This window comes from Bradyrhizobium sp. CCGUVB4N, from assembly GCF_024199945.1.
Classification (GTDB): Bacteria; Pseudomonadota; Alphaproteobacteria; order Rhizobiales; family Xanthobacteraceae; genus Bradyrhizobium.
In genome coordinates, this window is record NZ_JANADP010000001.1 from 7,174,466 (window position 1) to 7,289,460 (window position 114,995).

At 64.2% G+C, this 114,995-nt stretch carries 100 protein-coding genes and 1 pseudogene (2 of these 101 running past the window's edge); 55 read left to right on the plus strand and 46 right to left on the minus strand.

Annotated features, from left to right (window positions below; genetic code table 11):
* Together NLM31_RS33315 and NLM31_RS33320 are read right to left on the minus strand one after the other, a co-directional pair.
* Positions 1-799, minus strand: the 5' portion of a protein-coding gene (locus tag NLM31_RS33315) for a S9 family peptidase (protein ID WP_254195005.1). Its footprint begins 455 nt before the window's first position; 799 of the gene's 1,254 nt are visible here — the first part of the coding sequence; its start codon is at positions 797-799; its stop codon lies off the left edge, out of view.
* 40 nt (positions 800-839) lie between these two features.
* Positions 840-1,631: an ABC transporter substrate-binding protein gene (locus tag NLM31_RS33320; protein WP_254195006.1), complete on the minus strand. Its 792-nt coding sequence runs from the start codon at positions 1,629-1,631 to the stop codon at positions 840-842.
* Between the two features lie 240 nt (positions 1,632-1,871).
* On the opposite strand from NLM31_RS33320, the gene NLM31_RS33325 reads away from it, so the two are divergent.
* Together NLM31_RS33325 and NLM31_RS33330 are read left to right on the plus strand one after the other, a co-directional pair.
* On the plus strand, positions 1,872-3,065 hold the full coding sequence (locus tag NLM31_RS33325) for an efflux RND transporter periplasmic adaptor subunit (protein ID WP_254195007.1): 1,194 nt from the start codon (positions 1,872-1,874) through the stop codon (positions 3,063-3,065).
* Between the two features lie 10 nt (positions 3,066-3,075).
* Positions 3,076-6,234 (plus strand): efflux RND transporter permease subunit, encoded by a 3,159-nt coding sequence (locus NLM31_RS33330; protein ID WP_254195008.1) that lies wholly within the window; start codon positions 3,076-3,078, stop codon positions 6,232-6,234.
* A 179-nt stretch (positions 6,235-6,413) separates the two neighbouring features.
* Here NLM31_RS33330 and NLM31_RS33335 read toward each other — a convergent pair whose 3' ends face one another.
* The gene (locus NLM31_RS33335) at positions 6,414-8,681 is read right to left on the minus strand and encodes a cation:proton antiporter (RefSeq protein WP_254195009.1); all 2,268 of its coding nucleotides are present in this window, start codon (positions 8,679-8,681) and stop codon (positions 6,414-6,416) included.
* Positions 8,682-8,966: 285 nt separating this feature from the next.
* Here NLM31_RS33335 and NLM31_RS33340 point away from each other — a divergent pair, with 285 nt between their 5' ends.
* Positions 8,967-10,757: an adenylate/guanylate cyclase domain-containing protein gene (locus NLM31_RS33340; protein WP_254195010.1), complete on the plus strand. Its 1,791-nt coding sequence runs from the start codon at positions 8,967-8,969 to the stop codon at positions 10,755-10,757.
* 40 nt (positions 10,758-10,797) lie between these two features.
* On the opposite strand, the gene NLM31_RS33345 is transcribed toward NLM31_RS33340, so the two are convergent.
* A complete protein-coding gene (locus tag NLM31_RS33345; RefSeq protein ID WP_254195011.1) occupies positions 10,798-11,232 on the minus strand; it encodes a hypothetical protein in 435 nt (144 codons plus the stop codon).
* Between NLM31_RS33345 and NLM31_RS33350 the strand changes: the two genes are divergently transcribed.
* Together NLM31_RS33350 and NLM31_RS33355 are read left to right on the plus strand one after the other, a co-directional pair.
* A complete protein-coding gene (locus tag NLM31_RS33350) occupies positions 11,231-11,716 on the plus strand; it encodes a lipocalin-like domain-containing protein (protein WP_254195012.1) in 486 nt (161 codons plus the stop codon). The genes NLM31_RS33345 and NLM31_RS33350 overlap by 2 nt on opposite strands.
* A gap of 100 nt (positions 11,717-11,816) precedes the next feature.
* The gene (locus NLM31_RS33355) at positions 11,817-12,068 is read left to right on the plus strand and encodes an aspartate/glutamate racemase family protein (RefSeq protein WP_254195013.1); all 252 of its coding nucleotides are present in this window, start codon (positions 11,817-11,819) and stop codon (positions 12,066-12,068) included.
* A gap of 9 nt (positions 12,069-12,077) precedes the next feature.
* Here NLM31_RS33355 and NLM31_RS33360 read toward each other — a convergent pair whose 3' ends face one another.
* The gene (locus NLM31_RS33360; RefSeq protein WP_254195014.1) at positions 12,078-13,250 is read right to left on the minus strand and encodes an MFS transporter; all 1,173 of its coding nucleotides are present in this window, start codon (positions 13,248-13,250) and stop codon (positions 12,078-12,080) included.
* Between the two features lie 51 nt (positions 13,251-13,301).
* Between NLM31_RS33360 and NLM31_RS33365 the strand changes: the two genes are divergently transcribed.
* The 4 genes from NLM31_RS33365 (at position 13,302) to NLM31_RS33380 (ending at position 18,650) form a co-directional block, all read left to right on the plus strand.
* On the plus strand, positions 13,302-14,141 hold the full coding sequence (locus tag NLM31_RS33365; protein WP_254195015.1) for a helix-turn-helix transcriptional regulator: 840 nt from the start codon (positions 13,302-13,304) through the stop codon (positions 14,139-14,141).
* 266 nt (positions 14,142-14,407) lie between these two features.
* Positions 14,408-15,757: a malonyl-CoA decarboxylase gene (locus tag NLM31_RS33370; RefSeq protein ID WP_254133521.1), complete on the plus strand. Its 1,350-nt coding sequence runs from the start codon at positions 14,408-14,410 to the stop codon at positions 15,755-15,757.
* Between the two features lie 257 nt (positions 15,758-16,014).
* Entirely contained in the window at positions 16,015-17,454 is a 1,440-nt protein-coding gene (locus NLM31_RS33375) for an MmgE/PrpD family protein (RefSeq protein ID WP_254195016.1), read from the plus strand.
* Positions 17,455-17,462: 8 nt separating this feature from the next.
* Positions 17,463-18,650 (plus strand): DUF418 domain-containing protein, encoded by a 1,188-nt coding sequence (locus NLM31_RS33380; RefSeq protein WP_254195017.1) that lies wholly within the window; start codon positions 17,463-17,465, stop codon positions 18,648-18,650.
* 125 nt (positions 18,651-18,775) lie between these two features.
* Here the strand turns inward: NLM31_RS33380 and tarD are convergent, their stop codons facing one another.
* From tarD to NLM31_RS33405, 5 genes are all read right to left on the minus strand, one after another.
* On the minus strand, positions 18,776-19,945 hold the full coding sequence (gene tarD, locus NLM31_RS33385) for a D(-)-tartrate dehydratase (protein WP_254195018.1): 1,170 nt from the start codon (positions 19,943-19,945) through the stop codon (positions 18,776-18,778).
* A 193-nt stretch (positions 19,946-20,138) separates the two neighbouring features.
* Positions 20,139-20,396 carry a DUF3297 family protein gene (locus NLM31_RS33390; RefSeq protein ID WP_254133525.1) on the minus strand — a complete coding sequence of 86 codons (258 nt, stop codon included), beginning with the start codon at positions 20,394-20,396 and terminating at the stop codon, positions 20,139-20,141.
* Complete coding sequence (locus NLM31_RS33395) at positions 20,393-20,869, minus strand: glutathione peroxidase (RefSeq protein WP_254195019.1); 477 nt, start codon at positions 20,867-20,869, stop codon at positions 20,393-20,395. The genes NLM31_RS33390 and NLM31_RS33395 overlap by 4 nt, the downstream gene beginning before the upstream one ends.
* 2 nt (positions 20,870-20,871) lie before the next feature.
* The gene (locus tag NLM31_RS33400) at positions 20,872-22,272 is read right to left on the minus strand and encodes an amidase family protein (protein ID WP_254195020.1); all 1,401 of its coding nucleotides are present in this window, start codon (positions 22,270-22,272) and stop codon (positions 20,872-20,874) included.
* A gap of 80 nt (positions 22,273-22,352) precedes the next feature.
* Complete coding sequence (locus NLM31_RS33405) at positions 22,353-22,610, minus strand: DUF6894 family protein (protein ID WP_254133528.1); 258 nt, start codon at positions 22,608-22,610, stop codon at positions 22,353-22,355.
* A gap of 248 nt (positions 22,611-22,858) precedes the next feature.
* On the opposite strand from NLM31_RS33405, the gene pqqA reads away from it, so the two are divergent.
* The 10 genes from pqqA to NLM31_RS33455 all read left to right on the plus strand — a co-directional run bounded on the left by pqqA (position 22,859) and on the right by NLM31_RS33455 (position 32,993).
* The gene (gene pqqA / locus NLM31_RS33410) at positions 22,859-22,939 is read left to right on the plus strand and encodes a pyrroloquinoline quinone precursor peptide PqqA (RefSeq protein ID WP_007595659.1); all 81 of its coding nucleotides are present in this window, start codon (positions 22,859-22,861) and stop codon (positions 22,937-22,939) included.
* Between the two features lie 118 nt (positions 22,940-23,057).
* Entirely contained in the window at positions 23,058-23,987 is a 930-nt protein-coding gene (gene pqqB / locus NLM31_RS33415) for a pyrroloquinoline quinone biosynthesis protein PqqB (RefSeq protein WP_254133529.1), read from the plus strand.
* Positions 23,984-24,763, plus strand: a complete 780-nt coding sequence (pqqC, locus tag NLM31_RS33420; protein ID WP_254195021.1) for a pyrroloquinoline-quinone synthase PqqC — start codon at positions 23,984-23,986, stop codon at positions 24,761-24,763. The genes pqqB and pqqC overlap by 4 nt, the downstream gene beginning before the upstream one ends.
* Before the next feature lie 11 nt (positions 24,764-24,774).
* Positions 24,775-25,086, plus strand: a complete 312-nt coding sequence (gene pqqD, locus NLM31_RS33425) for a pyrroloquinoline quinone biosynthesis peptide chaperone PqqD (protein WP_254195022.1) — start codon at positions 24,775-24,777, stop codon at positions 25,084-25,086.
* On the plus strand, positions 25,083-26,276 hold the full coding sequence (gene pqqE, locus NLM31_RS33430) for a pyrroloquinoline quinone biosynthesis protein PqqE (protein ID WP_254195023.1): 1,194 nt from the start codon (positions 25,083-25,085) through the stop codon (positions 26,274-26,276). The genes pqqD and pqqE overlap by 4 nt, the downstream gene beginning before the upstream one ends.
* Positions 26,266-27,252, plus strand: coding sequence for a prolyl aminopeptidase (gene pip, locus NLM31_RS33435; RefSeq protein ID WP_254195024.1), 987 nt, complete (start codon positions 26,266-26,268; stop codon positions 27,250-27,252). The genes pqqE and pip overlap by 11 nt, the downstream gene beginning before the upstream one ends.
* A 154-nt stretch (positions 27,253-27,406) precedes the next feature.
* Positions 27,407-28,084 (plus strand): DUF4286 family protein, encoded by a 678-nt coding sequence (locus NLM31_RS33440; protein WP_254195025.1) that lies wholly within the window; start codon positions 27,407-27,409, stop codon positions 28,082-28,084.
* Between the two features lie 240 nt (positions 28,085-28,324).
* The gene (locus NLM31_RS33445) at positions 28,325-30,124 is read left to right on the plus strand and encodes an FAD-dependent oxidoreductase (protein WP_254195026.1); all 1,800 of its coding nucleotides are present in this window, start codon (positions 28,325-28,327) and stop codon (positions 30,122-30,124) included.
* Positions 30,094-31,941, plus strand: a complete 1,848-nt coding sequence (locus NLM31_RS33450) for a 2-oxoacid:acceptor oxidoreductase subunit alpha (RefSeq protein WP_254133536.1) — start codon at positions 30,094-30,096, stop codon at positions 31,939-31,941. The genes NLM31_RS33445 and NLM31_RS33450 overlap by 31 nt, the downstream gene beginning before the upstream one ends.
* Positions 31,938-32,993: a 2-oxoacid:ferredoxin oxidoreductase subunit beta gene (locus tag NLM31_RS33455; RefSeq protein WP_254195027.1), complete on the plus strand. Its 1,056-nt coding sequence runs from the start codon at positions 31,938-31,940 to the stop codon at positions 32,991-32,993. Before NLM31_RS33450 ends, NLM31_RS33455 begins: the two co-directional genes overlap by 4 nt.
* On the opposite strand, the gene NLM31_RS33460 is transcribed toward NLM31_RS33455, so the two are convergent.
* The 3 genes from NLM31_RS33460 to NLM31_RS33470 all read right to left on the minus strand — a co-directional run bounded on the left by NLM31_RS33460 (position 32,994) and on the right by NLM31_RS33470 (position 35,899).
* Entirely contained in the window at positions 32,994-33,434 is a 441-nt protein-coding gene (locus tag NLM31_RS33460; RefSeq protein ID WP_254133538.1) for a DUF4399 domain-containing protein, read from the minus strand. It abuts the gene before it with no gap.
* A gap of 17 nt (positions 33,435-33,451) precedes the next feature.
* Positions 33,452-34,996 carry an SUMF1/EgtB/PvdO family nonheme iron enzyme gene (locus NLM31_RS33465; protein ID WP_254195028.1) on the minus strand — a complete coding sequence of 515 codons (1,545 nt, stop codon included), beginning with the start codon at positions 34,994-34,996 and terminating at the stop codon, positions 33,452-33,454.
* A 318-nt stretch (positions 34,997-35,314) separates the two neighbouring features.
* A complete protein-coding gene (locus tag NLM31_RS33470; RefSeq protein WP_254133540.1) occupies positions 35,315-35,899 on the minus strand; it encodes an STM3941 family protein in 585 nt (194 codons plus the stop codon).
* A 195-nt stretch (positions 35,900-36,094) separates the two neighbouring features.
* Here NLM31_RS33470 and NLM31_RS33475 point away from each other — a divergent pair, with 195 nt between their 5' ends.
* The 6 genes from NLM31_RS33475 (at position 36,095) to NLM31_RS33500 (ending at position 38,757) form a co-directional block, all read left to right on the plus strand.
* Positions 36,095-36,718 carry a hypothetical protein gene (locus NLM31_RS33475; protein WP_254195029.1) on the plus strand — a complete coding sequence of 208 codons (624 nt, stop codon included), beginning with the start codon at positions 36,095-36,097 and terminating at the stop codon, positions 36,716-36,718.
* A 31-nt stretch (positions 36,719-36,749) separates the two neighbouring features.
* Positions 36,750-37,223, plus strand: coding sequence for a DsrE family protein (locus NLM31_RS33480; protein WP_254195030.1), 474 nt, complete (start codon positions 36,750-36,752; stop codon positions 37,221-37,223).
* 94 nt (positions 37,224-37,317) lie between these two features.
* Positions 37,318-37,641 carry a helix-turn-helix transcriptional regulator gene (locus tag NLM31_RS33485; RefSeq protein ID WP_074120355.1) on the plus strand — a complete coding sequence of 108 codons (324 nt, stop codon included), beginning with the start codon at positions 37,318-37,320 and terminating at the stop codon, positions 37,639-37,641.
* Entirely contained in the window at positions 37,638-38,069 is a 432-nt protein-coding gene (locus NLM31_RS33490; protein WP_254195031.1) for an SRPBCC domain-containing protein, read from the plus strand. The genes NLM31_RS33485 and NLM31_RS33490 overlap by 4 nt, the downstream gene beginning before the upstream one ends.
* A gap of 38 nt (positions 38,070-38,107) precedes the next feature.
* On the plus strand, positions 38,108-38,320 hold the full coding sequence (locus tag NLM31_RS33495) for a hypothetical protein (protein WP_254195032.1): 213 nt from the start codon (positions 38,108-38,110) through the stop codon (positions 38,318-38,320).
* Positions 38,317-38,757 carry a DUF1801 domain-containing protein gene (locus tag NLM31_RS33500; RefSeq protein WP_254195033.1) on the plus strand — a complete coding sequence of 147 codons (441 nt, stop codon included), beginning with the start codon at positions 38,317-38,319 and terminating at the stop codon, positions 38,755-38,757. Before NLM31_RS33495 ends, NLM31_RS33500 begins: the two co-directional genes overlap by 4 nt.
* Before the next feature lie 182 nt (positions 38,758-38,939).
* Here the strand turns inward: NLM31_RS33500 and NLM31_RS33505 are convergent, their stop codons facing one another.
* From NLM31_RS33505 to NLM31_RS33515, 3 genes are read right to left on the minus strand one after another with little or no spacing between them, the layout of a single operon-like run.
* Complete coding sequence (locus NLM31_RS33505) at positions 38,940-40,478, minus strand: SpoVR family protein (RefSeq protein WP_254133546.1); 1,539 nt, start codon at positions 40,476-40,478, stop codon at positions 38,940-38,942.
* A complete protein-coding gene (locus tag NLM31_RS33510; RefSeq protein ID WP_254135509.1) occupies positions 40,475-41,752 on the minus strand; it encodes a YeaH/YhbH family protein in 1,278 nt (425 codons plus the stop codon). Before NLM31_RS33510 ends, NLM31_RS33505 begins: the two co-directional genes overlap by 4 nt.
* Before the next feature lie 19 nt (positions 41,753-41,771).
* Complete coding sequence (locus NLM31_RS33515) at positions 41,772-43,715, minus strand: PrkA family serine protein kinase (RefSeq protein WP_254133547.1); 1,944 nt, start codon at positions 43,713-43,715, stop codon at positions 41,772-41,774.
* Positions 43,716-44,748: 1,033 nt separating this feature from the next.
* Between NLM31_RS33515 and NLM31_RS33520 the strand changes: the two genes are divergently transcribed.
* The 6 genes from NLM31_RS33520 to NLM31_RS33545 are packed head-to-tail and all read left to right on the plus strand — an operon-like array spanning position 44,749 to position 52,268.
* On the plus strand, positions 44,749-47,598 hold the full coding sequence (locus NLM31_RS33520; RefSeq protein ID WP_254195034.1) for a bifunctional transaldolase/phosoglucose isomerase: 2,850 nt from the start codon (positions 44,749-44,751) through the stop codon (positions 47,596-47,598).
* A 13-nt stretch (positions 47,599-47,611) separates the two neighbouring features.
* Positions 47,612-48,610 (plus strand): phosphogluconate dehydrogenase (NAD(+)-dependent, decarboxylating), encoded by a 999-nt coding sequence (gene gnd / locus NLM31_RS33525; RefSeq protein ID WP_254195035.1) that lies wholly within the window; start codon positions 47,612-47,614, stop codon positions 48,608-48,610.
* Positions 48,611-48,640: 30 nt separating this feature from the next.
* Positions 48,641-50,152 carry a glucose-6-phosphate dehydrogenase gene (zwf, locus tag NLM31_RS33530; protein WP_254195036.1) on the plus strand — a complete coding sequence of 504 codons (1,512 nt, stop codon included), beginning with the start codon at positions 48,641-48,643 and terminating at the stop codon, positions 50,150-50,152.
* The gene (gene pgl, locus NLM31_RS33535; protein WP_254195037.1) at positions 50,152-50,901 is read left to right on the plus strand and encodes a 6-phosphogluconolactonase; all 750 of its coding nucleotides are present in this window, start codon (positions 50,152-50,154) and stop codon (positions 50,899-50,901) included. The genes zwf and pgl overlap by 1 nt, the downstream gene beginning before the upstream one ends.
* Positions 50,888-51,427, plus strand: coding sequence for a gluconokinase (locus NLM31_RS33540; RefSeq protein ID WP_254195038.1), 540 nt, complete (start codon positions 50,888-50,890; stop codon positions 51,425-51,427). Before pgl ends, NLM31_RS33540 begins: the two co-directional genes overlap by 14 nt.
* Before the next feature lie 28 nt (positions 51,428-51,455).
* Entirely contained in the window at positions 51,456-52,268 is an 813-nt protein-coding gene (locus NLM31_RS33545) for an HAD family hydrolase (protein WP_254195039.1), read from the plus strand.
* A 163-nt stretch (positions 52,269-52,431) separates the two neighbouring features.
* On the opposite strand, the gene NLM31_RS33550 is transcribed toward NLM31_RS33545, so the two are convergent.
* Both NLM31_RS33550 and malQ read right to left on the minus strand, forming a co-directional pair.
* Entirely contained in the window at positions 52,432-54,237 is a 1,806-nt protein-coding gene (locus NLM31_RS33550) for a glycoside hydrolase family 15 protein (RefSeq protein ID WP_254195040.1), read from the minus strand.
* 30 nt (positions 54,238-54,267) lie between these two features.
* Complete coding sequence (gene malQ / locus NLM31_RS33555) at positions 54,268-56,229, minus strand: 4-alpha-glucanotransferase (protein WP_254195041.1); 1,962 nt, start codon at positions 56,227-56,229, stop codon at positions 54,268-54,270.
* 204 nt (positions 56,230-56,433) lie between these two features.
* On the opposite strand from malQ, the gene NLM31_RS33560 reads away from it, so the two are divergent.
* From NLM31_RS33560 to treY, 6 genes are read left to right on the plus strand one after another with little or no spacing between them, the layout of a single operon-like run.
* Entirely contained in the window at positions 56,434-58,380 is a 1,947-nt protein-coding gene (locus NLM31_RS33560; protein ID WP_254195042.1) for a maltotransferase domain-containing protein, read from the plus strand.
* Between the two features lie 10 nt (positions 58,381-58,390).
* Entirely contained in the window at positions 58,391-61,684 is a 3,294-nt protein-coding gene (gene treS, locus NLM31_RS33565; protein WP_254195043.1) for a maltose alpha-D-glucosyltransferase, read from the plus strand.
* A complete protein-coding gene (gene glgB / locus NLM31_RS33570) occupies positions 61,677-63,824 on the plus strand; it encodes a 1,4-alpha-glucan branching protein GlgB (RefSeq protein ID WP_254195044.1) in 2,148 nt (715 codons plus the stop codon). Before treS ends, glgB begins: the two co-directional genes overlap by 8 nt.
* A gap of 3 nt (positions 63,825-63,827) precedes the next feature.
* Complete coding sequence (glgX, locus tag NLM31_RS33575; RefSeq protein ID WP_254195045.1) at positions 63,828-65,906, plus strand: glycogen debranching protein GlgX; 2,079 nt, start codon at positions 63,828-63,830, stop codon at positions 65,904-65,906.
* Complete coding sequence (gene treZ, locus NLM31_RS33580; RefSeq protein ID WP_254195046.1) at positions 65,903-67,657, plus strand: malto-oligosyltrehalose trehalohydrolase; 1,755 nt, start codon at positions 65,903-65,905, stop codon at positions 67,655-67,657. The genes glgX and treZ overlap by 4 nt, the downstream gene beginning before the upstream one ends.
* A 1-nt stretch (position 67,658) precedes the next feature.
* Positions 67,659-70,445, plus strand: a complete 2,787-nt coding sequence (treY, locus tag NLM31_RS33585) for a malto-oligosyltrehalose synthase (protein WP_254195047.1) — start codon at positions 67,659-67,661, stop codon at positions 70,443-70,445.
* Positions 70,446-70,448: 3 nt separating this feature from the next.
* Here the strand turns inward: treY and NLM31_RS33590 are convergent, their stop codons facing one another.
* Positions 70,449-70,766 (minus strand): polyhydroxyalkanoic acid system family protein, encoded by a 318-nt coding sequence (locus NLM31_RS33590; RefSeq protein WP_254195048.1) that lies wholly within the window; start codon positions 70,764-70,766, stop codon positions 70,449-70,451.
* Positions 70,767-70,947: 181 nt separating this feature from the next.
* On the opposite strand from NLM31_RS33590, the gene NLM31_RS33595 reads away from it, so the two are divergent.
* Entirely contained in the window at positions 70,948-71,112 is a 165-nt protein-coding gene (locus NLM31_RS33595; protein ID WP_007595743.1) for a DUF3309 family protein, read from the plus strand.
* A 124-nt stretch (positions 71,113-71,236) separates the two neighbouring features.
* Here NLM31_RS33595 and ligD read toward each other — a convergent pair whose 3' ends face one another.
* Positions 71,237-73,912, minus strand: coding sequence for a DNA ligase D (gene ligD / locus NLM31_RS33600; protein WP_254195049.1), 2,676 nt, complete (start codon positions 73,910-73,912; stop codon positions 71,237-71,239).
* A 119-nt stretch (positions 73,913-74,031) separates the two neighbouring features.
* On the opposite strand from ligD, the gene NLM31_RS33605 reads away from it, so the two are divergent.
* The gene (locus tag NLM31_RS33605; protein WP_254195050.1) at positions 74,032-74,916 is read left to right on the plus strand and encodes a Ku protein; all 885 of its coding nucleotides are present in this window, start codon (positions 74,032-74,034) and stop codon (positions 74,914-74,916) included.
* A gap of 123 nt (positions 74,917-75,039) precedes the next feature.
* On the opposite strand, the gene NLM31_RS33610 is transcribed toward NLM31_RS33605, so the two are convergent.
* The 6 genes from NLM31_RS33610 to NLM31_RS33635 all read right to left on the minus strand — a co-directional run bounded on the left by NLM31_RS33610 (position 75,040) and on the right by NLM31_RS33635 (position 83,192).
* Positions 75,040-75,729 carry a response regulator gene (locus tag NLM31_RS33610; protein ID WP_254133565.1) on the minus strand — a complete coding sequence of 230 codons (690 nt, stop codon included), beginning with the start codon at positions 75,727-75,729 and terminating at the stop codon, positions 75,040-75,042.
* Positions 75,726-78,449, minus strand: coding sequence for a sensor histidine kinase KdpD (locus NLM31_RS33615; protein WP_254133566.1), 2,724 nt, complete (start codon positions 78,447-78,449; stop codon positions 75,726-75,728). Before NLM31_RS33615 ends, NLM31_RS33610 begins: the two co-directional genes overlap by 4 nt.
* Before the next feature lie 40 nt (positions 78,450-78,489).
* Positions 78,490-79,095: a K(+)-transporting ATPase subunit C gene (locus tag NLM31_RS33620; RefSeq protein ID WP_254133567.1), complete on the minus strand. Its 606-nt coding sequence runs from the start codon at positions 79,093-79,095 to the stop codon at positions 78,490-78,492.
* Between the two features lie 59 nt (positions 79,096-79,154).
* Positions 79,155-81,269, minus strand: a complete 2,115-nt coding sequence (gene kdpB, locus NLM31_RS33625) for a potassium-transporting ATPase subunit KdpB (protein ID WP_254195051.1) — start codon at positions 81,267-81,269, stop codon at positions 79,155-79,157.
* 17 nt (positions 81,270-81,286) lie between these two features.
* Positions 81,287-82,990: a potassium-transporting ATPase subunit KdpA gene (gene kdpA, locus NLM31_RS33630; RefSeq protein ID WP_254195052.1), complete on the minus strand. Its 1,704-nt coding sequence runs from the start codon at positions 82,988-82,990 to the stop codon at positions 81,287-81,289.
* Between the two features lie 112 nt (positions 82,991-83,102).
* The gene (locus NLM31_RS33635) at positions 83,103-83,192 is read right to left on the minus strand and encodes a K(+)-transporting ATPase subunit F (protein ID WP_035698142.1); all 90 of its coding nucleotides are present in this window, start codon (positions 83,190-83,192) and stop codon (positions 83,103-83,105) included.
* A 440-nt stretch (positions 83,193-83,632) separates the two neighbouring features.
* On the opposite strand from NLM31_RS33635, the gene NLM31_RS33640 reads away from it, so the two are divergent.
* From NLM31_RS33640 to NLM31_RS33670, 8 genes are all read left to right on the plus strand, one after another.
* Positions 83,633-84,097, plus strand: a complete 465-nt coding sequence (locus tag NLM31_RS33640; protein WP_254195053.1) for a hypothetical protein — start codon at positions 83,633-83,635, stop codon at positions 84,095-84,097.
* 150 nt (positions 84,098-84,247) lie between these two features.
* Positions 84,248-84,496 (plus strand): hypothetical protein, encoded by a 249-nt coding sequence (locus NLM31_RS33645; RefSeq protein WP_254133571.1) that lies wholly within the window; start codon positions 84,248-84,250, stop codon positions 84,494-84,496.
* 25 nt (positions 84,497-84,521) lie between these two features.
* Positions 84,522-85,439 (plus strand): 4-hydroxy-tetrahydrodipicolinate synthase, encoded by a 918-nt coding sequence (dapA, locus tag NLM31_RS33650; RefSeq protein ID WP_254195054.1) that lies wholly within the window; start codon positions 84,522-84,524, stop codon positions 85,437-85,439.
* A gap of 127 nt (positions 85,440-85,566) precedes the next feature.
* Entirely contained in the window at positions 85,567-85,758 is a 192-nt protein-coding gene (locus tag NLM31_RS33655) for a hypothetical protein (RefSeq protein WP_254195055.1), read from the plus strand.
* A 16-nt stretch (positions 85,759-85,774) separates the two neighbouring features.
* A complete protein-coding gene (locus tag NLM31_RS33660) occupies positions 85,775-86,131 on the plus strand; it encodes a hypothetical protein (RefSeq protein WP_254196316.1) in 357 nt (118 codons plus the stop codon).
* Position 86,132: 1 nt separating this feature from the next.
* The gene (locus NLM31_RS43120) at positions 86,133-86,261 is read left to right on the plus strand and encodes a hypothetical protein (RefSeq protein ID WP_256561928.1); all 129 of its coding nucleotides are present in this window, start codon (positions 86,133-86,135) and stop codon (positions 86,259-86,261) included.
* A gap of 156 nt (positions 86,262-86,417) precedes the next feature.
* A complete protein-coding gene (gene upp / locus NLM31_RS33665) occupies positions 86,418-87,053 on the plus strand; it encodes a uracil phosphoribosyltransferase (protein WP_254133574.1) in 636 nt (211 codons plus the stop codon).
* 33 nt (positions 87,054-87,086) lie between these two features.
* The gene (locus NLM31_RS33670; protein ID WP_254195056.1) at positions 87,087-88,658 is read left to right on the plus strand and encodes an AMP-binding protein; all 1,572 of its coding nucleotides are present in this window, start codon (positions 87,087-87,089) and stop codon (positions 88,656-88,658) included.
* A 7-nt stretch (positions 88,659-88,665) separates the two neighbouring features.
* On the opposite strand, the gene NLM31_RS33675 is transcribed toward NLM31_RS33670, so the two are convergent.
* The 9 genes from NLM31_RS33675 to fliD form a co-directional block, all read right to left on the minus strand.
* The gene (locus tag NLM31_RS33675) at positions 88,666-89,577 is read right to left on the minus strand and encodes a flagellin (protein WP_254195057.1); all 912 of its coding nucleotides are present in this window, start codon (positions 89,575-89,577) and stop codon (positions 88,666-88,668) included.
* Between the two features lie 19 nt (positions 89,578-89,596).
* Complete coding sequence (gene flgK, locus NLM31_RS33680; protein ID WP_254195058.1) at positions 89,597-91,372, minus strand: flagellar hook-associated protein FlgK; 1,776 nt, start codon at positions 91,370-91,372, stop codon at positions 89,597-89,599.
* Between the two features lie 19 nt (positions 91,373-91,391).
* Positions 91,392-91,865: a flagellar protein FlgN gene (locus NLM31_RS33685; RefSeq protein WP_254133578.1), complete on the minus strand. Its 474-nt coding sequence runs from the start codon at positions 91,863-91,865 to the stop codon at positions 91,392-91,394.
* 9 nt (positions 91,866-91,874) lie between these two features.
* Positions 91,875-92,135 (minus strand): hypothetical protein, encoded by a 261-nt coding sequence (locus tag NLM31_RS33690; protein ID WP_254195059.1) that lies wholly within the window; start codon positions 92,133-92,135, stop codon positions 91,875-91,877.
* Positions 92,136-92,138: 3 nt separating this feature from the next.
* Complete coding sequence (gene flgE, locus NLM31_RS33695) at positions 92,139-93,404, minus strand: flagellar hook protein FlgE (RefSeq protein ID WP_254133580.1); 1,266 nt, start codon at positions 93,402-93,404, stop codon at positions 92,139-92,141.
* Between the two features lie 31 nt (positions 93,405-93,435).
* On the minus strand, positions 93,436-94,104 hold the full coding sequence (locus NLM31_RS33700) for a flagellar hook assembly protein FlgD (protein ID WP_254195060.1): 669 nt from the start codon (positions 94,102-94,104) through the stop codon (positions 93,436-93,438).
* A 257-nt stretch (positions 94,105-94,361) separates the two neighbouring features.
* The gene (locus NLM31_RS33705; protein WP_254195061.1) at positions 94,362-94,634 is read right to left on the minus strand and encodes a hypothetical protein; all 273 of its coding nucleotides are present in this window, start codon (positions 94,632-94,634) and stop codon (positions 94,362-94,364) included.
* A gap of 170 nt (positions 94,635-94,804) precedes the next feature.
* Positions 94,805-95,233, minus strand: coding sequence for a flagellar export chaperone FliS (gene fliS / locus NLM31_RS33710; RefSeq protein ID WP_254195062.1), 429 nt, complete (start codon positions 95,231-95,233; stop codon positions 94,805-94,807).
* Entirely contained in the window at positions 95,233-96,867 is a 1,635-nt protein-coding gene (gene fliD / locus NLM31_RS33715) for a flagellar filament capping protein FliD (protein ID WP_254195063.1), read from the minus strand. Before fliD ends, fliS begins: the two co-directional genes overlap by 1 nt.
* On the opposite strand from fliD, the gene NLM31_RS43260 reads away from it, so the two are divergent.
* Positions 96,851-97,000 carry a hypothetical protein gene (locus tag NLM31_RS43260; protein WP_254133585.1) on the plus strand — a complete coding sequence of 50 codons (150 nt, stop codon included), beginning with the start codon at positions 96,851-96,853 and terminating at the stop codon, positions 96,998-97,000. The genes fliD and NLM31_RS43260 overlap by 17 nt on opposite strands.
* Positions 97,001-97,008: 8 nt before the next feature.
* Here NLM31_RS43260 and NLM31_RS33725 read toward each other — a convergent pair whose 3' ends face one another.
* Both NLM31_RS33725 and NLM31_RS33730 read right to left on the minus strand, forming a co-directional pair.
* Positions 97,009-97,833, minus strand: coding sequence for a flagellin (locus NLM31_RS33725; protein WP_148772853.1), 825 nt, complete (start codon positions 97,831-97,833; stop codon positions 97,009-97,011).
* A gap of 141 nt (positions 97,834-97,974) precedes the next feature.
* Complete coding sequence (locus NLM31_RS33730) at positions 97,975-98,673, minus strand: RNA polymerase sigma factor (protein ID WP_254133586.1); 699 nt, start codon at positions 98,671-98,673, stop codon at positions 97,975-97,977.
* Between the two features lie 729 nt (positions 98,674-99,402).
* On the opposite strand from NLM31_RS33730, the gene NLM31_RS33735 reads away from it, so the two are divergent.
* From NLM31_RS33735 to NLM31_RS33745, 3 genes are all read left to right on the plus strand, one after another.
* On the plus strand, positions 99,403-101,601 hold the full coding sequence (locus NLM31_RS33735; RefSeq protein WP_254133587.1) for a hypothetical protein: 2,199 nt from the start codon (positions 99,403-99,405) through the stop codon (positions 101,599-101,601).
* Between the two features lie 67 nt (positions 101,602-101,668).
* Entirely contained in the window at positions 101,669-102,988 is a 1,320-nt protein-coding gene (locus NLM31_RS33740) for a hypothetical protein (RefSeq protein ID WP_254133588.1), read from the plus strand.
* Between the two features lie 13 nt (positions 102,989-103,001).
* The gene (locus tag NLM31_RS33745) at positions 103,002-103,538 is read left to right on the plus strand and encodes a hypothetical protein (RefSeq protein WP_254195064.1); all 537 of its coding nucleotides are present in this window, start codon (positions 103,002-103,004) and stop codon (positions 103,536-103,538) included.
* Position 103,539: 1 nt separating this feature from the next.
* On the opposite strand, the gene NLM31_RS33750 is transcribed toward NLM31_RS33745, so the two are convergent.
* Genes NLM31_RS33750 through dctP form a run of 5 tightly spaced genes read right to left on the minus strand, consistent with a single transcriptional unit; the run spans position 103,540 to position 108,911 of the window.
* Positions 103,540-104,787, minus strand: coding sequence for an acetyl-CoA hydrolase/transferase family protein (locus NLM31_RS33750; RefSeq protein ID WP_254195065.1), 1,248 nt, complete (start codon positions 104,785-104,787; stop codon positions 103,540-103,542).
* 18 nt (positions 104,788-104,805) lie between these two features.
* Positions 104,806-105,972: an acyl-CoA dehydrogenase family protein gene (locus NLM31_RS33755; protein WP_080134126.1), complete on the minus strand. Its 1,167-nt coding sequence runs from the start codon at positions 105,970-105,972 to the stop codon at positions 104,806-104,808.
* Between the two features lie 29 nt (positions 105,973-106,001).
* The gene (locus NLM31_RS33760; RefSeq protein ID WP_254195066.1) at positions 106,002-107,291 is read right to left on the minus strand and encodes a TRAP transporter large permease; all 1,290 of its coding nucleotides are present in this window, start codon (positions 107,289-107,291) and stop codon (positions 106,002-106,004) included.
* 12 nt (positions 107,292-107,303) lie between these two features.
* Entirely contained in the window at positions 107,304-107,858 is a 555-nt protein-coding gene (locus NLM31_RS33765; RefSeq protein WP_254133592.1) for a TRAP transporter small permease, read from the minus strand.
* Between the two features lie 27 nt (positions 107,859-107,885).
* Complete coding sequence (gene dctP, locus NLM31_RS33770; RefSeq protein WP_254195067.1) at positions 107,886-108,911, minus strand: TRAP transporter substrate-binding protein DctP; 1,026 nt, start codon at positions 108,909-108,911, stop codon at positions 107,886-107,888.
* A gap of 228 nt (positions 108,912-109,139) precedes the next feature.
* On the opposite strand from dctP, the gene NLM31_RS33775 reads away from it, so the two are divergent.
* The 4 genes and pseudogenes from NLM31_RS33775 (at position 109,140) to NLM31_RS33790 (ending at position 112,449) form a co-directional block, all read left to right on the plus strand.
* Positions 109,140-110,342, plus strand: coding sequence for a CaiB/BaiF CoA-transferase family protein (locus NLM31_RS33775; protein WP_254195068.1), 1,203 nt, complete (start codon positions 109,140-109,142; stop codon positions 110,340-110,342).
* Positions 110,343-110,372: 30 nt separating this feature from the next.
* Positions 110,373-110,840: pseudogene (locus NLM31_RS33780) on the plus strand (MaoC family dehydratase); the annotation flags it as partial.
* On the plus strand, positions 110,840-111,691 hold the full coding sequence (locus tag NLM31_RS33785) for a CoA ester lyase (RefSeq protein WP_254195069.1): 852 nt from the start codon (positions 110,840-110,842) through the stop codon (positions 111,689-111,691). The pseudogene NLM31_RS33780 and the gene NLM31_RS33785, both read left to right, overlap by 1 nt.
* 17 nt (positions 111,692-111,708) lie before the next feature.
* Positions 111,709-112,449 carry an IclR family transcriptional regulator gene (locus NLM31_RS33790; protein WP_254195070.1) on the plus strand — a complete coding sequence of 247 codons (741 nt, stop codon included), beginning with the start codon at positions 111,709-111,711 and terminating at the stop codon, positions 112,447-112,449.
* 2 nt (positions 112,450-112,451) lie between these two features.
* On the opposite strand, the gene NLM31_RS33795 is transcribed toward NLM31_RS33790, so the two are convergent.
* The 4 genes from NLM31_RS33795 to NLM31_RS33810 form a co-directional block, all read right to left on the minus strand.
* The gene (locus tag NLM31_RS33795) at positions 112,452-112,868 is read right to left on the minus strand and encodes a hypothetical protein (protein ID WP_254133597.1); all 417 of its coding nucleotides are present in this window, start codon (positions 112,866-112,868) and stop codon (positions 112,452-112,454) included.
* 130 nt (positions 112,869-112,998) lie between these two features.
* Positions 112,999-113,808, minus strand: coding sequence for a transporter substrate-binding domain-containing protein (locus NLM31_RS33800; protein WP_254195071.1), 810 nt, complete (start codon positions 113,806-113,808; stop codon positions 112,999-113,001).
* Positions 113,809-113,826: 18 nt separating this feature from the next.
* Positions 113,827-114,618, minus strand: a complete 792-nt coding sequence (locus tag NLM31_RS33805) for a fumarylacetoacetate hydrolase family protein (protein WP_254195072.1) — start codon at positions 114,616-114,618, stop codon at positions 113,827-113,829.
* Between the two features lie 89 nt (positions 114,619-114,707).
* Positions 114,708-114,995 carry the end of an alpha/beta fold hydrolase gene (locus tag NLM31_RS33810; protein ID WP_254195073.1) on the minus strand. It continues 531 nt past the right edge of the window, so only the last 288 of its 819 coding nucleotides appear in the window; its start codon lies beyond the right edge, outside the window; the stop codon is at positions 114,708-114,710.

Consider the following 114,995-nt stretch of genomic DNA (forward strand, 5'->3'; position numbering starts at 1 on the left):
AAACATCGATCAAGCTGCCGTCGTGATCGCGTCCGAACGTTTCCTCGCCGTTGATACCCTCGGAGCTGCCGCGTCCGCGGCGCATCAGCGCCAGCACCGCGAATCCGTTGTCACGCAGCCAATGCGCTTCGGTCGAGAAAGACCAGGATCTCAGCTGATTGCGACCGACGTCGGATCCATGGGTGAAGATCGCGAGCGGTGCGGGCCCCGGCCCCGTCGGCGGATAGAACGTGCCCTCGAGCGTGATCGGCCGTGTGCCATCAGGCGTGCGGACCGTGAGGTGTGGAATCCGGACACGCTCGCCGGGCCACGGCCAGTCGTTTGGCCGATCGCCTGCAGCAAGACGCGCCGGATCGGTGCGGACCAGCGCGCCGGAGGTGACGACGCCATTCTTGAGCGTGGCCGTCATGTACAATCGATCGGGGCCATCGAAGGCATAGCGGAAGATGCGGAACCCCGTCATGGTCAGCACGCCGTCCACGACCGTCGCCTGGTCGCGCCACCATTCGCGATTCATGCCGTTGAAGGCCGAGTCCGACCGGGCAAAGACGAGGTCGGCATGCCCGTCAGCCCGGACGCGCTCGACCACGAGGATGTGCCGGTCGTCTTGCCAGGTCCCGATCCATGCGCCCTGGAATCGGGCGATCTCGGGCGGTACGTCGGATGCCGGCGGCTCCATGTCGAACCGCGGCGGCAACGGGACGACGGTCTCGGGATCGACCGTCAGCGGTTGGGCCTGGGCACTTTGCATCATCAAGACCAGCGACACCATCGCGGCTGCAATCCAACGTCCAAGCATGTGCGCCCAGTCGAAACTCGATGTGGCCGAAAGGATGAATCTATTCGGTGCGGATCGGCGAGTCCTTCAGGCCGTTATCATCATAGGCCTTGCGCAAGGTGCCGTTCGTCACGGCCTCGGTCATGAACTTGGTGACGAACGCCAAGGCCTGACTATGGCCGAGCGGGACCGCAACGGCTGTCACCGTCTTCTTGAACGTTTCGTCCAGCACCCTGGTCCCCGGAAGCTTCTGCGCCATCTTGTTGAGTTGATCGCGCGAGAGCGCGAAGGCATCGACCTCGCCGGATTTCAACAGGCCAAAGATTTCGTCATAGGTCTGATAACCCGTAACCTTCGCGTTCTTCAGATGCGCAATGGCGCCGCGCATCGTGGTGGTGGCGTTGACGGCCGCGACCTTGATGCCGGGCTGGTCGAGCGTGGCGAAATTGGTGACGCTCGAACCGGCCTTGACGATATAGGTGGCGTCGGCGACTTCGTAGATCGGGCCGAACATCATCCTGGTCTCGCGTTCGGGATCTTTCGGCAACCAGGTGACGTCCCAGCTGCCCTTGCCGGCCGCGTCGGTGATCTGCCCGGAATTCTGGTACACGACATATTCGACGGGGATGCCGATTTGCGCCGCCATGTCCTTGCCGAGATCGACGGGTACGCCCGCATAGCCGGCTTCAGTCTTGGTCGACCAGAACGCGCCGCCCGCCGGGCTGATCGCGATCGCGACCCGCAGCTTGCCGGTCGGCGCGATCTCGTCTTTCAGGCCGTCGGCTAGCGCGGGCATGGCGACCACGGCGGCAAGAGCGAGGCCGGCCCAGGCCGACCGGAATGGCGTTGGCATGTCATTGTCTCCTCGCGTTTCTTCTTGTGCTGTCCGCTTCATTTCGCCCGCCTCGCGCCGGTCGCGCGGCCTTTGACACAATTCTGGCCGATCATCCGCTCCTTGAAAAGCGGCATCTCATGACAAACTTCAAGTCCGTTTGCGGTGCAAGGCCTGTGACCACCATGGCTATGGTGGTTCCACGGCCGGGCTTTTGTTGGTAGCCTGCTGCACCGACAGACAGCCATCGGGGGCCACCGAATGACGCGCGCGACTCTCGCTTCTCCCGCACGAGCCGACGGACAATGGCGGCGTATCGGCCTTCTACCCGTCGCGATCGCGGCCACAGTTGCGCTGGCCGGCTGCGAGGACAAGAACACCTTCGTGGCGCCGCCGCCGCCGAAGGTGGACGTCGCGACGCCGATCCAACGTGCGGTCACGCGCTATGTCGAGGCCACCGGCAACACCGCGCCGATCAAGAGCGTCGATCTCGTCGCCCGCGTGCAAGGATTCCTGCAATCGATCGACTACACCGACGGCACCTTCGTCAAGCAGGGCACCCAGCTGTTCACGATCGAGCCGGAGACCTACAAGCTGAAGCTCGACCAGGCGCAGGCGGCCGAGGCCGGTGCGCAGGCCTCGCTCAAGCAGGCTGAAGCCGATTTCAAGCGGCAGGTCGATCTCGTTCAGCGCCAGGCGGTCTCGCAGGCCACCCTCGACACGTCGACGTCGACCCGAGACAACGCCCAGGCCAGCCTCCAGCAGGCCCAGGCCAACACCAGGATCGCCGAGCTCAACTACAGTTACACCAAGGTAAGCGCGCCGTTCGACGGCATCGTCAGCGCACATCTGGTCTCGATCGGCGAGCTTGTCGGCGCCTCCTCGCCAACCCAGCTCGCCACCATCGTCGCGATGGACCCGATCTGGGTGAACTTCACGGTCAACGAGCAGGACGTGCTGCGGATCCGCGCCGAAGCGCAGCGACGGGGGCTGACCGTCGCCGACCTCAAGCAATTGCCGATCCAGGTGGGCCTCCAGACCGAGACCGGCTATCCGCATGAAGGCCACCTCGACTACGTCTCGCCGACCCTCAATACGTCGACGGGCACGCTCGCGGTGCGCGGCGTCGTGCCTAACGACAAGCGGGTGCTGCTGCCCGGCTATTTCGTCCGCGTCCGCGTGCCCTTCGACCAGGACAAGAACGCCCTCCTCGTCCCCGACACCTCGCTCGGCAGCGACCAGAGCGGGCGCTATCTGCTGGTGGTCAACAAGGACAATGTGGTCGAGCAGCGCAAGGTGCAGATCGGCGCCGCCGACAACGGCCTGCGCGTGATCGAGAGCGGCCTGAAGCCGGACGACCGCGTGGTCATTTCCGGACTTCTGCGCGTGATCCCGGGCCAGAAGATCGACCCGCAGCAGACCAAGATCGAGCAGCCGCAGGCCTCGAACCAGTGAGGCGCCTGTCATGATCTCAAAATTCTTCATCGAGCGGCCGGTCCTCTCGAACGTCATCGCGCTCCTGATGATCCTGATCGGCGGCGTCGCGCTGTTCAACCTCGCGATCGCGCAATATCCGGACGTGGTGCCGCCGACGGTGCAGGTGACCACGCGCTATCCCGGCGCCAGCGCCAAGACCGTGATCGACACGGTTGCCCTGCCGATCGAGCAGCAGGTCAACGGCGTCGAGGACATGCTCTACATGCAGTCCTACAGCGGCTCCGACGGCACCTATACGCTGACGGTGACTTTCAAGATCGGCACCGACCTCAACTTCGCGCAGGTGCTGGTGCAGAACCGCGTCTCCAGCGCGCTGTCGCAACTGCCGTCGTCCGTGCAGAACCAGGGCGTCACCGTCCAGAAGAAGTCGACCTCGATTCTGCTGTTCGTGACGCTGACCTCACCGGACTCCCGGTTCGACAGCCTCTACCTGAGCAACTACGCCACCATCAATCTGCGCGACGAGCTGTCACGTTTGCCCGGCGTCGGCAACGTCACGGTGTTCGGCGCCGGCCAGTATTCGATGCGGATCTGGCTCGATCCGAACAAGCTGCAGGCGCGCGCATTGGTGCCGCAGGACGTGATCCAGGCGATCCAGCAGCAGAGCCAGCAGGTCTCGGCCGGCCAGGTCGGCGCACCGCCGACGCCGCCGGGACAGGCGTTCCAGTACACGCTCAATGTCAACGGAAGGCTCGACGACACCACGCAGTTCGAGAACATCATCGTCAAGACGGGCACGAGCGGCGACGTCACGCGCGTGCGCGACGTCGGCTGGGTCGAACTGGGTGCGCAGACCTACAGCCAGATCTTCTCGCTCAACAAGCAACCAGCCACCGGCATCGGCGTGTTCCAGTCGCCCGGCGCCAACGCGCTCGAGGTCGAGCAGGCCGTCGAGAGGAAGATGACGGAGCTCGCCAAGCGTTTCCCGGAAGGCATCAAATACGACACGCCGTTCGATACCACCAAGTTCGTCAATGCCTCGGTGCACGAGGTTTACATGACGCTGATCGAGGCCGGCCTGCTGGTGCTGGTCGTCATCCTGGTGTTCCTGCAGGACTGGCGCGCGATGCTGGTGCCGGCGACGACCGTGCCGGTGACCATCATCGGCGCTTTCGCCGCGATGGCGGCGCTCGGCTTCACCATCAACATGTCGACGCTGTTTGCGATCGTTCTCGCGATCGGCATCGTCGTCGACGACGCCATCGTCGTGGTGGAAGGTGCGGCCCACAATATCGAGCAGGGCATGAACGGCCACGACGCCGCGATCAAGGCAATGGACCAGCTGTTCGCGCCGATCGTCGGCATCACGCTGGTGCTGATCTCGGTGTTCTTGCCGGCCTCTTTCCTCGCCGGCCTCACCGGACGCATCTATTCGCAATTCGCGCTGGTGATCGCGGCGACTGCGCTTTTGTCTGCCATCAACGCGGCGACGCTGAAGCCGACGCAATGTGCGCTCTGGCTACGGCCGGCGGTGCCGCCGGAGCAGCGCAATTTCTTCTACCGCGGCTTCAACGCCGTCTACGACCGCGTCGAACGAGGCTACACCCGACTGATCGCCTTCCTGGTCGGACACGCCACAGCGTCGGTGGCGGTCGCATTGGTCCTGATCGGGATCGGCGGCTACGGCCTGTCGCGGGTGCCGACCGGCTTCCTTCCGATCGAGGACCAGGGCTATCTGATCGCCGCCGTGCAGCTGCCGGACGGCGCCTCGCTGGAGCGAACCCAGAAGGTGCTCGACCGCGCCGCCGATATCATCAAGGACACGCCGGGCGTCGCCCAGGTGATCACCATTGCCGGCATCTCCGCGCTCGACAGCAGCGCGAGCCTTGCCAATGCCGGCGTCGCCTACATCATCCTGAAGGACTGGGATGCGCGCAAAGGCCCCGGTGAGGATTTGCGCTCGCTGGTCTACGGCCTGAACGACAAGGTCGGGACCATCATGGAGGCGCGTACGCTCGTGCTGCCGCCGCCGCCCATTCAAGGCATCGGCAACGCCGCGGGCTTCTCGATGCAGGTCGAGCTGCGCGACGGCAACAGCGACTTCGCCAAGCTGCAGGCCATCACCGGCGCGATGGTCAGTAACGCCCAGAGCCAGAGCGCGCTGCAGCGCGTCTCCTCATCGTTCCGCTCGGCGGTGCCGCAATTCAACGTCGAGATCGATCGCGTCAAGACGCAGACCTTGCACGTGACCACGGACGCGGTGTTCGCGGCGCTGTCGACCTATCTGGGTTCGTCCTACGTCAACCAGTTCAACAAGTTCGGTCGCGTGTTCCAGGTCTACACGCAGGCCGATCCGGCGTTCCGCGTCACCGAGCGCGACATCGCCAACATGCAGGTGCGCAACCAGAACGGCGACATGATCCCGATCGGCACGGTCGCCACCATCACGCCGGTCACGGGACCGTCGCTGATCAGCCTCTACAATCTCTATCCGTCCTCGACCATCGTCGGCCTGCCGGCGCAGGGTTATTCATCCGGCCAGTCGCTGAAGCTGATGGAAGAGATCGGCGACAAGACGCTCCCGCCGGGCACCGGCTTTGAATGGACGGCGATGTCCTATCAGGAGAAGGCGGTCGGTAACCAAATCTACTGGGTGTTCGGGCTCGCCATGCTGCTGGTCTATCTCGTGCTCGCCGGCCAGTATGAGAGCTGGTACTCGCCGATCTCGGTGATCCTCGCGGTGCCGCTGTCGCTGATCGGGCCGATGCTGGTCCTCAACGGCCTGAACATCGACAACAACCTGTATTGCCAGATCGGCCTGATCCTGCTGATCGCGCTGTCGGCCAAGAACGCGATCCTGATCGTCGAGGTCGGGCTCGAGCTGCACGGCCGCGACGGCAAGCCGGTACTGGAATCCGCGATCGAGGCGGCGCGTGCCCGCTTCCGCCCGATCCTGATGACGTCGTTTGCCTTCATCCTCGGCATGGTACCGCTGGTGATCGCGACCGGCGCCGGCGCCAGCGCGCGCAAGTCGATCGGCATCACGGCGTTCTCGGGCATGCTGGCCTCGACCTGCCTCGCGGTGCTGTTCGTGCCGACCTTCTTCGTGGTGGTGCAGCGCTTCGAGAACTGGCTCGGGTCGCGGAAGGCGCCGAAGGCGCAGCCGGCGGCGAAGGTGAAGCCCTAGGCGGCTTCGACGACAACGCGAAAACAACCCCATGCACAGTAGGGATGGGGTTGAAACGGCGCGAGACAATTCGGTATCACCGAAATTGCTTGCTCCGTCGGGCAAAACACCGGCATAGTGGCATCGTCGGTGGTGCGGGTGACCTGCGTTGCCCCACCCCTCCGTCATTGCAGGCGCAGCTAATCTTTCTCGCTTGGCGCCCGGCGCGCCTCGCCGCTCGACACCAGAAGCACCGAGACCTTCGACTGCCGCAGCACGGCGTCGGCGACGCCGCCGAAGGAGAGATGATCGGCCTGAATTCGGTCGACGCCCATGACGACGAGATCGACGTCGGTGGTGTCGATTTCGCGGAGGATCGCCGCCTCCGGCGCCCGGTTCACGCGCAGCGTGGTCGTGATGTCGACATCGTAGCGGGCGGCGAGATCGCTCGCGTCCTTCAGGATGCCCGCCTCCTGGCTGAGACCGCGAGACGCACCGCGCTGCGCGCCCTTGTCCCGCGTCGTCGCGACATAGATCACCCGCATCGAGCCTGATCCGGCTTGCGTCAATGCGACCGCGACCTCGGCGCCGCGCCTTGAGACGCTGCTGCCGGAGACCGGGACGAGGATGTTGAGTCCTTCGGGCATCGGCTGCTTCAAATGCTTGCCCTTGGCTGCTGCGATCGCGAGCGGCCCCTCGAATTTTGCGGCGATGTCCTCGATCTTGCGGTCGAAGCGGTCCTTGCTCGCGGCGACCTTGTCGACACCGACGACGAGAAGATCAAAGCCCTTGCGCGCCTCATCCGCAATCGTCTCGCCGAGCTCGGCGCGACGCGCACGGGTCACGACATCGACGCTGCCGGCATCGCCGTCGCCATGGGCGGACACCGTTTCGGCCGCCTTCTTCACGACGGCTTCGTGGCTCTCCTCTTCGTCGCGGATCTTTTCCTGGTCCTTGGCGCGTTTACCGATATGCAGCACGGTAATCGGCAGGCCACGCATGCCGGCGATCAGGCCGATGATGTGTGATGCGAAGGTGGCGTTGACGCTCTCGTCAACGGCAAGCAAAGGGCGTTCGAGATTGGCAACGAAGCCGCGCTTCTCGAACTCTTCCCGCTCCAGCCGCTCCTTCTCGTCCTTGTTCATCGGCAGCCTGGCGAGCGCCGCGCGCAGCATCGGCGGCATCGCCATCGTGGTCACGATCGCCATCGTCACGATCATCGTGAACAGGTTCTGGCTGAGCACGCCGATCGACAGACCGATGGTCGCGATGATGACCTCGGTCGAGCCGCGCGCATTCATCCCGCTCGCAAGTGCCAGCGACTCCCGCGTGCTCAACCCGCCGACGGTGCCGCCGACAAAGGCGCCGCCGAACTTACCGACACTGGCAATCACGACCAGCAATCCGGTGAGCATCAAAAGACCGGGATCGCGCAGCACCGACAGATCGGCGCTGAGGCCGGCGAGGCCGAAGAACACCGGCATGAAGAAGCTGGAGATCAGCCCGCGCAGGCGCTCATCGATCTGCCGCGTCAGGATCGGTGACTCCCCGACCAGGATGCCGGCGACGAATGCGCCGAGCACGGTGTGGACGCCGATCGCGTGCGTGATCAGCGCCATCACGCCCATCAACAACAGGATCACCGTGATGACCGCCGCCGTGCTGACGAGATTGTCGTTGGCCCAGCGGATCAGGTGAAACACCAGCCGGCGGCCGATGGTGAAGCTGACGGCGAGGAAGGCAAGCGTCCCCAGCACCGCCTTCGCCACCGAGGCGACGTCCAACGTGCCCTGCGAGGCCAGGCTGAAGATGACCGCGATGATGATCCAGCCGATGGTGTCGTCGATCACGGCGGTCGCGACGATGATCTGGCCGACGTTGCGGCGCATGAAGTTCATCTCGCGCACGACCACGGCGACGATCTTCACCGAGGAGATCGACAGCGCCGTGCCCATGAACAGCGAGGCGACCAGGCGCTGCTCGGGCTTCGGCAGCAGCGCATCGGGCAGGAATTCGCCGAGCGCAAAGCCGCAGGCAAAGGGCACCAGGATTCCGGCGATCGAGATTGCGATCGCAGCCTTGCCGACCTTCCTGACCAGCTTGAGATCAGTCTCCATGCCTGTGAGCAACAGCAACAGCAGAATGCCGACCTGCGCGATGCCGTCGAGCATCGCCTTCTGCTCCGGCGTCTTGGGAAAGATCGCGGCTTGCGCCTCCGGCCAGATCCAGCCGAACAGCGACGGCCCGAGGATGATGCCGGCGAGCAGCTCGCCGATTACCGAGGGCTGGCCGATCCGCTGCATGATCTCGCCGAGGCCGCGGCCGACGGCGATCAGCAGCACGATCTGCGTCACCAGCAGGAATTCGGAAGGACCAGCCGATTTGCCGCCCTCGGCGCTCGCCGCAATGGTGGTGAGGACAAGCGCCGCGGGGACAAGGCCGACCGGTCGGAGCAGGCTCCACTGCATGCAGGCATCTTCCCCCGTTTGGGCTCTCGGCGAAGTGCCGAGACCACCGGGGATAGAACCCGCGGGAGGTGGACGGGGTTCCCGCTACTCGAAGGGGCGAAGACGGGATTAGCGAAACGACCATGCACCGCAGGGCCGCTGCCAACAAAACCGAGGAGTCCGCTTCGCTCCCGATAGACACCCTTGCCAGCCCAGCAAATGACGCGAAGGGCCAAAAAGAGACATCGGCCAAGTAGGCATCCGAGCAGCTCTATCGTATAACTCGGCCTTGCGAGGACCAGTGCCATGGTTCAAGACCGCCCAGCCCGGATCGAGCGCAGGTTGTCGGCGATATTGGCCGCCGATGTCGCTGGCTACTCGCGGCTCATGCACCAGAACGAAGAGGCCACGCATACCAGACTGACGGCGCTCCTCGCGGACGGGATCATGCCCGCGGTCTCCGAGCACGGTGGTCGCATCGTCAAAAACACCGGCGACGGGTTCCTGGCAGAGTTTCCAAGCGCGGTCGAGGCGGTTCGGGCTGCCGTACAGTTCCAGACCCGCGTCAAGGAGCTTACAGGCGCTGAGTCGGAAAACAGCCGTATTGCTTTTCGTGTTGGCATCAATGTCGGCGACGTGATTGTCGAGCCGCATGACATTTTCGGCGACGGTGTAAACATTGCGGCACGGCTCGAGAGTATCGCAGAGCCTGGCGGCATCTGCATCTCGTCTTCTGCATACGACCATGTGCGCGGCAAGGTCAGCGCCGAGTTCATTGATCTAGGCGAGAAAAATCTCAAGAACATCCGCAGCGCGGTCCGGGTCTATGCAGTTGTCCAGGCAAGACCCGGTCCGACGACCCAGGTTGAGGGCGCGAGGCCAGGCCCGCTGCCGCCGCCTCGTCTTTCCATCGTTGTACTGCCGTTCGTCAATCTAAGTGGTGATCGTGAGCAGGACTATTTCGTCGACGGTGTCACCGAGAGTGTGACTACAGACTTGTCACGCATCAGCGGTTCATTTGTTATCGCAGGGACCAGCGCCGTCTCATACAAGGGTAGAGCAGTCGATGTGCGACAGGTCGGCCGCGAATTGAACGTTCGCTACGTGCTCGAAGGCTCAGTACAACGCAGCGGCAAGCGGCTTCGGATGAACGTGCAGTTGATCGATGCTGACAGCGGCCAGCATCTTTGGGCCGAGCGCTTCGAGAAGCCTGTCGTCGACCTGTTCGATATGCAGGACGAAATCGTATCGAGGCTCGCCAATACATTAGGGGCCCAGCTCATCGAGGCCGAGGCGCGACGAGCCGAGCGTACGCTGCATCCCGATGCGATGGACTTGTACTTCCAGGGCCGGGCCTGGTTGATGAAGGGGTTTAGCCCTGAATGCGTAACACAAGCGCGTGGCTTCTTCGAGCGCTCTTTGGTGCTCGATCCTCGCAACGTCGAAGCAATGATCGGCCTGGCAGGTGTTGATACGGCAGTTGCAACCAGCTTTACGACGGATGATGGGCCTGCGCGGTTTGCAGCGGCCGAGGCGATGGTGAACAAGGCATTGTCGATCAGGCCGAACCGTACTTCGGCCCACTTGGCTCGGGGTTACGTCCAGATCTTTACGAACAGGGCCGACCAAGGCATCCGTGAATTCGAGTATGCGCTGGCGCTGAATCCAAATGCGGCCAACGCTCATGCTGCCCTTGGGCTCGCCAAATTCTGTGCGGGTCGCGCTGCCGAAACCGAAGGCCATATACGCGATGCTTTACGTCTGTCCCCTCGCGACGTTGAAACCTATCAATGGACGTGTTTTGTAGGCGTGGCCAAGCTGCAGCTTGGTTTGGACGCCGAAGCCGTGAGTTGGCTACGACGAAGCACTGAGGCGAACCGCAACTTTCCCCTTGCTCATGTGTCGCTCGCCGCTTCGTTGGGCTTGACCGGCGCGCTCGATGAGGCGCGAACCGCTGCAGGAACAGGACTTGCGCTCAACTCTGGTTTCACCATTCGTCGCTTCATGGCTGCTCAACAAAGCGACAATCCGATTTACCGTGCTGGGCTCGAGCGCTTCTGTGAAGGCTTGCGCCTCGCTGGCGTACCGGAGGGATGATATCTACCGGAGTGGACGAAGCTCTCTGGTTGAAGGGCGATCATAATGTCCGCCGGCACTGCGATGAGAGGGGTTCCTTTTGCGCCGCCGGCGGTGTTTCCTCTGCACGGCGGAGAACGGGCATGCAGGGATCGCTGGGGGAAAAGATCGGTGAAGGCGCCTTTCCGAACTCGCGCCAGAAATTGTCGACAATCCGGAGCGGCCGCGCGCAACCAATGCGGCCGCGCAATCCGAATACGCGCGGTTCGCTGGCATGTCGCTCGCGGAACTGATGGCGGCCATGAAGCCAAATTTGCCTATCGTTCGCACCTTCGTCGTCCTCGGCAACGTGGCGCCTGCCTTGCGGGAGCGGCTGATCCAGCGCATCGAAGAAGGGCTGGCGAGGCCACCGCCCGAGGTCCTCGTAAGTTTTGATCGCCCAAGCTATCTTGGTCATTTTCGAAGCCCGACTTTGCCACTCATGGGAGAACAGCATGGCGCGTCTCGTTGCCTTATTGGTTGCCTTCCATTGCTATTTTCAGTCTGGACTTGTGTTCGCGGACGATGCATCGAAACTGCTGGTCGGAAGTTGGAAACTGACCTCATGGACCATTCGAATTGTCGGTGGCGACGCAACCGAACCATTTGGTTCCAATCCGAAAGGTAGGGCACTTCTCACGTCGGACGGATACGCGGCCTTTATTATTGTCGGAGCAAACCGCAAGCCCGCAACAAACAACGACGACAGTGCGGCACTGCTAAAGTCATTGCTTCTCTACTCCGGCAAATTCTTCATAGACGGAGACAAATTCACGACCAAGGTCGACATATCTGGCAACGAGCTACTCACCGGGCAGGATCAGGTGAGGTTTTTCAAGTTGGAGGGCGACCGGTTGAGCATCCGAACGGCCGAACAAGTCAGCTCTGTATATGTCGGCAAGAAAGTCGTCGGCACTCTGACCTGGGAACGCGAACGCTGAAGGTCTGCTCTGGGTCAGTTGCGTCGTTCGGATCGTCAAGGACGTCCGGCCTTCCCTTAACAGCGGACGAGACCGCCGCTGACGCAATTTCAGGGAGGCGATGCGCGCGATCCGTCTCGTCAAGGCAGGACGTACGGACGAAGCCGCGGGCATCCTTGGCAGGGAAGCAGAAGCGCTCGCCGTCAGGGGCAGTTCGCACGTTGCGATGGCCTGCACGGAAATTGCGCTGGCGCTGGCCGCCCTCAACAACGATCTGGGCGCGGCCTTGCTGGACCCGACCGACCTGCTGGCACGGGCCTGCGTCAGATCATGCCTCGCCGCGCCGCAGGACCCGGTGCGGGAGCTTGCGTAGCAAGCCCCCTCACGCCGCCACCGGCGTCCGGATCTCGCGCGGGAGGATGATCGCCGCCGCAATCGCCAGCAGGCACAGGCCCGCAAACGCGTGCAGCATGGTGACGAAACCACCCTGCTCGTAGAGCCAGGCGACCAGGCCCACCGACGCGCCCGCCGCGGTGAAGCCGATGAAATAGCGCACGGCATAGGCGCGCGAGCGCCATTCTTCGGATGTGTATTTGCCGACCATGGCGTCGTTGACCGTGACCTGTCCGAACGCGCCCATGACGATGCCGATCGACACCAATATCAGCGGCAGATTGGACAGGCTGGCTGCGAGATAGAGAAACGGCGCAAGCATGAAGGACAGCGGCAAGGCCACCGTCTTCAGCGAATAACGATCCAGCAGTCGGCCGATCGTGTACTGCGTCATGGCACCGAACACGTAGACGCAGGCCGCGATGACGCCGAGCAACGCCGGGCTCTTGGTCAGGTCGGCGAGCCGCTCCGCGAACAGTTTCGGCAGTGCGACGGTGACGGCGTTGAAGGTGGTCGAGATCGCGATCACGACGATGAGCAGCGACAGCACCACGCGCCACATGTCCTGCTTGGCGACGCGGGCTTGGGCGGCCGCCTGCTTCGAACCCTTGCGGTCCTCGTGCACGACCAGCATCGCAAAGGCGATGCCGATCAGGATGGTGACGATGCCGGGGACGATGAAGGCGAAACGCCAGCCGAGATACTGGCCGATCACGCCGGTGACCAGCGCCGACGAAGCGACGCCGAGATTGCCCCAGACGCCGTTGATGCCCATCTCGCGGCCGAGCCGCTCGGCATAGGACACGATCATCGCGGTGCCGACGGGGTGATAGATCGAGGCGAAGATGCCGATCGCGAGCAGCGCGGCGCCGAGTTGCACGGGGGTCTGCACAAAGCCGACCGAGATCATGGAAGCGCCGATGCCGATGAAGAAGATCAACATCATGTGGCGGCGGCTCCAGCGGTCCCCGAGCCAGCCCGTGAGCAGCGAGCCGGCGCCGAAGGCGATGAAACCGGGGGTCGCGTAGGGAAGCAGTTCCGAATAGGCCATGCCGAGCGCCGGCCCCATGATGATCACGGCGGCGGCGAAGATCAACATCGCATAATGGTCGATGAAATGACCGGCGTTGACGAAACTGATGACCCGGCTGGGGCTGTTCATTCGGAATCCTCTCCTGCTCCGAAATGAGTTATATGTCGGAGCCATGACGGGATGCTGCCAATGACTGTCTTGGAGACGCCAATCTTGGAAACGCCAATTTTGGAAACGCCAATCCTGAGGGAGGTCCAGGGCAACCACCGCTCCACCGCGGGCGTGCACCTGGTCGCGCGCGACTATCCCAGGGGCATGCGGATCGATCTGCACATGCACCGCGAGTCGCAACTGATCTATGCGGCCAAGGGCACGATGCAGGTGAACACGCCCGGGGGACGCTGGCTGGTGCCGCCGGACCGCGCGGTCTGGGTGCCGGCCGGGCTCCAGCATGCCATCGACCTGCTCGCCGACATCGAGATGCGCACGCTGTACTTCGACCTCGCCTGGCTCAAGCGCGAGCAGCGCTACGAAGGACTGACCAGGGAATTCGTGGTGCGGGTGTCGCCGCTGCTCAACCAGGCGATCCTCGCGCTGTTCGATGCACGCAACACCGAGGAGCGCACCGAGCTGCTGGTGCGCCTGGTGATGCTGGAATTGCACCAGGCGGAGGATTCCGCGACCTTCGTGCCGCTGCCGCACGAGCCGCGCTGCCGGCGCGCCGCGATGATCGTGCTCGACGATCCCACCGGCCTGCACGACATCGACACGCTGGCACGCGAGGTCGGAACGTCCGCACGCACGCTGTCGCGGCTGTTCTCCGCGGAGACGCAGCTGAGCTTCAAGAGCTGGTGCCAGCGCGCCAGGATTGCGGCGGCGATTCAACGGCTATCGACAGATGCCAACGTATCGGTGAAGCAGCTCGCCACCCAGCTCGGCTATGCCAGCGTGCCGGCTTTTTCGGCAGCGTTCCGCCAGGTGACCGGGCGGACGCCGACGGAGTTCGCGGGGAAGGTGTGAGGCTCGCCGTTATTGCGAGCGCGTCTCTCCCCACGTCATTGCGAGGAGCTCAGCGACGAAGCAATCCAGAGTCCGTCCACAGAGGGACTCTGGATTGCTTCGCTACGCTCGCAATGACGGCGTGCAAGGCGGCCGGAACATGACAGCCCTGTTGGGATGCATGGTACCCCCAAAGATACAAAATGCCGCCGCTTGATTGTGATCGGCTTCCGCCTAAATCCCGTGTAAGCTTCCGCACCGCACAAACCCGGTTTCGAAAGGCCCAGATGGCTAACGCCTTCTTCTCCGACCTGCTTGCTACCATTTCCGAGCGCGGCCGCACGCTGTTGCGCCGCGATTCTGCCGATACGAAACAGGATGCCGACGGGCTGATCGAGCTCTGCGGCGCGCTGCTGTCGGGCCGGGGCGAGGCCTCGGGCACAGCCATGGCGCGCGAGGTGCTCGATCTCTACGGGGAGCTGGATGCGACGGGACGCCGCGCCTTTTTCGACGCGCTGGTGCGCGATTTCGGCCCGGACCGGGAACGGCTGACCAAGGCGATCGAGAAGTGGAGCGCTGAGCCGACCGACGAGGACGCGAGCTCGCTGCACTTCGCCTCGGAACCGCGGCGGCAGGAGCTGATTCGCCGCCTCAACCGCGCGCCGGGCGGGACCGGCGATCTCGTCGCCATGCGTGCCGACCTGCTCGGCATGATGAACGGACACACCGATCTCGCCGCGCTCGACCGCGACGTTTCGCATCTTCTTTCCTCGTGGTTCAACAGGGGGTTTCTCGTGCTGCGCCGGATTGACTGGTCGACTCCGGCCAACATCCTCGAAAAGATCATCCGCTATGAAGCCGTGCACGAGATCAGCGACTGGGACGATCTGCGCCGGCGCATCGACCCGGTCGATCGGCGCTGCTACGCGTTCTTCCATCCCGCAATGGTCGACGAGCCCCTGATCTTCGTCGAGGTCGCGCTGACCGAGACCATCCCCGGCGCGATCGCGCCGCTGCTGGCCGTCGATCGACAGTACCTTCCGATCGAGAAGGCGCGCACCGCCGTGTTTTATTCGATCTCGAATACCCAACGTGGCCTTGGCGGCATCTCCTTCGGCAGCTTCCTGATCAAGCAGGTGGTCGAGGAACTGCGCCGCGAAACGCCGAAACTCGACACCTTCGTGACGCTGTCGCCGGTGCCGGGCTTCATGCCATGGGTGAAGCAGGACAAGGACCTGCCGTTGTCGGAGGAGGACCGCGAGATCCTGAAGCGCCTCGACGATCCCAAATGGTATGAGAATCCCGAGACCACCGCGCAGCTGCGCGGCGTGATCGAGCCGCTCGCCGCCCACTACTTCCTGAAAGCGCGTACGCCGAAGAACCGCCTGATCGACTCCGTCGCCCGCTTTCATCTCGGCAACGGCGCCCGGCTCGAGCGCATCAACTGGCTCGGCGACCTCTCGCCCAAAGGCGTGCGCGAGTCCGCCAGCGTCATGGTGAACTACCTCTACCGCCTCGACGACATCGAGAAGAACCACGAAGCCTACGCCAATGACGGCGAGGTCGTGGCATCGAGCGCGGTGAAGAAGCTGCTCAAGGGCGAAGGACGCAGGCTGCTGGATATGCGGCTGTCGTAGGCGGCTGAGGCGTTGCAACACAGACGGCGTCATCGCCCGGCTTGACCGGGCGATCCACCATTCCAGAGGGCGGCGTTGAAGAGCTCGCTCCCACCACATCCGCCGCGGCGTACTGGATGCCCCGGTCAAGCCGGGGCATGACAGCGAAGTATTTGGCTCGGCCCTAAGAAGCCGCGAATGGCGCCCGCCGACTGGACACACGGTCACCTTCAGCGCTATCCGTTTCACCGGAATTCCTGCACCAAAGACGGGACACCATGAAACGACGCGACTTTCTCAGGCTGACAACCACCGGACTCGCCCTCGCGCCCGCACGCGGTTTCGCGGAAGGCCCCCTCACGAGTCCGGAGATGACGGCGCTGTGCGACTACATGAGCGCCGCCAAATCCCGGGCCCTTCCGCCTGATGTGGTCGAACAGGCAAAACATCACATCCTCGACTCGTTGGCATCGATGATCTCGGGATCGGAGCTGCCGCCCGGCCAGGCGGCACAGCGCTATATCCGCGCCAATGGCACGCAGGGCTCTTCGACTGTGGCCGGCACTGCGATGACGGCATCGCCGGTCGAGGCCGCGCTCGCCAATGGCGTGATGGCGCATGCCGATGAGACCGACGATTCCCACAGCCCGTCGCGCTCGCATCCGGGCTGCTCGGTCATCCCCGCAGCCCTTGCGCTCGGCGAGCATCTCGGGATCGAGGGCGGGCATTTCCTGCGCGCGGTGACGCTCGGCTACGATGTCGGCACGCGCGTGGTGGTGGCGATGGGCGGGGCCGATTTCAGCTATGACAGCCTGCTCAGCACGCACAGCATCTCCGGCACGTTCTGCGCCTCCGCGGCAGCCGCCTGTGTCGCCGGCTTCGACGCGCAGCGGATGCGCTGGGTGCTCGATTATGCCGCGCAACAATCCTCCGGCTTCATCGTGTGGCGGCGCGATGTCGACCATATCGAGAAAGGTTTTGTGTTTGCCGGCATGCCGGCCCGCAACGGCGTCACCTCGGCGCTGCTGGTGCGCTCGGACTGGAACGGCGTCGACGACGTGTTCTCGGGGCCGGACAATTACTTCCAGGCTCATGCGCCCAAGGCCACGCTCGGCAAGCTCGTGGACAAGCTCGGCGAGCGCTACGAGATCGCGGGCACCGACATCAAGAAGTGGACGGTGGGCTCGCCGATCCAGGGCCCGCTCGATGCGATCTACGCCATCCGCGGCAGGCACGCGTTCGAGGCCGAAGAGGTCGGCCGCGTGACGGTGCGCCTCGCGCCGCCGGTCGCGGAGATCGTGGACAATCGCGACATCCCCGACATCTGCCTGCAGCACATGGTCGCCGTGATGCTGCTCGACAAGACCGCGTCCTTCCACGCCGCACACGACAAGCCGCGCATGCAGGATGCAGCCGTCCTGCAGATGCGGGCCAAGGTGAATCTGGTGCGCGACGAGGAGCTCGCAAAACTGTTGCCGGTGCGCGTCGCCGTGGTCGAGATCGAGCTTGCCGACGGAAGCAAGCTCTCCGAGCGTGTCACCGCCGTGCGCGGCACCCCGCGCAACCCGATGACGCGCGAAGAGGTCATCGACAAGGCGCGCGACCTGATCGCGCCGGTGGTGGGGCGGGACAAGTCGGAGCAATTGGTGAAGTCGGTCTATGAGATCGAGTCAGTGACCGATATAAGGAGCTTGCGGTCACTCATCCAACGCACCTGAATTCTCCCATGACGTCCAACAGCGCCGCGGTCCCCAGGCCGACGCCCCCCGCGGAGCGGATCGATGCCATCGACGTGCTGCGGGGCATCGCCCTGTTCGGCGTCATGGCCATCAACCTGGTGATGGAATTTCGCGTTTCGATCTTCGACCAATTTCTCGGCCCCAGAATGCTGGCCTCGCCAGTCGATCGCGCCATCGAGACGATCCTGACGGAGGCTGTCGAACTCAAGGCATTCGCGCTGTTTTCGCTGCTGTTCGGCGCAGGGCTCGCCATTCAATTCGACCGTCTCGCAACCAGTGAGCGCCGCATTGTGCTGCTCGTCCGCCGGCTCGCCGTGCTGCTGGTGTTCGGCATCATTCATCTGTGCCTGATCTGGAACGGCGACATTCTCACCGAATATGCGCTGGCCGGGTTCATCGTGCTGCCATTCCTGTTCGGTCCGCGCTGGCTGCTGACGCTTGCCGCGCTGCTGTCCCTCGCGCTGTATCTGGCCATGCAGGCCTTTCCGCCGGCCGGATTGTTTCCGAGCCGGGCCGCGATCTGGCAGGACGTCATGGACGCCAACCGCATCTATGCGACGGGCGGCTTCCTCGACGTGCTGGCGTTTCGCCTGCGCGAAATTCCCCTCATCGCCTCCCTGCACGCCTTCGTCTTCCTGCGCACGATCGGGCTGTTTCTCGTCGGCGCGCTCGCCTGGCGCAGCCGCATCGTGCAAAATCCCCGCGGCCTGTTCGCCATCGCGCTTCCCGCGATCGGCCTCGGCGCGGGCCTGCTTTATCGCGGCATCGAGCCGCTCGGCACCATCCTGCTGGCGCTGGGCTACGGTGCCGCCATCCTCTTCGCTGCAAGTTTCGAGCGCGGCAAGAAGCTGCTCGGCTGGGCCGCACCGCTGGGCCGCATGGCCTTCACCAACTACGTCGCACAATCCATCATCTTCGGCTGGATCTTCTACGGCTATGGCCTCGGCCAGTTCGGCCGGCTCGGCATCACCCCGGCGCTTGCCATCGGCATCATCGTCTACGCCGGCCAGTTGCGCTTCAGCACATGGTGGCTGCGCCACTACCGCTACGGCCCGCTCGAATGGCTCTGGCGATCATTGATGTACGGGGTTCGGCAGCCGATGGCGGTGGCGGATGCCACGATGCGAACTCAACTGTCGTCCCGGACAAGCGAAGCGCAGATCCGGGACCCATAGCCACAGGATTTGGTTTGGCGAAGACTCGGAGTGACCAGTGCGCACCATAACTCCTCCCTGGGGTTATGGGTCCCGGCGTTCGCCGGGACGACACTGAGTGCGTGGCGCGGCCGTCGTCGCCAACGCTACTCCGCCAGCGCCTTCATCTCCTTGTAGAGATCGGACTTGCCTTCGAAGCCGATGCCGGGGAGATCGGGCATGGTGATGTGGCCGTTCTCGACGCGGACGCCGTCGGGGAAGCCGCCATAGGGCTGGAACAGGTCGGGGTAGCTTTCGTTGCCGCCGAGGCCCAGGCCAGCTGCAATGTTGAGCGACATCTGGTGGCCGCCGTGCGGGATGCAGCGGCTGGGGGACCAGCCGTAAGTCTTCAACACTTCCAGCGTGCGCTGGTATTCGCACAGGCCGTAGGACAGCGCGCAGTCGAACTGCAGCCAGTCGCGGTCGGGGCGCATGCCGCCGTAGCGGATGAGGTTGCGGGCGTCCTGGTGGCTGAAGAGATTCTCGCCTGTGGCCATCGGGCCGGGATAGAACTCGGCAAGCGCTGCCTGCAGCGCGTAGTCGAGGGGATCGCCGACCTCCTCGTACCAGAACAAGGGATAATCGCGCAGCATCTTGGCGTAGGCGATGCCGGTCTCGAGGTTGAAGCGGCCGTTGGCGTCGACGGCGAGCTGCGCGTCCTTGCCGATCTCTTTCAGCACCGCCTCGATGCGGGTGCGGTCTTCGTCGATGTCGGCGCCGCCGATCTTCATCTTCACGACGTTGTAGCCACGATCGAGATAGCCGCGCATCTCAGCCCGCAGCATCGAGAGGTCCTTGCCGGGATAGTAATAGCCGCCGGCGGCGTAGACGAACACGCGCGGATTGGCTGTCAGGCCGTGACGTTCGGCGAGCAGGCGAAACAGCGGCTTGCCCGCGATCTTCGCAACAGCATCCCACACCGCCATGTCGATGGTGCCGACCGCGACCGAGCGTTCGCCATGGCCACCCGGCTTCTCATTGGTCATCATCGCGGCCCAGACCTTGTCGGGGTCGAGATTGTCGCCGGCAGCGTTGAGCAGCGACTTCGGATCGGCCTCGGTGATGCGCGCGGCGAAACGCTCGCGGATCAGGCCGCCCTGCCCGTAGCGGCCGTTGGAATTGAAGCCGTAGCCGACCACGCGCTTGCCGTCGCGGACCACGTCGGTGACGACGGCGACGAGGCTCGTCGTCATCTTGGTGAAGTCGATATAGGCGTTGCGGATCGGGGACGAGATCGGCTTGGTGATTTCGCGGACGTCGACGATGCGGACGGACATGGGTGGCCTCGGTGGTCAAGAGAGACTTCGTGACTGCCTGCCCGTCATCCTGAGGTGCGAGTGGCGCGATGCACTAGCATCGCGCCGGGAGCCTCGAAGGATGAACGGCCGAGCTGCAGCCGGGCCGTCGCCCTTCGAGGCTCGCCGAAGAGGCGAGCACCTCAGGGTGACGGTGATGCATTTGACGCTACGCTTACTTCTTGTCCCGGAAATACGGCTCGACCGGACCATGCACCTTGATGGTCAGCGGGTTGCCGTAACGGTCCTTGGCATTCCCCGCGGTGACGCGGACCCAGCCTTCGCTGATGCAGTACTCCTCGACATTGGTCTTCTCGATGCCCTTGAAGCGGATGCCGACGTCGCGCTGGAGGATGTCGGCGTTGTAATAGGGGCTGTTGGGGTCGACCGACAGGCGGTCCGGAAATTCGTCGCTCATGATTGTCTCGCTCATAACAGGGTCTCGATCTTCTGCCGCAATCCTTCCGGCCGCGCGGTCGGCGCATAGCGCGCGATCACGTAGCCGGCACGGTCCACCAGGAATTTGGTGAAATTCCATTTGATGGAGGCGCCCAACAGGCCGGATTGCTGACGTTTCAGGTACTCATACAGGGGATGCGCGTGGGCGCCGTTGACGTCGATCTTCTCGAACAGCGGAAACGTGACGTCGTAGTTGGTCGAACAGAACGACTGGATCTCGGCGGCCTGCCCCGGCTCCTGCGCGCCGAACTGGTTGCAGGGAAAGCCGAGCACCGAGAAGCCGCGCGGCGAGAGATCGCGATGCAGATCCTCCAGCCCGCGATATTGCGGCGTGAAGCCGCATTTGCTCGCGGTGTTGACGATCAGGAGCACCTGCCCCTCGAACTGGCGCAGGGCGACCTCGTCGCCGGCAAGCGAATTGGCCTTGAAGTCGTAGATCGCGGACATCGCTAACCCACGGGGTCGATCGGCGAGGCCGGCACGCCGCCCGCCTCGATCGCTTCGCCGGCGAGCAGACACAGATCCTCGCGATAGCGGCCGGAGACGATGTGCACGCCGACCGGCGTCTTGCCTACGAGACCGGTCGAGACCACGAGGCCCGGCAGGCCCATGAACGGCGTCGCGATCTGCGGCAGCTGCGCCTCCCAGACGCGCTCGAAGGAGGCCGCATCCTTGCGATCGAGATGATCTGGGAACGGCAGCTCGCTGGAGACCGGCGTCAGCACCACGGCGTATTTTTCGAAGAACAGCATCCAGTCGCGGGTCAGCGTGGCGCGGCGGCTCAGCGCCTGCGCGTAGTTGGCCTGGTCCATCGGCGTGACCTTGGCGCGGTTGCCGCGCAGGCAGGCCAGTGCGCCGGGATCGCCCTCGCGCTCCGCCATTTCGAGCTGCGCCTCATAGGCATCGCCGAGCCAGAGTTTTCGCTGCCACTCGACCGCTTCGCGCATCGGCGGGGTGTTTTCAATCACCTCGACGGTCCAGCCGGCGCGCTCGAGGCGCTTGCCGGCGTCGATCACGGCCGCCTTCACCTCGGGCGTGGTGGCGAGGCCATCCGGGTTGAGACAGATCGCAGCGCGCTTCTCGCGCACCTCGCCTTCCAGCGGCACCGGCACATACCAGGGATCGCGCGCGTCGCGCGCCGACATCGCGGCAAGCGAGATGCGCAAATCATTCACCGTGCGGGCCAGCGGGCCCGACACGGCCATGATCTGCGGGCCGATCGGACGTTCCGGCAGCGCCGGATTGAAGGCGGGGATGCGGCCCAAGGTCGGTCGCAGGCCATGCACGCCGCAGGCATAGGCGGGATAGCGGATCGAGCCGGCGATGTCGGTGCCATGGGCGATGTGGCCGATGCCGGCCGCGACCGCCGAGCCGGCGCCGCCGGACGAGCCGCCCGGGGTCAGCGCGGCATCGCGCGGATTCTTGGTATCGCCGTGGACGAGATTGGTTGTGAACCAGCGATAGGAGAAGGCCGGGCAATTGGTGCGCCCAAGGAGAACCGCGCCGGATTTACGGAAGTTGGCGACCACCGGGTTGTCCTCGCGCGCGATCAGGTCGCGCTGGAGCTTCAGGCCGTTGGTGGTGGCGAAGCCCTCCTGGTCGACATTGGCCTTGATGGTGACGGGCACACCGGCGAGCACGCCGGGGTCCTCGCCCCGCGCGATGGCGGCATCGACGGCATCGGCCTGCTTGAGCACGTCCTCGGGCCGGTGGTCGATCACGGCGTTCAGCTTTGGATTGACGGCGTCCAGGCGGTCGAGGCCGGCCTTGGCCGCCTCCCGGGCGGACACCTTCCTGGATTTGACGAGGGTGGCGAGGTCGGCGGCCGACAGGCGCCAGAGATCTTGCATGACGTGCTCCGTGTGACCGGCGTCTTTTAGCGCCGGGAACGCAGCAAAGCCATGCGGATTTCGCAGGGAGGAAGAGCGGGTTAGTGCCGCGTCGCCGACTGGTCAGGCATGTCCAGCAACGCCTCGGTAAACGGGAATTCCAGCACGATCTCGCCTTCGACGTCGGTGACCTCGATCACCGCCTCCATCAGCGCCGGCTGGGCGCCTTCGGATTTCACCACCTCCAGGATCATCTGGCGGGCGACCTCCCAGGCGCGATCGGGATTGCGCAGATCCTCGCCGTCGGGGTCCACGATCAATTCATCGCCGATACGGGTGTTGAAGAAGTATTTGGGCATCACGGGATCCAGCTAGAGGCGCCTGTATCGGATTGAAAGCTGCACCGCACTCACAACTGCTTTATCAGGACAGGGTTCGCGACCGAATGCGCCGGGCGCAAGGCAGCGTCACGAGAAGTGATGTTCCACCACGAATTTTTGCGGCGCAACATGGCTTTCTCGGGAAAATTTCACTGGCGAACTTTTGCGCCCGCAGTAACTTACCCCCCGGGCGTAAACGTCCGAAATCGCGAAAATGGAGAGCCAAAATGGCCTGGAAAGCCCCCAAGATCGTCGAAGTGCCCTGCGGCATGGAAATCAACATGTATGTGAGCGCCACCCGCAAGTAAGCGGTTGGTGAGTACGCGTTTTGCGCAGGTGGGTCTGCCGGTCACGATCGGTTTCCGGATGATGGAAACTGTGTTGGCCTAGGATCCACCTGGCGACGTTGCTTCCAGGAGACGGATCATGCTTCGCGTCGTCGTCCTGGGCGCCGGGGCTGGCGGCGGAGTCCCGCAATGGAATTGCGGGTGTGAGGGCTGCCGGGCGGCCCGTGCTGGCGGACATGAGCTTTATCGAACCCAGGCCTCGGTTGCCTTCAGCGGCGACGGCGAGCACTGGTTCCTGATCAACGCCTCCCCCGATCTTCGCCAGCAATTGAATGCCACGCCGCAGCTGCATCCCAAGGCAGGCAGCCTGCGCCATACGCCTGTCGCAGGCGTGATCCTGACCAACAGCGAAGTCGATGCGGTCGCGGGCCTGCTCTCGATGCGCGAGGGCTCGCCCTTCACGGTCTATGCGCATGAGAAGGTGCTGGCGATCCTGGCCAGCAACAGCATCTTCAACGTGCTGAACGAGAAGAACGTCAAGCGCCAGCCGATCGGCATCAGCGAACCCTTTGAGCCGCGATTGCCTGACGGCGCGCGCTCAGGACTCGAGGTGCTGCCGTTCGCCGTACCCGGCAAATCGGCCTGGTATCTCGAAGGCAAGGCGCATCCCGGCGGCGAAAGCGGCGACGGCGATACGCTGGGGCTGAAGGTCACCGACAAGTCGACCGGCAAGTGCTTCTACTTCATCGCCGCCTGCGCCGAGGTCACCGATGCGCTCAAGGCCGAGATCGACGGTGCCGCGCTGGTGTTCTTCGACGGCACGGTCTGGCAGGATGACGAGATGATCAGGGCCGGGCTCGGCCACAAGACCGGCAAGAGCATGGGCCATGTCGCGATGTCCGGTCACGATGGCGCGATCGCGCGGCTGGCCGATCTCAATATCGACAGGAAGATGTTTCTGCATATCAACAACTCGAACCCGGCGCTGCTGCCAGCCTCGCCTGAACGCAAGACGGCTGAGGCCGCGGGCTGGCAGATACCCGCCGACGGAACGGAGATCGTGCTGTGAATGCCGCGTCCATGACTGGGATGACTGCGCTGTCGGTCGGCAAGGACATCAAGCTCAACTCCGCCGAGGAGCTGGAAGCGACGCTGCGCCACATCGGGGCGACGCGCTATCACAGCCTGCATCCGTTCCATAAGCTCCTGCACGGCGGCAAGCTCAACAAGGGCCAGGTGCAGGCCTGGGCGCTGAACCGCTACTATTACCAGAGCACGATCCCGATCAAGGACGCGGTGGTGATCTCGCGCTTCCGCGACCGCGCCACGCGGCTGGAATGGCGCCACCGCATCGAGGATCATGACGGCGACGTCGGCTCCGAGGGCGGCATCGAGCGCTGGCTCAAGCTGACCACCGGCCTCGGCCTCGACCCGGCTTACGTGGAATCGACCGAAGGCATCCTGCCGGCGACGCGCTTCGCGGTGGAGGCTTACGTCCACTACTGCCGCGAGAAGTCGCCACTGGAGGCGATCGCCTCCTCGCTCACCGAGCTGTTCGCCCCGAACCTGCATGAGGAGCGCATCTCCGGGATGCTGGAGCACTACGACTTCGTCAATCCCGACATCATGAGCTATTTCAAGCGCCGCCTGGCGCAGGCGCCGCGCGATGCCGGCTTTGCGCTCGATTACGTCAAGGCGCACGCCACGACGCCGGAGCAGCGCGCGCAGGTCTGCAATGCGCTGATCTTCAAGACCAACGTGCTGTGGGTGCAGCTCGATGCGCTCCAGCACGCCTATGTCGAAGGCAACATTCCGCCGGGCGCGTTCGTGCCCAAGGCAAGTTAGGGACAACAGCAATGGCCGGGCCGCGGAACATCAGCGTCAGCGAGGCAAGCCGCCCCGTGCTGCCGCGGCATGCCAAGCTGAAATATGACGAGACGCGAAAGGTCTGGGTGATCCTGGCGCCGGAACGCGTGCTGGCGCCGGATGAGATCGCGGTCGAGGTCTTGCAGCTCTGCGACGGCAAGCGCACTGTCGGCGATGTGTCCGACCAGCTCGCGGCGAAATACGCCGCACCGCGCGAGGCGATCCTGGCCGACGTCATCGTCATGCTGCAGGATCTCGCCGACAAAGGCTTTCTCACCGAGGCCCGGGAGAAGACGCCATGAGCGATGTGCTCCCAACCATCCCGCCCGACGCCAGCGACAGCCTCGCAGTGCTGGAGAAACAGCGTTCGACGGCGGAGACGTTTGGTATTCCGCTCGCGGTGCTGCTCGAGATCACCCATCGCTGCCCGCTGCAGTGCCCCTATTGCTCCAACCCAGTCGAACTCGATCGCTCGGGCAAGGAGCTGACCACCGACGAATGGAAGAAAGTGCTGAGCGAGCTCGCCGAGATCGGCGTGCTGCAGGTGCATTTCTCCGGCGGCGAGCCGACCGCGCGGAAGGATCTGGTCGAGCTGGTCAAGCATGCCAGCGACGTCGGGCTCTACACCAACCTCATCACCTCGGCCGTGCTGCTGACGCGCGAGCGGCTCGGCGAGCTTGCCGATGCCGGGCTCTGCCACGTGCAGATCTCCTTCCAGGGCATCGAAGAAGGGCTCGCCGACCGCGTCGCCGGCTACAAGGGCGGCCACCGCAAGAAGCTCGAAGTCGCGAAATGGACCCGCGAGCTCGATTTGCCGCTCACCGTGAATGCGGTGATGCACCGGCAGAATTTGCATCAGCTTCCCGACATCATCCAGATGTCGATCGATCTCGACGCCGATCGGCTCGAAGTCGCCAACGTCCAGTATTACGGCTGGGCGTTGAAGAACCGCGCCGCGCTGATGCCGACGGTGGCGCAGCTCGACGAATGCACGCGCATCGTCGAGGAGGCGCGCGAACGGCTGAAAGGCACGCTCGCGATCGATTACGTCGTGCCGGATTACTACGCGCTGCGGCCGAAGAAGTGCATGGGCGGCTGGGGCCGGCAGTTCTTCAACATCTCGCCCGCCGGCAAGGTGCTGCCCTGCCACGCCGCCGAGAGCATCACCGGGCTCGACTTCGAGTCGGTGCGCTCCAATCATTCGATCGCCTGGATCTGGCAGAACTCCGACGCCTTCAACCGCTATCGCGGCACCGGCTGGATGAAGGAGCCGTGCAAGACCTGCGAATTCCGCGAGATCGATTTTGGCGGCTGCCGCTGCCAGGCCTTCGCGCTGACCGGTGATGCCGCCAACACCGACCCGGCCTGCGCGCTGTCGCCGCTGCACGAGACCATCTTCAAGCAGGCCGAGCGCGAGGCCGAGGGCGAAACCAACCGCTTCCTCTATCGCAATTTTGCCGGCGGCACTCTGGAATCCGGGAATGACGCCTGACGCCGACGCGGCCGCATCGGCCAGACGTGCCGATCCCTTTGCGCCGCTGACCTCCGAGATGGTGGATGTCGGCGATGACCACGAGCTCCATGTCGAGAGCGTCGGCCGCGCCGACGGCATCCCCGCCATCTATTTGCATGGCGGGCCGGGCAGCGGCTGCCAGCCGGATCATCGCCGGCTCTTTGATCCCGAGCGCATGCATGCCGTGCTGTTCGACCAGCGCGGCTGTGGCCGCAGCCGTCCGAAGGGCTCGCGCGAGCACAACACGACGGCGCATCTGATCGCGGACATGGAGAAGATCCGCGAAAGGTTCGGCATCGCACGCTGGATGGTGGTCGGCGGCTCCTGGGGTGCCACGCTGGCGCTGGCCTACGCGCAGGCTCATCCCGAGCGCGTCTCCGGCATTGCGCTGCGCGCGACCTTCCTGGGCACGCAGGCAGAGGTCGAGATCGCCTTCACCTCGCGCCTGGCGCAGTTCTATCCAACGCTGCACGAGGATTTTCTGAGTGTTCTGCCGCCGGAGGAACGCGCGCAGCCGGTGCAAGCCTATTATCGCCGCATCCTCGATGCCGATCCGGCCGTGCACGGACCTGCCTCGCGCGCCTGGCATGACACCGAACGCGCCCTGTCGGAGCACAAGCCGGCCAAGACACGCATCGACCTTGCCTCGCTCAACGTCTGGCGCACGCTGCCGGCGACGCCGTTCATGGAGGCGCATTATTTCGTCAACAATTCCTTCATGAGCGAAGACCAGTTGTTGCGAAACGCTCCCCGGCTCGCCGGCATTCCGGGCATCATCGTGCAAGGACGCTACGACCTGTTGTGCCCTCCTGAGACATCTCAGGCGCTCGCGAAAGTTTGGCCGGGTTCCGAGGTCAGGATCGTGGAAGAAGCCGGACATTCGCTCTATGATGCTGGCGTGCGGGACGCGGTCATGAAGTCGATCGCCGACCTCGCGTCTAAGATGCCACGCTAGAGATCTAGACCCTCATCCTGAGGAGCGCTCCGATGGAGCGCGTCTCGAAGGATGAAAGGCCGCGATGCTACAGCGGGGCCTTCATGGTTCGAGACGCCACTTCGTGGCTCCTCACCATGAGGGTCTGGGTTCGCATGGGAAGGACAACAAGAAAATGCCGCTCGCCGGGACAGGCATGCTGCTGACGTCGATGAACATCGACGCCGCAGATGAAGCCGATTTCAATCGCTGGTACGATCGCGAGCATCTGGAAGAACGCGTTGCGATCGAGGGCTTTCTGGAAGCGCGGCGCTACGTCGCGCACGCCGCCAATCCCAAATATCTCTCGCTGTATTCGACCGCGACGCTCGACGTGCTCGACAGTCCCGCCTACCGGACGCGCCTGGCCAACCAGACCGAATGGTCGCGGCGGACCATGGCGCATTTCATGAACATGCTGCGCGTGGTCGCGCGCATCACCATCAGCAAGGGCACCGGCCGCGGCGCTGCGCTCGGTCTGGTGCGGCTGCGCCCCACCGCCGACAATGCCGGGGCGTGGCGTGATGCACTGCAAGAAAAGCTGGTGCCGCAAGACCGCGAAGGCATCATCTCGATGCACCTGCTCGAGACCGAGCCGGAATTGTCGGGCGCGACCGGCGATATCCCAGCGGTGCGCAACGAAGGCGCACGCGACTGGTTCGTGCTGATCGACGGCACGCGTGTCGGCGCGGTCTCGGCGGTCATCGCCGAGCGCTTCACCGGACCAGCCGCCGCGCCCTTCCCGCTGCCCGTCTCCGTCGGCACCTACAGCCTGATGTGGGACCTCGCGAAGAGCGATATCGCGAGCAGCTGAAACATCATCCGCATCGCAATATATTGCACCGCCGCATTGGTCGCCCGCGCGGTGTTAATGCTGTGTGCGCGCAGCTCCCATGAAAGGCGGTGATCGCGAAAATTTGCCGTTGTACTTGGGAATGGTTCTAATAAGCTAACCCAATGACGTCATTCAGAAACCAGATCGCCGCGCGTTAAGCGTCGACAAGCTCAAAGAAAAGGCCGCCGGGTCTTTGAGCCTGCGCGGACGAGGGTAGGAATGAAACCGACCGATATCGCGGCCCCCGACTACTTTCACAAGGTAGTCGATTGTCAGTGGGCCTGTCCTGCGCACACCCCGGTTCCCGAATACATCCGATTGATCGCACAAGGCCGCTACAGCGACGCCTACATGATCAATTGGAAATCGAACGTGTTTCCCGGAATTCTGGGACGCACCTGCGATCGCCCATGCGAGCCGGCGTGCCGCCGCGGACGCGTCGAGGAAACGCCGGTGGCGATCTGCCGCCTCAAGCGCGTCGCCGCCGACTTCAAGGACGACATCAAGCAGCGCCTGCCGCACCCGACCGCGAAGAACGGCAAGCGCGTCGCGTTCGTCGGCGGCGGTCCCGCGTCGCTGACGGTGGCGCGCGATCTCGCGCCGCTCGGCTATCACTGCACCGTATTCGACGGTGATCCCGAAGCCGGCGGCATGATGCGGACGCAGATCCCGAAATTCCGCCTGCCCAATTCGGTCATCGACGAGGAGACCGGCTACATCCTCAACCTCGGCGTCGAGTTCAAAGGCGGCCATCGCATCGAGAGCATGAAGGCCCTGCTCGCCGAGAAGTACGACGCAATCTTCGTCGGCTCCGGCGCGCCGCGCGGCCGCGAGCTCGACATTCCCGGCCGAAAGGAAGCCGCGAGCAATATCCATATCGGCATCGACTGGCTGTCGTCCGTGTCGTTCGGCCACACCGACAAGATCGGCAAGCGCGTGATCGTGCTCGGCGGCGGCAACACCGCGATGGATTGCTGCCGCACCGCGCGCCGCCTCGGCGGCGAGAAAGTCACGGTGATCGTGCGTTCCGGCTTCGAGGAGATGAAAGCCTCGCCCTGGGAGAAGGAGGACGCGATCCACGAGGATATTCCGATCCTCAACTATATGGTGCCGGTGGAATTCAAGCATGTCGCCGGCAAACTCATCGGCGTCACCTTCCAGCACGTCAAAGCCGAGTTCGACGCAAAAGGCCGCCGCAATCTGGTGCCTTCGGGCGATCCCGATCAGACCATTCCCTGCGACGACGTGCTGGTCGCGGTCGGCCAGGAGAACGCTTTCCCCTGGATCGAGCCGGATTGCGGCATCGAGTTCGACAAATGGCACATGCCCAAGGTCGATCCGCAGACCTTCGTCTCGACCAACCCGAAGGTGTTCTTCGGCGGCGACGCCGCTTTCGGGCCGAAGAACATCATCTGGGCGGTGGCGCAGGGGCACGACGCCGCGCTGTCGATCCACAAGCTGCTGTCGGGCGAGGACATCACCGAACGTCCGCTGCCGGAGGTGCACGTCTCCTCGCAGAAGATGGGCATCCACGAATGGAGCTATGACAACGACATCTCCATCGACAAGCGCTTCAAGGTGCCGCATCGCGACAAGGTGATCGCGCTGAAGGACATCCGCACCGAGGTCGAGCTCGGCTACGACGTCAAGCTCGCGCTCGGCGAGGCGCATCGCTGCCTGAACTGCGACGTCCAGACCGTGTTCTCGACCTCGCTCTGCATCGAGTGCGATGCCTGCGCCGATATCTGCCCGATGGACTGCATCACCTTCACCAATAATGGCGAGGAAGACGATCTGCGCCATCGGCTGAAGGCGCCCTCGCCGCGTCCGGATCAGGACCTCTACGTGTCCTCCGACCTCAAGACCGGGCGCGTGATGGTCAAGGACGAGGACGTCTGCCTGCATTGCGGGCTGTGCGCCGAGCGTTGTCCCACCGGTGCCTGGGACATGCAGAAATATTTCATCGAGATGACTCACGCAGGTTCGACATGTCCGACAAAAAGCCGATCAGCAGCGTAAACGACTTCGTCGTCCGTTTCGCCAACGTCAACGGCTCGGGCTCGGCCAGCGCCAACGAGATGTTCGCGCGCGCGATCCTGCGCCATGGCGTGCCGGTGTCCCCGCGCAACATCTTCCCCTCCAACATCCAGGGCCTGCCGACCTGGTACGAGGTGCGTGTCACCGAAGCCGGCCATCTCGGCGCCCGCGGCGGCGTCGACATGATGGTGGCGATGAACCCGCAGACCTGGGACAAGGACGTCGCCGGCATCGAGCCCGGCGGCTACCTGTTCTACGATTCCACCAAGCCGATGCCGTCGACGAAATTCCGCGACGACATCACCGTGATCGGCGTGCCGCTGACCGCGATCACCAACTCGACCTACACCGATCCACGCCAGCGCCAGCTGTTCAAGAACATCATCTATCTCGGCGCGCTCTCGGCGCTGCTGGAGATGGACCCGAAGCTGATCGAGCAACTGATCGGCGAGCAGTACAAGGGCAAGGAGAAGCTCTTGTCCTCCAACGTCCATGCGCTGCATCTGGGCCGCGACTGGGCGCTGCAGAATTTGAAATGCCCGATCGGGCTGCGGGTGAAGAAGTCCGACAAGGTCGGTGACCGCATCTTCATCGAGGGCAACAGCGCCGCCGCCCTCGGCGCCGTCTATGGCGGCGCCACCGTGTGCGCCTGGTATCCGATCACGCCGTCCTCGTCGGTGGCGGAGGCCTTCACCGCCCACTGCAAGAAGTACCGGCACGACCCGGAAACGGGCAAGGCGAAATACGCGATCGTGCAGGGCGAGGACGAGCTCGCCTCGATCGGTATCGTCATCGGTGCCTCCTGGAATGGCGCCCGCGCCTTCACCGCCACCTCCGGCCCCGGCATCTCCTTGATGACCGAGTTCATCGGCCTCTCGTATTTTGCCGAGATCCCGGCCGTGATCATGAACATTCAACGCGCCGGCCCCTCCACGGGCATGCCGACCCGCACCCAGCAATGCGACATCATCGCCTGCGCCTATGCTTCGCATGGCGACACCAAGCACGTGCTGCTGTTCCCGGAAGATCCGGCCGAGGCCTTCGAGTTCGCGGCCGCCGCCTTCGATCTCGCCGAGCGGATCCAGACCACGATCTTCCTGATGCTCGATCTCGACATCGGCATGAACCACCGGCTCTGCCGGCCGCTGAAGTGGGACGATGCCAAGCAGTATGACCGCGGCAAGGTGATGACCGCGGAGATGCTGGAAGAAGGCCGCGACTTCGGCCGCTATCTCGACGTCGACGGCGACGGCATTCCCTACCGCACCTATCCCGGCACGCACCCGACCAAGGGCTCGTACTTCACCCGCGGCACGTCGCGTGACCGCTATGCGCGCTATTCCGAGGAAGGTTCGGTCTATGCCGACAACATGCAGCGGCTGGTACGCAAGTTCGAGACTGCGCAGGACCTCGTGCCGCGGCCGCTGCAAGCCAATGCGGAACGGCCGACCAAATACGGCGTGATCTATTTCGGTTCGACCTCGCCGGCGATGGACGAGGCAATCGGATTGCTGGAGGCGCGCGGACATCAGCTCGACCGCCTGCGCATCCGTGCCTTCCCGTTCCACTCGAGCGTGGCGAGCTTCCTCGCCGAGCACGACTTCGTCTATGTCGTCGAGCAGAACCGCGACAGCCAGCTCCGCCAGCTCATCGTCAACGAGAACGGCATCGATCCCGTTCGCCTCGTGCCGATCGTGCACTATGACGGCACCCCGATCACCGCCCGCTATATCGCAAAAGCCATTGGCGACCACCAGGATCACCTCAAGGTGACCCCGCTCCGCAAGGCCGTGTCATGACCTATATTGCCAAGCCGAAATTCTCTCACCCCGGGCTCAAGAAGAACGATCTCGGCTACACCCATCGCGACTACGAGGGCAAGATCTCGACGCTGTGCGCCGGTTGCGGCCACGATTCGATCACGGCCTCGATCATCGAGGCCTGCTACGAGCTCTCGATCGAGCCGCACCGGGTCGCCAAGATCTCCGGCATCGGCTGCTCATCGAAGACGCCGGACTACTTCCTTGGCAATTCGCACGGCTTCAACTCCGTGCACGGCCGCATGCCGTCGGTCTTGACCGGCGCCAACCTCGCCAATCGCGATCTAATTTATCTCGGCGTCTCCGGCGACGGCGACAGCGCCTCGATCGGCTTCGGCCAGTTCGCGCATTCGATCCGGCGCGGCGTCAACATGACCTATATCGTCGAGAACAACGGCGTCTACGGCCTGACCAAGGGCCAGTTCTCGGCCACCGCCGACCGCGGCTCGAAGTCGAAGAAGGGCGTGACCAACACCGACAACGCCATCGACCTGGTCGCAATCGCGCTGCAGCTCGGGGCCACCTTCGTGGCGCGCTCGTTCTCCGGCGACAAAACCCAGCTGGTGCCGCTGATCGCGGCCGCGATCGGCCACAAGGGCGCGTCCTTCATCGACGTCATCAGCCCCTGCATCGCCTTCAACAACCATGCCGGCTCGACCAAGAGCTTCGACTATGTCCGCGAACACAATGACGCCGTGAATCGGCTCGACGTGCTGGTCGGTCGCGATCCCATCGCGGTCGACTACGCACCGGGTACGGTGCAGGTGGTCGAGCAGCATGACGGCAGCAAGATCGCGCTGCGCAAGATCGACGCCGATTACGATCCGCATGACCGGTTGGGGGCTCAGACATTCCTCGCCCGGCACGCCGCCAAGGGCCAGATCGTCACCGGGCTGCTCTACGTCGATCCCGACGCGGAAGATCTGCACAGCCATCTCAACACGGTCGAGACCCCGCTCAACACGCTGGAAGCGGATACGCTGTGCCCGGGCTCGTCGGTGCTGGACAAGATCAACGCCAGCCTGCGTTGATCATTTGCCGCGCGGCTGCCTGACGCGGACGGTGATCTTGTCCGAGACGACGGGCGGGTCGAACGGATAGTGCTTCGCATCACCCAGCACCAGCTGCAGGGTGTGGGTCCCGGGCGGAAGCTCGAGAGTCGTTTCTGTCTGCCCTGCCCCGAAATGCAGATGCGACTTGTCCTGCGGGATCGGCTCCTTGGGATCGATGGGGTCGTTGACGTCGATCAGCAAATGATGGTGGCCGGCGTTCTGATAATCGTCGCCGGCATGCGTCACACCCATGTTGCGCAAGCCGAACCGGACCAGGAACGCGCCGCGCACCCTTTGCCCGTCATACGGGGTTATGAAATAGACCTTCGCGTCCTTTGGAGCGGCCTTGCCTTGCGAGAAGGCCATGCCCGGGAGCAATGCGAGCGCCGCCGACAGCGCAAAGCAGCGAAGGATCTTCATCAATCTACTCCGGCAGTTCAAGGACTGAGCGCCACGCGGAATCCATGCGTCGGGTAACGAACATTGGTATCGTAACCGTCGCGGTTGGACGGCCGCACGTATCTCGAATCGTTCTTCCAGGAGCCTGAGCGCAGCACGTGCGAGCTGCAGTCCCCACCGGTCCATGCCGAACCGTCATTGGGCGCGCCCTGATAGGTCCTGTGCCAGCAGTCCTCGACCCACTGGTCGACGCCGCCGCCCATGTCGTAGAGACCGAAAGGATTGGGCTTGAAGCTGCCGACCTTCGCCGGCTGCTCGGCCGCGGCATCACCGCAGTCCTTGCACCCGGCCATGCCCTGCTGGGGCTTGTCGCCCCACCAATACTTTGTCGACGTCCCGCCGCGCGCCGCATACTCCCATTCGGCCTCGCTTGCGAGCCGGTAAGGCTTCTTCGTCGTCTGCACGAGGAAGGCGGCATATTGCTGGGCGTCGGTCCAGCTCACATTGGTGACGGGCGCATCGTCCTTGCCGATGGCCGTGAATCCGCACGCCTTGGCGGCGGCGCATTCGTTCCATTCCTGCACCGTCACCGGATATTTTCCGATCGAGAACGGCTTGACCGTGCCCTGGTGGACAGGACGTTCGGTCGGATCATCGTTGCTTCCCATCGCAAAGCTGCCGCCGCGAATGGCGATCATCTCGGGCTCACGAACCGGTGCCGCCGTCGGTTGAACGGGCGATGGAGTGGGCGACGGAGGCGCCGATGCCAGTGAGGGAGACGGTTGCGGCGTCGGCGTCACCGCCTCGCGCGGTGACGCCTGCGGGATCGGCGATGCGGCCGGAGAGGCGGTTGGAGACGCGGTCGGCACGGCGGCCTGCTCGCCGACCCTGTGTTGCGGCTGCGCCAGCAGATACCAGAGCACGCCAGCGGCAATGACCAGCAGCGTGATGCCCAGGAGAAAGATCAGGGTGTTCTCGCGCCGGCCGCGCGCGGTGCCGACCGAATCCGCGTCCGGCAGAACGCGATAGACGCGCACGGGATCGGTGATGTTCTTGACCTTGCGATCCCCGAGCGACTCATAGCCGCACACGACCTTGTGCTTGATCTGCTCGTAGATCGCGCCGGAGATGTAGACCTGACCGGGCTCGGCAATGCCCTCGATGCGTGTGGCGATGTTGACGCCATCGCCGTAGACGTCGTCCGGCTCAACAATGACATCACCGAGATTGACGCCAATTCGGTATTCGATCCGGGATTCCTTCGGAATCGAGGCGTTGCGGCCGACGAGATTCTGCTGGATCACGATGCTGCATCGAACGGCCTCGACGGGGCTGTCGAAAATGGCGATGAATCCATCGCCCGTGGTCTTCACCAGACTTCCATGATGCTCGACGATGCTGGGTTCGATGAGGTCCCGCTCGATCCGCTTGACGCGGACATGCGTGCCTTCCTCGTCTGCCTGCATCAGGCGACTGTAGGATGCGATGTCGCCGACAATGATCGCTGCGAGACGACGAGGCATTCCGCCGTGCGGAGGAGGCTCGTTCTGATTCCCGGATCTGAAATTGCGAATTTCGCCCATTGCGGGGGACTCCACAAACCTACAAGAGGCGGCCCCAGCCTACGACTTCTAAAAATAATTGCGTGTGAACGCTATCACATTAGCGAACCGGAACAACGTCGAAGGAATCGCCGGTAGCGAGTTCCAGAGAGCAGGGACTTGTTGGTTGTCTGAACCTTCCTGGCCCACCCTGCGACTAAGGCAGCACGCGGAGCATCCATCTCAACCATGTGGAGGCCGGCGGCGGACAACATCAACGTCAGGCTGCGCCAGTGCTCAACCTCTCCCGCTTGCGAGCGAGGTTGAGTGCACCGCCCCGGCAGCAATCAGGCCTGACCTCTAGCCGACAGGCTCCGGCGCGGGCACAGCTTCCGGCACGGGCTGGTCCGCAGGGACCGGTCGTCCGGCGCCCCAATATTGCTTGCAGGTCTCGAGCAATGTTTCGGTGTCCATGGTCAGGCCACCCGCATTGACGATCACGCTGTCAGTGCCAAGCGCCTTGTTCAGCAGCGACAGCGCCTGCGTCGCAAATCCTCCGGAGAACCGCTGGGCGATGAGGGGATCGACCTTGAGCACCACGAATTTCTGCGCGCGCTGCTCCCAGAGGAACACCTTCCGCACCGCACTCCAGGCGATGGTCTCGCCGGCGAGCCTGGTGTCGCGGATGCCGACACGGCTGAGGAAGACCACCGGTTGCCTCGCTGTGATCAGCCTCCAGAGCATCCTGCAAGTGGCAAGGCCGAAAAACACCGCGCCGATATAGCAGATGGCGACCTGGGGCGTGGTGCTGTTCTGGCCTTGCTGCCAGTTGAATGCGAGCCCGGCACAGAGCAGCGTCAGCAGCAGGCTGCCGCCGAAAACCATCAGCAGCCGGGCCCGCGAATAGCCGATCGCGAGATTGGGCAAGTTCTGACTTTCGGACATTTCGATCGCCTCCAGCCATTTGCAACAACCGGGGGTCAATCCGCACCCCTCCCTTGCAAGGGTTAAGCCTGGAACCTTGCGCGAGGCTGCCCGCAGCAGGCGCAGTTGAACGCACCCTGTTCGGCTCGCGACTAACGGCCAGTTGGCCCTCGCCGCGCGATGCGGGCCGTCCATGGCTGAAGCCCCGGTGTCATCATGAAGCTTGCCCTCATCCTTCCGCTGGCCTTTGTCGCCTTCATCGGCGTCGCCCGGGCCGAGGGGGCCGACGACTTTCGCGAGGCCACCCCGGCTGAGACCGAAACCTTCAATGCGCGCATGTATGCGGGCACACCCGGCAAAACGGCCTATGCCTGCTTTGTCCGCCGCTACGATGCCGAGCATCTGGCGCAGCATCCGAAGCAGAAGGTTGCGTCGATGAAGCTGCTGGTGTCGGCGGAGACCTTTGAGGCGGACGAGCAGCTCCACAACTCGTTCCGGATTGGCTTCCGGTACCGCCACCGCAGCGGCGATTTCGACTCCAGCGGCTCCTGTCACCACACCGTGCTCACCAAGGACGGCAGCGAGGTGCGCCTCGGCTGCGGCGTCGATTGCGAGGGCGGCGGCCTCGGCATCGCGCTGTCGAAGGACGACAAATCAGCCATCGTGCGGCTCGAAAGCATCAGGATCTGGCAGCACAACAAGGCGACTGAAGACGACGACAACCGCACCCTGGTCGCCGGCAGCGATGACGGGATTTTCCGCCTCGAGCGGACCGACAACAGCGAGTGCGCTGCGCTCGCATACGACCGCAAGGAACTCGCCGCGCTCCGCCACAAATGATATGCCTCCGGCAAAGTAGTGGGAGATCGTCATGAACCGCCGGAACATCTTGTGGAGCACCGTCTCGGCGCTGGGCGCAGCGTTTGCCGCGTCGCGCGCCAAGGCTGATGATAAGGCTGCTGAAAAAGCTACGACTGAACCCGCCAAGTCGGACAAGCTGAAGGTCGTCTATCACCTCGCCGACGCCGACAAGGTCAATTTCGTGCTCGGCAACATCCAGAACCATATCGACGGCGTCGGCGGCCCCGACCATGTCACGATTGCCCTTGTCATCCACGGGCCGGCACTGAAGGCTTTCCACTGGGCGCAGGCCAATCCTGACGTCAGCAGGCGGGTCGGCAATTTTGCGAAGGACGGCGTCGAGCTCGCCGCCTGCGGAAACACCATGAAGGCGCAGAACATCACGCTGACGGATCTGCTGCCGGGCTTCGTGAGTGCGGAAAAGGGCGGCGTGGTTCGGTTGGCCGAGCTGCAGTCGCAGGGGTATCTGTATCTGAGGCCGTGAGGCGCGAGGCCGCGCCCTCCGTCAATCCCGCTTGACTTATCCATAACTCTACGGTTATGAATTAATCCATAACCCACGAGTTATGGATTCCCGCATGTCCGCCGCCCACGATCTCCTGTTCCGGACGCTCGCCGACCCGACGCGGCGAGCGATCTTCGAGCGGCTCTGCCGCGAGGGCGAGCAGACGGTCGGGGCACTGACGGCGCGATCGGGCGTTTCCCAGCCCGCGGTCTCAAAGCATCTCGGCGCGTTGAAGCAGGCGGGCCTGGTGCGCGATCGCCATGAAGGACGCCAGACCCATTACAGCGCGCAGCCCGGCGCGCTCAATCCGCTGATCGACTGGACCAGCCAGATGGCGGGCTTCTGGCAGAACCGGCTCGATGCGCTCGACGATTTGCTGAAGAGGATGGACCAATGACCGAGGCTGCGACCGAAACACGTTCCGTGGTGATCGAGCGGGAATTCGCTTATCCGCCGGAGCGGCTGTGGCGCGCGCTGACGCAGCCGCATCTGATCGAGGAATGGCTGATGAAGAACGACTTCAAGCCGACGGTCGGTCATCGCTTCAATCTGCGCGGCGAATGGGGCGGCGTGCTGGATTGCGAGGTGCTCGCCATCGAGCCGCAGCGTTCTCTCGCCTACACCTGGAATTTCACCCATGAGGACGCCGCCTACGACCTCAAAAGCGTGGTGACCTTCACGCTCACCCCGCAAGGCGCGGGCACGCATCTGCGCGTCGAGCAGGCGGGCTTCCGCCCCAGCCAGAAGCAGGCCTATGGCGGCGCGCATGCCGGCTGGAAGCAATTTTTCGCCAAGCTGGACGAATTGCTGGCGCGGGCCGAATAGCCCCGCGTCCATTTCCAACATTCTCACAGGAGACCTCAATGCGTTCGAACATGTGGATTCGACAAATCCATCGCTGGCTGTCGCTTGCCTTCACGCTTGCCGTGATCGCCAACATCGTTGCGCTGACCATGCAGGTTCAGGCGACGTGGATCGGTTTGCTGGCCTTCGTGCCGCTGATTCCGTTGCTCGCGACCGGGCTTTACCTGTTCGCGCTGCCCTATCTTGGCCGTCGCAGCGAGGCGCAGTCATGAAAAAGGCGGTGGCCGCAAAGAAAACCAGCGCAAAGGACGCAGGCGGACCGTCACCCTCGGGGATGATCGACGGCCGGATCAAGGAGCTCGGCGACTGGCGCGGCCAAATGCTGGCGCGGATCCGCGGCCTGATTAGGGAAGCCGATCCTGACGTGGTCGAGGAATGGAAATGGCGCGGCGTTCCCGTGTGGGAGCACGACGGCATCATCTGCACCGGCGAGACCTACAAGGCCGTCGTGAAGCTGACCTTTGCCAGAGGCGCGGCGCTGGATGATCCGGCCGGCCTGTTCAACTCCAGCCTCGACGGCAATGTGCGGCGCGCCATCGATATTGGCGAGGGCGCTGACATCAACGAGAAGGCGTTGAAAGCGCTGATCCGCGCGGCCGTGGAGCTGAACGCGTCGAAGAAGAAGCCTGCGAAGAAGCGACCGGCGTAGCCGGAGCAAGCGCCTCGTCCTTCGAGACGACCGCTCCGCGGTCTCCTCAGGATGAGGCTCATCAGCATCTCCGCTGTCGAAACAGTTGCCACCCACTCCGTCCTCATCCTCAGGGCCCGCCAAAGGCGGGCTTCTCGAAGGATGGGCCGCGGGCGAGCTATCGGCCAGGAGTTGCGGCGGCGTTACGCCACTGCCGCCGCGATCGGGCGCGGGCTCACGACATATTCGCGCAGCACCTTGTCGCTGGCATCGACCTCGATCAGCGCGACGTCGTAGGTCCAGAGATCGGCCAGATGCTGCAGCACCCGCTTGGCATCGGTCTCGTTGAGCTGCGAGCCCTTGATGACGCGATGATGCAGGATCAGCCGGCGGTCACCGGAGAGGTCGACATCCACCACCTCGATGTTGGCGTCGATGTAGCCGACGTCGTGCTGGCGGGCCAGCTCGCGGCGGACGCGGCGGAAACCGCGCTCGTCGTGGATGGCGTCGACGCGGATGCCGGCGCGCTCCTCGGGATCGTCGTGCAGGTGGAACATGCGGAATTGCCGCATCAACTTCGGGCTCAGGAACTGCCCGATGAAGCTTTCGTCGCGGTAATTGGCCCAGACGTCGCGCAGCACGCCCATCACGTCGTTCTTGCCGGCGATGTCAGGGAACCATTCGCGGTCCTCGTCCGAAGGACTGGTGACGATGCGCTCGATGTCCTGCATCATGGCAAAGCCGAGCGCATAGGGATTGAAGCCGGAGAAACGCTGATCGTCGAATTCGGGCTGGAACACCACATTGGTGTGCGATCCCAAAAATTCGAGGAAATTGCCGTCGGTGATGCGGCCCTGCTGATGCAGCTGGGTCATGATGCGATAGTGGACGTAGGTCGCCGTCCCCTCGTTCATCACCTTGGTCTGGCTCTGCGGATAGAAATATTGGGCGATGTGGCGGACGATGCGCAAGAGCTCGCGCTGCCAGGGCGCCAGGCGCGGCGCGCTCTTCTCCAGGAAGTAGAGCAGGTTTTCCTGCGGCAGGCCGAGCAGCTTGCGACGCCGTTCGAGCGAGATCGCGGTCCGAGCCTTCGACGCGCCCTTGGGCACGGTGCGCCAGAGGTCGTTGAAGACTTCCTCCTCGTGCTGGCGGCGGCGCCCTGCCCGCTTCTCCTCCTCCCGCAGATCCAGCTGCTTCTTGCCGGGATAGCGATCGATGCCATGCGACATCAGCGCATGCGCGGCATCCAGCGTGCGCTCGACCTCGGTGCGGCCGTAGCGCTCCTCGCACTGCATGACGTAGTTCTTGGCGAAATCCAGGTAGTCGAGAATGCCCTCCGCATCGGTCCACTGCTTGAACAGGTAATTGTTCTTGAAGAAGTGGTTATGGCCGAAGGCCGCGTGCGCGATCACCAGCGTCTGCATCGTCGCCGTGTTCTCCTCCATGAGGTAGGAGATACAGGGCGAGGAGTTGATCACGATCTCATAGGCGAGGCCCATCAGGCCCTTGCGGTAGGACGCCTCGTGGTATGCGAAGTGCTTGCCGAACGACCAGTGCTTGTAGAACAGCGGCATGCCGACGGACGAATAGGCATCCAGCATCTGCTCGGCCGTGATGACCTCGATCTGGTTCGGGTAGACGTCGAGCCCGAGATCCTTCAACGCCACCTCCTCGCAGGCATCGGTGATGCGCTGCAAGGTGTGAAAATCCCAATCGGCGCCTTCGAACAAGCGTTCCGTCATTGAGCGGCTTTCTCCTGAGCAGTATCGCGGCGCTGGAACAGATCGTGGAACACCGGAAAGATCTCGCTGCGCTCGCTGACCTTGCGCATCGAGAGCGGTGCGCCGGAGTTGCGCAGGCGCTCGTAGAGGGTCCAGAGCGAGGAATCGGAGAGATCGAAGGCGCTACCGCCGGCTTCCCCGACCTCGAGATAGGCGAAGAACTGGCAGACCGGGAGAATCTTCTCGGTCAGCAGCAGGCCGGTGAGCTCGCCGTCGGAATAGGAATTGTCGCCGTCGGAAGCCTGGGCGGCATAGATGTTCCAGTCCGCCGGGCTGAAGCGTTCGCGCACGATCTCGTGCATCGCCTGCAGCGCGCTGGAGACCAGCGTACCGCCGGAGGCCGGGCCGTAGAAGAAGGTCTGCTCGTCGACCTCCTCGGCGCGGTCGGTGTGGCGGATGAAGACGATCTCGACATGCTTGTAGCGCCGCTTCAGGAACACGTAGAGCAGCATGTAGAAGCGCTTTGCCAGATCCTTCATGTGCTCCGACATCGAGCCGGAGACGTCCATCAGGCAGAACATCACGGCCTGCGCCACCGGCCGCGGCACCTTCTCGTAGCGGCGGTAGCGGATGTCGAGCGGATCGATGAAGGGAATGCGCTTGGTCTTCGCCTTCAGCTTTTCGAGCCGGGCCACGAGCTCCGCGCGCTCGTCCTCGTCGGTCGACGCGGCGATCTCGGCTTCCAGCGCTTCGATCTCCTCCTTGCTGGGACGCCTGAGCGCGATGCGGCGGGCGAGCGCGAGCTTGACGGTGCGGCTGACCGAGATGTTGGCGGGTGACCCTGACGTGGTGTAGCCGGCGCGCTGGATGCCTTCGCTCTCGGTCTGCGCGATCTTGCGCTTGGCAAGATCCGGCAGCTCGAGATCGTCGAGGAAGAGATCGACGAACTCGTCGCGGCTCAGCACGAAGCGGAAGGCGTCTTCGCTGTCGCCTTCGCCGGGGCCGGAATCCTTGGCGCTGCCCTGGCCGGAGCGCTGCAGATAGTCACCCTCGATGAACTTCTTGTTGCCGGGCAGCACCATGTCGCGCGTCCCGCCTTCACGGCGGAACCGCGGCTCGTGCATGCCGTCCAGCGGGATCGTGACCTCACCACCCTCCAGGACGTCCTTGATGTCGCGTTCCTGCGAGGTCTTCTTGACGGCGCCCTGCACCAGGGATTTGGCCCGACGCAAGAACCGCTGGCGGTTCTCAAGACTCTTGCCGCCTGGATTCAGGCGCCTGTCAATAATGTGAATGGCCACTTTCTCATCCGCCTCAACCGGCTTGCTTCACACGCATGTACCACTCGACCAGTCGGCGAACCTGACGCTCGGTGTAGCCGCGCTCCACCATGCGTGCGACGAACTCGCCGTGCTTCTTCTCCGTCTCGCCATCCTTCTTCGAACCGAACGAGATGACCGGAAGCAGGTCCTCGACCTGAGAGAATATCCGCTTTTCGATCACATCGCGAATCTTCTCGTAGGAGGTCCAGGTCGGGTTCTTGCCGCCGTTCTGCGCCCGGGACCGTAACGAGAATTTGACGACCTCGTTGCGGAAATCCTTGGGGTTGGCGATGCCCGCCGGCTTCTCGATTTTCGTCAGTTCCTGGTTCAACAATTCGCGATCAAGCAGCTGGCCGGTGTCGGGATCCTTAAAGTCCTGGTCCTCGATCCATGCATCCGCATAGTCGACATAGCGGTCGAACAGGTTCTGGCCGTAGTCCGAGTAGGATTCGAGATACGCCTTCTGGATCTCGTTACCGATGAACTCGGCGTAGCGCGGCGCAAGGTCCGCCTTGATGAATTCGAGATAGCGCTTCTCGACTTCCTCGGGCAACTGCTCCCGGCGGATCGACTGCTCCAGCGCGTACATCAGGTGCACGGCGTCGGCGGCGACTTCCTGCGGATCGTGGTTGAAGGTCGCAGCCAGGATCTTGAAGGCGAAGCGGGTGGAGACGCCGTCCATGCCTTCGTCGACGCCGGCAGCATCGCGATATTCCTGGACGCTGCGCGCCTTCGGATCGGATTCCTTCAGGCTCTCGCCGTCATAGACCCGCATCTTGCCGAACAGCGTGGAGTTCTCGTGCTTGCGCAGACGCGACATCACCGAAAACCGCGCCAGCGTTTCCAGGGTCGATGGCGCGCAAGGTGCGGCCGCGAGCTCGGAGCCCTGGATCAGCTTCTCGTAGATCTTCTGCTCCTCGGTGACCCTCAGGCAGTACGGCACCTTGATGACGCAGATGCGGTCGATGAAGGCTTCGTTGTTCTTGTTCGACTTGAAGCTCGCCCACTCCGCTTCGTTGGAGTGCGCGAGGATCACGCCGGTGAACGGGATCGCGCCGATATTCTCGGTGCCGATATAGTTGCCTTCCTGCGTTGCGGTCAGCAACGGGTGCAGCATCTTGATCGGCGCCTTAAACATTTCGACGAACTCGAGCACGCCCTGATTGGCGCGATTGAGGCCGCCGGAATAGCTGTAGGCGTCGGGATCGTTCTGCGCATAGGTTTCGAGCTTGCGGATATCGACCTTGCCGACCAGCGAGGAGATGTCCTGGTTGTTCTCGTCACCGGGCTCGGTCTTGGACACTGCGATCTGGCGCAGCCGCGAGGGCTGGATCTTGGCGACGCGGAATTGCGAGATGTCGCCGCCGAAGGCTTCCAGCCGCTTGTAGCACCACGGGCTCATCAGGCCGGTGAGGCGCCGGCGCGGAATGCCGTACTTCTCTTCCAGCATCGGCCCGAGGTTATCCGGATCGAACAGGCTGAGCGGGCTCTCGAACACCGGCGAGAGTTCATCGCCGGCCTTGAGCACGTAGATCGGATGCACTTCCATCAGCGACTTCAGCCGCTCGGCGAGCGAGGATTTGCCGCCACCGACCGGTCCGAGCAGATAGAGGATCTGCTTGCGCTCTTCGAGACCTTGCGCCGCATGTCGGAAGAAACCGACGATGCGCTCGATGGTTTCTTCCATGCCGTAGAAGCCGGCGAAGGCCGGATAGGTACGGATGGTGCGGTTCAAAAAAATACGGCCAAGGCGTGGGTCCTTGGCCGTGTCAATCGTCTGAGGGTCGCCGATCGCCGCTAGTAACCGTTCGGCCGCGTTCGCGTATTTCATGGGATCGCTTCGACACGATTCCAGATATTCCGCCATCGACATGTCGTGCTGGCTTCTCGCCTCGAACGACCGAGCGAAAGCGTTGAATAGAGAATCGTTGTACATGATCCCTCTCCGCGTGAGTTCCGCTACAAGCTGAAACGAAAGCAGTTACTGGACCGTTCCTCAGGCCGCTTTTCGAATCAGCGTGAGCACATGACGTTCATTGGACACCCGGGTGCCGACACGACGCAATGTACAAGGTAGGCACTCGCTGAATTACGAACAGGCACTTGCCTGTAATTTGTGCGAATCTCTATCTATCTTCGCTCTTTTCCAAAAAATGTCACTCGCTCGCCACATCCGGGCAATACCGGGGCTGAGTCCCCTCCGGCACTGCAACATGACGATCTGCGAGCGGCGAACTTATGACGCTCGCAGGGCGATGCTTTGCGCGCCGCGTTCATCTTCCCTGCTGCAATGCTTCCCCTGCTGCAATGCGATGCGTGGACTGCATGCAGCATGAATGTCGCGGCAAGCGCGCAGCGTTGTATCAAAATCGGTCGCCAAACCCTCCGAAGGGATAACGTCGTTCTGCGTGGCGGCACGGATGCAGACGAGCTGCCGCGCCTGACTTGAACGCAAAGCTTGGACGAGGCCGCGCTATCGCAACGCCCGCCGCAACCAGGAGCCGCATGACGGATCGATCGATGTCGAGATCATGGAATGCGCCGATGCAGACGGCCGACGCGATCGATGGCCGGTGATTGGCGGTGGCAACGCCGTCAGGACGTGCGTGCATGCTTTCCCCCAGCATGGCCATTCGCGATGAAGCCAATAGCGATCGGCCCATGACGATCGGACGGATCGATAACCGCCGACGACACTCCGCGACGCGACAGATGTCCTCACGCAACAAGGCTCACCGCAACAAGGCTCGGACGCAACAAAAGTCTGGGCCGAACCATCCCGGCCAAATTTTTATTACGCAAAAGCACGACTCCCGCCTGGATCGCCATGATCGCGACGGAGTTAGACTGAGAGAATGACGCCAATACCCTTGATTGGTTCCCTCCCGGGAGCATGTGGGCTAAAGGATAGCGCGTCAGGACCGGCGCGGAAACCCCCTCCGCCCGCAGGCTTGGAGATAAAAAGCACCATGAATCCCGTCAAAGAACTGGAAAAGCACGGACAAGCCGTCTGGCTGGACTTCCTCGCCCGTGGCTTCATCGCCAAGGGCGACCTGAAGCGGCTGATCGACACCGACGGCGTCAAGGGCGTGACCTCCAATCCGTCGATCTTCGAAAAGGCGATCGGCAGCTCGGACGAATATGACGCCCCGATCGGCAAGGCGCTGAAGCGCGGCGACCGGACCGTGGCCGATTTGTTCGAGGCGGTCGCGGTCGAGGACATCCAGAACGCCGCCGACGTGCTGCGCCCGGTCTATGACCGCCTCAAAGGCCATGACGGCTATGTCAGCCTCGAGGTCTCGCCCTATCTGGCGATGGACACGTCAGGCACGGTCGCCGAAGCGCGACGGCTCTGGAAGGACGTCAATCGCAAGAACCTGATGGTGAAGGTGCCGGCGACGCCGGAAGGCCTGCCGGCGATCGAAACGCTGATCGGCGACGGCATCAGCATCAACATCACCCTGTTGTTCTCGAAGGCGGTCTATCTCCAGGTCGCCGAGGCCTACCTCGCCGGCCTCGAGAAATACGTCGCCGGCGGCGGCGACCCCTCGCATGTCGCGAGCGTGGCGAGCTTCTTCGTCAGCCGCATCGACAGCGTGGTCGACAAGCAGCTCGACGAGAAGATCGCGCGGGCCAACGACCCGTCCGAAAAGGAGCGCCTCGCCGCGCTGAAGGGCAAGGTCGCGATCGCCAACGCCAAGGTCGCCTACCAGGATTACAAGCGGCTGTTCTCGGGCCCCCGCTGGGAGAAGCTCGCCGCCAAGGGCGCCAAGCCGCAGCGCATGCTGTGGGCCTCGACCGGCACCAAGAACAAGGACTACAGCGACGTCCTCTATGTCGAGGAGCTGATCGGCCCCGACACCATCAACACCGTGCCGCCCGCGACGCTCGATGCATTCCGCGACCACGGCAAGCCGCGCGACAGCCTGGAAGAGAACGTCGACGACGCCCGCCATGTGCTGGAAGAGCTGGAGCGCTCCGGCGTCTCGCTCGACGCCATCACCGATGAGCTGGTCAAGGACGGCGTCAAGCAGTTTGCGGACGCCGCCGACAAGCTCTACGGCGCCGTCGCCCACAAGCGCGCCACCGTGCTCGGGCCGGCGATCGACCGCCAGCAGCTCTCGCTGGGTGACGGCCTCGGCAAGGCCGTGGCCAAGAGCACCGAGGAATGGCGCGCATCGGCCAAGATCCGCAGGCTGTGGCAGCGCGACAAATCGGTCTGGACCGGGACGGACGAGGACAAATGGCTCGGCTGGCTCGACAGCGCGGCGAAAGCCGACGTTGCCGACTACGAGGACTATGCCAACCGCGTGAAGGGCCAGAAATTCTCCGACGCCGTCGTGCTCGGCATGGGCGGATCGAGCTTGGGGCCGGAAGTGCTGGCCGAGACCTTTGCGAGGAAGGCGGGCTTCCCGAAGCTGCACGTGCTGGATTCCACCGATCCGGCGCAGGTGCGGGCGATGGAGGCCAAGATCGACATCGCCAACACCGTGTTCATCGTCTCCAGCAAATCCGGCGGCACCACCGAGCCGAACGCGATGAAGGACTATTTCCATGAGCGCGTGGCGCAGGCGCTCGGCCCGAAGGCCAAGACCGGCTTCCGCTTCATCGCGGTGACCGATCCCGGCTCCTCGCTGGAAAAGGCGGCGAAGACGCTCAACTACGCCCGAATCTTCCATGGCGAGCCGTCGATCGGCGGTCGCTATTCGGTGCTGTCCCCGTTCGGCCTGGTGCCGGCGGCCACCGCCGGCATCGACGTCAAGACCTTCATCAAGCATGCGCTTGCGATGGCGCGCTCCTGCGGACCGGACGTGCCGCCAAGCGAAAACCCGGGCGTGCAGCTCGGCCTCGCCATGGGCCTCGCCGGCCTCGAAGGCCGCGACAAGGTGACGATCCTCGCGTCGAAGAAGATCGCCGATTTCGGCGCCTGGGCCGAGCAGCTCATCGCGGAATCGACCGGCAAGGAGGGCAAGGGCCTGATCCCGATTGCCGGCGAACCGCTGGTCGAATCCGCGGCTTACGGCAACGACCGCTTCTTCATCAACATCCGCACCGAGGGCGAGACGGACGCCGCACACGATTCGGCGCTGGCCGGCATCGAAGCGGCGGGCCATCCCGTCGTCCGCATCGTCATGAAGTCGATCGACCATCTCGGTCAGGAGTTCTTCCGCTTCGAGATGGCGACCGCCGTGGCTGGCTCGATCCTCGGGATCAACCCGTTCGACCAGCCCGACGTCGAAGCGGCGAAGATCAAGACCCGCGAGCTGACGTCGGCGTACGAGAAGACCGGCGCGCTGCCGGCCGAAGAGCCCGTGGTGAGCACCGCGGAGTTCGACCTCTACACCGACGACACCAACGCCGCCGCGTTGCGCACCATGGGAGCCAATGGCGACCTTACCTCCTGGCTCAAGGCGCACATCACGCGCTCGCGGCGCGGTGATTATTTTGCCCTGCTCGGCTACATCGCGCGCGACAAGGCCACCATCGAGGCGTTGCAGGAGATGCGGACGGCCGTGCTCGAGAAGCGGCATCTGGCGACCGCCGCCGAATTCGGCCCGCGCTTCCTGCACTCCACGGGCCAGGCCTACAAGGGCGGGCCCGATAGCGGCGTGTTCCTGCAGATCACCGCCGATGATGCCAAGGACCTGGCCGTGCCGGGCCAGAAGGCGAGCTTCGGCGTGATCAAGGCGGCGCAGGCGCGCGGCGATTTCGATGTGCTCACCGAGCGCGGCCGGCGCGCGCTTCGGGTGCACCTGAAGGGTCCGCTCAAGAAAGGTCTCGCGACGCTCAACGCGGCGCTTAACGACGCGCTGAATTAAGGGGAATATCTCAATGCAACTCGGCATGATCGGCCTCGGCCGGATGGGCGGCAACATCGTTCGCCGGCTGATGCGCCACGGCCACTCGACCGTGGTCTATGACAAGGACGCCAAGGCCGTCGCCGGCCTCGCAGCCGATGGCGCAGTCGGCTCGGCGACGCTGGAAGAGTTCATCTCGAAACTGGAGCGGCCGCGCACGGCCTGGGTGATGCTGCCTGCGGGCCGCATCACCGAGCAGACGATCGAGACCATCGCGGGCGTGATGCAGGAAGGCGACGTCATCATCGACGGCGGCAACACCTTCTGGCAGGACGACGTCCGCCGCGGCAAGGCGCTGAAGGCGCGCGGCATCCACTATGTCGACGTCGGCACCTCCGGCGGCGTCTGGGGCCTCGATCGCGGCTATTGCATGATGATCGGCGGCGAGAAGCCGGTGGTCGACCGGCTCGACCCGATCTTCGCGGCACTCGCGCCCGGCGCCGGCGACATTCCGCGCACCGACGGACGTGACGGACGCGATCCCCGCATCGAGCAGGGTTACATCCATGCCGGTCCGGTCGGCGCGGGCCATTTCGTCAAGATGATCCACAACGGCATCGAGTACGGCCTGATGCAGGCCTATGCCGAAGGCTTTGACATTCTCAAGAACGCCAATATCGACGCCCTGCCCGCGGATCATCGTTACGATTTCGACCTCGCCGACATTGCCGAAGTCTGGCGCCGCGGCAGCGTGATCCCGTCCTGGCTGCTCGATCTCACCTCGACCGCGCTCGCCGACAGCCCGCAACTGGCGGAATATTCCGGCTTCGTCGAGGATTCCGGCGAGGGACGCTGGACCGTGAATGCGGCGATCGACGAGGCCGTGCCGGCCGAAGTCTTGACTGCAGCGCTCTACACACGTTTCCGTTCCCGCAAGGAACACACCTTCGCCGAAAAAATTCTCTCCGCGATGCGCGCAGGTTTCGGCGGCCACAAGGAGCCGAAGCAGCCGGACGCTTCGAAATCGAAGTAAGAGCCACAAGCAAGCGAAGGCCGACAGTTCGTGACAAAAGACCCGCAAGCCAAGCGCAAGCCGGAAAATTGCGCCTTCGTCATCTTCGGTGTCACCGGCGACCTCACCCATCGCCTGGTGATGCCATCGCTCTACAATCTCGCCGCCGAGCATTTGTTGCCGGAAAAGTTCTGCGTCGTCGGCGTGGCCCGCAAGGGCCAGTCGGATGACGAACTGCGCGACAGTCTGCTGAAGGGGCTGAAGCAATTCGCGACACGGCCCGTGGACGACGACATCGCCCGGAAGCTGCTGGAATGCGTGACCTTCGTCGAAGCTGATGCGAGGGACCCGGCCTCGTTCGATCGTTTGCGCGAGCATCTGGATTCGCTGGAATGCGCGCAGGACACCGGCGGCAATCGCCTGTTCTATCTGGCGACCCCGCCCGCCGCGTTCGCACCGACCGCGCGCGAGCTCGGCCGCACCGGCATGATGAAGGAGAACGGCGCCTGGCGTCGCCTCGTGATCGAGAAGCCGTTCGGCACCGACCTCGCTTCAGCCAAGGCGCTGAATGGCGAACTCTTGAAGATCATGGACGAGCACCAGATCTACCGGATCGATCATTATCTCGGCAAGGAGACGGTGCAGAACATCCTGGTGCTGCGCTTTGCCAACGGCATGTTCGAGCCGATCTGGAATCGCAACCATATCGACCACATCCAGATCACCGTCGAGGAGAAGCTCGGCGTCGGCCATCGCGGCGGCTTCTACGACGCCACCGGCGCGTTGCGCGACATGGTGCCGAACCATCTGTTCCAGCTGATGTCGCTGGTCGCGATGGAGCCGCCGGCGCGCTTCGATGCGCACTCCGTGCGCTCCGAGAAGGCCGAGGTGTTGACCTCGATCCAGCAGCCGGACCAGGAGGAAGCGCTGAAGAACTCGGTGCGCGCGCAATATCTCGCGGGCCGCATCGGCGACGACAACATCCCTGACTACCGCAAGACCGAGGACGTCAAGCCCGGCAGCGCCACCGAGACCTTTGTCGCGCTGAAGCTGATGATCGACAATTGGCGCTGGGCCGGCGTTCCCTTCTATTTGCGCACCGGCAAAGCGCTGGGCCACAAGCGCACGGAAGTGGCGATCAAGTTCAAGCAGGCGCCGCTCTCGATGTTCTCGGGCACGACGGTCGACCGGCTGTCGCAAAACTTCCTCACCATCGGCATCGCGCCGACGGAGACCATCGAACTTCAGTTCAACGCAAAAATCCCGGGGCCGAGCATCACCATCGATGGCGTCGAGATGAAGTTCAAATACGGCGACTATTTCCGCGCCGATCCCTCCACCGGCTACGAGACGCTGATCTACGACTGCATGATCGGCGACAACATCCTGTTTCAGCGCGCCGACGGTATCGAGGCCGGCTGGGCGGCGGTGCAACCGTTCCTCGACGCCTGGAAGACCGCAGGCAGCAACGGCATCGAAACCTATGAAGCCGGCAGCGACGGCCCGGCCTGCGCCGACGAGTTGCTCAAGCGCGACGGCCGCAGCTGGCGGAAGTTTTCGTGATGGCGGCGGCCGGGGAGCCGAAGCTGATCGTCGTCGCCGATCCCGAGGCGCTGGCGCAGGGGGCAGCCGAACGGGTGATGGCGCGGATCGCGGCCAATTCCGGCCGGATCGCGATCTGCCTCACCGGCGGCTCGAGCCCGAAGAAGCTGTATCAGCTGCTCGGCAGCGACGCCTGGCGCGGAAAAATCCCCTGGGATCGCGTGCATTGGTTCATTGGCGACGAGCGTTTTGTCCCCGAGAGCGATCCCCTCAACAACATGGCCGTCGCGCGCGCGACCTTCCTCGATCGTAATGCGCCGTCAGGCCATATCCATCCGATCCCGACCACGGCCGAAAATCCCGATGGCAGTGCGCAAGCCTATGCGCACGAGCTCCAGGCCTTCTACGGCTCCGGAAGCCTCGATCCGGCACGACCGCTGTTCGACCTCGTCCTGATGGGCGCCGGCCCCGACGGACATACCGCATCGCTGTTTCCCGGCTATCCCGAGATCGAGGAGACCGGGCGCTGGGTCGTCGGTGTGCCCAAGGCCAATGTCGCGCCCTTCGTGCCGCGGGTCTCGCTGACGCTGCCGGCGCTTGCGTCCTGCCGCGAGATGCTGTTCGAGATAGCCGGGCATGACAAGCAGCCGATCTTGACGCGCCTCCTCAATGGCGAGACTCTGCCGGCTGTACGCGCGCGCTCGAATGGTGAGACCGTCTGGATGGTCGACCGGGCCGCGCTTCCGGAGGGAATTCGTGGCGGGCGTTAAAGCACCTTGTGCGTTGATCGTGATGGGCGTGTCGGGCTCGGGCAAGAGCACGGTGGCGGAATTGCTCGGCAAGCGGCTCGGCTGGCGGTTCGAGGACGGCGACAGCTTTCACCCCGCCAGCAATGTCGAGAAGATGCGGGCCGGTCATCCCCTCACCGACGAGGACCGCTGGCCCTGGCTCAACGCCATCGCCGACGAGATCGCGCGGGTCTGCAACAAGGGCGAGCACGTGATCATCGCCTGTTCGGCGCTCAAGCACACCTATCGCGACGTGCTGCTGCGCGGACGCGACGACGTGCGCTTCGTGTTCCTCAAGGGCACGCAGGAGCTGATCGCCGACCGGCTCGCGCACCGCAAGGGCCATTTCATGCCGCCCGGACTGCTCACCAGCCAGTTCAACACGCTGGAGCCGCCGGAGACGAGCGAGCACGTCATCACGGCGTCGATCGACGAATCGGTCGAGGCGATCGTGGACGGCATCATACGGCAGCTGAAATTCGACGGCGGCAAGAGCAAGGCCGTGTAACCCAAGCGACTGTCATCAAGGTCCTGCCATGACGAAAATCTCACTGGTCGTTTCCGACGTCGACGGCACGCTGCTGACCAAGGACAAGACGCTGACGGACCGCGCGCGGTCCGCGGTGCAGAAGCTGCACCAGGCTGGCATCGGCTTCACCATCACCTCGAGCCGCCCCGCGATCGGCATGCGCTTCCTGATCGAGCCGCTGGCACTGTGGCTGCCGGTCGGCCCATTCAACGGCTCCTCGATCGTCGACCCCGAGATGAATCCGGTCGAGCAGCATCTGATCCCGAAAGACGCGGCCGAGCGCAGCTTGCAGATCCTCCGCGAGTTCGGCGCCGACATCTGGCTGTTCACCTACGACAAATGGCTGATCGACAACCCGAGCGGCAAATACGTCGCGCATGAGCAGCACACGATCCGGTCCGAGCCGACCATCGTGACGGATTTTTCGCCGTACCTTGCCAGCGCCTGCAAGATCGTCGGCGCCAGCGCCGATGCCGCCGGCCTCGAGGCCTGCGAGAAGGCGATGCAGCAGGCGCTCGGCAGCGAGGCCACCGCCGTACGCTCGCAGACCTATTATCTCGACATCACCCCGCCCGGCTTCGACAAGGGGACGTTCGTGCAGGCCATGGCCAAGCGCCTCGGCATCTCCACCGACGCAGTCGCCACCATCGGCGACATGCAGAACGACCTCGCGATGTTCCGCGTCAGCGGCACCTCGATCGCCATGGGCAACGCCACCGACAGCGTCAAGGACCAGGCCACCAACGTCACCGCGACCAACGAGCAGGACGGTTTTGCGGAAGCGATGGAGATGATCTTGAAGCGGAACGGGGTGGGTTAAGCTCGCCGCGGCTGGTTCAACCTCTCCCGCTTGCGGGAGAGGTCGCCGCGTAGCGGCGGGTGAGGGTTCTCTCCTCTTGGGGATTCTCGCCCAGCGGAGACTCCCCCACCCCAGCCCTCCCCCGCAAGCGGGAGAGGGAGCGCACCTTTCTCGGAGAAGCAAATTACTTCGACCGCTGCATCGCCGGCTTCTCGCTCGCGTGCCGTGCCGCCGAGAGATTGTGCGCGGTGTTGATGAGCGCGATGTGAGTCAGCGCTTGCGGGAAATTTCCGGTCTGGCGGCGCGCGATGGAATCGTATTCCTCGGCCAATAGGCCAACATCGTTTGCGATGCCCACCACGCGATCGAACAGCATCTGCGCCTTGTCGAGATCGCCCGCGAGCACGCAGGCGTCGGCGAGCCACAGCGTGCAGGCCAGGAACGCGCCCTCGATCGGCTGCTTCTCCTCGGAGACCTCGCGGGGATCGTGCCGCAGCACGAAGCCGTCGCGCATCATGTGCTTCTCGACCGCCGCGATGGTGCCGCGGACGCGCGGGTCGCCCGCGGGCAGGAAGCCGACCGCTGGCAGCAGCAGCACGCTGGCATCAAGCAGCTTCGAGCCATAGGACTCGACGAAGGCGTTCGCTTCCGCGTCAAAGCCCCTGTTGCAGACGTCGCGGTGGATCGCCTCGCGCAGCGCACGCCAATGCAACAACGGCGCCTTGAAGCCAAAGGTTTCGGCGCTCTTGATGCCGCGATCGAAGGCGACCCAGGTCATCACCTTGGAGAAGACGTAGTGACGAGGCTGGCCGCGCCGCTCCCAGATGCCGTGGTCGGGCTGGTTCCAGACTTCGGCGAGATGCTGGAGCACGGCGCATTCCAGCGCCCAGTTCGCTTCATCGTCGAGCTTGAGCTTCGCCATGCGCGACTGATGGAAGGCGTCGATCAACTCACCGTAGACGTCGAGCTGAAGCTGGGCATGCGCGGCATTGCCGACGCGCACGGGCTGGGCGCCTTCATAGCCGGCGAGCCAGCCTGCCTCCCATTCCAGCAAGCGCCGCTGGCCCCAGATGCCGTACATGATCTGCATGTTGGCGGGCGAGCCTGCAGCCGCACGCAGCAACCAATTATGCCAGGCCGAGGCTTCCTCGGTGTAGCCCGAGTTCATCAGCGCCAGCAGCGTGAAGGTGGCATCGCGCAGCCAGCAGAAGCGGTAGTCCCAATTCCTGGCACCGCCGAGCTTTTCGGGCAGCGACGTGGTGGGCGCGGCGACGATGCCGCCGGTCGGCCCGAACGTCAGCGCCTTCAGCGTGATCAGCGAGCGCATGATGAGATCGCGATACTCGCCGTCATGCGTGGAGCGGCTGGACCAGTCCCTCCAGAATTTTTCGGTCTCCTGGAGCGCGATCTCGGGATCGATCGGCGCGGGCGGATCGAGGTGCGAGGGACCGTAGGTCAGCACGAACGGCACGGTCTCGCCGGCCTTGACCTCGAAGTCGGAAACCGTGGTCAGATCCTCGCCGCGGGTCTCGACCGGCGTGCGCAGCACGGTCATGTCCTGGCCGGCGACTGCCAGCAGCGAGCGATCCTCGCAGCGGCGCACCCAGGGAATGTCGACACCGAAGCCGAAGCGGATCACGAGCTCCATCCGCATCTTCACCGTGCCCGTGAGGCCCCGCACCAGCCGCACGATGTCGGAGGCCTTGCCGCGCGGCGGCATGAAGTCGATGAGCTCGACGGTGCCGCTCCTGGTCTCGAAGCGCGTTTCCAGGATGAGGGTATCGCCGAGATAGCGGCGCGAGATTGTGGTGACGTCCTCGCCCGGTGCGATCAGCCAGCGGCCGTTCTTGTGGGTGCCGAGGATCGCGGCAAAGCAGGCGTCGGAATCGAAGGCCGGCCAGCACAGCCAGTCGATCGAACCGTTGCGTCCGACCAGCGCTGCGGTCTCGCAGTCGCCGATCAGCGCATAGTCCTCGATCTTCTCTGACAATGTCTTGCGAGCCCTGGAAATCCCGGTCGATCAACTCCCGCCGTGCAGCGAACGTTCCCGCGTCGCGGCCTTCAAGGCCGCAAGATCAACCTTCGAGGCGATCTTGTCGAGCGCGACGGGCAGGCGCTGGCGCCAGTTCGGATGCTCGTCGATGGTGCCGGGAATGTTGGGCTGGTCGATCACGCCGAGCAGATCCTCCATCGACACCGCGAGCAACCGCGACGGCGTGCGCGACAGGAAATTGAGCACCGAATAGAGATCGTTGGCGTTGATACCGTTCTGGCGCAGGATCTGGTCGAGACCACCGAGCGCATCCCAACGCGCCTGGTCGTCCTCGCCGGGATCTAGCCCGAGCGAGCGCTTCATCTTGAGATCGCTGAACGAGCGCCAGCCCGCATAGGTGCAGAGATCATGCGTGTTCAGCGTGACCAAGGCGTTCGGCCGGTAATGGTCGATGTTGCGGAAATGGCCGGCATCGTCGCGCTCGAACATCATGACGAGATAGGACCAGATGCCGAAATCCTGCATGGTCTCGCGAAAACCTTCCGGCACGGTGCCGAGGTCTTCGCCGATCACGATGCATTTGTGGGTGACGCTCTCGCGCACGACGGCGGCCAGCAGCGCCTCGAGCGGCATCTGCACATAGGCGCCGTTGTCCGGCTTGAAACCGCGCGGCACCAAATAGAGCCGCTTCAGGCCGAGCACGTGATCGAGCCGGATCGCCCCGGCGTGGCGCATCGAGGCAGCCACCATGTTGGCGAACGGCACGAAGGATTGCGCCTCCAGGCCGCCTGCATTGAAGCCGGCGAGGCCCCAATCCTGCCCGACGGTGTTGAGCACGTCGGGCGGCGCGCCGACCGCGAGGTGGCGCGAGATCGCCGTCTGCTCGTTCCAGGCATCGAAGCCGTTGGACTGCACCCCGACCGCAACGTCGAGATAGAGCCCGACGCGCATGCCGAGCTCGACCGACAGCTCCTTGGCGGCGTGCAATTGCGAATCCGCCGTCCATTGCACGAATTCGACGAACTCGACCTCATGCCTGTCGGCACCGTTGCGAAGCTCCGCGCATTTGGCATCGTCCGGCTGCCGCCATTCCACCGGCCATTCCCACCACGGCGACACGAAGCGGTGGCGGAGCACCTCGAAGCAGGCAAAGCGCGCCAGCAGTGCCCCCCGGTCGGCGCGGAAGGCATCGAACTGGTTGCGGCGGACACCGCTCGCGGTTTTCACGAAACTGTCAAACGCTGCGCGCAAGCCCAGCCATTTCAGCGCCGCCATATCGGCATAAGGGACCCGGTCACCTTCGCGCAGCCGCGCGGCGGTCGCGGCCGCGTCCGGGATCAGGTCTGCCGAAAATTCCGGTATGGCCTCGACATCGACGTAAAGTGGATTGAGAAACAGCCGGCTGTTCGGCGAATAGGGGCTGCAATCGGCCGGATGATTATCGAACAGGACATGCAGCGGATTGAGCCCGACGCCGTCGGCGCCGAGTTGCTTGGCAAGCCTGACCAGGCCGGCCAGATCGGTGAAATCGCCGATGCCCCAATTGCGATCGGAGCGGACGCTGTAGAGCTGCACGGCGAGCAGCCAGCCGCGGTCGAAATCGCCGCCGAAGGCGCGCTCGGGCGCCACGATCATCGGCACCTCTTCCGTCGCACCGGCGGCATCGGTCAGCGTCAGCCGGTGATAGCCGAGCGGCAGGCCGTCGGGCCAGGCGATCACCGGCTCGCGCGTCTCGCCTTGCGCGATGGCATTGCCATTGCCGGTGATTTTCCATTGCAGCGGCGCCGCGCCGATGGCCGCGAGCTCGGTGCGCGGATTGCCCAGCGCACGAACCACGACAGGCCCACTGACAAAGCGGTAGACCCGCTTCTCCGGCAGGGCGTCGAGGATGGATTTGAGCGCCTCGGGCGCGGTGGTCCGCAGCTTTCCGAGGGCATCGATGAATTCGGATTGAACGCCCTTGATCCGGGCTTGGGCTAAAAGGTCCATTCGGCACGCAGCTTGCAGGCCATTCTCAGGCCGGGGGCATCGATTTTAACGTGGTCGCGGAAGAGGTTAGTCGCACTTAACTCACAAACCGCGCCTCCCGTTCCCAGGGGAACCAATGACACACAAGCGGCTTTCTATATAGGTACCAAGCGTAGGTTCCCGACAAGGGAAACGGGCCCCTGCACTCTTGTCAATGGCATCACCGTGAACAAGACAATTCAAACTGTCGAGAGTGCCGCTTCAGGCAGCGCTTTCCTCATCGAAGATATCTATCCGTTGATCGATGGCGGCCGCTTTGCCGTGAAGCGGATCGCGGGCGACCGGATCGAGGTGTGGGCCGACATCTACCGCGACGGCGACGCCAGGATCAGCGCCGCGCTGGTCTGGCGCGGCGAGCAGGAGCGCGACTGGCGGCGCGAGACCATGACCCATCATGGCGATGACCGCTGGTCCGGCGCGTTCACACCCGTCGAGCCCGGCCAGTATGTCTATGCCATCGAAGCCTGGACCGACGAATTCGCCACCTGGCGTCACGGCATCGAACGCAAGCAGTTGTGCGGCGGCGACGTCACGCTCGATGCCATCGAGGGCGCGGGCCTGCTGACCAAGGCGCACAGCGCGCGGCAGGACGCCGCGGCCGTGATCGTCCGGCAATGCGAGAATTATCTCGGCAGCGGTGATGTTGCGCCGCTGCTGGCGACTGAGCTGAGCGACGCCATGGCCGAGAGCCAGGCGCGCCCCGACCTGACGCGCTCGGCGAACTTCCCGCTGATCGTCGACCGCGACAACGCGCGCTTCGGGGCCTGGTATCAGATGATGCCGCGCAGCCAGAGCCCGATCTCCGGCCAACACGGCACGCTGCGCGACTGCATCGCGCGCGTGCCCGACATCGCCGCGATGGGTTTTGACGTGCTGTATTTCACGCCGATCCACCCGATCGGCCGCACCCGCCGCAAGGGCCGCAACAATGCCGCCGTCGCAACCGAGGGCGAGCCCGGCTCGCCCTACGCGATCGGCGCGGCCGAGGGTGGGCACGATGCACTGCATCCCGAGCTCGGCACCATCGAGGACTTCCGCGCGCTGGTGGCGACCTGCCTGGAATACGGCCTCGAGCTCGCGCTCGATTTCGCCGTGCAATGCTCGCCGGATCATCCCTGGCTGACACAGCACCCGGAATGGTTCAAATGGCGGCCGGACCGTTCGGTGCGGTCGGCGGATGGCCCCTATTCGGATATCGTCATCCCGGACTTCGCCTCCGTCGACCGGATCGGACTATGGGATGCCTTGCGCGATGCCATGCTGTTCTGGATCGAGCACGGCGTCACCATCTTCGCGATCGACAATCACGACACCGCGCCATTGCCGTTCTGGGAGTGGCTGATCCGCGACATTCGCCAGCGGCATCCCGAGGTGATCCTGTTCTCCAAGACCTTTGCGCGACCGAAGCTGATGAAGGGCCTCGCCAAGCTCGGCTTCGCGCAGTCCTTCAGCTATTTCCCCTGGCGCACGGCGAAATGGGAGCTGGAGCAGTATCTCGGCGAGCTTTCGCGCTATCCCGAGCGGGACTTCTATCGGGCGAACCTGTTCGTCAATACGCCGGACCTGCTGCCCTACCATCTCCAGAGCGGTGAGGTCTGGATGTTCAAATCGCGCGTGGCGCTCGCCGCCATGCTGTCGGGTAATTACGGCCTCTATAGCGGCTTCGAGCTGCTGGAGCACGAAGCCGTTCCCGGCCGCGAAGAATATCAGGATTCCGAGAAATACCAGATCCGCCAGCGCGACTGGGACAAGCCCGGCAACATCAAGCCCTACATCACCGCGCTCAATCGCATCCGCAACGACAACGCGGCGCTGCAGCAGACCACCAATCTGCGCTTCCTCGGCATCGATGACGGCGAAACCATCGCCTTCGCCAAGGAGGCGGCTGAACCGGCCAACACTGTCGTTGCCGCGATCGCCCTCTCGCGCCATGTACGCGAGTTCTGGTTGCCGCTCGGCGACCTCACCATCGACGTCGGCGGCGAACGCCGCCACGTTACCGTTCTTGAAAATCTCATGACAGGCGAACAGTCCCGCATCGAATGGGGCGGGATCAGGCTGCGTATCGATCCCGACCGCGATCCGGCCCTGCTCTTCCGCTGCCTGGCGTAAGGATCACGCCATGAATGTTTTGTCTTCCGTCGACACCAAGAAGGCCGAGGCTGCCGAGATCGTGGATGAGCTCTGGTACAAGGACGCCATCATTTACCAGCTCCACGTCAAGGCCTTTGCCGACAGCAACAATGACGGCATCGGTGACTTCGCCGGGCTGACCGAGAAGCTGCCTTATCTGCAGGATCTCGGCGTTACTGCGCTGTGGCTGCTGCCGTTCTACCCCTCGCCCGGCCGCGACGACGGCTACGACATCGCCGACTACGGCTCGGTCAATCCCGATTTCGGGACGATGAAGGACTTCAAGCGCTTCATCCAGGAAGCGCAGAAGCGCGGGCTGCGCGTCATCACCGAGCTCGTGGTGAACCACACCTCGGATCAGCACAATTGGTTCAAGCGCGCGCGCCGCAGCCCGGCCGGCTCGAGCGCCCGCGACTGGTATGTCTGGAGCGACACCGACCAGAAATACCAGGGCACGCGGATCATCTTCACGGATACCGAGAAATCCAACTGGACCTGGGATCCCGAGGCCGGTGCATTCTACTGGCACCGCTTCTTCTCGCATCAGCCTGATCTCAACTTCGACAATCCGCGCGTCGTCAGCGCCATCATCCAGGTGATGAAGCGCTGGCTCGACGCCGGCGTCGACGGCTTCCGGCTGGACGCGATTCCGTATCTCTGCGAGCGCGAGGGCACCTCGAACGAGAACCTCCCCGAGACGCATGCGATCATCAAGCGCCTGCGCCAGGAGCTTGATGCCTACTCCAAGGGAAAGCTGCTGCTGGCCGAGGCCAATCAATGGCCGGAAGACGTGCAGGAATATTTCGGCCGCGGCGACGAGTGCCACATGGCCTACCACTTCCCGCTGATGCCGCGCATCTACATGGCGATAGCGCAGGAGGACCGCTTCCCGATCACCGACATTCTGCGGCAGACGCCGGACATCCCCGCGAGCTGCCAATGGGCGCTGTTCCTGCGCAACCACGACGAGCTGACGCTGGAGATGGTCACCGACGTCGAGCGCGACTACCTCTGGACCACCTACGCCAACGATCCTCGCGCACGCATCAATGTCGGCATCCGCAGGCGTCTCGCGCCGCTGATGGACAACGACCGGCGCAAGATCGAGCTGATGAACTCGCTGCTGCTGTCATTCCCCGGCACGCCGATCATCTATTACGGCGACGAGATCGGGATGGGCGACAACATCTATCTCGGCGACCGCAACGGCGTGCGTACGCCGATGCAGTGGAGCCCGGACCGCAACGGCGGCTTCTCGCGCGCCGATCCCGCCCGCCTTTATGCGCCGCTGATCATGGACCCCGTTTACGGCTACGAGTCGGTCAACGTGGAGGCGCAGTCGCGCAGCCTGTCGTCGCAGCTCAACGCCACCAAGCGGCTGATCTCGGTGCGCAAGTCGACGCTGGCTTTCGGCCGCGGCACCATGACGTTCATCCGCCCGGCGAACCGGTCCGTGCTCGCCTATGTCCGGCAATATCGCGACGAGGTCATCCTCTGCGTCGCCAATCTGTCGCGCGCGGCGCAGGCGACCGAACTCGACCTGACGCCGTGGAAGGACCGCATTCCGCAGGAGATGCTCGGCCGCACGCGCTTCCCGGCGATCGGCGAGCTGCCCTACATGATCACGCTGGGGCCGTACGGCTTCTACTGGTTCCAGCTCACCGAGCGCGACAAGTCCGAGCCGGTCGTGCCACGCGCGGTGCCGGAGTTCGAGACGCTGGTGGTGCCGGTCAATTCGAACTGGGTGTCGCTGGCGCGCGAGCGCGGCGTGTTCGAGCGCGACGTGCTGCCGGGCTTCCTGTCGCGGACGCGCTGGTACCCCGAACACAATCCCAAGCACATCCAGGCCACGCTGACCTCGGCGGTGCCGTTCAGCGAAATTGGCGACAACCGGCCCTGGATCGCCTTCTTCGAGACGACGCAGGACGACGTAACGACGCGCTACGTGCTGCCGATGCAGATCGAATGGGTGCGCTTCGACCGCGAGCGCTTCAACCCGAAGGCGCTCGCCGCCGTGCGTCAAGGTGCGCGCGAAGGCACGCTGCTCGACGTCGCCACCGACCAGATCTTCATCGGACTGTTCCTGCGAGGCTTGTCGCAGAACCTCGTGGTGGACGAGAACAATCTCCGGCTCGAATTCAAGCCGACCAGCCGATTCGCCGAATACACGATCAAGGAGCCGGCGCGTATCCGCGCGGTCGAGCAGTCGAACAGCACGGCCTTGGTCGACAACCAGTATGTCGCAAAAATCCATCGCCAGCTCGAGAGCGGCATCAATCCCGAGATCGAGATCGGCTGTTACCTGACCGAGATCGCCCGCTTCGCCAATGCGCCGGCGCTGCTTGGCAGCGTCGAACTGGTCGAAGGCAATAGCCGCAGCGCGATCGGCGTCTTGCACGCCTATGTCGAAAACCAGGGCGACGGCTGGACCGTGACCACGGGCTATCTCGACCGCTACATCGATGAGCAGCGGCTGGGGCCGGTGGACGACATGCCCCGGGTGACCCAGGAGCAGGCGCCCTATCTGCACTTCATCGCGCAGACCGGCCGGCGGCTCGCCGAGCTGCACGTGGCCCTGGCCGCCGCAAAGGCCGCCGATCTCGCGCCGGAGCCGGTCAGTCCTGCGCACGTCAAGCGCTGGACCTCAGATCTCAAGGCGCGCGCCGAGCGGGTCTTCGACCGGCTCGCCGACAGCCGGGATGGCCTGCGCGAGGGCGACAGGCCCCTGATCGACCAATTGGTCGCGGTACGCGCGACCCTGCCGGACCACATCAATGCGCTCTTGCCATCCGACATCGGTGGGTTGAACATCCGTCATCATGGCGACTTCCGCCTGGGGCAAACTCTGATCGTGAAGGACGACATCTTCATCATCGATTTCGACGGCGATCCGCATCTCGCTCTGGCCGACAAGCGGCGCAAGCTGCCTGCCGCGCGCGACGTGGCGGGACTGATCCGATCGATTGATCTTTCGGTTAACGCCGCACTTCACCGGGCCCTCTCCGGAGGCAGCGACGAGCAGGGCCGCCTGGCGGCCGCGCTCGGCGAATGGCGCGAACACGCCACCGCGACGTTCCTGTCCGCCTATCGCGAGGCCATGACCGATCGGCGGCTCTGGCCGCAAGAGAACCATTCCGCGGAAAGCATGTTAAGGTTTTTCCTGCTTGATCAAGCGTTCGACGAGGTAGAGTACGAGCTGTCCCACCGGCCGGAGGGGCTCAATGCGCCGCTGACCGGCCTGCTTCGCATTCTGTCCAGTGCCGAGAGCGAAGCCCATGCCTAAACTGCCAGCCGAAGCCTACGCGATCATCGAGGGCCGCCATTCCGACCCCTTCCACTATCTCGGGCTGCACCCCGAGGGGGACAAGAGCGTGGTGCGTGCCTTCCTGCCCGAGGCCTCCAATGTCGAGGCCATCGGCGAGCACGGCGAGGTGGCAAAGCTCGATCGGGTCCACGATTCAGGCCTGTTCATCGGCGCCCTGCCCAACGGCTCCAGACACTACCAGCTCCGCGCCAAATTCGGCGACAACGTCGTCGAGTTCGAGGATGCCTACCGCTTCCCGCCGATCCTGACCGATTTCGACCTCTATCTGCTCGGCGAAGGCACCCATCAGCGCATCTACGACAAGCTCGGCGCGCATCCGATGCGGCTCGAAGGCATCGACGGCATCGGCTTCGTCGTGCTGGCGCCGAATGCGCGACGCGTCTCCGTGGTCGGTGACTTCAATTTCTGGGACGGGCGGCGTCATCCCATGCGGGTGCGCGGCGCCGGCTATTGGGAATTGTTCATCCCGAACGCCAGGGCCGGCGACCATTACAAATTCGAGATCATCGGACCACACGGCCATCTGCTGCCGCTGAAATCCGATCCCTTGGCGTTTGCGAGCGAGGTACGGCCGAAGACGGCTTCGATCGTGTTCGACGAAGCGCACCTGCCGCGGCCACGTCCTGCGCCCGACGGCATCAACGCGCTGTCGGCGCCGATGTCGATCTACGAGGTCCATCTCGGCTCGTGGCGGCGCAAGAACGGCGACGAGTGGCTGACCTATCGCGAGTTGGCCGAGCAGCTGCCGGCCTACGCCCGCGACATGGGCTTCACCCATCTCGAATTCCTGCCCGTGAGCGAACACCCGTTCGACGGCTCATGGGGCTATCAGCCGACCGGCCTCTATGCGCCGACCAGCCGCTTCGGTACGCCGGAGGATTTCGCCGCGCTCATCGACGCCTGCCATCGCGAGGGCATCGCCGTGTTGCTCGACTGGGTGCCCGGCCATTTCCCGGATGATCCGCACGGGCTCGGCAGCTTTGACGGCACCTCGCTCTACGAGCACGCCAATCCGCTGCAGGGCCGCCACCTCGATTGGGGCACGCTGATCTACAATTACGGCCGCACCGAAGTGACGAACTTCCTGGTGTCGAACGCGCTGTTCTGGCTGGAGCGCTACGCCATCGACGGCCTGCGCGTCGATGCGGTGGCGTCGATGCTCTATCTCGACTACAGCCGCCCGCCCGGCGCCTGGATTCCGAACCAGTATGGCGGCCGCGAGAACATCGAGGCCATCAACTTTCTGCGCCGCTTCAACACGGAATTGTTCGCCCGCTTCCCGCAGGCGACCACGGCCGCCGAAGAATCCACCGCATGGCCGCAGGTCTCGCGCCCGGTCGAGTTCGGCGGGCTCGGCTTCGGCTACAAGTGGAACATGGGCTGGATGCACGACACGCTGAATTACATCAGCAAGGATCCGATCCACCGCAAACATCATCACGGCGAGATCCTGTTCGGCCTGCACTACGCGTTCTCCGAGAATTTCATCCTGCCGCTGTCGCATGACGAGGTGGTGCACGGAAAGCGCTCGCTGCTCGGCCGCATGCCCGGCGACGAATGGCAGCGCTTCGCGAATCTGCGCGCCTATTACAGCTTCATGTTCGGTCATCCCGGCAAGAAGCTGCTGTTCATGGGGGCCGAGATCGCGCAGAGCCGCGAGTGGAATCACGACCAGTCGCTCGACTGGCACCTGCTCGAATACAAATATCACTCGGGCATCCAGGCGCTGATCCGCGATCTCAACCGGCTCTATCGCGCCGTGCCGGCGCTGCACCAGATGGATTGCGACCAGGCCGGCTTCGAATGGCTGATCACGGATGACGCCAACCGCAACGTGTTCGCCTGGCTGCGCAAGGGATTCGACGAGCACGCGCGGTGCCTGGTGATCGTCAACTTCTCACCCAACGTCTACCGCAACTACCGCGTTCGCGTGCCCTTCGCCGGCAAGTGGAAAGAGGTGTTCAATTCGGACTCCGCCCATTATGGCGGCACCAATGTCGGGAACATCGGCGAGGTCCAGACCGTTGACGGCAAGGCGCCCGAGCTCCGCCTCACCATTCCGCCGCTCGCCGCGATCTTCCTCGTTCCGGAAAGCTGACACATGCGCCTGACTGCTGGATCGCCCGCACGCCTCGGTGCAAGCTGGGACGGACGCGGCACCAATTTTGCGCTGTTTTCCGCCAACGCGCAGAAGGTCGAGCTGTGTCTGTTCGACAGCCAGGGCCGGCGCGAGCTCGAACGGATCGAGCTGCCGGAGCGCACCGAGGACGTCTGGCACGGCTATCTCAACGACGTCTCGCCGGGCCAGCTCTACGGCTATCGCGTGCACGGCCCCTACGAGCCCGAGCACGGCCACCGCTTCAACGCCAACAAGCTGCTGCTCGATCCCTACGCCAAGCGGCTCTCGGGGCGGCTCGTCTGGAGTGACGCGCATTTCGCCTACCGTACCGGCTCGGCGCGCGAGGATCTGTCGTTCGATCGGCGCGACAATGCGCGCGGCATGCCCAAGGGTGTCGTCGTCGACGAGACCTTCAACTGGGGCCGCCGCGAGATCCGGCCCAACATCCCCTGGGAAGACACCATCATCTACGAGGCTCACGTCAAGGGACTGACGCAGAAGCGCGACGACGTGCCGCCGAATTTGCGCGGCACCTATGGCGGCCTGTCCTCTCCGGCGATGATCGAGCATCTGAAGAAGCTCGGCGTCACCACGGTCGAGCTGCTGCCGATCCATGCCTTCGTCGACGACCGCGTGCTGGTGGAGAAGAAGCTCGCCAATTACTGGGGCTACAATACGCTGTCCTTCTTTGCGCCGGAGCAGCGCTATGCCCAGGACAACGCGCTCGATTCCTTCCGCACCACTGTGGCGCGGCTGCACGATGCCGGCATCGAGGTGATGCTCGACGTCGTCTACAACCATACCGCCGAAGGCAATCATCTCGGCCCGACGCTGTGCTATCGCGGCATCGACAATGCCTCCTACTACTGGCTGAACCGCGAGAACCCGCGCTATTACGACGACTTCACCGGCTGCGGCTCGTCGGTCAACCTCACTCATCCGCGCGTGCTGCAGATGGTGATGGATTCACTGCGCTACTGGGTCGAGGTCTGCCATGTCGACGGCTTCCGCTTCGACCTCGCCACGACGCTCGCGCGCGGGCCGAACGGCTATGATCGCGGCATCTCGTTCCTCACCGCGATCCGGCAGGACCCGGTGCTCGCGACCGTCAAGCTCGTTGCCGAACCCTGGGACCTCGGCCTCGGCGGCTACCAGGTCGGCGCCTTCCCCTCGCAATGGTCGGAGTGGAACGACCGCTATCGCAGCGCCATGCGCCGCTACTGGAGCGGAGAAGGCAGCCTGATCGGCGACATCTCCAGCCGCATGACGGCGTCCTCCGACCTGTTCAACCATGACGGACGGCGCCCCCGTGCCAGCATCAACCACATCACCGTGCATGATGGTTTCACGCTGGCCGACCTCTTCAGCTACAACGAGAAGCACAACGAGGCCAACGGCGAGGACAACCGCGACGGCTCCAACGACAACCACAGCAACAATTGCGGCGTCGAAGGCCCGACCGACGATCCCAATATCCTCAGCCTGCGGCGGCAGCTGCGCAAGAATGTGCTGGCCTGCCTGATGCTGGCGCAGGGCATTCCCCTGATCCTCGCCGGCGACGAGGTCGGCAATACGCAATCCGGCAACAACAACGCCTATTGCCAGGACAACGAGGTCGGCTGGGTCGGCTGGGACAATCTCGGCAAGGACGGCGACGACATGGTCGATTTCGTCGCCGATCTCGCCGGCATCCGCCAGAAGTTCTCGCAGCTGCGCAGCCATCGCTGGCTCGATGGCCGGCCCAAGGACGGCATCTCCTACGGCGCGCTGTGGCTGACGCCCGCGGGCGACGAGATGACGGAGAGCGACTGGACATTTCCCGATGGCCGGTTTCTCTCTTATGTGATGGGTCCGATGGAACCGGGCAGCGCGGCGATCTTTATCGTACTGAACGCCGCCCCCGAAGAGATCGCATTCAAATTGCCAAAAATGCCCGAATACAAAAGCTGGCAGCAGATCCTGAACACGACGGATGCCAAGCTGAACAGCATTGATTTCCTGCCCGGAAGCGACAGCAAGGCGCCGCCGCGCTCCGTGCTCGCCTTCGCGGGGGCGCTATGAGGCCATCCTTCGGGGCGAAGCCGACCAGGGACGGCGTCTCGTTTCGTTTGTGGGCGCCCGGCGCGCGTCGGGTCGATCTCTTGCTCGATCGACGACACGCCATGCAGCGCCGGCAGGATGGCTGGTATGTCGCCGAGATCGCCGGCTTGCCGGTCGGAAGCACCTACAAGTTCAGGATCGACGACGAGATCGACGTGCCTGATCCCGCATCCGCCTTCCAGCCGGAGGACGTGTTCGGCCCGAGCGAAGTAATCGACCACGATTCCTTCGCGTGGCGCGCCAGAGATTGGCGCGGCCGCCCCTGGGAAGAGACCGTGCTGATCGAGACCCATGTCGGCACCTTCACGACCGATGGCACCTACCGCGCCATGATCGGCAAGCTCGATCATCTCACAGCTACCGGCATCACCGCGCTCGAGCTCATGCCGCTGGCCGATTTCGCCGGCGGCCGCGGCTGGGGCTATGACGGCGTGCTGTGGTATGCGCCCGACAGCGCCTATGGTCGGCCCGAACAACTGAAGGCGCTGATCGACGAAGCCCATCTGCGCGGGCTGATGGTGTTTCTCGACGTCGTCTACAATCATTTCGGGCCCGAAGGGAATTATCTCGGCCGCTACGCACCGACCTTCTTCACCGACGCGCACACGCCCTGGGGCAGCGCGATCGATTATCGCGTGCCGCAGGTGCGAGCGTTCGCGATCGAGAATGCGTTGTCCTGGCTCAGCGACTACCGTTTCGACGGGTTGAGGCTGGACGCTGCCAACCACATCATGGCGATCCCCGGCGAGCAGTCGATGCTGCACGACCTCAGCGCTGCCGTAGGCGAGCTCGCCAAGGCCACCGGGCGGCACATTCATCTGGTGCTGGAGAACGGCGACAACCGCGCCAGCCTGCTCGATGCGGCGCAGGAGCCGCCGAACGGCAAATATCGCGCGCAGTGGAACGATGATTATCACCACGCCTGGCATGTGATGCTGACCGGCGAGCTCGCCGGCTATTACGCGGACTATCAGACGCCGCGCATGGATCTGGCCCGCGCGCTCGCCTCGGGCTTCGTCTATCAGGGCGAGATCTCGGAATTCTGGGGCAAGAAGCCACGCGGCGAGGCCAGCGGCGAGCTGCCGCCGGCGACCTTCGTCAACTTCCTGCAGAACCACGACCAGATCGGCAACCGCCCGCTCGGCGACCGGCTGGAAAGCCTGGCACCGCCGCGGCAGATCGAGGCCGCACTCGCGGTGACGCTGCTGGCGCCGATGGTGCCAATGCTGTTCCAGGGCGAGGAATGGGGCTCGACCGTGCCCTTCCCGTTCTTCTGCGATTTCCAGGGCGGCCTTGCCGACGCCGTGCGCAGCGGGCGCAAGCAGGAATATGCCTGGGCCTACGACAAATACGGCGACGAGGTGCCCGATCCGCTCGATCCCGCCACGCCGCAATCGGCTGTGCTCGACTGGACCGGCCGCACGCCGGCGCAGGATGCGCGGCTGGCGCTGGTGCGTGAGCTGCTCACGCTTCGGAGCAAGGAGATTATGCCGCGCCTGAAGGGCGCGCGCTTCGGCGATGCCGAGGCGGCCGATAATGGCCTGCTCACCGCGCATTGGCGCATGGGTGACGGGACGACGCTGCGCCTGACGGCCAATCTGTCGGACAAGGACATCATTTATTCCAACGGACATGCAGGCGCGCCGCTCTGGGGCACCGCAAGTGACAATCGGCTCACGCCGTGGTCGGTGCTCTGGCATCTCGGAGGTTGATATGCCGTCCGCGATTCCTCTCGCGACTTACCGGCTTCAGCTCACCGCGGATTTCGACTTCGACAAAGCCGCCGCGGTGGTGCCTTATCTGAAGGCGCTGGGGATCACGCATCTCTACGCCTCGCCGGTGATGAAGGCGCGCAAGGGCTCGACCCACGGCTACGACACCGTCGATCACAGCCAGTTCAATCCAGAGCTCGGCGGCGAGGCCGGCTTTGCACGGCTGAGCGAAGCGCTTAGAGAGAACGATCTCGGCCTCATCATCGACTTCGTGCCGAACCATGTCGGCGTGCACTTTGCCGACAATCCCTGGTGGCTCGACGTGCTGGAGTGGGGCCAGACCTCACCGCACGCGGTCGCCTTCGATATCGACTGGGACCTGCTGCCGCACCGCGCCCGCGGCGGCGTGCTGCTGCCGATCCTCGGCTCGCCCTATGGCGAAGCGCTCGAGCGCGGCGAGATCGAGCTGCGCTACGACGCGGACGAAGGCAGTTTTTCGGCCTGGTACTTCGAACATCGCCTGCCGATCGCGCCGGAGCGCTATGGCGAAATGCTGCGCGTGATCGTGAAGGAAGCGGACGCCGCCGACACCGTCGCCGGCAAACGCCTGCTTTCACTTGCCGCCCGCTACACGGGCCTGCGCCGGCCGAACCGCAAGGAGGCACCCGGCTTCAAGGCCGAGCTGAAGGAGATCGCAGGCGGCGCCGACATCATCACCCATGGCCTCGCCGCCTATCGCGCCGCCAAGGATCGCCCGGCGCAGACGCTGGCGCTGCATCATCTGCTGGAGCGGCAGCACTACAAGCTCGGCCACTGGCGGCTTGCCTCCAGCGACATCAACTATCGCCGCTTCTTCGACGTCAACGGGCTCGCAGGTCTGCGCGTCGAGGATCCGAGCACGTTTGCCGCCACGCACCGGCTGGTGAAGCAAGTCGTCGCCGAGGGCAAGCTGCAGGGCATCCGCCTCGATCACATCGACGGCCTGCGCGATCCCGCGCAATATTGTCAGCGGCTGCGGCGGCTGGTGCGCGACGCGCAAGGCGCAACGAAGCCGTTCTACACGGTGATCGAAAAGATCCTGTGCGAGCACGAAAAGCTGCCGCACTTCGCCGGCGTTCAGGGCACCACCGGCTACGAATGGATGAACGCCATCACCCAGGTGCTGATCGACGCCAAAGGGTTGGAGGCGCTGGACGAGACCTGGCGGCAGATCAGCAACCGGTCGCCGCGGCTCGCGCCTTACGTCAAGGACGCCAAAAGGCGCGTGCTGGAGACGCTGCTGACCAGCGAATTCACCGTGCTGACGCGGCTGCTCGCGCGTATCGCCAACGGGCATTACTCGACCCGCGACTTCTCCGCCGACAGCCTGCGGCAGGCGCTGGAACTGTACGTGCTGCACTTCCCGGTCTATCGCACATACCTGACGCATAGCGGCCCGACTGCGCTCGACCGAAAACTGATCGACGACACCATCGAGCGCGCCCGCGCTGAATGGTTCGCTGCCGACGACGGCATTTTCGACTTCTTGCGCGATGCGCTGACGATGGACCTGCTCAAACCAGGCCGCCCGCCGCACAGCGCCCCGCGCGTGCGCCGCTTCGCGCTGAAGGTGCAGCAGTTCACCGGGCCGATGATGGCGAAATCGCTGGAGGACACGGCGTTCTATCAATTCCACCGGCTGCTGGCGCTGAACGAGGTCGGTGGCGATCCCGCCAGCCAAGGCCTCACCATTGCCGCCTTCCACGAGGCGATGCGGGCCCGCGCCAGGGAATGGCCGCAAGGGATGACGGCAACGGCCACCCACGACACCAAGCGCGGCGAGGATGCACGTGCGCGGATCGCGACGTTGAGCGAAATTCCCGGCGAATGGACCAGCGCAGTGGCGCGGTGGAAGGTGCTGAACGCGCCGCACCTTGCGCTCCACGGCAATCTGCGCGCGCCCTCGGCAACCTTCGAATACATGCTCTACCAGACTCTGCTCGGCGCGTGGCCGCTCCAAGGGCCGGCCGATGCCGACTTCGTCGAGCGCATCCAGGCCTATGCGCTCAAGGCGGCGCGCGAGGGCAAGGAAGAGACGAGCTGGCTCAATCCGCATGAAACCTACGAGGACGGCGTAAAGGGCTTCATCGAGAAGATCCTGGATCCTGCGCTGTCCGGCGAATTCCTGGAGGCGCTCCGGACCCTCGCCCGCCGCGTCGCGCTGCTCGGCGCGCTGAACTCGTTGAGCCAGCTGACGCTCAAGGCGACGCTGCCGGGCGTGCCCGATTTCTATCAGGGCACCGAATACTGGGACCTGTCGCTGGTCGACCCGGACAACCGCCGCCCGGTGGATTTTGCCTCGCGCCAGGCGGCGCTGGCGTCGATGGAAACGCCGGACTGGGGTGGCCTGATCAAGACCTGGCCGGACGGGCAGCTCAAGCTGGCCTGGACGCGACACCTGCTCAAGCTGCGCAACGAACTCGCCGACGTCTTCGCCCAGGGAGATTATCAGCCGCTCGACGTCCGCGGCACACACGCAGACCATGTCATCGCGTATGCCCGCACCCGTGGCCGCGCTGCGGCGATCGTTGTGGTCGGGCGGCAATTCGCGCCCTTCACGCAAGCGGGGCGGGCGTGGCCCGCGCTGGAGGGCCTTGACGCGACCGTCGACATCAGCGGCTACACCGCGCCGGGTCTTGCGGGCAACGAATGGCCGCTCGCGCAAGCTTTCCGGGATCTTCCCGCGGCGGTCATCGCGGGCCGCGCGGCAAGCGCCATCAGGCATGCGCGGAAAGCCGCGCGCGCCTGACGCCTATTTTCCCTCGTCCTTGGTCAGCAGCAATTGTCCGCGCTTACGGATGGTCGCCTGCGCCATCTCGGCAAAGCGCTGCAGCAGCCACGGCAACACCACCTGAACCTTGACGTGATCGTCGGCAACGTCGACCTGGCCGCTCGCGATCTGCCCGAGCGCGCGGATGCGGAAATTCATGCTATCGCCGCTCCAGCGCTCCTCTTCGACCTGCATCACGGGAATGCTCGCCGCGGCGCGGCCAAGCCCGGTCTTGAGCCGGCGCACGGCTTCCTCGCGGCCGAGACGATGCGGAATGGAGACGACAAGCGGTTCTGACATGGCCCTGCCCTGTAGTGGCTGATCCTCACATAGTCATGTCGGCCGGAGGGTCAAAGGTTCCATGCAAGTCGGGACCTGTCGACCCGTTTCAAATCCGGAACTTTAAAACCTGCGGCAAGTTGCCCTCGCACAACGGGACAGGTGCAACGACCCTTTCGACAAAGGGCTGGAGGAGATTAGCATGTCTATCGGTACGATCATTCTGATCATCTTGGTTATCGCGCTGCTCGGCGGCTTCAGCGGCATCGGCGGCGGGCCGTTCTACGGCACCGGCTATTACGGCGGCGGTGGCCTCGGACTCGTCATCGTCATCCTGCTGATCTTGCTATTGCTGGGACGGATCTAATACGAGACCTCGTAGGGTGGGCAAAGGCGCAACGCGCCGTGCCCACCCTCACTCTCCGTAACAGACAGATCGTGGGCACGCTTCGCTTTGCCCACCCTACGGGGATCGCGCTCGGAGTTCGCGCCTATTTCATTTTCACCGCAAGCTTCTTCGCCGCCGCCTTGATCGACGCGGCTGCATCGTCATAGCCATCCCACGCCTTCGACCGCGCCAGCAGGCCGGGCACGGTCCGCACCGTGTATTTCTTCGGATCGAGATCGCCCTTCACCTGCGGCCACGTGACCGGCATCGACACGGTCGCACCATCGCGTGCACGCGGCGATAGCGCCGCCACCGCCGTCGACAGGCGATCGTTGCGCAGATAGTCGAGAAAGATCTTTCCGTTGCGGAGCTTCTTCGACATGTTGAGCAGGTAGCGCTCGGGATCGTCATCGGCCATCCACTGGCAGACGCCTTGCGCAAACGCCTTGGCTTCCTTCCAGCTCACCTTGTCGCGCGCGCCGTGAAGGAGCGGCACCACCACGTGCAGGCCCTTGCCACCGGTGGTCTTGCAAAAGCTCTCCATGCCGACATCGGTGAGCCGCTGCCGCATCTCCTTTGCCGCTTCGACGACATCGGCAAATTTGACGTCAGGCGCAGGGTCGAGGTCGAACACCAGGCGGCCCGGCGTGTCATAGGCATCCGGCGCGCAATTCCAGGGATGCAGCTCGACGCCGCCGATCTGCGCGACCGCGGCAAGCCCCTCGACGCGATCGATCTGCAGATACGGTTTGCGATCACCGGACACTTTTGCGAGCTCCAGCAGGTTCGACGTGCCCTGCATGGCATGGCGCTGGAAAAATTTTTCACCGCCGATTCCATCGGGCGCGCGCAGGATGGAGCATGGCCGACCCTTGATATGCGCGATCATCCAGGCGCCGACCGCTTCGAAATAGCGCGCGAGATCGAGCTTGGTGACCCCCTCGCCGTCTCCGCCATCCGGCCACAGCTCCTTGTCCGGTTTCGAGATGACAACGCCCATCACCTCGGCGGTCCCCTTCGCTTTGGCAGGCTTCGCCGCAACGCGCTTCCTGGCGGAGGGCTTGGCGAGCTCGGTATCCGCAGGCGTTTCCGCCTCGACCTCCTCGGCCGGCTTGTCCTGCCGCAGCCCCTTGAAGGCGGCCTGACGGATATTGCCGTCGGCGGTGAACCCGGCGAATTCGATCTCAGCCACCAGCTCGGGCCTGACCCAGTGCACGTCGCGCGTCTTCTTCGGCGCATTCTTGCCGCCGAACGGGCTTTCGTTCGACGCCGCCTCTTTCAGGAGCGGCATGATACGCTTGACCTTGTCGGCGCCAAAACCGGTGCCGACGATGCCGACATAGGCGAGGTGATCGCCGCGATAGACGCCGGCCATCAGCGAGCGGAATTTCCCGGCCGTCGTCTTCCAGCCGCCGATCACGACCTCCTGACCGGCGCGGGACTTTGTCTTAGTCCAGCCTTCTGTGCGCCCCGAGCGGTAGGGTGCATCGAGCTTCTTCGAGACGATGCCTTCCAGCTCGAGCTTTAGGGCCGATTGCAGCACCGTGTCGCCGTCGCTCTCGAAATGTTCGACGTAGCGGATCTGGCTCGATTTGCGCTTGCGTGCCGCCAGAATTTCCCTGAGCCGCGCCTTGCGCTCGCCGAGCGGCAAGCGGCGATAGTCGAGGCCCTCGGCGAACAAGAGATCGAAGGCAAAGAAGATCAGGTCCTCGGTCTTACCGTCGGACAATGCGGCCTGCAGCGACGAAAAATTTGGGGCGCCGCTTTGATCCAGCGCGACGATCTCACCATCGATCATGGCGTCCGGCAGCGCGCCGGCCTCTTGCGCGATCGCGGCGAACTTGTCGGTCCAGTCGAGCCCCGTCCGCGTCTTCAGCGTCGCCTTGCCGCTCTCGACCCGGAGCTGCATGCGATAACCGTCGAACTTGATCTCGTGGCACCAGCTATCGCCTGACGGGGGACGCTCGACCGGCGTACAGAGCTGTGGCGCGATGAAGTCCGGCATTTCAGAGATGCGACTGGCATTCGTTGCCGTCGTAGCCTTCTTCTTCGCGCCCTTGGTTTTGAGGACCGTTCCGGCCTTCAACGCCGCGCGGGGTGCAGCCTTGACCGTACGCCCCTTCGTCTCCTCGGCGCGGTTCGACTGCCAAACGGCATCTGCCTTGCCCTTAGCACCCTTCGCCAGCATGAACGGCTTTGGCGCACGCCCCTTGCCGTCGGCGATCTGCGCCATCGCTCGGCCGGAGGCCACGGATTTGTCCTCCGCCAAAATATCCTCATCCTCGCTGGCATATTCGTCGCGATGCTTTATCAGCAACCAGTTGGTGCGCTTGCCGCCGTCGCGATCATGCCGCATCCGCACCAGCACCCAGCTGCCGTGCAGCTTGTCGCCGTGGAGGGTGAACTTCAGGTCGCCCTTCTTGAAACCGGCCTGGGGATCATCGGATTCCCAGGTGCCGCGGTCCCACAGCATGACCGTTCCGCCGCCATATTGGCCTTCGGGAATGGTCCCTTCGAAATCGCCGTAGTCCAGCGGATGGTCCTCGACCTCGACAGCCAGCCGCTTGTCGTGCGGATCGAGCGATGGCCCCTTCGTGACCGCCCAGGACTTGAACACGCCGTCGAATTCGAGGCGAAAGTCGTAATGCAGCCGGGTGGCGTCATGTTTCTGGATCACGAAACGACGCTGCTTCGACGGCGCGACCGCCGTCTTTCCCGAGGGCTCTGGCGTCTTTTCAAAGTCGCGTTTCTGTCGGTAGGTGGAAAGTTTTCGCAGCACGACCGGTCCCGCATTCTCTCGTCGCTTTGAAGCCTATCACGGCAAAAGTCTCCATCGGAACCAAAACCCGGGGGCCCGGTTGGAGTTCCTGAAAAGCCTTGAAATCGCTGGAGAATGGAATGGCCCCGCGCGCCTATTGGAAGGGAACGTTGAAGCTGTCGCTGGTCAGCTGCCCGGTCGTGCTCTACCCCGCGACCACGACGGCCGAGAAGACCCGCTTTCACATGATCAATCGCGAGACCGGCAACCGGCTCAAGCAGCAGATGGTTGATTCCGAGACCGGCGATGTCGTCGAGAGCGACCAGAAGGGACGCGGCTACGAGCTGCGCAAGGGCAAATATGTCGAGATCGAGCCGGAGGAGCTCGAGGCGATGCAGATCGAGAGCAACCACACCATCGACATCGAAAGCTTCGTGCCGAGCGAGGAGATCGACCAGCGCTACCTCAACCATCCCTATTACATCGCGCCCGAAGGCAAGGCCGCGGTGGATGCGTTTGCCGTGATCCGCGACGCCATGAAGGACCAGGATCGCGTGGCGCTCGCAAAGATCGTGCTGACCAATCGTGAGCACATCATCGCGATCGAGCCGCTCGGCAAGGGCCTGCTCGGCACGACCTTGCGCTTTCCCTACGAGCTACGTGACGAGGACGAATTCTTCGACGACATCAAAAGCCCGAAAATCACCAAGGACATGGTCGAGCTCGCAGGGCACATCCTGCACACCAAGGCCGCCCACTTCGACCCGAGCAAGTTCAAGGACGAGTACGAGACGGCCCTGAAGACCCTGCTGAAGCGCAAGGCCAGCGGCAAGACGATCGCGTTACCGGAGCGAGAGGAACGCCCGAGCAACGTCGTCAGCCTGATGGATGCGCTGAAGCAGAGCCTGAAGGGACGTGGCGGGAAGAAGACGGCAGCGAAGTCGCATGCGCGCCGGGTGACGGGGCGGCAGCGGGCTGCGAAGAAGACGCAGCGGTCGACGGCGCGGCACAGGAAGGCGGGGTGATTTACGCCGTCATTAATGTGAGCGTCGTAGGATGGGTAGAGCGCAGCGAAACCCATCACGCATCTTCAGGCGCGGAGGGATGATGGGTTTCGCTGCGCTCTACCCATCCTACAGATCTGAGTCTCAATCCCCCGCCTTGAGCCGGTACCCGATTCCCGTCTCCGTCAGCACATATTGCGGCCGCTCCGGATCGGCTTCGATCTTCTGGCGAAGCTGGCGGACATAGACGCGGAGATATTGCGCGTCGGTGAGCTCGTCCCAGAGCTCCTTGAGCAGGAATCTGTGGGTCAGCACCTTGCCGGCGTGCTGCACCAGCACGCGCAGAAGGTCGTACTCCTTCGGCGAGAGTTTGACGTCGCGCTCGCCGAGCTTGACGATGCGGCGCACGAGATCAACGGAGAGATCGCCGGTGCGGAAGACCGGTCGTTCGCCCTGCACCTGCAACTGATGCCGCAACGCCGCGCGCAGGCGCGCCAGCAACTCGTCCATGCCGAAAGGCTTGGTCAGATAATCGTCGGCACCGAGATCGAGCGCCTGCACCTTGCCGGCCTCGTCGCCGCGGCTCGACAGCACCACGATCGGAACGTTCTCATTGCGAGCGCGGATGGTGCGCAACAGCTCATGGCCCTGGATATCCGGCAGGCCGAGATCGAGGATGATCAGCGCGGGATCTTCGGTGAGCTTCTCCAGCGCAATCTTGCCGTTCGACGCCTCCAGAATCTCGTAGCCCTGCGTCGAAAGCCCCATCCGCAGCAATTTGCGGATCGGCGGCTCGTCGTCGATCACCAAAACCTTGATCGGGGCAGCACTCATGCGGCGGTATCCAATGCGTGGGTCTGCGCCGGAACGGGCAGACGGATGGTGAGGACCGCGCCGCTCCGGTCGCTGCGGTTGGCGGCCGAAATCGTGCCGCGCATTGCCTCGACGAAGCCGCGCGAGATGGCAAGCCCGAGGCCGGTGCCGGGACGGACATGATCGCCCTTCTGCACGCGATAGAACTTGTCGAACACGCTTTCGAGCTCGTCGGGCGGAATGCCGGCGCCCTCGTCGGCGACCTCCAGCACCACCTGATCGCGCTCGCGCCGGCTCTTGATCGCAATCGTGGTCTCGGGCGGCGAATATTTCGCGGCATTGTCGAGGAGGTTGAACAGCACCTGTTCGAACAGCACGGCATCGAGCTCGAGCATCGGCAGATCGGCGGCCAGCACCAGCTCGACCTTGTGCGCAGTGAGGATTTTCGATGCCCGACGCAGCGCGCTGCCGACGATCTCGCCGAGATCGTGCAGCGCGGTGTTGGGCACAATGGCGCCGGATTCGAGCTTGGTCATGTCGAGCAGATTGGCGATGAAGCGGTTGAGCCGCTCGGATTCGTCGATGACGGTCGCAAGCAGATCGCGCTTTTCGGTGTCGGACAGCGCACCGGCGAGATCGCGCATGGTCGAAGCCGCGCCCAGCACGGAGGCGAGCGGCGTCTTCAGATCGTGCGAGATCGACGTTAACAGCGCGGAGCGCAAGCGCTCGGACTCGACCGTGCGCTTGACGCGATCCATGTCCTCGACCAGCAGCACGCGCTCGATCGCGAGCGCGCCCTGATCGACCAGCGCGTCCAGCAGCCGGCGCTGGTCCGGCGTCAGCAGCGGACCGGTGCGGTCATTGTCGATGCCGATCACCCCGATCGGGCCGCGCCCGGTGCGCATCGGCAGGAACAGGCGCTTGGCGCCCGGCAGCGTATCCGAACCGCGGCCGGCGGAGCGGTCATTGCTCCAGGCCCAATTCGCGGCGGCAAGATCGGCCTGGTCGAGCTGGTCCTCCGGCGGATAGCCGGATTTCACCGTCAAAAGCCCGTCCTCCGGCAGCAGCAGCACGACACGGACCTTCAACATCAGCGCGATCTGATAGGCCGACGCCCACAGCACGTCGTCGAGCGTGGCGGTGCCGGCAAGCTTGCGGCTGAAAGCATAGAGCTGCTCGGTCGTGCGGATGCGGCCGATCGCGGTGTCGGCCTGCGTACGCACGCGCGCCGCGACATTCGACACCAGGATCGCGATCAGCATGAAGAAGAAGAACGCCGCGACGTTGGTCGGGTCCGTGATGGTGAAGGTGTAGACCGGCGGCAGGAAGAAGAAATTATAGGCGAGCGAGGCAGCCAAGCTCGCGAGCAGCGACGGCCACAAGCCGTAGCGCACCGCGACGGCCACCACGGCGGTGAGCAGCACGAGATCCACGTTCTCGATGCCGAAGCGCGGCTGCAGCAGAACCGCGGCGCCGAGGCCGACCAGCACGATGCCCAGCGACTTCAGATAGGGCAGCGGATTGAACGGCTCGGACCGCGCAGCCGTCTGCACCGCCGTCTTCGGCGCTACCTCATCCGGCAGCTCGTCGCCGGGAATGACGTGAACGCTGATATTGCCGGCGCGGCGTACCAGATCATGCACGACCGAGCCGCGCGCCATCTCGAACCAGCGCGAGCGCGTCGACTTGCCGATCACGATCTGGGTGACGTTGTTACCTTGCGCGAAATTGATGACGTCGTCGGCGATGCGGCGGCCGACCGCGGGGATCGTCAACGCCTCGCCGCCAAGCGATTCCGCGAGCCGCAGCGTGTCGGCCAGCCGGTCGCGTTCCTGGTCGGAGAGCTGAAGCGAGCGCCGCGTCTCGATCGAGATCGCTGTGAACGGCGCATGCAGCCGGTCGGCCAGCCGCTTGGTGTAACGCACGAGGCCGGCCGCACGCGGATCCTCGCTGACGCAGACGAGGATGCGCTCGCCCGCAGCCCAGGGGCCGGCGATGGCGTTCGCCTGCATATGCGTGAGCAGTTGCTCGTCGACCCGCTCGGCGGTACGCCGCAATGCGAGCTCGCGCAGCGCGGTCAGATTGCCCGGCGAGAAATAATGCTCCAGCGCCCGCTCGGCCTGCTTGGGGACGTAGACCTTGCCCTCGCGCAGCCGCTGGATCAGATCGTCGGGTGTGAGGTCGATCAGCTCGATCGCATCGGCGCGATCGAAGATCGAATCCGGTACGGTCTCGCGCACCCGCACATGGGTGATCTGCGCGACGACATCGTTCAGGCTCTCGATGTGCTGGATGTTGACGGCGGTGTAGACGTCGATGCCGTGGGAGAGCAGCTCCTCGACGTCGAGATAGCGCTTCGGGTGCCGGCTTCCGGCCGCGTTGGTGTGGGCGAGCTCGTCGACCAAGGCGATCTTCGGACGCCGCGCGATCACGGCATCGAGGTCCATCTCCTCGACGATCTGGCCGCGGTACTCGAGCCGCTTGCGCGGGACCAGTTCAAGCCCGCGCACCAGCGCCTCGGTCTCGGCGCGGCCATGGGTTTCGACGAAGCCGACCACGACATCGATGCCGGCCTTGCGCCTGGCATGGGCGCTTTGCAGCATCTCGTAAGTCTTGCCGACGCCGGGGGCGGCGCCGACGAAGATTTTCAGCTTGCCGCTCGCGCTCTCCTCCCGACGCGCGGCTTCCAGCAGCGCCTCGGGAGACGGACGTTGTTCGGGATCGCGGCGCTGTTGAACCATCAGGCCAATATAATCATCCGGGCATTCCCAGCCTAGAGCGCTACTTCGCGGACGCACGATCCAGTGCGAGGTTCAGGGCAAGAACGTTAACCCGGGGTTCGCCGAGCAGGCCGAGCAGACGGCCCTGGGTGTTGGAGGCGACGAGCGCCTTCAGCGCATCCTCCGACATATTCCGCGCCTTCGCGACGCGCGGCACCTGGAATTGCGCCGCTTCGGGGGAAATATCGGGATCGAGACCGCTGGCCGAGGTCGTGACCAGATCGACCGGCAACGGGGCGTTCGGGTTCTCGGCTTTCAACCTGTCCACATCCTCCTTCAGCCGGTCGGCCAGCGCCTTGCTGGTCGGGCCGAGATTGGAGCCGCCCGAATTGGCGGCGTTGTAGGGGGCCGAGACCGTCTTGGTCGAGTCATTCGGGTCCGGCGCAAGCGTCGCCGAGGGACGGCCGTGGAAATATTTGTCGTCCTTGAATTCCTGGCCGATCAGGGCGGAGCCAACCACCTTACCGTCCTTCTCGATCAGGCTGCCTTTCGCCTGAACGGGGAAGATCGCGCCGGCAATGCCGGTCATGGCGAGCGGATAGGCCAGGCCCGTGATGGCGGTGAGCACCAGCAGGAGGACGATGGCGGGACGGATTTCTCTGAGCATGTGTATCTCCAATGTCTTCGTCGCGGCCCGGGCGCGCGCTGCGCAACCCGGGACGACGGTTAGGCCAGGTGCAAGGCGACGACGACGAGGTCGATCGCCTTGATGCCGATGAAGGGAATGACGATGCCGCCGAGGCCGTAGACCAGCAGGTTGCGCCGAAGCAGCGCACCGGCCCCGACCGCGCGATAGGCGACGCCCTTCAATGCGAGCGGGATCAACCCGATGATGACGAGTGCGTTGAAGATGATCGCCGACAGGATGGCGCTCTGCGGACTCGACAGGTTCATGACGTTGAGCACGTTGAGCTGCGGATAGAACGCCAGGAACATCGCCGGGATGATCGCGAAGTATTTTGCGACGTCGTTGGCGATCGAGAAGGTCGTCAGCGCACCGCGCGTCATCAACAGCTGCTTGCCGATCTCGACCACCTCGATCAGCTTGGTCGGGTTGGAATCGAGATCGACCATGTTGCCGGCCTCGCGCGCGGCCTGCGTGCCGGTGTTCATGGCGACGCCGACATCGGCCTGCGCCAGCGCCGGCGCGTCGTTGGTGCCGTCGCCGCACATCGCGACCAGCTTGCCCTTGGCCTGCTCGTCGCGGATCAGCTTGAGCTTGTCCTCGGGCGTCGCCTGCGCCAGGAAATCGTCGACACCTGCCTCTGCCGCGATCGCGGCGGCCGTCATCGGGTTGTCGCCCGTGATCATGACGGTGCGGATACCCATGCGGCGCAGCTCGGCAAAGCGCTCGCGGATACCGCCCTTGACGATGTCCTTGAGCTGGATAACGCCGAGCAGCCTGCCATCTTTGGCGACCGCGAGCGGCGTCCCGCCGGCCTTCGAGATCTCGTCCGCAATGGTCTGGATTTCACGGCCGATGTCCGAGAGCCCGGCGGGCTGAATGGCGCGCGCCGTATTGCCGGAGGCAACAGCCAGCGGCGCGCCGCCGCCGACATAGTTCAGCATGGCATCCACCGCGCCCTTGCGCACCGACGATCCGCCGGCATCGACGCCGCTCATGCGAGTCTGCGCCGTAAACGGGATGAAGGTGGCGCCAAGTTCGGCCATGTCGCGGCCGCGGATGCCGTACTTCTCCTTGGCCAACACCACGATGGAACGGCCCTCCGGCGTTTCGTCGGCGAGCGAGGCGAGCTGGGCAGCGTCAGCCAGTTCCTGTTCGGTGACGCCGCGAACCGGGCGAAACGCCGTCGCCTGACGGTTGCCGAGGGTGATGGTCCCGGTCTTGTCGAGCAGCAGCGTATCGACGTCGCCGGCGGCCTCCACCGCACGGCCGGACATTGCGAGCACGTTGAAGCGGACCAGACGGTCCATGCCGGCGATGCCGATCGCCGACAACAGCGCGCCGATCGTGGTCGGGATCAGCGTCACGAACAGCGCGACCAGCACAACGACCGAGATCGAGCCGCCGGCATAGGCGGCGTAGCTCGGAATGGTGACGGTGGCGAACACGAAGATGATGGTGAGGCCCGCGAGCAGGATATTGAGTGCGATCTCGTTCGGCGTCTTCGCCCGCTCGGCGCCTTCGACCAGCTTGATCATGCGGTCGATGAAGGTCGAGCCTTGCGCTGCCGTGATGCGGACGCGGATCCAGTCGGACAACACTTGCGTGCCACCGGTCACCGCGGAACGGTCGCCGCCGGACTCGCGGATCACGGGCGCGGATTCGCCGGTGATGGCGGCTTCGTTGACGGAAGCGACACCCTCGATCACCTCGCCGTCCGAGGGGATGGTATCGCCGGCCTCGACCAGCACGATGTCGCCGACCTTCAGGCTCGTTCCCGCCACGAGCTTGAAGTCCCGGCCCGCGCCGGTCAGGAGCTTGGCCTGGCTTTCGGTGCGGGTCTTGCGCAGCGAATCTGCCTGCGCCTTGCCGCGCCCTTCGGCCACGGCTTCGGCGAAATTGGCGAACAACACCGTGAACCAGAGCCAGAGGATGATCTGGAAGGTGAAGCCCAGGTTGGCGCCCCCCGTGAGGAGATCGCGCAGAAAAATCACGGTGGTGAGCGCGGCCACGATCTCGACCACGAACATCACGGGGTTCTTGATCATCAGCCGCGGATCGAGCTTGGTGAAGGACGCGCGGATCGCGGGCACGACGATCTTGGGATCGAGCATCGCCGAGACGGAGGCGCGTTTTTGCAGTTTCATGGTGTCCATGGAGGTCACTCCGACAATCAGAAGACGTTACCGGCGTTCATCGCGAGATGCTCGACGATCGGGCCGAGTGCGAGAGCCGGGAAGAAGGTGAGGCCGCCGATGATCAGGATCACGCCGACGACGAGACCGACGAACAGCCCGCCGGTGGTCGGGAACGTGCCCGCCGACGGCGGAATGGATTTTTTCGCGGCCAGTGAGCCCGCGATCGCCATCGCCGGGACGATCATGAAGAAGCGGCCGACGAACATCGCGCTGGCGAGCGTGAGGTTGTAGAACAAGGTGTTGCCGGTGAGGCCCGCAAACGCCGAGCCGTTATTGCCGGTCGCCGAGGTGAAAGCGTAGAGCACCTCGGTGAAGCCATGCGGGCCGGCATTGGCCATGGAGGCAACCGCCGCCGGATAGACCACGCCGACCGCAGTCCAGCCGAGATACATCAGCGGCAGCACCAGGATCGCGAGCATGGCCATCTTGACCTCGCGCGCCTCGATCTTCTTGCCGACATATTCCGGCGTGCGCCCGACCATCAGGCCGGCGACGAAGATCGCGAGCACGACGAACAGCAGCATGCCGTAGAGGCCGGCGCCGACGCCGCCGATGATGATCTCGCCAAGCTGCATGTTGATCAGCGGGATCATGCCGCCGAGCGCGGTGAAGCTGTCGTGCATGGCATTGACCGCGCCGCAGGAGGCGGCGGTGGTGACGACGGCAAATAGCGAGGACGCCACGATGCCGAAGCGGACTTCCTTGCCCTCCATGTTGCCGCCGGTGAGGCCGAGCGCCTGCAGCGTCGAGGTGCCATTGGCTTCGGCCCAATAGGTGACGGCGACGCCGGCGACGAACAGCACACCCATGACGGCCAGGATCGCCCAGCCCTGACGCTGGTTGCCGACCATGCGGCCGAACACGTTGGTCATGGCCGCGCCGATCAGGAAGATCGACAGCATCTGCACGAAGTTCGACAGCGCGGTCGGGTTCTCGAAGGGGTGTGCGGCGTTGGCATTGAAGAAGCCGCCGCCATTGGTGCCCAGCATCTTGATCGCGACCTGCGAGGCCACCGGGCCGACCGCGATGGTCTGCTTGGCGCCTTCGAGCGTGGTGGCATCGACATAATCGCCGAGCGTCTGCGGCATGCCCTGCGAGATCAGGAACAGCGTGTAGACCACGCAGATCGGCAGCAGCACATAGAGCGTGGTGCGGGTGACATCGACCCAGAAATTACCGACCGTGCGCATCGAGGCACGCGAGAAGCCGCGGATCAGGGCGACTGCCAACGCGATACCAGTGGCAGCCGACAGGAAATTCTGGTGCGTCAGGCCGACCATCTGCACCAGATAGGAGATCGTGCTCTCGCCGCCGTAGTTTTGCCAGTTGGTGTTGGTGATGAAGGAGATCGCGGTGTTGAAGGAGAGATCCTCGGCGACCGCGCCCTGCCCCGCCGGATTGAAGGGCAGCACGGCCTGCAGGCGCATCACGCCGTAGATGATGAGGAAGCCGCCGACATGGAACAGCAGCATGGCGACCGTGTAGGTCAGCCAATGCTGCTCGCGCTTCTCGTCGACGCCTGAGATCCAGTAGATGCCGGCCTCGATCGGGCGCAGCACCGGTGACATAAACGTCCGCTCGCCGTTGAAGACGCGCGTCATGTACCAGCCGAGCGGCTTGGTGAGCGCGACGATGATAACGCAGAAAAGAATGATCTGGAGCCAACCGATCACAGTCATGGCATTAACCCTTCAGGCTTGGTGTCCGGCGCAACAGCGGCAGGAGCACCACAAGCAGGCAGCCGACCAGCGCAATGTCCGCCAGCAGCAATTCGACAAGCTGCAGCACGGCTCAGAACCGTTCCGGCCGCAGCAGCGCGTAGGTGAGGTAGATCAGGAGGCCGAACGAAACGGCGCCGGCGAGCGCATAATCGAAGATCATGGTCCGCTCCCTCACAACCGTTCGCAGGCGTAGGTGTAGCCGATCGCAAGGGCAAAGAAGCCGAAGCCCAGCGCCAGCATCAGAATGTCCATCATGGGATTGCTCCTCGTTGCGTCCCGCTATCGGGAGCAACTCGTTCTCGGGGACCCGGCGGAGCTCGTGGAGAGAATCGCAATGCAATTCCACGGCCCAAGCGGGACTTTTGACCGTGTTGAAGTGCCACCACGGACATAGGTTTTCGAGACGAGGGCTATGGCGAAGTTATAGGAATCTCATAAAGGGCGGGGCAACCGGCGGCGTTTCGCATCACTCATGCGTGAGCGCCCGCATTTATGAAATCTTTATATCTCACGCCCCGCCCCCATCTCGTTTTCCAATGTCCTTCCCGCCATCCTGAAGAGGCCGGCCGACTGACCGACGCCAATTCCAGGAGGCCCGAGATGACCGCCCTACGACTCTACGATTTGCCTGCGCTTGGCGACCGACTGCGCAATGCGCAGGGCATGACGCGGCCGTTGATGCTCGAGATCATCGACAGAGCCTGCCGCCGCTTTCCCTCGCTCGGACAGACCGAGCGCACCGCCCGCCTCATGCGCCTGATCGACGCGGAAGCCTGGGCCGATGCGGCGCTGGGGCTGATGGAGCTCGAACTGCCGCTGTGGCATGTCCGCCGTATCGCCTATGACGAAGGTGAATGGCATTGCGCGCTCTCGCGTGAGCGCGAGTTGCCGGATTGGCTCGACGCAGCTGTCGAGGGATGCCACGGCGACCTCGCAATCGCGCTGCTTTCGGCCTTCGTCGAAGTCCAGGCATTGGCCGTGGAAGCATCCCGACCGAGCGTTCCCAGCGTACGCCCCGCTCCGGACTCGCTGTACGAACCGGTCGCCTGCGAGAATTTCAGCTGATCGAACACCAGGCCCTCATACGAGGCCTTATGGCGCTCCTATGAGATCGCCGCGCGCCCTCTCTCGAAATCCTATCCCTTCGAAAAGATATTGATGCGGCGGTTGCGGGAGGAGATCCCGCAGGCCGCATCAATTGGAAGGACCAAATCCGTGAAACTCGTCGAACCTCCCTCGTGCAGCTCCCTCTCAAGCATCGTCTTCATCGGCCGGAACCACAGGGGACAGTGGGTCGCGCAGGAGCAGAACGGCCTCTATGGCGGCCTGTTCGTCAGCCGCGCCCAGGCCATCAAATACGCACTGTTCGAGAACGGACAGCATCCCGAGACCATCGTCGAGCTGCCGCGCGAGATCGAGCTCGACATGGGCAGACACCCCGACCTCTCGCAGCGCGCCGCCTGAGCGGACCGCATTCGGCGAGTAAGCCATGTTCATTCCTCCCTCAGCCTGGTTCACCGGCTTCATTCCGGATCTGCCGACGCCGTTCGACGCGGCTGACACGATCGACCTCAAGGCGTTCGCCGCACTCTGCGAGCGCCAGGTTGCGGCCGGCGTTCCCGCGCTCGTGGTTTGTGAGACGGCGGGCGAGGCACCGACGCTCTCACCCGCCGAGCAGGAGCTCGTCATTCGCACCGCGGTCGACGTCGCCCGCGGTCGGTCGCGGGTCATCGCGGGCGCGATGTCGAATGCCACCGGCCGCGCCGTCGAACTCGCGCGGCGCGCGGAAGCGGCCGGCGCCGACGCCATCATGTCGGTGGTGCCCGCCTACAACAAGCCGATGCAGGAGGGGATGCTCGCGCATTTCCGCACCATTGCCGGCTCGACCGGACTGCCGGTGATCCTGCACGACATTCCCTCCCGCACGTTGCGCCCACTCGCGGACGAGACCCTTTTGCGTCTCGTCGAGTCGCGCCAGTTCGTCGGCCTGCGGGATGGCGGCGGCGACACCACCCGCCCGATGCGCCTGAGCCGGCTGCTGCCGGCGGGCTTTCGGCTGCTGTCCGGCGAGGACGCCACCAGTTTCGGCTACATCTCCGGCGGCGGCGATGGTGCGATCTCGGAAGTTTCCAACATCGCGCCGGATCTATGCCGGACGATCTTCTCGCAGGTCAGGCAAGGCCGCCTGCAAACAGCGCGCTACCTGCACAAGCGCCTCGTCCCGCTGATGACCTGCCTCTCCCGGGAAAGCCCGGCCGCGCTCAAATACGCCCTGAGCGTGCTTGGCGTGATGTCGGCCGCGACACGGCTGCCGATCGTGCCGCTGGACGCGGCCGCACAGAGAGAGGTTGTACGCGCATTTGCCGCGATCGCCGACGAGGATCTGATCGACAACGTCGGCGCGTAGAGCGCGCCTTTATGGCGCTCCTATATGACGGCGCCGCCGCCCGTCTCGCATTCATATGCCGCAATACTCATCATGAGAGGCAGGTTGGAGCGACGGTCTCGTCGCCCCACAGACAAGGACTTCTGACATGTCGATGCTGACTCAGGGCTTTGAACGGTCCTCCAACTGGGCTGAACGCCCGGTTCGGATCCCTGGTGAGCGCAAAGCCCAACTCAAGCGCGTCGCGATGCGCACACTCGCGGTGCTCACGATGGGAAGCGTGCTCACGGCGCTGATCGCGCTGAAGACCGCGATCTTCGTCTGGCACCTCCACGCCTGAAGTCCCGGTGACCACCATGACCTTGCAGATGTGTGAGGAGGCCGCCATGGCCGCAATTGCTCTCCAAGCCACTCACCGCCAGAAGCGGCAGGTGCCGGCGGCGGAACTCAGGCCGCTCGATCCCGATGTGATCAGCGACGCCATTCCCGCCTTTTTCATCGGACGCAACCGGGCCGGCCTCTGGGTCGCCCGCGAGGCGCACGGACGCATCGGCGGCCTGTTCCTGTTCAAGAGTTCGGCCGTCGATTTCGCCCACCGTCAGAGCCGGCCGGCGCGCTGCGCGCTGGTGTTTCCCACCGAGACCTTCGAGCTCGACATCGAGAACCACGGCAATCCGCTGATCGTGCTCGTGGCGCGGTTCCTGAGGCGGTAGCATGCCGCTCTTCAAGGGACATCTCGAGCACGCGGTCACCACGACGATCCTGACCATGACGCTCAGCCTGGTCTGGGGTGCGGTCCTGACGATCGTGATCACGCTCGCTGCCCGCGGGCTTGGCGTCTAGACTTCACGGCGATCGACCGCGAATTGACCATGGCTGCCTACGAGGCAAGCAACCGGGCGCGAATGGCGGGTCGCAGAGCCCGGCCAGGCCGCCCCTCGTTGCGGAAAACGTCCGGCCGATCTGGCGCAGTTTCGTGGAACCGTGTAGATCGGTTTCATGAGCACAAGCAGCGTCAACGTCGTCGCCCACCCCCTGGTCCAGCACAAGCTTTCCCTGATGCGGGAGAAGGACCGCTCGACCAAGAGCTTTCGCGAGATCCTGAACGAGATCGGGATGCTGCTCGGCTACGAGGTGACGCGCGACCTGCCGCTGGAGCTGGTCGAGATCGAGACGCCGATCGCGCCGATGCAGGCGCCGAAGATCGCCGGCAAGAAGCTCACGCTGGCGCCGATCCTGCGCGCCGGCGTCGGCTTCCTCGACGGCATGCTGGCGCTGATGCCCTCGGCCCGCATCGCCCATATCGGGCTCTACCGCGATCCTGATACGCTGCAGGCCGTGGAATATTACTTCAAGGCGCCGCAGGATCTGTCCGACCGCACCGTGATCCTGATGGACCCGATGCTGGCGACCGGCAATTCGGCCTGCGCCGGCGCCTCGCTGCTCAAGGACCGCGGTGCCCGCGACATCCGCTTCGTCTGCCTGCTGGCGGCGCCCGAGGGCGTTGCGAAGTTCCAGGACGAACACCCGGACGTGCCGGTCTGGACCGCCGCGATCGACGAACGGCTCAACGACCACGGCTACATCGTGCCGGGGCTGGGCGATGCCGGCGACCGGATGTTCGGCACCAAGTAGACAGCTTTGCGCGATCGGGCTACTCCGGTCGCCATGCAAGCCGACCATGTTTCACTGCAATCGCTGATCGGATCGGAGACGGCCGCCGGTCCTGCCTTCGTGTTCGACGGCAAACCCGTCTCGCGCGCGGAGTTTTCAGGGATGGTCGCGCAGACCACGGCCTGGCTCGCCGCGCAGGGTATCGGCAAGGGCGACGTCGTCGCCGTCTGGCTGATCAACCGGGTCGAATGGATCACGCTGCTGTTCGCCGCCGCCCGGCTGGGTGCGGTCGTCGCGGCCGTCAACACCCGCTACCGCAGCGCGGAAGTGGCACATCTCCTGAAACTGTCGGGCGCCAAGCTGCTGGTTGTCGAGGCGGCGTTTCGCTCGATCGATTTCGCTTCCATTCTCTCCGATATCCCCGGGGCCGATGTCCCCGCGCTGCAAAAGCTCGCGGTGGTCGGCGCGGATGCGATCCCCGCGCAATGGCCGTGCGTGCGGTTCGATGCGTTCGAGAAGCGCTATCCGCCGGCTCCGACCCTGGTGGACGACGTCAACCTCCCCGTGCTGCTCTACACCACATCCGGCACGACCAAGGGACCCAAGCTCGTCGCGCACTCGCAGCGAACGCTGGCGACCCACGCCAACGCAATTGCCAAGGCGCTCCAGCTCGCGCCGCAGCGTCACTCGCTGCTCGCAATGCTGCCGTTCTGCGGCACCTTTGGTATGACGAGCCTGCTCGGCTTCATCGCAGCCGGCGCGACCGTCCACGTGCTCGACGCCTTCGAGGCCGCACCGGCGCTGAAAATCCTCAGCGCGCACAGGATCACGCATTCCTTCGGCTCCGACGAGATGTTCCGCCGCATCCTCGCCCTCACAGACGCGCAGCGGCCCTTTCCGCATCTCGAAGTCTGCGGCTTCGCAGCGTTCCAGCCCGGCTGGCGCGAGCTGGCCGCAGAGGCCGAAGCGCGCGGCCTGCCGCTATTCGGCCTCTATGGTTCGAGCGAGGTGCAGGCGTTGTTTTCGATCGCCCACACAAGCGACGCCTTCGCCGATCGTATCGAGGGCGGTGGCTGGCCAATGTCCCCCGAGGCCAAGGTCCGCGTGCGCGATACCGAGACCGGCGGGCTTGCCGCGCAAGGCGTCTCCGGCGAGATCGAGATCAGCGCGCCGTCGCGCTTCCTCGGCTATTTCAACAACCCCGATGCGACGCGCGATGCGATCACCGCGGACGGCTTCTTCCGCACCGGCGACATCGGCCGGCTGCGCGACGGCGCCTTCGTCTATGAGACCCGCGCCGGCGATGCGATGCGGCTCGGCGGCTTCCTGGTCGCGCCCGGCGAGATCGAGGACGAGCTCAAGTCCTGTACCGGCGTCGCTGATGCCCAGGTCGTCGCGGTCGACCTGAAGGGCCAGGCGCGCTGCGTCGCCTTTGTCATCGCGGCCGGCACTTCGCCGCACCAGGAGGTGCTGACGGCACGCCTGCGTGAGCGGCTCGCCGGCTACAAGGTCCCGGCACGGATCTATGTCGTGGACGCCTTCCCGGTGACCGACAGTGCCAACGGCGTCAAGATCCAGCGCGCAAAACTTCGCGCCATGGCGATGGAACGGATCGCGGCTGAATAAGCGTCGCCTATTTCAGATAGCTCGCCAGATTCATGCTGAGGATCTTGGACATCGCCGAATACGACGCGGTGAGCTGGGCCTGATAGGTCGAGAGCTGGGCGGTGATGGCCGCGACATCGACGCCGGTGAGGTCGTTCGACAGGCTTTCGGCGTAGCTCTTGTAGTCGGTCTGTTGCGTGCTCGCCGACTCGATCGAGGACGCCGAGCTGGAGAGTTTTGCCTGCACCGCCGCGGTGTCGTCGAGCGCCGTGCTGGCGAGATCGAGCGCGCTGGAAATGTCCGAGGACGACAGCGAGGTGCTGTTGGCTACGTATTTCAGCACGCGCATGACTTCCTCGAACGCCGAATTGTCGGCGGTGACGCCATACGACACCGTGTTGTCGGCGGCGACGCGCACCGAGGCGATTTCGTCATCGCCGTTGTAATAGCTGGTATCCGCCGTGGTGGTGGAACCCGTGCCCGACGAAAAGCTGGTGAGGTCGACCGGCGCCGTATCCGTCTTGCCGCCGGCAAAGACATATTGGCCATCATACTGCGTGTTCATCAGCGAGCCCATCTGCTCCAGCATCTGCTGGGCGGACGAGATCACCGAGTTCGTTTCGGTCGAGCTCCCGGTCGAGGCAGCGCTGAGCTGGGAGCGGAGTTGCGTGATGATGTCCGTCATCGAGCCGACGGCCGAATACATCACCTGAACCTTGCTGTCGGCCAGCGTGGCCGCATCGATATAGGACTGCGCGCGCGTCACCGAGACCTGGAGGTTGACAACATGCTGCGCGTTCGAGCCGTATCCGCCGAAATCGGTCGAGATGACGCCCGACGATTCCTGGACCTGCTCGTTGGCCATGACCGACTCCACACGCATCGCGTCGGCGATCATCTTGCTCGACTGGGCGAAGGTGGCAATCCGCATCGCGACCATGGAGCTGCTCCCCCGCGCTTTACGACGACTGCACGGCGGTGATCAGCGCCGAGTACATGCTGTTGATGGCCGAGATCAACGCGGAGGCCGCCGTGTATTGGTTTTGCAGCGTGCTCAGATTGGCCGATTCTTCGTCGAGGTTGACGCCCGACTGCGACGAGAGCGAGCTCGCATAGGTCGACTGCGCGGTCTCCTTGGCGGTGTAGTTGGTGGACGCCTGCGAGGCCTTGCTCGCGACGTCGGCCACGATGGTCGAGGCATAGTCGGCAAGGGAGCCGGTGGTGGCGGCGAGCCCTCCCGTGGACGCAAACGTGCGCGAGGCCGTCAATGCGCTGTAAAATGAATTGACCACGGTCGCAGATCCCGAGGTCAGGACGCTGCTGCCGACCGTGAGGGTCGACGAGGAGTCCAGCGTGGCGAGCTGCAGCTCATTGGTGCCGGACAGGATGCTACTGTTGACCGCGATATCCGACGCGCTCGTTCCGGTCACGAGATCGTTGAGGCCAAAATAGTCGGAAAATCCCTCGCTCGAGCTACCGACCGAGCTGGTCATCTCGTTGATGGCAACGCCGTTGCCCGAGCCTGTCGCCGTGATTGAAAGATGGCCATTCGAATCGACCGACGCCGACATCCCGGAAATGCCATTGATGGCGGTGACGAGATCGCCGACCGTGGAATAGGACGACAGGTCCAGATCGCTGTAGGAGACCAGGTTGCCGCTCTGGTCGGTCACGGCAAGACGCACTGTGCCGGTGGCGGACAACGGCGTGGCGCTGGTGACACTGGTCGTTCCGGTCAGGCTGGTCGGCGCCGGCACCGATGACGCGCTGTTCGAGACGGTGTTGACCGCGGAAGCAAGTTGCGTCGCGAGCTGGTCGAGCTGGGACTGTGCCGCCGGCAGGGTCTTGTCGCGAAGCGTGATCAGCGCGCCGATGTCGCCTCCGGTGATCTGGGAAGTAATGTCGACGCCGTTCACCGTGATCGCGCTGAAACCGCTCGACGAGGAGCCCGCGGTGTAGGTCGTCGACGACGACACGTTGGCGGCGGCGGTATAGCTGATCTTGTGTGCGGAAGAGTCGACCAGCGCCTGCCCGGTCGTGGTGTAGATCTGGAGATCGCCGTTCGACGCCGTGTAGTAGCTGACGTTCATCTTGGAGGCGACGTCCTGCAGCGCGGTGTTGCGCTGGTCCTCCAGGTCCGCGGTCGACTGCCCGGTTGCCGCCGTCTGCTTGATCTCCGCGTTCAGATCCGCGATGTTCTGCAAGTCCGTATTGACGTCGTCGATCGAGGACGAGATATCCTGGTCGGCGTTGGAGCGGAGCTTTTGGATGCCGCTCGAGGTCTCCCGCAACTGGCTCGTGACGTCGTCGAGCGCGCTGATGACGTTGGATTGCAGCGAGGCGCTGCTCGGCGTGCTTGCCAGCGACGACAGCGCCGATTCCAGCGAAGCGATGTTGTTGGCCAGCGAGGTCCCGGTCGACGAGCTGTCCGTGCTACTGGTCGAGCCGTAGAGCTTCTCCAGCGAGGTCAGATAGCTATTGGTCGTGTCGGCCGAACCGAGATCGGAGTCGGCGCCGACCAGCGACTTCAGCAGCAGCTTGTCGACCGTCGAGGTGATGCCCGTCACCGTGACGCCGGTACCGACGCCGTTGGTGACGCTGCTCGACTGGTTCGCGGTCTTCTTGGTATAGCCCGTCGTGTCGGCGTTCGAAATGTTCGACGACGTCACGCTGATCTGCACCGACGTGGACGACAGGCCGCTGAAGGCGATCGATCGTGCGATATCGAGCGACACGGCGGACTCCCCCTGCTCGTCAGGCGCTGCGGCTGGTGCCGCTGGAGACGGCGCGTGCGGCCACCCGGCCGGAGGCGCCATAGGGCGACACCGCCGCGATCTGCTCGCGGATCGCCTGCATGACCGCTTCGATCCGGCGATTGCTGGCCTCGATCGCGGCGCGCAGGCGCACCAGATTTTCGTCCATCGCCGCGCGCAGCTTCAGGATCCGATCCAGGAGCTGCTCGCGCAGGATCCGGTCCCGCACGGTCAGCGTGGTCCCGCCCGCCGCACATTCGGCGACGGATCGTTCGAAAATCTCCGCCAGCCGGTTCTTCTCGTCGACCTGCTTCAGGCGTGAGGCCGGAAGGCCCTTGGCGAGCTCGGCATTCTCTTCCGCGACCAGCGCGGTCAGGACGTCGATCAGTCCGATCAGCGACTTGATCCGGGCGTCGCCACTTGCGGCGTTGGTCCGCGTGGCTTGGCTATTGGCTTGGGCTACACTCATGGTCATCGCCTTCTTCTAATTATGCCGTTTGCCGCGATGGGCTTGCGAGTTGCGCAGATAAGCACCGATCGCGGTCGTCCTGACGGTCGCCTGTCTCATCTCGCCCTCGACCTCTGCGCATTCCTTCAACAGGCCGCGGCGGGTCGTCTCGATATCGTCGAGCAAGGCAAGCAGCTGTCTGTGGTCGGTGTCCTTCACGGTTGCGGCCCGGGCCACCAGCCGTCGCAGCCGGCGCAGCAGCGCTTCTCCGGCGGCCTTGGCCTCCTCGCTGCGCATCGCTCACCTCATCGCCGAGATCAGGGTGTCGTACATCTTGCTGACCGTGGAGATGACCTGGGAGGCGGCCGAATAAGCCTGCTGCGCCGAGATCATGCTCGAGAACTGGCTGGAGGTGTCGGTGGTCGAGGATTCCAGCTCGCTGCCATAGATCGTGCCCGCGCCGTTCTCGCCGGACGCCTGCAGTGCGGCATTGCCCGACGTCACGGTCGCGGAATAGAGACCGTCGCTGGCGGCGGAAAGCCCGGTTGGATCGGCGAAGGTTGCCACCGCGATCTTGTAGATCGCGATGGTCTGGCCATTGGAATAGGTGGCGTCGACAACGCCGTTCTTGCCGATCGAGATGCTGGACAACTTGCCGTAGGACAGGCCGTCCGAGGAGATGCTGGTGACGTTGACGGTCGGCGTTGTCTCGCCCGAGGCGTATTGTGTGAGACCGTCCGTGCCTCCGGCGGTACCGAGGCTCATCGTGATCGTGCTGTCCGCTGCACCATCGGTCCAGCCCGTCACCGCGACGGTCGCCGGGCTCGGGCTGGTGCTGGCAAGCGAGCCGTCGCTGTTGAAGGTGATGGCGATCGTGCCCGAGGCCGTGCCGGTCGCGGTCGTGGTATCCGACGTCGAGGTCGGATTGGCGAAGCTCGCGCTCCACGTGTTCGTCCCGGTCTTGGTCCAGGTGACCTGCATCGAGTTCGCCGCACCGAGCGAATCGTAGACGGTCATCGAGCTGGTATAGGTATCGCCGGTCGCTGCATCCGACGGCAGGTTCGCCGCAATCGTGGTCTTGGTTGTGGCGCTGCCGCTGGTCGAGGCGACCTGGGTGTTGATGGCTTCGAGATTGCTCGCCGATTCATTGCCGACGACGTTGCCGTCCGAATCGGTGCGCCATCCCTCGAGGTAGCTGCCATTGTTCTCGAGATAGCCGGCGTTGTCGGTCGAAAAGGCGCCGTTGCGCGTATAGGACGTGGTGCCGCCCGACGTGGCGCTGGTCACGACGAAGAAGCCCGAGCCCTGGATCGCGACGTCGGTCGCGTTGGAGGTCGCGGCAAGCAGGCCTTGCTGGGTGATGTTGGCGCGACCCGAAACGGTGACGCCGCCCGAGGCATAGGAGGTCGCGTTGCTCGACGCGGTCACGAGGTCGTCGAACATCGCCGACGTCGTCTTGTAGCCGGTCGTGCTGGTATTGGCGATGTTGTCGCTGATCATCGACAGGGACTGGCTCTGCGCGCTGAGCGCGGAGATCGCCGAAGAGAGTGCACCGGTGAGACTCATGAAGAAACTCCAGAGGGATCAGGACGTAGGATCAGGACGTGACGCCGATGATGTCGGCGGCGCTGACGGAGACGCCGTTCACGGTCAGCGATGGCGTGGACGTGGAGGTGTCGATGCCGGTCACCGTGCCGGAAATGGTGGTGTAGTTGAGCACCGAGTTGCCGGCGGAATCCGTCGCGGTCACCGAGATGGTGTACTGACCGCCATCCGTGAGCTGGGTGCCGCTGGAATTCTTGCCGTCCCAGGTGAAGGTGTTGGATCCGGAGTTGCCGGTCCCGGTGCCGGTGTAGACGGTGTTACCGGAGGAGTCCTTGATGGTGATCGCGACGTCGGAAGCGGCCGACGACAGCGAATAGCCGAACGTCGCCGAGCCGCTGCTCAAGGTCGACGTGTCTGTCTTCGCCTCGACGGTGTGGCCGATATAGTTGACCGAGTTGAGCGTCACGAGGCTCGAGAACGAGCTGGAGAGCGACGTCAGATTGGAGTTGATCGACTGCTGCTGGCTGAAATTGGCGTAAGAGGTGAGCTGATTGATGAAGTCGGTGGTCGAGGTCGCGTTCAGCGGATCCTGGTTCTGAAGCTCGCTGACGAGCAGGCTCAGGAAATCGCTCGAGGTCAGCGTCGAACTGGACGAGGTGCTCGACGATGACGACGTCGTCGTGGTCGCAGTCGTTGCGGAACTCGTTGCGGAAACTGTCATCAGAAACTCCGGCTTTCTCGCGCGGCCGGCGACGACGATGTCGGTCAGCGCGCTTGAAATCTGTGTGCTGATGAAACGCGTGGCCGCGTGGATTCAGGCGCGGATTCACCCGCAAAAATCGCTTTCGACACGGCAAAATCTGCCGCGTGCGCAGTATTCGGGAATGCTGAAAGTGCGCTTACGAAAAAGCGCAGCCGCTCGCGCGTGTGGGCACGAGCGCAAAAGCATTGGGATCGGAATGTCAGAGAAAGAGCCGTTCAGCTCCCCGCGGTCTCGCCTTCGGTGCGCGGCTCGGCGGTGTCGCTCTTCATTTTCGCGGCGGCGGCGGCGATACGATCGGCGAGGCCTGCGGGCGCCCGGACCGGAGGTGCGGCGAGCGCCTGGCGCAAGGCGCGCATCTCTTCCAGCAAGGCCTGGGCAGAGGAGGAACGCTTCAGCAGCTCTTCGGCGGGCAAACGCCGGTCGTCGGGCCAGAGCGAGAGATCCTCGCCCAGCCGGTCGATCAGTTCCTCAAACTCGGTGACGTCCATCGCCCGCCGATCCCGCCTCGGTCAGGCCCCTCATAAAGCATTGCAGGTGCGGCGGAAACCGATTTCCGGCAGCTTCGCGCGCCAAAAGCGCCCGCAGCACTACGGAAACGGGCCAAACTGCGCGATGGGCGATCGCTGGGCCCCCCTCCGCGGTCCAGGCGCTCGCGATTTCAGCCCGTGCGGGCCGAATCGGCCGGCGCGACCTTGCCGCCCCGCACCGCCGCGTCGACATGCTCCCACGCCTCGCGCAGCTCGGTCACGGCGGCGATGATCCGCCGAAAACTCTGAGGCGCATGCGGCCGGCCGAACGCCTTGTGGCTCGCCACGATCAGGCTGTTGTAGGTCTGGAACAGGCGCTCGGCCACCGCCCCGCCCTTGGCGAAGTCGAGATTGTGGCTCAGCCCGCGCAGGATCGCGGTCGCCTTCAGCAGATATTCGTGGCCTTCCTCGAAGCGCCGCGCTTCCTGCGCGGCCAGCGACTTCTGGAAGAAGGTGATCGCGCCGCCAAGCAGCATCGAGATCGCCTTCAGCGGCGGCACGCTGGTCGCCGCGCCCCGATAGGCCTGATTGGCCATGTACGCCATCGGATTATGCATCATCAACTACTCGAGCTGGAGTTAAGCAGGGCCTTGAGATAGGTGAGCGTGTTGTTCGCGCTCGTGATCGCGGCCTGGTAATTCGCGTATTGGGTCTGGAGCTGGGTCTGGTAGGCGGACGCCGCGCTCTCGATGTCGTCGACCTTCTGCTGCAGGTCCGTGTCGCGATCGGTCAGGTTGGTGATCAGCGTCTGCAGCGAGCCCGAGCTCGACGAATAGGTCTTGGACAGCTGATAGAGCTGCGTGGCGATGCCGGAGGTCGAGGTCACCGTGATCGATTGCGACGTCGATCCCGAATAGGTGAAGGCCATGCCGGCATAGGCCGTTCCGGCAGCGCCAAGGATCGTCGTGCCGCTCACCGTGAACAGCGAGGAATCGCCGCCGACCGAAGCAGAGGAGAGATTTCCAGACGAATCCACCGTCAGGTCGAGCGTGAAGGATTGCGGCGACGTTCCGGTGTTGACGACGCTGAGCTGGCTCGACGAGGTCTTGGTCTGAGCCGACAACAGCGTGGTGACGCCGCTCAGATTGGTGCTGAGAACATTCGATAGCGTCGAGGTGTCGAGCTCGAGCTCGTTCTTCTCGTTGAAGGACAGGCCGAGGTCGGCCATGGTGAGGCCGCCCACCGTGCTGTTGAGCGCGTTCTGGAGCGAATCCATGATGTCGCGCATGGTGCCGTCGCCGAACAGCACCGCGCTCGAATCCGCCGTGCCGTCGGAGGCCGTCGCCTGCTGCGCGATCACCGCATCGCGGAACGTGTTGTAGTTGGTGACGAGGCTCTCAACCGCCGTCTCAATCTGGCTGGTATCGGGCTCGATGCTGATGTTCAGCGTCGCTCCTGAGGTCGTCGCCTGGAGCAGATTGAAAGTCACGCCAGTCAGCACGTCAGTGATATCATTGGTATCCCGGGTCATCGAGATGCCGTCGAGGGTGAATTTGGCAGCTTGAGACGTTTGCAGGACGTCGGAAAAAGCGCCCGAGCTGTCGGTGAGGCCGAGCTCGTTCAGGATGTCGTTGCCGGACGTGCTGGAATAGGCGATGTCAGAGGCGTCCTCCGTGCCGGACAACACCATCTCGTACGATCCGCTCGATACCTGGACGATCGAGGCCTGCACATTGGTGGTCGATGTCTGGGCGTTGATGGCGTCGACGACGTCCTGCATCGACATCGTGCTGGTGACGGTGATGTCAGCGGTGCTGCCGCTGCCGAGACCAAGGGAAAACGTGCCGGAATAGCCGAGCGCTGTGGTTTCGCTCGACTGTGAGGTGCCGACCACCTTCTGCGCGGTCGCGACCTGGCTGATGGTCAGCGTGTGGTCGCCGGTCGCAGCACCATTGCTGACCGACATCGAGAGCGCGGAGGACGCGCTGACGTCGCCAGTCGAGCTGATGGTCGCCGCGCGCGTGGCAAAAACGTTGGTCGCCAGCGAATTGACGACGGCCGTCGCGAGCGAGGACAGGCCGCTTGAGAGCGTCGAAAGATCGGTCTGCAGCGTCTGGTAGGCGGAGATCTTGGCTTCGTTGTTGGTGATCGAGGTCGAGATCGTGGTCGCTGCCGTCAGCTTGGCGTTCACCGCCGCGGTGATCAGCGCGCTCCAGTCCACGCTGGTCGATGTGGTGGTGCCGGTCGTGGTCACCGTGGAAGCGCTCGACGTGCTCGAGGTGGTGCTCGCAGTGCTACTGGTGCTCGAACTGACTGACGTCACTGTGCTGGCCGATCCATCCCAGGGTGAACCGGGCCGGCATCAAGCCGGCCCGGAGGTCGTCTAGGCAAGCGCTTAGCCGAGCAGCTTGAGCAGGTACTGCGGCATCTGGTTTGCTGCGGATTCCGCCGACACCGCAGCCTGGGTCTTCACCTCGGCCGAGGACAGCGTGGCCTGCTCGGCCGCGATATCGACGTCCTTGATCGCCGAGTTCGCCGACTGCAGGTTCTGGGTCTGGGTCGAGATCGAGTCCGACGAGAAATTGAACCGCGATTCCTGCGCACCGATGCTGGCGCGGGCGGCCGAGACCGTGTCGATCGCAGTATCGAGCGTGTCGAGCGCCGAGGCCGCATCCGACAGCGAGCTGACGTCGAGCGAAGTTACGCCGAGTGAGGACGACGTCAGGCTCGTGAGCGTGATGGTGATGGTGTCGGAGCCGGACGAGCCGACCAGCACGGAGACGCCCGAGGAGAACACGCTCGAGCCGTCCAGAAGGCTCTGGCTGGAATAGCGCGTGCCGCTGGCGATCGAATCGATTTCGCTCGTGAGCTGCGTGAATTCCGAGTTGATGTAGGCGCGGCTGGAGTCAGTCGTGGTGCCCGAGGCCGATTCGGAGGCCAGCGACTTCATGCGCGCCAGGATGTCCGAGATGTTGGAGGCGCCGCCGTCAGCAGTCTGGAGGATCGCGGTCGCCTGCGAGGCGTTGGTCGCGGCCTGCTGCAGCGTGGTGACGTCCGACGAGATGCGGGTCGAGATCGCGAGGCCGGCGGCGTCGTCGGAGGCCGAGGTGATGCGCGAGCCGCTCGACAGCTTGGCAAGCGCGCTGCTCTCCTGCGCGGAATTGATGTTGAGGTAGCGGACCGCAGAGTTCGCCGCAGTATTGGTGGAAATTGCAGGCATTGGAAACTCCTGTGCTGATGGGCATGGCGTGCCGCATCGTTGAAGACGATTGACGACGCAGACCGCAGCCCCGTCCGTTCGCTCAAACGGTGGAGCGCAAGGAGATCAGGCGCGAAAATTTTCGCAGAGCAAATTTTATGGTTAGCAATCGGTAAACGCGGTGCGGATGTCGCGTTCGTGCTTGCGCAGCAACTGACGCAGCTGCTGGCGTCCGCGCTTGAGCAGGGACTCCACCGCCGCCACCGTGGTGTCCATCACCTGGGCGATCTCGCCGTTGCTCATATTCTCGTGGTACGAGAAGATCACCGCGATGCGCTGCTGCTCGGGCAGGCGCTGCATGGCGAGCTCCAGCATGCCGTTCAGCTCGTTGCGCTCGATGATCTCGACGGCGCCGGGCTGGCCATCGGCGACCTCCGGCACGGTCTCGACGTTCTCGTTGCGCGGCTTGCGGCGCAGATCGATGCAGCGGTTGGAGATGACGCGGTAGAGCCAGGTCGAGAACTTGGCGCGGCCGTGCTGCCAGCGACCGCGATGGCTCCAGATCTTGAGCATGGTGTCCTGCACCACGTCTTCGGCATCCGCGGCGTTGCCGACGATGCGCAGCGCGATCGCATAGGCGCGATCGATGTGACGCTCGACCAACATGCGGAACGCGGCTTCGTCGCCAGTGGCAAGCTTGTCGAGAAGCTCGCTGTCCTCGTCGAAGACGATTTCGTCGGCGACCGGCGCGCTGTCCGGCGCCAGCGGCACCGACGGCATCATGGGCACGATCTCTTCAGCCGGCAGCGTCGTCGTAATCTCGGCCTCGGCGGGAGCCCAGACATCAGCAGCGTAACTCATCCCGCAATCTCCAACCCGCAATGCCGGCGGCGCACATGCCACACGGCTTCCAGGCGTTGAACGCGGGGCCAAAACAATCCAGGCGGAGAATTTTTGTTATTTTTCAAGATGTTAGCCGGTATCTTTTGCCGAGTGTCGGGCAATAATTGCCGAGCGCGTGCTACTCTCGCACCTCACACCCGCAATCATCACATCGTCTCGCGCCATGGCGGATCGTCCATCCTGAACAGATGTCGTTGAGAGAAAACGCTGACATTACGCGGCACTAGGCGATCAAACGCGACACGCACACAGCGCATCAAGAAGCGATTGTTTCCGAGTGTGAATGTACGCGAGACGACTTCCGCACCCGGCAATTTTTTCCGAATCACCTTTTTCGAACCTAGCGATTTTTTTGAATCTGTCAGTCGTGACGAATGCGTTTTTGAATCGCGCGTGAATTATTTTCGCGCTTGTGGCGCCTGACATGGTGAACGTGCGCGTTAATTGATCTGATTGGCGGGGAATCTGCACATGACGATCGCAACGGCCGGTGCGCAGCGCCGCGCCAAAATTGTTTCTGCTTGGTCGTTCGATGTTTTCGATACATTTCTGTTGCGCGCGTGCACGACGCCGGATGGTGTATTTGAAAGGGCTTACGAGCTTTCCGGCATTTCACGGACTTGTCCGAATATTTCCGCGAGTTTCGTTCAGCATCGTGTCCAGGCCGAAGCGCGTGCGCGGAGGACCGTGAAGGAGAAGCGCGGCGGCGGCGAAGTTCGCATCGATGAAATCTATTCCTATTTTCCATTCAAGCTGTTCGGTCTCACGCGCCATCACCTGAACGATCTCGTCGAATCAGAGTTCTCGGCCGAGCTCGAGCTCTGCCGCGCCAATCCGGACATGCTTCGGCAATATCTGGACATGAAGCGCGCCGGGCACCGTGTCGGATTCATCTCCGATACCTATTGGGACACCGACCGGCTGGCGCGATTGCTGCTCGCATGCCGCCCCGGGCTGACGTGGGACTTCCTCTACGCTTCCTGCGACCACGGCAGCGGCAAGAGCGAGGCGCTCTTCGCAAAGTACCTGTCCGAGCAGGGTATCGACGCCAGCGTGTCCTTTCACGTCGGCGACAACGACAAGGCCGATATCAAGGGCGCGAAGCGCCACGGCATTCGGCCGCGTTATTATCCGCAGGCGACGCCGCAACTGGCTTCCAAATTCCAGCGCGAGACCGCGCTGCTCGAGCTGTTGTGCCCGGGCACGCCGGCGCGGCTCGATCATGGCGCACGGACCTTGCGGCGCATGGTCGCCACACGCAACGCCGAGAGATCTCCCGCCTTCCATCTCGGCATGACCGTGCTCGGCCCGGTGATGACGGCATTCGATGCCTTCATCGCCCGGCGCTGCCAGGAGGCCGCCGGCCCCGGCAGGAAGATCGCCCTCGCCTTCCTCGGCCGCGACGGCTTCCTGCCGCACCGGACCTGGCAGGACCTGCACGGCACCACATCGGCCTATCTCGAGATCAACCGGCGCGTCAGCTTGATTGCCTCGGCCGATACGATGCAGCCGTTGATCGACCTGCTCAGCAAGGTGTTGAAGATCGACGCGCCGACCTTCCGCGACATGATCAAGATCCTGCCGCCGAAGGTCGAAGCGTTCTTCGCGGCCTATCCTGACGGAATTGCTCCCGGCGAAGATCTCGCCGAAGCTCTGCCGGAACTGATGGATGCCGGCGAGATCGCCGAGCTTGCAGCGGCCCTGCGCGCACGGCTGCTTGCCTATCTGCGTCACACGATCCCCGGCTTCGACGAATGTACCGACCTGGTGCTCGCCGATCTCGGCTATTCCGGCAGCGTGCAGAAGGCGCTGCGCCGCGTGTTCGACATGGAAGGCATCAACATCCGGCTCCACGGCGCCTATCTGATCTCGCTCGACGATGCCTTCGACGATGTCGCCGAGGAAGACAGCGCGACAGGATTGATCTCGGACCTGGTGGTGACGCCGCATATCAAGCGCATGTTGATCCGCAACATTGCGCTGCTGGAGCAGATCTGCTGCTCCGCCGATGGCTCGGTCCGGGATTATGACGGAGAGCGGGTGCTGCGTGAGATCAATCCGCGCCCGGCCGGCCAGATCGCACTCGCCGCGGAGATCCAGGCAGGCAGCGTGGCCTTTGCGGAGAGCGCCGAGGACGTGGCACTCGACTTCTGCCTCGCTCCCTATGCCGCGCCTGATGTCGCTGCGCGCTGGTGCGCGGCGACACTGGCGCGGTTCCTGCTGCTGCCTGACGAGGACGAGCTGGCGCTGCTCGGCGGCTTGAAGCACGATGTCAATCTCGGCACGCACGCGCTGGCGCCGATGATCGACAGCGACTTCCTCCGCCGGCAGTTCACCGCCCGCGGCTTTTCCGCCGCCTGCGCGTCTGCCGCCCCGCCGATGTGGCTCGCCGGCAGCTTTGCCCGGCTGTCGCCGTCGAACGCCTATCTCTACACGCTGTTCGGGGCCAACCGCCTGCCGGCCGACGTCTTTGAAGAGAGCCCCTGCGGCCAGGTCCAGATCGGACTGTTCCGCGCCGACGGCGCAGCCACGCTGGACACCGTAACTCTCTACCGCACTGGTCTCGGCGAGTTGCGCCTGCGCATCCCCCTTTCGCGCACGATGGGCATCGCCATGATCGCACTGCCGCTGCCGACATTCGCCGCAGAAGGCCTTCTTCATGGCGTGACCATCCAATCAGCGGACGACATTCGCGACGCCACCGAGAGCCAGGATGTCGCCGGCATCGCCACCGACAGCCTGATCTTCGCCGGCGCGCAGCACAACGATACCCATTATCGCTCCGAGACCGACGACGCCTGCCTGCTGATCCCCGTCGCCCCAATGGCGCATGACATCGCAATCTATTCGGTTGCGATCACCCCGCTCGGTTCCAGCCCCAATTAGTGCGCCTGATCGCGCCGCCCTGGCCGTTCAAGTCCAAGGGCTGAGTGGCGATGTGAGGGGCACGGAATTGACGGACGGGACGCACGCAAACCTTGATGACCTCTTGCGATCCGGCGGCATCCGGCTCGGCAGGGCCCAGCGCGACCGCCTGGACTGGCTGACCGGCCAGTATGGCGCGCCGACGCTGGATGACCTCGCCGGTAACAGGCGCAGCGGCGTTGTCATCCTCAAGGAGCCGCCGAGCGGCGCTGCTGCGGAGCTGTTCTACCGTTCGCTCAATCCGGGCTGTGCCGTCGTCATTCCGACCAGCGAGAACCCCGGCTTCGACTTCCTCAAGTCCAAGCTGACCGAGTTCGGAACCGTCGGCCCCTGCGGCGCCGACGGTCCGCACGAGATGTGGTGGGGTGGCATCGGCTGGTCGAAGTTCCTCGCTAGCGCCGATACGTCCACCGTCCGCCCGCGGGTCGTCTCCTGTTACCCGCGCGGCGGCGACGCGACCGCTGCCTTTGCGCTCCGGCATTCGCTCGAACGATTCGATCTCGCCTGTCACATCGAGCCGATCGACACCCAGTTCAGCGACCGCCTGCTCTGCTTCGAGAAGGCGGAGTTCATGCTGCGGATGTGGAACAAATATCGCGAGCCGCTGCTGTTCGTCGAAGCCGGCGCCGTGCTCCGCGAGGCGCCGCTGCTACCGTCCTTCCTCGGCTGCGACGTCGCACTCCACAAGTGGAATCGCTGGGAGATGTCGGCGCGCACGCTCTATTTCGGTCGGACCAGGGCCGCGGAGATGCTGCTGCGCACCTGGCAGCATCTCGCGGCGTCGTACCCTGCGATCTGGGAGGGCTATCTGCTCGACCAGGCCTGGAGCCTGACCTCGTCGCAAGTGCCGCTCGATACGGTGTGGCTGCCGCGATCCTATCACGCGCTGGCCGGCGATCTCGGCGCGATGCGCGCCACTGTTCTGCACAGCCAGCAGACGACGACGCTGGAGCTCGGACCCGATTCCGCCTTCGCCGGCCTCGTGCGCACCGCCCGTCGCGCCGGGCGCACCGGCGCGCGCGATGCCTTCATGGTCATGACGTCGAAAGCCGAAGCCGGCAAGGGCATCGCCGTCATCCTGCGCGACATCTCGGCCAGCGACGCCGGCGCAGTCGCCGCCACCGTCGAGGCCGTGACCGGCGCCTATGCCGCCGATTGCGGTGGTTATGGCCGCCTCGAACTGTCGCTGTGCGCCTGGCAGGACGATGTCGGCGCGGCGCGTGATGCGGCGGCGCTGGCGCGCTACCGCATCCTGGAGATCGCTCCGGGACAGCGCATCGCCAATGACTTCTTTGCACATCACGCGGCCGACGACGCAGTCATGACCGCCCGCCAACTCTTCCCCTGAGGGACATCACGCGATGCTCAAGACCGTCATCCTGCTCACCGACACCGTGCAACAGCAACAACCGCTGGCCAACCTGCTGCGCGAGCACAATCGCGAGCTCGCGTTCGTCTCCGCGCTGCGTGCCCAGGACCTCAGCGCCATCGATCCGGAGATCCTGAGCGAGGCACGTCTGGTGTCGTTTGCCGCCGACGTCGCGGTGCCCGAAAAGTTCCTGCTGCAGCTCGGCTACGGTGCCTACAAGTTCTACGCCGCGGCGACGCAATATCCAGGGTTGCCGCAGGCGCCCGACGAGAGCGACGAAACTCCGAGCTGCTACTCCGTGATCGCGCAGTCGATGATGATCTGGCCGGATTTCAAGAAGGTGGTGGGCCTGGAAACCGTGACAATCCCGGACGGAACCGCGGCCGCCGAGCGCGAGCGGCTGGTGTTCACCCGCCTGGCCCATTTGTTCTGGCGGATGTCGATCATGATTGCGGGCGAGGTGACGGATCTCCCCGGGATCATCGGATCTGCCGAGAGCCAGCGGCCGACGCTGGCAATGATGAACTGAGCTAGCGCGCGGAGCCGCGGAGCTGCTCCGACAACAGATCGCGATGCTCCGGTGCCGCGATCGCGATCATGCGCCGCGCGCGCTCGGCAAGACCGCAGCCGCGTAACTCGGCGATCCCCCATTCCGTGACAATGGCGTCGACGTCGGCGCGGGGCGTCGTCACGGTCTCGACATGGGCGACGATCCGGCTGGTGCCGTCCGATGCCGTCGCCGGCAGCGCGATGATCGCCCGTCCGCCGGGAGACGCATTGGCCCCACGCACGAAATCGAGTTGCCCACCGATCGCCCCGATCGCGACGCCGTTCAGCGTCTCGGAGTTCACACTGCCGTCGAGCCCGACCTGAAGCGCCGAGTTGATCGCGACCAGCCGGTTGATCCGCGCCAGCACGCCCTGGCCGTGCGTGTAGGACGTCGGCCGCACTGCGACTGCCGTGTTCTCGTGCACGAAACGATAGAGCCGCTTCGTGCCGATCACCTGGTTGGTGACCGTGATCCCCGCGTCGATCCCCTTCTCCGCATTGGTGACCGCGCCGCGCTCGATCAGGTCGACCACGGCGTCGTTGATCAGGCCGGAATGGATGCCGAGATTGCGCAGATGCGATAGCGAGGAGAGGATCGCATCCGGAATCCGCCCGACGCCGAATTGAAGCGTGCTGCCGTCGGCGACAAGACTCGCGGCATGCGCCGCGATACGCCTGGAGACTTCGTCCAGAGGCGGTGACGCCAACTCAACAGGAGGACGGCGAGCCACCACGCGCATGTGGATCGGCACGTCCTCAGGCCATTCCGCGCCAAACGTAAAGGGCGCATCCGGATTGACCTCGGCGATGACGAGGCGCGCACCGCGCGCGGCGCTGATGACATAGTCGTTGGAGAGGCTGGCGCTCAGCCGTCCGCCGGACTCCGCAAGCTGCACCAGGACGACATCGGCCCGATGGCGGAGCGCAACAAAATCGGAGCAGAAGGCACTGTAGCTGCTCGGGATCACGTCGAGCCGCCCAGCCTTGGCCAGCCGCCGCGCATTGCCGATCACGCCGTAGCTCTGGAATGACACGTTGGGCGCGCAGGCCGCGGAGAACGTCTCCGAGAAGATCGGCCCGACCATCATGCGGAATGCCGGCAAATCTCCGGCCTGCGCTACCAGCGCTTCGGTCAGGGTGACCGGCTCTGCCGTCGCCTGGCCGCACACCACAAGATCGCCCTCGCGGATCAGGCCGGAGAAGTCGATTGGCGCCGTGTCCTCGGGCATCGCCAATTCTGCTTCAGCCTAGTATGACTTCGCGAGGCCCAACACCTTTTCCGCAATAAAACTGAGCGCGAGCTGCGGGCTGACCGGCGCGATGCGCGGGATCAGCACCTCGCGCAAATAACGCTCGACGTGGAACTCCTTGGCGTAGCCAAAGCCGCCGTGGGTCATCACCGCCTGCTCGCAGGCATGGTATCCGGCTTCGCCTGCGAAATATTTGGCGGCATTCGCGCCGGCGCCGCACGGCAAGCCCTTGTCGTATTGCCAGGCCGCTTGCATCACCATCAGCCAGGCTGCCTCGAGCTCGACCCAGTTGACCGCGAGCGGATGCTGAATGCCCTGGTTCTTGCCGATCGGACGATTGAAGACGACGCGCGTCTTGGCGTATTCCGTCGCGCGCGACAGCGCAAGCTTGCCGAGGCCGACGGCTTCCGCCGCGATCAGGATGCGTTCGGGGTTCATGCCCTCGAGGATGTACTGGAAACCTTTGCCCTCTTCGCCGATGCGATCCTCCATCGGGATCTCGAAATCCTCGAAGAACAGCTCGTTGGAATCGACGATCTTGCGGCCCATCTTCTCGATCTCGTGGACCTTGATCCTGTTGCGGTCGAAGTCCGTGTAGAACAGGCTGAGACCATGGGTGGGCGAGCGCACCTCCTCCAGCGGCGTGGTGCGCGCCAGCAGCAAAATCTTGTGCGCGACCTGCGCGGTCGAGATCCACACCTTCTGGCCGTTGACGATGTAGCGATCGTTCTTGGCGACCGCGCGGGTCTTGAGCTGGGTGGTATTGAGGCCGGTGTTGGGCTCGGTGACGGCGAAGCAGGCTTTCTCGCGGCCTTCCACCATCGGCGGCAGCATGCGTTTGCGCTGCTCCTCGGTGCCGAACACGACGACGGGATTGAGACCGAACACGTTGATATGCACTGCGGAGGCGCCGGACATGCCGGCACCGGACTCCGCGATCGTGCGCATCATGATCGCGGCTTCGGTGATGCCGAGCCCTGAACCGCCATATTCTTCCGGCACGCAGATGCCGAGCCAGCCGGCATCCGCGAGCGCCTTGTGAAAATCATGCGGGAAGCCGCCGTCGTGGTCCTTCTTCAGCCAATAGGCATCGGGAAAGCCTTCGCAGATCTTTGCGATGGCGTCGCGAATGGCTTCCTGCTGATCGGTGAGCGCGAAATCCATGATGGTCTCCTTGTGGAGGCTCGTTGAACCTAGCGCCCCATCTGCGAGGGCAGCCAGAGGATGATAGACGGAAACGCCACGAGGATCGCGATCGCGATCAGGTGGGCGATGAAGTGGGGGAAGGTGCCGTGAAACACCTCCGCCACCGGCCGTTTGGCGTAGCGGGCGACGATGAAGCAGTTCAGCCCGACCGGCGGCGTGATCATGCCGACCTCGGCGGTGACGATCTTGATGACGCCGAACCAGATCGGATCGAAGCCGAGCGTCTTGATCAGCGGCAGCACGATCGGCACGGTCAGCACCAGGATCGCGATCTGGTCCATGAACGAGCCGAGCACGATATAGCCGCACAGGATCAGCGTGATGATCACCCAGCGCGAGGTCGGCAAGCTGCCGATCCAGGCGACGAGATCCTGGGTCACATGGGTGAGCGTGAAGAAGTAGCCGAAGATCGAGGCACCAACGAGGATCATGATGATCATGCAGGTGCCGTGGCAGGCGCGCAGCAGCGTCTTGTAGAGCGAGGTCGGCGTGATCTTGCCCTTGACGATCGCGAGCAGGAAGGCACCGAACGCGCCGAAGGCCGAGGCCTCCGTCGGCGTCGCGACACCGAGATAGATCGTGCCTGTGACGATCGAGAACAGCACCACCATCGGCGAGACCTGCCACAGCAGCGCAAACTTTTCCCGCCACGGCACTGACTTTGCAGCCGGCGCCCGCGAGGGATCCTGCCAGACCAGGAAATAGATCGTGGCCATGATGGTGAAGGTGACAAGGATCGCGGGGATGATGCCGCTGATCAAAAGCTTGCCGATGTTCACCTCGGCGAGCAGGCCGAAGATGACGAGCGCAACGCTGGTGGGCAGCAGCATCGACAGCGTGCCCGAGATCGCGACCACGCCCGCGGCCATCTTCGGCTCATAGCCCTGGCGGATCATCGCCGGCAGGCTGGTCGAGGACAGCGTCGCAGCGGACGCCGTCGAAGTGCCGCAGATCGCGCCGAAGCCTGCGCCGGCCAGCGCAGTCGCCATGCCGAGCCCACCGGGAACACGGCCGACCCAGGCCGAGGCTGTCTTGAACAGATCGTCCGCGACGCCGGACAACAGCACGAGATCCGCCATCAGCAGGAACATCGGGATGGTGATCAGCTCGTAGGAGGAGACGGTCGAGAGCGGCGCTGTCTCCAGGATGCCAAACAAGGTCGGAAAGCCGCCGACCATCACGAGGCCGACCGAGCCGGAAAAGGCCATGGCGAAACCGACGGGCGTGCCGAGCGCGAGCAGGCCGAACAGCAAAGCGAGAACGATGAGAGGTGTCATGGATATCCGCCGTTACTCGAAGCCGCGCGCTTCGCCGACGCCGGTCACCGGCGGCAGCGGATAGAGGTCGCGTCCACTGACGAGGCTCAGCACATTGCCGACCAGCTGGAGCGCCAGCCGCAGCACCAGAACGCCGCACCCGAACGGCACAAGCGCCGCCGAGATCCAGGTCGGCCAGGGAATGGCGCCAGAGAGAACGTCGTGCTGCTCGTAATTCTCCAGCGCGCGCGCGAAGCCGACCTTGCAGATCAGGACGAACACGAAGAGGCCCGCGAGCGCGGTGACGATCTCGGACAGCCGCCGCCCCGTGGGCGAGAACCGCGACAACAGGATGTCGACGCCGACATGGACATGCTCGCGCAAGGCGTCCGACAGCGTGAAGAAGAACACGCCCGCGAGCAGATAGAGCCCGATCAGATCATAGGTGAAGGAGAACGGGCTGTTCAGCGCATAGCGCATGAACACGTCTGTCACGACCAGAACCATGATCACGAACATGAATAACACCGCGATCACTGTCAGCGCGCGCTCCAGCGCGCCGAGCACTTGCCCTGCCCGTTCGATCACGTCGCGCCTCCTTCTCCGATTTGCGGATTACTTGCCACCGGCGGCCAGCAGGTCGTCGAACTCCTTCAGCGCGGCAGAGGCCTGCTTGCCGCGGCTGTCGAGACCTGCGGCCCATTCATGACCGACGCCCTTGAGCTTGTCCTTCATTTCGGCGCGCGTTGCTTCCGGCAGCGGATCGAAGGTGACGCCTTCGTCCTGCATGTGTTTCTTGGTGGCTTCGCCTTCCTTGTCGACATCGGCGCAGGCTTTCGGCGTGATTGCCTCCGAAGCCTCGTTCATCGCCTTTTTCACGTCGTCCGGCAGCTTGTCCCAGACCGACTGGTTGATGGAATAGGCGACGATGAAGCTGCCGAAGCTGACGCCTTCGGTCGCGTGCTTGACCAGCTTGTCGAGGCCATAGGCCACGACGCTATCCAGCGGAAACAGCAGGCCATCCATCGTGCCGCGCGACAGCGACTCATAGGCATCGGGTGCGGCCATGCGCACCGGCACGGCGTTGAGCGCACGCAGCGTGAGATCCTGCGCGCCGCCGGTGGTGCGCAGCTTCAGGCCCTGCATGTCCTTGGTGGTCTCGACCTTCGACTTGACGGTCCACACCTGGTAGGGCGGCAGCACCACGGCGAGCAGCAGCTTGATCTTGTTCGGCGCGTATTCCTGCTTGGCCAGCACGCCTTCGCGCGCGGTCTTCCAATAGGCAAGCGTGCCCTGACAGCTGGTCGCGAACGCGCCCGGCAATTGCGCCACTTCCGACAGCGGCATCTTGTCGGAGACGTAGGACGGTCCGATGTAGCCAATATCGACCACGCCCGACTGCGTCAGCCGCAGCATGTCGGCGGCTTTGCCGATCTGCTGGTTCGGATAATAGGTGAAGGTCACGGCGCCGTTGGTGCGCTTGGTGACGTCGTCCATCCAGGGCTTGAGCATCAGGCGGACGAGATAATGTCCGGCGGGGAAGCTGTCGGCGACCTTCAGCTCGAGCGCTTGCGCCGACAATGTCGAGACCGGCAGCGACAACGCGAGCACGGCTGCAGCCCGGACCAGATTTGTCTTCATGTCATTCTCCCTGAGGCGTCCCGCGCCGAAGGCGGCAGCCGCTTGCTGCCGAGCCGTTCGGTCCCTCGCTCCGTTTCTTGCTTGAGGAAAATGTACATATATGTGAATTTATCTGTCAAGTATATGAACTATGCATGGAGCTATGCGCCCCTCGGCGAACCACGCGAATTGACATCGCCGATTTATGAATTCTAACTCCACCTATATGAATTTAGCTCACGAGGCCTCATGGGACCGCTCGCCGGCTTCACCATTCTCGACCTGACTTCGGTGCTGATGGGCCCCTACGGCACCCAGGTGCTGGCCGACATGGGCGCTGACGTCATCAAGGTCGAAAGCCCCGAAGGCGACATCGTTCGCCAGATCGGCCCCGGCCGCACACCCGGCATGGGCGGGATGTTTCACAACGCCAATCGCGGCAAGCGCAGCATCGTGCTCGACCTCAAGAAGCCCGAGGCGCGCGATACGCTGCTGCGGCTGGCGAAGAGCGCCAACGCGCTCGTCTACAATGTGCGCCCGCAGGCCATGGCGCGGCTCGGCCTCGACTACGAGACGCTCGCCGCGATCAATCCGTCGCTGGTCTATGTCGGCGCGTTCGGCTACGGCCAGTCCGGCCCCTATGCTGCCAAGCCTGCCTATGACGATCTGATCCAGGGCGCGGCGACCATTCCGACGCTGCTTGCGGCAGCCGGCGACGGCACGCCGCGCTACGTCCCCGTCACCATCGCCGATCGCATCGTCGGGCTGATGATGGTGAACGCCATCATGGGCGGCTTGATGCACCAGCAACGCACCGGCCAGGGCCAGCGCATCGACGTGCCGATGTTCGAATCCATGACCGAATTCGTGCTGGTCGATCATCTCGGTGGCCTGACCTACGATCCGCCGCTCGATCACGGCGGCTATGCTCGCCTGCTCTCGCGCTATCGCCGGCCCTACAAGACCAGCGACGGCCATCTCTGCGTGCTCATCTACAACGACAAGCACTGGCGTAGCTTCTTCGAGGCGATCGGGCAGCCGCATTTCCTCGAGCAGCCGCGCTTTGCCAACCACGCCGCGCGCACAAAGCACATCGACGAGATTTACGAGGAGATCGGCCACGTCTTCGTTACGCGCACCACCGCCGAGTGGCGCGAGCTGCTGGAGCGTGCCGATATTCCGGTGATGCCGATGCACACGCTGGAGACGATCCTCGAGGATCCGCATCTGAAGGCGATCGACTTCTTCAAGACGGTGGATCACCCCGTGGAGGGCCGCATCCGCCAGATGCGCGTGCCCTCGACCTGGAGCGCGACCCAGCCGGAGCCCGCCGGCCCGGCACCGACGCTCGGCCAGCATGGCCGCGACATTTTGCGCGAGGCCGGCTTCTCGTCCGAAGAGATCGAACGGCTGGCGGAGCAGAAGGCAGTTCACCTGGCGGCGCCGCCCTAGAGGCAGGCGCCGGCCAAATCGCAGGACAACAGGGAGGAAAACGCGATGGCCGGACTTTATTTCGAGGACTTTTCCGTGGGCCAGGAGTTCAGGCATCCGCTGACCCGGACCGTCACGGAAATGGACAACACCATGTTCAGCCTGCTGACGCTCAATCCGCAGCCGCTGCACATCGACGCGCATTTCTCGGAAAAGACCGAGTTCGGCCAGCGCATTTTCAACAGCCTTTACACCCTCGGCATCATGATCGGCATGACGGTCTATGATACGACCATGGGCACCACCGTTGCCAATCTCGGCATGACCGACGTGACTTTTCCGAAACCGGTCTTCCATGGCGACACCTTGCGGGCGACGACGAAGGTGCTTTCGTTGAGGGAATCCAAATCGCGCCCGAAGGCGGGCATCGTCGAGTTCGAGCATCATGCCTTGAACCAGAACGACGAGATCGTCGGCAAATGCCGCCGCATGGCGATGATGCACAAGAGGCCGGTCTGATGCGTTCCATGCTGTTCGTGCCGGGCGATTCCCCGCGCAAGTTCGAGAAGGCCAGCGAAGGCAAGGCCGACGCGCTGATCATCGATCTCGAGGATTCCGTCGTCACCGAGAAGAAGCCGGAGGCGCGCACCCTGACGCTTGCGATGCTGAAGAGCCGACCCGGCCCGCATCAGCTCTATGTCCGCGTCAACGCGCTCGATACCGGCATGACGCTGACCGATCTCGCCGCGGTGATGCCGGGCAAGCCCGACGGCATCGTGCTGCCAAAATCGCAAGGCGGCGACGACGTGCGGCAAGTCGCGACCTGGCTCGAAGCCTTGGAGGCGGCCGCCGGCATCGCGGTCGGCACGACGCGTATCGTTTGCGTTGCGACCGAGACGGCAAGCTCCATCTTCGGTCTCGGCAGCTACAAGGGCTGCTCCCCTCGCCTCGCCGGCCTGATGTGGGGCGCGGAGGATCTCTCGGCCTCGCTCGGCGCCACCGAGAAGGCTTCGGGCGGCGTGTTCCACAGCCCCTATCGCCTCGCGCGTGACCTCTGCCTGATGGCGGCGGCCGCGGCGGAAGTCGCACCGATCGACACCGTCTATACCGACATCGACAATCTCGCCGGCCTCGAGCAGGAGACGCGCGCGGCGCGGCGCGACGGGTTTTCGGCGAAGGCGTTGATTCACCCCAAACATGTCGATGTCGTCAACGCGGCGTTCGCGCCGACGGATGCCGAGCGCACCTGGGCAGAGAAGGTGATCGCGGCGTTCGCGAGCAATCCGAACTCCGGTACGCTGCGGCTCGACGGCCAGATGATCGACAAGCCGCATCTTCGCGCCGCGAAGAAGATCCTCGGCGAGAGCTAGATCGGAACGCCGCCACCATGATCGTTCGCCAAGCCGCAAACGTCCTGGAGATCATGGAATTCTTCGCACAAACGAGGAAGCCGGCGACGCTTGCCGAAATCGCCGATCATTTCGGCTGGCCGCGCTCGTCGACCTTCAACCTGCTCGCGACGCTGTCGGAGAAGGGTTATCTCTACGAACCCCGGCCGCGCGCCGGCTTCTATCCGACACCGCGATGGCTGGCGATGGCGCGGATGATCTCCGAAGTCGAGCCGCTGCCGCCGTGGACGCATACGTTGATCGCAGATCTCTCAGCCGAGACCGGCGAGACCGCGTCCATCGTGGCGCCCGCGGGCGTCATGGCTGTCTTCATCGACGTCGTCGAATCCCAGGCCGCGATCCGCTATTTCGCCACCATCGGCCACCGCGTGCCGATCCACGCCACCGCGAGCGGCCGCGCGCTGCTGCTGCAATATTCGCCAGAGGAGCGCGACTCCGTCTATCGCAAGATCGAGTTCAAGCAATATGGCCCGTCGACCCCGATCAGCATCGAGGCGGTGGAGGCCGAGCTGCGCATTTCGATCGAGCGTGGTTACTGCCAGAGCTTTGCCGACTACAGCCGCGACCTCGCTGGTGCAGCGATCCCGCTGCCGATCGGCGACCGCCGCCTGTCGGTCGTCGTCGCGGGGCCGGAATTCCGGATCGGGCCGAAGGTGGCGGAGGTCGCGTCGTTGATCGCGCGGACGGTGGACCGGCTGCGGCCGAAGACGGCGGCGTAGTTTCAGTCGAATCCCTGAACCGGAGGCGTCGTGGTCTCCACCGGCGCCGCCGGTGCAGCTTGAGCCGGCTGCTCCACAGGTGCGGCTTGGACCGGCGGATTGCTCGCAGCTCTCATCTGACCGCTGGCCTCCATCGCCTGGCGCGTGCGCGGCGGAGCGGTGGTTGCGGCGACGGGGGACGCCTCACGGCGTGACGGCTGCCGATGTCTCGCCGACTGCGAACCTCTCACGCCCCATGACCTCGCGATCGAAGGTCCGGCGGTATAGCCGATTACCGCGCCCGCGACGGCACCGATCGGACCGAGCACGACGGCGCCGGATACGGCGCCTAATGCCGCAGAACCAGCGCGCTCCTGCGCAGCGGCGCTTGCCGGCACGCCGGCCAGCAGCACGATGGCAGTGATCAGAGCTTTGTTCATCGGAGCGCCTCCCTCTCGGGAGATCACTCTGACTCAAATATGGCCACAGCGGGTTTGTTCGTGGCCCAACACGGGGCAATCGCGGATGGAACTCCGGCAATTCAATGGCTCGGGCCGCGATTTCCGCGCGCTAAGGCGCGACCTTGTCGGCCGTAAAGCCGTTGCGGTCGAGCGCACGGCGGACTGTGCCGTCAGCCTTGGCCTCCGTCAGGAATTGCGCGGCCCAGACCTTCGCGACGGTCTTGCCCTTCGGCACGACCACGACCACGCCGGTCGATTGAATCACTTCGTCCAGCACCTTCGTTCCCGGCAGTTTTCGCGAGAGGTCTTCCAGCGCCCCCATGCCCATTGCGAGCGCATCGAGCTCGCCCTTGCCGATCAGCTCGGCCGCCTGTTCCGGCTTGACGAACTTCGTGAGCTTCGCCTGCTTCAGCGATTTCTCGACCGTCCGCGATGTCGACGTTCCCTCGATGCAGCCGACCCGCATGCCCGCGCGATCGACATCCGCAACAGAGCGGATGTCCGAACCCGCGCGGATGAGATAGCCGCTCATATAGGCGACGTAGGCCGGCCCCTGGTCCACGAACGCTTCGCGCTTGACGTCAGCCGGCATGAAGGAGAGATCCCAGACGTCCTTGCCGCTGGCAGCGGCGATCTCGTCCGAGCTTTGGTATTCGACGAGCTGCAGCGGAAGGTGGAGCATCCCGGCGGCAGCCTTGGCCAGTTCGACGGTGACGCCGCGCGGCTTCCCGGTCGCGGGATCGCGCGTCGTCCAGAACGCCGACGCGGCGGGACCGACGGCCACCGCCACGCGCAATGTTCCCGTCGGCGCAACCTCGAGCGCACCCTCGGCTTTCACCTCGGGAGCACCGGTCATGAGAGCGACCAATCCCAACGTGGCGATCAAGCCGAGCCGCAACATGTCACGTCCTTCCAGCACTGAATTGCTCGCGGATACTCAGACGATCTTGATCGACATATCGGGCAAGCCTTCGAGCTTGCACAACAGCACATCGCCCTTCACCACGGGGCCGACATTCTCCGGCGTTCCGGAATAGATGATGTCGCCAGCCTTCAGCTCGAACGCTTCCGAAAGCTTTGCGATCTGCTCGGCGACACTCCAGATCATCTTGCTGAGATCCGAGCTCTGCTTCACGGTGCCGTTGATCGCGAGCGAAATCGCACCCTTCTCGAAATGACCGGTCTTGCTCGCGGGATGGATCGGGCCGATCACCGCAGCATGGTCGAAGCTCTTGCCGATCTCCCACGGCTTCTTCTCCGCAGCCATGCCGTTCTGGAGATCGCGCCGGGTCATGTCGAGGCCGAGTGCGTAGCCATAGACATGGTCGAGCGCTTTCTCGGCCGGGATGTTGGTCCCGCCGGATTTCAGCGCCGCGACCAGCTCGACCTCGTGATGATAGTTCTTGGTCAGCGACGGATAGGGATGATCGGCGACCTCGCCGATCGCAACGTTCTGGATCGCATCCGTCGGCTTCTGGAAGAAGAACGGCGGCTCGCGGTTCGGATCCGAGCCGCGCTCGATCGCGTGCGCGGCATAGTTGCGGCCGATGCAGTAAATGCGGCGGACCTGGAACACGCTCGTCTCGCCGACGATCGGGATCGCGACCATCGGCACCGGGAAGATCGGCTTGGGCGTAGCCTGCGCTGCGGCCGGCGGCGCATCTGCGAGGCCTGCAGCGGTCATCGCGGCTGCGGCAGTGAGCACGCTGCGTCGGGTGGCTTTTGTCATGGCGTCACTCCCTGATTTTCGCCGTTTCTTGTCGGAACGTCAATCTTAGAGCCAAACGACGGGCGGGCCAATGGCCCGCCCCGTACGTCTTAAGTCGCGACGCGATCGAAGAATTCGCGCACCTTTCGCGCGCAGGTGTCGGGGTCCGTCGCGGCGACATGATAGGAATCGCCCGGCAGCACTTCGAGCTTCGAGCCCGGGATCATCTCCTGCCACGCCTTCACCGATGCAACGTCGCCGAGCCCTGAGCCGGTCGTGGTGATCACCAACGCCGGGCGCTTGATCGCCAGGAGCTCGCCGGTGACGTCGACCGTCGGCACCATCTGAAGGAACGCTTCCAGCGTCGACGCCTTGGTCTTCGACATCAGATTGATCCA

What these genes read in the sequence shown, in the direction of transcription:
- NLM31_RS33320 (WP_254195006.1), bottom strand. Translation starts at nt 1,631, where the DNA reads ATGCCAACGCCATTCCGGTCGGCCTGGGCCGGCCTCGCTCTTGCCGCC.
- NLM31_RS33325 (WP_254195007.1), top strand. Translation starts at nt 1,872, where the DNA reads ATGACGCGCGCGACTCTCGCTTCTCCCGCACGAGCCGACGGACAATGG.
- NLM31_RS33330 (WP_254195008.1), top strand. Translation starts at nt 3,076, where the DNA reads ATGATCTCAAAATTCTTCATCGAGCGGCCGGTCCTCTCGAACGTCATC.
- NLM31_RS33335 (WP_254195009.1), bottom strand. Translation starts at nt 8,681, where the DNA reads ATGCAGTGGAGCCTGCTCCGACCGGTCGGCCTTGTCCCCGCGGCGCTT.
- NLM31_RS33340 (WP_254195010.1), top strand. Translation starts at nt 8,967, where the DNA reads ATGGTTCAAGACCGCCCAGCCCGGATCGAGCGCAGGTTGTCGGCGATA.
- NLM31_RS33350 (WP_254195012.1), top strand. Translation starts at nt 11,231, where the DNA reads ATGGCGCGTCTCGTTGCCTTATTGGTTGCCTTCCATTGCTATTTTCAG.
- NLM31_RS33345 (WP_254195011.1), bottom strand. Translation starts at nt 11,232, where the DNA reads ATGCTGTTCTCCCATGAGTGGCAAAGTCGGGCTTCGAAAATGACCAAG.
- NLM31_RS33355 (WP_254195013.1), top strand. Translation starts at nt 11,817, where the DNA reads ATGCGCGCGATCCGTCTCGTCAAGGCAGGACGTACGGACGAAGCCGCG.
- NLM31_RS33360 (WP_254195014.1), bottom strand. Translation starts at nt 13,250, where the DNA reads ATGAACAGCCCCAGCCGGGTCATCAGTTTCGTCAACGCCGGTCATTTC.
- NLM31_RS33365 (WP_254195015.1), top strand. Translation starts at nt 13,302, where the DNA reads ATGCTGCCAATGACTGTCTTGGAGACGCCAATCTTGGAAACGCCAATT.
- NLM31_RS33370 (WP_254133521.1), top strand. Translation starts at nt 14,408, where the DNA reads ATGGCTAACGCCTTCTTCTCCGACCTGCTTGCTACCATTTCCGAGCGC.
- NLM31_RS33375 (WP_254195016.1), top strand. Translation starts at nt 16,015, where the DNA reads ATGAAACGACGCGACTTTCTCAGGCTGACAACCACCGGACTCGCCCTC.
- NLM31_RS33380 (WP_254195017.1), top strand. Translation starts at nt 17,463, where the DNA reads ATGACGTCCAACAGCGCCGCGGTCCCCAGGCCGACGCCCCCCGCGGAG.
- tarD (WP_254195018.1), bottom strand. Translation starts at nt 19,945, where the DNA reads ATGTCCGTCCGCATCGTCGACGTCCGCGAAATCACCAAGCCGATCTCG.
- NLM31_RS33390 (WP_254133525.1), bottom strand. Translation starts at nt 20,396, where the DNA reads ATGAGCGAGACAATCATGAGCGACGAATTTCCGGACCGCCTGTCGGTC.
- NLM31_RS33395 (WP_254195019.1), bottom strand. Translation starts at nt 20,869, where the DNA reads ATGTCCGCGATCTACGACTTCAAGGCCAATTCGCTTGCCGGCGACGAG.
- NLM31_RS33400 (WP_254195020.1), bottom strand. Translation starts at nt 22,272, where the DNA reads ATGCAAGATCTCTGGCGCCTGTCGGCCGCCGACCTCGCCACCCTCGTC.
- NLM31_RS33405 (WP_254133528.1), bottom strand. Translation starts at nt 22,610, where the DNA reads ATGCCCAAATACTTCTTCAACACCCGTATCGGCGATGAATTGATCGTG.
- pqqA (WP_007595659.1), top strand. Translation starts at nt 22,859, where the DNA reads ATGGCCTGGAAAGCCCCCAAGATCGTCGAAGTGCCCTGCGGCATGGAA.
- pqqB (WP_254133529.1), top strand. Translation starts at nt 23,058, where the DNA reads ATGCTTCGCGTCGTCGTCCTGGGCGCCGGGGCTGGCGGCGGAGTCCCG.
- pqqD (WP_254195022.1), top strand. Translation starts at nt 24,775, where the DNA reads ATGGCCGGGCCGCGGAACATCAGCGTCAGCGAGGCAAGCCGCCCCGTG.
- pqqE (WP_254195023.1), top strand. Translation starts at nt 25,083, where the DNA reads ATGAGCGATGTGCTCCCAACCATCCCGCCCGACGCCAGCGACAGCCTC.
- pip (WP_254195024.1), top strand. Translation starts at nt 26,266, where the DNA reads ATGACGCCTGACGCCGACGCGGCCGCATCGGCCAGACGTGCCGATCCC.
- NLM31_RS33440 (WP_254195025.1), top strand. Translation starts at nt 27,407, where the DNA reads ATGCCGCTCGCCGGGACAGGCATGCTGCTGACGTCGATGAACATCGAC.
- NLM31_RS33445 (WP_254195026.1), top strand. Translation starts at nt 28,325, where the DNA reads ATGAAACCGACCGATATCGCGGCCCCCGACTACTTTCACAAGGTAGTC.
- NLM31_RS33450 (WP_254133536.1), top strand. Translation starts at nt 30,094, where the DNA reads ATGTCCGACAAAAAGCCGATCAGCAGCGTAAACGACTTCGTCGTCCGT.
- NLM31_RS33455 (WP_254195027.1), top strand. Translation starts at nt 31,938, where the DNA reads ATGACCTATATTGCCAAGCCGAAATTCTCTCACCCCGGGCTCAAGAAG.
- NLM31_RS33460 (WP_254133538.1), bottom strand. Translation starts at nt 33,434, where the DNA reads ATGAAGATCCTTCGCTGCTTTGCGCTGTCGGCGGCGCTCGCATTGCTC.
- NLM31_RS33465 (WP_254195028.1), bottom strand. Translation starts at nt 34,996, where the DNA reads ATGGGCGAAATTCGCAATTTCAGATCCGGGAATCAGAACGAGCCTCCT.
- NLM31_RS33470 (WP_254133540.1), bottom strand. Translation starts at nt 35,899, where the DNA reads ATGTCCGAAAGTCAGAACTTGCCCAATCTCGCGATCGGCTATTCGCGG.
- NLM31_RS33475 (WP_254195029.1), top strand. Translation starts at nt 36,095, where the DNA reads ATGAAGCTTGCCCTCATCCTTCCGCTGGCCTTTGTCGCCTTCATCGGC.
- NLM31_RS33480 (WP_254195030.1), top strand. Translation starts at nt 36,750, where the DNA reads ATGAACCGCCGGAACATCTTGTGGAGCACCGTCTCGGCGCTGGGCGCA.
- NLM31_RS33485 (WP_074120355.1), top strand. Translation starts at nt 37,318, where the DNA reads ATGTCCGCCGCCCACGATCTCCTGTTCCGGACGCTCGCCGACCCGACG.
- NLM31_RS33490 (WP_254195031.1), top strand. Translation starts at nt 37,638, where the DNA reads ATGACCGAGGCTGCGACCGAAACACGTTCCGTGGTGATCGAGCGGGAA.
- NLM31_RS33495 (WP_254195032.1), top strand. Translation starts at nt 38,108, where the DNA reads ATGCGTTCGAACATGTGGATTCGACAAATCCATCGCTGGCTGTCGCTT.
- NLM31_RS33500 (WP_254195033.1), top strand. Translation starts at nt 38,317, where the DNA reads ATGAAAAAGGCGGTGGCCGCAAAGAAAACCAGCGCAAAGGACGCAGGC.
- NLM31_RS33505 (WP_254133546.1), bottom strand. Translation starts at nt 40,478, where the DNA reads ATGACGGAACGCTTGTTCGAAGGCGCCGATTGGGATTTTCACACCTTG.
- NLM31_RS33515 (WP_254133547.1), bottom strand. Translation starts at nt 43,715, where the DNA reads ATGTACAACGATTCTCTATTCAACGCTTTCGCTCGGTCGTTCGAGGCG.
- NLM31_RS33520 (WP_254195034.1), top strand. Translation starts at nt 44,749, where the DNA reads ATGAATCCCGTCAAAGAACTGGAAAAGCACGGACAAGCCGTCTGGCTG.
- gnd (WP_254195035.1), top strand. Translation starts at nt 47,612, where the DNA reads ATGCAACTCGGCATGATCGGCCTCGGCCGGATGGGCGGCAACATCGTT.
- pgl (WP_254195037.1), top strand. Translation starts at nt 50,152, where the DNA reads ATGGCGGCGGCCGGGGAGCCGAAGCTGATCGTCGTCGCCGATCCCGAG.
- NLM31_RS33545 (WP_254195039.1), top strand. Translation starts at nt 51,456, where the DNA reads ATGACGAAAATCTCACTGGTCGTTTCCGACGTCGACGGCACGCTGCTG.
- malQ (WP_254195041.1), bottom strand. Translation starts at nt 56,229, where the DNA reads ATGGACCTTTTAGCCCAAGCCCGGATCAAGGGCGTTCAATCCGAATTC.
- treS (WP_254195043.1), top strand. Translation starts at nt 58,391, where the DNA reads ATGAATGTTTTGTCTTCCGTCGACACCAAGAAGGCCGAGGCTGCCGAG.
- glgB (WP_254195044.1), top strand. Translation starts at nt 61,677, where the DNA reads ATGCCTAAACTGCCAGCCGAAGCCTACGCGATCATCGAGGGCCGCCAT.
- glgX (WP_254195045.1), top strand. Translation starts at nt 63,828, where the DNA reads ATGCGCCTGACTGCTGGATCGCCCGCACGCCTCGGTGCAAGCTGGGAC.
- treZ (WP_254195046.1), top strand. Translation starts at nt 65,903, where the DNA reads ATGAGGCCATCCTTCGGGGCGAAGCCGACCAGGGACGGCGTCTCGTTT.
- treY (WP_254195047.1), top strand. Translation starts at nt 67,659, where the DNA reads ATGCCGTCCGCGATTCCTCTCGCGACTTACCGGCTTCAGCTCACCGCG.
- NLM31_RS33590 (WP_254195048.1), bottom strand. Translation starts at nt 70,766, where the DNA reads ATGTCAGAACCGCTTGTCGTCTCCATTCCGCATCGTCTCGGCCGCGAG.
- NLM31_RS33595 (WP_007595743.1), top strand. Translation starts at nt 70,948, where the DNA reads ATGTCTATCGGTACGATCATTCTGATCATCTTGGTTATCGCGCTGCTC.
- NLM31_RS33605 (WP_254195050.1), top strand. Translation starts at nt 74,032, where the DNA reads ATGGCCCCGCGCGCCTATTGGAAGGGAACGTTGAAGCTGTCGCTGGTC.
- NLM31_RS33610 (WP_254133565.1), bottom strand. Translation starts at nt 75,729, where the DNA reads ATGAGTGCTGCCCCGATCAAGGTTTTGGTGATCGACGACGAGCCGCCG.
- NLM31_RS33615 (WP_254133566.1), bottom strand. Translation starts at nt 78,449, where the DNA reads ATGGTTCAACAGCGCCGCGATCCCGAACAACGTCCGTCTCCCGAGGCG.
- NLM31_RS33620 (WP_254133567.1), bottom strand. Translation starts at nt 79,095, where the DNA reads ATGCTCAGAGAAATCCGTCCCGCCATCGTCCTCCTGCTGGTGCTCACC.
- kdpB (WP_254195051.1), bottom strand. Translation starts at nt 81,269, where the DNA reads ATGGACACCATGAAACTGCAAAAACGCGCCTCCGTCTCGGCGATGCTC.
- kdpA (WP_254195052.1), bottom strand. Translation starts at nt 82,990, where the DNA reads ATGACTGTGATCGGTTGGCTCCAGATCATTCTTTTCTGCGTTATCATC.
- NLM31_RS33635 (WP_035698142.1), bottom strand. Translation starts at nt 83,192, where the DNA reads ATGATCTTCGATTATGCGCTCGCCGGCGCCGTTTCGTTCGGCCTCCTG.
- NLM31_RS33640 (WP_254195053.1), top strand. Translation starts at nt 83,633, where the DNA reads ATGACCGCCCTACGACTCTACGATTTGCCTGCGCTTGGCGACCGACTG.
- dapA (WP_254195054.1), top strand. Translation starts at nt 84,522, where the DNA reads ATGTTCATTCCTCCCTCAGCCTGGTTCACCGGCTTCATTCCGGATCTG.
- NLM31_RS33655 (WP_254195055.1), top strand. Translation starts at nt 85,567, where the DNA reads ATGTCGATGCTGACTCAGGGCTTTGAACGGTCCTCCAACTGGGCTGAA.
- NLM31_RS33660 (WP_254196316.1), top strand. Translation starts at nt 85,775, where the DNA reads ATGACCTTGCAGATGTGTGAGGAGGCCGCCATGGCCGCAATTGCTCTC.
- NLM31_RS43120 (WP_256561928.1), top strand. Translation starts at nt 86,133, where the DNA reads ATGCCGCTCTTCAAGGGACATCTCGAGCACGCGGTCACCACGACGATC.
- upp (WP_254133574.1), top strand. Translation starts at nt 86,418, where the DNA reads ATGAGCACAAGCAGCGTCAACGTCGTCGCCCACCCCCTGGTCCAGCAC.
- NLM31_RS33670 (WP_254195056.1), top strand. Translation starts at nt 87,087, where the DNA reads ATGCAAGCCGACCATGTTTCACTGCAATCGCTGATCGGATCGGAGACG.
- NLM31_RS33675 (WP_254195057.1), bottom strand. Translation starts at nt 89,577, where the DNA reads ATGGTCGCGATGCGGATTGCCACCTTCGCCCAGTCGAGCAAGATGATC.
- NLM31_RS33685 (WP_254133578.1), bottom strand. Translation starts at nt 91,865, where the DNA reads ATGACCATGAGTGTAGCCCAAGCCAATAGCCAAGCCACGCGGACCAAC.
- NLM31_RS33690 (WP_254195059.1), bottom strand. Translation starts at nt 92,135, where the DNA reads ATGCGCAGCGAGGAGGCCAAGGCCGCCGGAGAAGCGCTGCTGCGCCGG.
- flgE (WP_254133580.1), bottom strand. Translation starts at nt 93,404, where the DNA reads ATGAGTCTCACCGGTGCACTCTCTTCGGCGATCTCCGCGCTCAGCGCG.
- NLM31_RS33700 (WP_254195060.1), bottom strand. Translation starts at nt 94,104, where the DNA reads ATGACAGTTTCCGCAACGAGTTCCGCAACGACTGCGACCACGACGACG.
- NLM31_RS33705 (WP_254195061.1), bottom strand. Translation starts at nt 94,634, where the DNA reads ATGGACGTCACCGAGTTTGAGGAACTGATCGACCGGCTGGGCGAGGAT.
- fliS (WP_254195062.1), bottom strand. Translation starts at nt 95,233, where the DNA reads ATGATGCATAATCCGATGGCGTACATGGCCAATCAGGCCTATCGGGGC.
- NLM31_RS33725 (WP_148772853.1), bottom strand. Translation starts at nt 97,833, where the DNA reads ATGCCTGCAATTTCCACCAATACTGCGGCGAACTCTGCGGTCCGCTAC.
- NLM31_RS33730 (WP_254133586.1), bottom strand. Translation starts at nt 98,673, where the DNA reads ATGAGTTACGCTGCTGATGTCTGGGCTCCCGCCGAGGCCGAGATTACG.
- NLM31_RS33745 (WP_254195064.1), top strand. Translation starts at nt 103,002, where the DNA reads ATGCTCAAGACCGTCATCCTGCTCACCGACACCGTGCAACAGCAACAA.
- NLM31_RS33750 (WP_254195065.1), bottom strand. Translation starts at nt 104,787, where the DNA reads ATGCCCGAGGACACGGCGCCAATCGACTTCTCCGGCCTGATCCGCGAG.
- NLM31_RS33755 (WP_080134126.1), bottom strand. Translation starts at nt 105,972, where the DNA reads ATGGATTTCGCGCTCACCGATCAGCAGGAAGCCATTCGCGACGCCATC.
- NLM31_RS33760 (WP_254195066.1), bottom strand. Translation starts at nt 107,291, where the DNA reads ATGACACCTCTCATCGTTCTCGCTTTGCTGTTCGGCCTGCTCGCGCTC.
- dctP (WP_254195067.1), bottom strand. Translation starts at nt 108,911, where the DNA reads ATGAAGACAAATCTGGTCCGGGCTGCAGCCGTGCTCGCGTTGTCGCTG.
- NLM31_RS33775 (WP_254195068.1), top strand. Translation starts at nt 109,140, where the DNA reads ATGGGACCGCTCGCCGGCTTCACCATTCTCGACCTGACTTCGGTGCTG.
- NLM31_RS33785 (WP_254195069.1), top strand. Translation starts at nt 110,840, where the DNA reads ATGCGTTCCATGCTGTTCGTGCCGGGCGATTCCCCGCGCAAGTTCGAG.
- NLM31_RS33790 (WP_254195070.1), top strand. Translation starts at nt 111,709, where the DNA reads ATGATCGTTCGCCAAGCCGCAAACGTCCTGGAGATCATGGAATTCTTC.
- NLM31_RS33795 (WP_254133597.1), bottom strand. Translation starts at nt 112,868, where the DNA reads ATGAACAAAGCTCTGATCACTGCCATCGTGCTGCTGGCCGGCGTGCCG.
- NLM31_RS33805 (WP_254195072.1), bottom strand. Translation starts at nt 114,618, where the DNA reads ATGACAAAAGCCACCCGACGCAGCGTGCTCACTGCCGCAGCCGCGATG.